A 115,343-nucleotide genomic window follows, 5' to 3' on the forward strand; every position below is an offset into this window, starting at 1 on the left:
CATACAACTGGCGACCTTCATCAATCCGGCGGGTTTGCAGAGCGTGGGCGAGAATCTTTATCTGGAAACCGCTGCATCAGGTGCGCCGCAGGCAGGCACGCCAGGACAGACTGGCCTGGGTGTGCTCAACCAGCAGTATGTGGAAACCTCCAACGTCAACATCACCGAAGAGCTGATCAATATGATCCAGGCGCAGCGGGCCTTTGAGATCAATTCACGCTCTATCCAGACTTCGGACCAGATGCTGCAGAAGCTGACACAGCTGTAAGCCACGTACGTGAACCAATGGCATAAGCAAAATACTGACAGGAGCCTGGCCATGATACGTAACACCTTCAGCCTGATAGCCGTGTTGTTGCTGAGCGCCTGCGCCAGCAGCATCCCACCGACCATCGTTACCCAGCCGACCAGTGTGCGGCCCATGGCGCAGCCGCAAGTGGCAGCGGGGCGGGGCAGCATCTACCAGGCAGCAACGGCCCGCTCCCTGTTTGAGGACAGGCTGGCGCGGCACATGGGCGACAACCTGACGGTGCTGATTGAAGAGCAGATCAACGCCAGCAGCAATTCTGCCAATAAGGCTGAGCGCACCAGTGAAAACAGTACCGAGGTGGACGTCAACGCCAGCTCGAATTTCTTCCGCGGCATATTGGGCGGACTGGCGCTCGATACACAGTCAACCAACAAGCATGATGGCAAGGGTACAGCCAGTTCCAGTAACAGCTTCCGTGGCCAGATCACCGCGCAGGTGGTGGATGTGCTGGCCAATGGCAACCTGGTGATAGCCGGCGAGAAGCAAGTCAATATCCGTGGCGAAATCAGTTATTTGCGGGTATCGGGCATCGTCAACCCGGCCGATGTGAAAGCAGGCAATGTGGTATCCTCAAACAAGATTGCCGAGGCCCGCATAGAAGAAATGGGCAGCGGTACGATTGCATCCGCCGACCGCGCCGGCTGGCTGCAGCGATTCTTCTTCAGCTTCCTGCCATTCTGACCCGATGCTTCTAAACCGTACCGCAGTCCGCCTGATAGCCTGTCTACTCCTGGCCCTTGGCTGCAGTACGGTTTACGCCCAGAAAATCAAGGAGCTGGCCAGCATAGGCGGTGTCCGGCCCAACCAGTTGATAGGTTACGGCATCGTGGTGGGCCTTGATGGTAGCGGCGACCAGACCACACAGACGCCGTTTACCGTGCAGAGCGTCATCAATATGCTCACGCAACTGGGGGTGCAATTGCCCCCTGGCACCAGTCTCCAGCTCAAGAATGTGGCGGCAGTGACCGTGACCGGTACCTTGCCGCCTTATTCACGTTCAGGCCAGGCCATTGATGTCACCGTGTCCTCGATAGGCAATGCTAAGAGCTTGCGCGGCGGTATGTTGCTGATGAGCCCGCTCAAGGGGGCGGATGGCCAGGTTTACGCCATAGCCCAAGGCAATGTGATCGTGGCGGGTGCGGGTGCATCGGCCGGGGGCTCCAGCACGCAGGTCAATCAGCTGGCCGTAGGACGCATACCCAATGGTGCCACGGTGGAGCGCGAAGTGCCTGGCGGCGTGGGCGAGGGCGACTACATTACCCTGGCGCTGCACGATGCGGATTTCAGCACCGCCAGCAAGGTGGCGCAGGTCATCAATACCGGCATGGGGGCGTCTACCGCTCGCGCGCTGGATGCCCGCACCATACAGGTTCGTGCACCACAAGACCCCGATGCACGCGTCAGCTTCATGGCCAAGCTGGAGAACCTGAATGTGATCCCGGCAGATGCGGTGGCACGGGTAATCATCAATGCCCGTACCGGGTCGGTGGTCATGAACAAGGCGGTCACGCTGGAGCCGTGCGCGATATCGCACGGTAACCTGACGGTGACCATCTCGGCCAAGAATGAAGTCAGCCAACCCAAGCCGCTATCGGGCGGCGAGACCCAGCCGGTGCAGAATGCCGATGTGGAAGTGAAGGCGGAAAAAGGCGGCGTGACGGCCGTGCCGCGTAGTGCTTCGCTCAACGAGGTGGTGCGCGCACTTAACCAGATAGGCGCCACACCGCAGGACTTGCTGGCCATACTGCAGGCCATGAAATCGGCTGGTGCGCTGAAGGCGGATCTGGAAGTGATCTGACGCCCAAACCGTGCGGCAGAGGGGGCGCCTTGGCGCCCTTTTTTTCGTTTGCTGCCGATGGCAGTTCTTGCCGCCCGCCTGGTCTGATGGTCGGTGCTGCCCATGATTTTCAATGCAAGTTATTGAATTGTATTGGTAATATTGTCAGGCATTATCCTTGCTTTGCTTGGTTCGAGCCTACTCGAAACCGACAAGCGCCATGCAACTCACTGCCAACCCCACTGATGCCAGCCTCAACGCCAAGCTCGCGATAGATGCGCAGGCTGTAGGTGATTTGCGTGCCCGGCTGGCCAAGGACCCCAAAGGGGCAGCACGCGAGGTGGCAGGTCAGTTCGAGAAGATGTTTCTCGACATGGTGATGAAATCCATGCGTGACGCCACACCCAAGTTCGACGAGCTGGAAAGCAGCACGGTGGGCATGTTCCAGTCCATGTATGACCAGCAGTTATCGCAGAACATGACCAGCGGTGCCGGTCGTGGCCTGGGGCTGGCGGATTTGATCGCCGCCCAGATAGAGCGGATGAACAACCCCGACAGCCTGCAGGTCATGCAGCGCAGCCCTGCGCGAGGTAGTTGGGGTGGCAATACGGCGGCTAGCGTGGCGGCAAAGCTTGCCGCTCCGGTTGCGGCTGTTGCTGGTGATGCGGGTGAGTTCATTGGCGATATCGGCCAGTCTGCCCTTGCTGCTGCGCAATCGTTGGGTTTGTCGCCCCATTTGATGCTGGCACATGCCGCTCTGGAAAGCGGCTGGGGCAAGAAGCCCATAGTCGATGCCCAGGGCAACAACAGCCACAACCTGTTCGGCATCAAGGCTGGCCGGGGTTGGGAAGGCAAGACCACCGACATTACCACCACCGAATTCGTAGATGGCGTAGCGCAGAAGCGGGTGGAACGGTTCCGCGTCTACAACAGCTATGCCGAGGCTTTTGCCGACTATGCCCGCCTGCTGTCCTCGCGCTATGGCGATGCGGTACAGGCCGGTGCGGACGCCAAGGTTTTTGGCAAGGAACTGCAAGCAGGTGGCTATGCCACCGATCCGGCTTATGCCGACAAGCTGGCCCGTGTGGCTGAGCACCCGGCGCTGAAGGCCTATAAGGCTGCCTGAGCAATAACGATAGACGTGCCGACATATGGGCGGCAGAGGTAGGAAATCATGGGTAACGGTATCTACGGCATTGCAGTATCGGGTCTGAAGGCGGCGCAAATTGGGCTGACCACCACCAGCCACAATATCGCCAATGCCAGCACACCTGGCTACAACCGGCAGGTGATAGGCCAGAGCGCGGTAGAGCCCACGCCTACCGGTGGTGGCTTCCTGGGCCGCGGCGCCCAGGTTGATACCATTACGCGTATCTACAACGAGTTTGTTGGCCGTCAGGTGCAGACGGCACAGGCGCAGGCCGGTTACCTGACCAACCTGAAGTCCCACCTGGCCGATCTGGACAACCTGCTGGCCGACCCTTCGGCTGGTTTTTCGCCCTCGCTGCAGGACTTCTTCACCGGTGTGCAGACGGTTGCCAACAACCCGCAGGATGTGACCGCACGGCAATCGCTGTTGGGCTTGGCCGAATCCATGATCACCAAGCTGCAGACGGTGGATTCGCGCATGCAGACGCTGCGCAGCGACGTGAATACCGAGATCCAGGCCACGGTAGGCAATATCAACTCCATCACCGGCCAGATTGCCCATCTGAACGACCAGATCATTCTGTCCACCACGGTGGGCAACAACCTGCCCAATGACTTGTTGGACAAGCGCGACCATCTGGTCACCCAGCTCAATCAGTACGTCAAATCCACGGTCATCAAGCAGACCGATGGCAGCTACAATATTTTTATCGGCAATGGCCAGAACCTGGTGGTGGGCAATCGCTCGTTCACCCTGGGCGCCGTGCAGGCGGTGGATGATCCATCCCGCCTGGATGTGGCCTACCAGCAGTTTGGCGTGACCGCTGTCATTCCTTCTGAAATGATTACCGGCGGCTCCCTGGGCGGCGTGCTGGAATTCCGCAAGGAAGTGCTGGATGTCTCGCAGAACTCCCTGGGCCGTGTGGCGCTTGCGCTGGCGCAGACCTTCAACGAGCAGCACCGCAAGGGGCAGGACCTGAATGGCCAGTATGGCGGCAATTTCTTCCAGTTCCCCACCGAACGCATCAGTGCCCAGCCGCGCGTAGGCGGCAACCAGGTGAGCCTGACGGCCGAGCTGACATCGGTACGTCCCTTCGTGGAGAGCGATTACAACATCGCGCTGGACAATACTGGAACCAACTACACCATTACCCGGCTAACCGATGGGCAAACCGCCACCATCAGCCTGGCATCGGGCGAGCTGACCAGTGCCACCGGCTTTAATGCTTTTGGTGTCCGCTTCAAGCTGGCGATCAACCCCAATGTGAACCCGCCTACCGGCCCTGATCTGCTGGCTGGCGAGAATATAGGTATCAGCTTCAGGCCCGCCGCCTCCGAGGTGATCGCCAATGCTAGGAACCAAGGCAATGCCGACCTACAGGTTTCGATATCCGACATCAGCAAGCTGACCACCAGCGATTACGAGTTCATCTTCGACGGCCCCGATTACCGGGTGGTACGCAGGGAAGACGGCGCCCAGTTCAATATCAATGCGTCGGCCTGGGCCAACCCGCCCATCGAGATTGATGGCCTGTCCTTCCGCATCAACGCTGGCAATATGGTGGCGGGGGACCGCTTTACGGTGCTTCCTACCCGCGGCTTTGCCGATGAAATGACCGTGATGATCAAGGATACGGCCAAGGTGGCGGCCGCAGCCCCCATCCGTACCTCGTCTGATACCTTCAGCATCGCCTCGTCGGCCAATGCCGCCAATACCGGTGGCGCGCTGATCAGCAGCGTATCGGCTTCTGTGGCGGCACAGGGTGGCGTGGCGGCCAAGAAGATAGAGATACTGTTTACGGCTGCGGGCACCTTTGATATCCGCGATGCCAACACGGGCACTGTGCTGGCAGCCAACCAGGCTTACACCTCCGGTAGCAACATCAGCTACAACGGCTGGACCGTGCAGATTACCGACGGTGGTGGCCCACCGGCTGCCGGTGACCGCTTCGTGATAGACCCGCGCAAGAACACCGGCACGGCCAATATTTCGGCTGGCGTGGTCACCACCATGCCTATCAACACCGATATGAAGACACCGGTAGCGATACGGTTTGAAACCGCGACCCGCTTCAATCTGGTGAACCCCAGTACTGGCGAGGTGATCGACCCGGCCACCGGCAACCGCTTTCAGCCCACGACCGGCAATATTGTCGATCGCAGCGGCAATATCGTGTCGGGCGGCAACAGCCTGGACCCGGCCACCGGCAATGTGGTGGATGGCGGCATGACTGTGCAGTTCAGCTCACAGGCCTATACCTCGAACGGCAATATCTCCTACAACGGCTGGACTGTGCAGATTACCGGCGTGCCTGCAGCCAGGGATACCTTTCTGGTTGAACCCAACACCGGCGGCAAGGCCGATTCCCGCAATATGCTGGCGCTGGGCAAGCTGCAGACCACCAATATTCTTAGCGGCGGCACGGCCAGCTACCAGGGCGCATACAGCAAGCTGGTGGCCGATGTGGGCGTGCGCGCCAACCAAGTCAATATCAACGAGGCGGCCCAATCCCAGTTGCTGGTGCAGTCGCAAACCAAGCTGGCGGAAGCGTCCGGGGTCAACCTCGATGAGGAGGCATCAAATCTGCTTATCTACCAGCAGGCCTATCTGGCATCGAGCCGGGTAATCCAGATTGCCCAGAAGGCATTCGAGGAAGTCCTGAACATAGGCCGTTAAGCAGCGATTGATCTGCAGGAGTAAATAGCATGCGTGTCGCCACCAGTTCCATCTACAACCTGGGCGTGTTCAATATGAACAATCGCCAGGTTGATCTGTTCAAGCTGCAGAATCAGCTATCGACTGGCCGCAAGATATTGACGCCTTCGGATGACCCGGTGTCCTCGGCCCGTTCGCTGGATCTGACCCAGGCGACACGGCAGAACGAGCAGTACGTCACCAATGTGAAGTACGCTAATGACACCATGGCGCTGACCGAGGCCAATCTGCAACACGCCATCGGGGTCATACAGGATATCCAGCAACTGGCAGTGCAGTCGGGTGCCACCACGCTGACCAATGCCGAGAAGCGTATGGTGGAGGCCGATATCCGCGGCAAGTACCAGGAGCTGCTGGGGCTGGCGAATACGACGGATGGCAATGGACTGTACCTGTTTGCCGGCTTCAAGGGCGATACCAAGCCATTCAACGAGCAGGGCTACGGCAATGTGCGCTATGACGGCGACCAGGGCCAGCGCGCCGTGCAGGTGTCGCCATCGCGGCAGATACCCGTGTCGGATTCCGGATCGGATATCTTCGTCAAGATCAAGAATGGCAACGGCACCTTTACGACTGCGCAGACCCAGCCTGAACTGCCGCGTACGGTCAGGGTGGGCGATGGCGGTTCCATCCAGTTCTCGCGCGATCCGGCCGGGGGCTTTGTGGCATCGGACTACCGGGTGGATTGGGACAGCGTCAGTGGCAACTACACCATCACTCGGGCGGACGGCGCCACCACGGTGGCCTCGCACGCTGCGCTGGTGGGCGGTGTATCCGCCCTGGGCATGGTGATTACTGCGCAAGGCAACCAGCCTACCGCCGTGAACGGTACGGCAACCTTTGATGCCAAGCTGCAGGCCAACGGCGGCACTGGGGTTGTCAGCCCCGGGGTGGTGGCCGACCCGGTAAAGTGGGCCAATCCGCTCAACAACCAGAACTACCGAGTGCAGTTCCACTCGGTGCCGGACCCGAATAATCCGGCCAAGATGCTGACCAGCTACGACATTATCGACAACGATACGGCCTCGGCTAATTACAACACCTCCTTGATTGATGGCTGGAATTACACCACCAGTACCGCCAGTGCAGCCAATCCGACGGCAACCCGCACCGACAGTGCAGGCAACCCCAATAGTTTTCCGCGCAAGTACACGGCCGGTGCAGACATCATTTTTTCTCAGCAGACCGGTGAAACCGGTGCGCTGTACCCCGGCTGGGATTTTGGCGGCAAGATATCGATGGATGGCGTACCCAAGGATGGTGACAGTTTCAGCCTGGAAGCCAGCCGCGACTATGACCTGTTCAGCACCATAGGCGATTTCTCGGCTGCGCTGGAGCGCTACGAGGAGACCAATCTGGGCGGTGCCACCTTCCAGAACAAGCTCAATACGACCTTGTCCAATCTGGATAATGCCCTGACCCGTATCCTGACCATACAGGCCGGCATAGGCTCGCGGCAAAAAGAGGGCGAGTCGGTGCAGAGCACCAACGAAGACCTCAATGTGCAGTACAAGACCACCATCTCCAAGCTGACCGACCTGGATTACGCCCAGGCCATCAGTGACTTTACCCAGACTCAGACCTATCTGGATGCAGCACGTAAATCGTTCTCATCGATACAGAACCTGTCGCTGTTCCAGTACATCAGCTAGCTGATTGCCAAGACAGGAAAAAGCCGCAGCACAGTGCTGCGGCTTTTTTACATCCTACTGCCGTGGTACCGTGGCCTAGAACTGTACTTTCACGGATTCATCTCCCAGCCAGCCACGCAGTTCAGCCAGTAGCTCGTCCCGCAGCGTGACCCGCCATTCCTCGCCCAACTGCAAGGCACAGGCTGCGGCATTGTTGCGGTAGTCGATACGGATAGGGCAGTCGCCGCCGGCAAATGGCTCCACCAGTTTGCGCAGGCGCGTCGGGTCGGCATTGCCATTGACGCCCAGCCTCAAGGCTTGGGCAAAACGGCTACGTGCTTCGGCCAGGTCGAGTATGCGTTCGGCAATGATACGGACACCGCTGCCGCCACCGTAGCTGTCTTCGCTGACCTTGGCTTCGATCACCAGCAGGCTGTCCACGCTGAGCTTGTGGCGGGCGTCATCGAACACCTCGGAATAAACCATGACATCGCGCTTCATGGTGGCATCGTCCAGCGTGATAAAGGCCATCTTGCCGCGTTGGCCTATCTTGGTACGCACCTCCAGCACGACGCCGGTAATCCACTGCGGGCTTTTGCTGGGCACCAGCCTTGCCAGCTCGTTCTTGGCAAAGGGGCGGACGAACTTGGCCTGGGCCGTAAACGGATGCCCGGAGAGATAGAAGCCGATGGCAGTCTTCTCTTCGGTCAGCTTGACCGTCTCGTCCCAGCGTGGCACCTCCACCAGTTGCATCAGGTGTTCCGGCTCGGGCTCGAAGGCATCGAACAGGCCGCCTTGATTGGCGTTGGCCGCTGCCTGCTCGGCGGCTTCCAATGCCAGGCCCACGGTTGCCAGCAGGCTGGCGCGGTGATCGCTGAGGCTGTCGAACGCACCGCCCCGTATCAGGGATTCAATGACACGGCGATTGACGATGCGTTTGTCGGTACGGTGGCAGAAATCGAACAGATCCTTGAACGGGCCGTTCTTTTCTCGCTCGGCCACGATGTATTCCACCGCCGCTTCGCCCGTGCCCTTGATGGCGCCCAGGGCGTACCGTATCTCGTTACGGGAGACGGGCAGGAAGCGGTAAACGCTGTGATTGACATCGGGCGGCAGGAATATCAGCTTGTTGGCCAGGCAGTCGTCATAGAAGAACTGCAGCTGATCGGTGTTGTCCAGTTCGGTGGACATGGTGGCGGCCATATAGGCTGCACAGTGGTGGGCCTTGAGCCAGGCCGTGTGATAGGCCACCAGGGCATAGGCGGCTGCGTGCGACTTGTTGAAGCCGTAACCTGCGAATTTCTCCATATAGTCGAAGATTTCGTTGGCCTTAGCCTCGTCTATGCCGTTCTTGCCAGCACCTTCGACGAACATGGCGCGCTGCGCCACCATCTCCTCAATCTTCTTCTTACCCATGGCACGGCGCAGCAGGTCGGCGCCGCCTAGTGAGTAGCCGCCGCAAACCTGGGCTGCCTGCATCACCTGCTCCTGGTACACCATGATGCCGTAGGTGGGGGCCAGTACCGGTTCAAGCAGGGGGTGCAGGTATTCGAAGCGTTCACCGTGCATCCGGCGGGTAAAGTCCGGAATCAGGTCCATCGGGCCTGGGCGGTACAGGGCGACGAAGGCAATAATTTCTTCAAACTGCTTGGGCCGGGCATCCACCAGCATTTTTTTCATGCCGCTGGATTCAAACTGGAACACGGCCGTGGTATTGCCGCTGGCAAAGATCTTGTAGGCGGGCGCGTCATCCAGTGGCAGCTTGGCGACGTCTATGTCCTCGCCGGTCAACTGCTTGATATAGCGTTGCGCCAGCTCGATGATGGTCAGGTTGCGCAGACCCAGAAAGTCGAACTTCACCAGGCCGACCTGTTCCACATCGTCCTTGTCGTATTGCGACACGGGCGAGGCATCTTCGCCGCTGGCTATATAGAGCGGGCAGAAGTCGGTCAGCTTGCCTGGGGCAATCAGCACACCACCGGCGTGCATACCGATACCGCGTGTCAGGTCTTCCAGCTTTTCGGCCAGTTCCAGCAGCTCGCCTGCGTCTTCGGCATCGATCAATTCCTTGATCTGTGGTTCCATCTCCATGGCCTTGGAGAGCGAGACAGGCTTGTTGGCCTCCAGCGGAATAAGCTTGGACAGGCGGTCACACAGGCCGAAGGGAAGATCCAGTACCCGGCCGACGTCGCGTACCACGGCCTTGGATGACATGGTGCCGAAGGTGGCAATCTGGCTGACGGCCTCCACCCCGTACTTGCGGCGGGTGTACTCGATCACGCGCCAGCGGTTTTCCTGGCAGAAGTCCACATCGAAGTCGGGCATGGATACCCGCTCCGGATTCAGGAAACGTTCGAACAGCAGGGCGTACTTGAGCGGGTCGAGATCGGTGATGTTGAGTACATAGGCCACCAGCGAGCCTGCACCCGAACCCCGGCCTGGTCCCACGGGGCAGCCATTCTGCTTACCCCAGTTGATAAAGTCGGCCACGATCAGGAAGTAGCCAGGGAAGCCCATCTTGATGATGGTGTCGCACTCGAACTTGAGGCGGGCATCGTACTCCGGGCGTCGGGCAAGGCGCTCCGCCTCGTCGGGATACAGGTGCAACAGCCGCGCCTCCAGCCCCTGCTTGGCCTCATGCACCAGGAAGTCATCCAGCGTCATGCCCTCGGGCACCGGGAACAGCGGCAGGTAGTTCTTGCCCAGCACCACGGTAAGGTTACAGCGGCGGCCTATTTCTACCGTGTTGACCAGGGCTTCCGGCACATCGGCAAACAGGGCGGCCATTTCGTCCGGGGTCTTGAAGTACTGCTCTTCGGTATAGAGCTTGGGCCGGCGCTTGTCGGCCAGGACGTAGCCTTCGGCAATACAGGTACGGGCCTCGTGCGCCTTGAAGTCGTCCTTGTCCAGAAACTGTATGGGATGGGTGGCCACCACCGGCAGATCCAGCTCGCTGGCCAGCAGCAGGGCGCCTTGCACGGCGGTTTCCCACTTGGGGTCGCCTGTGCGCTGCAGTTCCAGGTAGTAGCTATCGGGGAAATGCCTGGCCCACCACGCCACCAATGCCTTGGCGCTATCGAGGTTGCCATTCAGCAGCGCCTGGCCGACATCACCGAGGTGAGCGCCTGACAATGCGATCAACTGGCTATTGTCGCCATGCTCCAGCCAGGCGCGCTTGAGTTCGGCGCGGCCACGGTACTGGTTGTGGCGATAGGCCTCGGTAATGAGCTCGCACAGGCGGCCGTAGCCATCACGGTTCTTGGCGATCAGCAGGGCGCGGAAGGGCTTGTCGCGATCTTCCTCGTTCTCGATGAATACATCCACGCCGGCTATGGGCTTGAGGCCACTGCCACGGGTTGTCTTGTAGTGCTTGATCATGCCGAACAGGTTCATCAGATCGCTGATGCCCAGGGCTGGCATATTGTGTTGCTTGGCCCGCTTTACCGCGTCATCGATACGGACAATGCCATCGGTGACGGAATACTCGGAATGCAGGCGGAGATGAATAAATGCAGGAGACGTCATCCCCCGATTTTACCTGCCGGGGGGAGGTCAGTGACGGCCCGGCTTGGAAAAAATAGCGGTTGACGCCAGTGGCATCAGGCCGTGGGTAGGCGTAGAAAGCGGGTTTCGTGTGTGGGGGAGGTGTCGGTCACCTCTACCTTGCTGACCTGGGCATGGGGTGGGCCCTGATGTGCCCAGTCTACCAAGGCCTGCACGGCATCAGCCGGGCCTTGCGCATGGGCTTCCACCGTACCGTCCAGGCGGTTGCGCACCCAGCCTGCCAAGCCCAGCAACTGGGCCTGGTCTTCCATGGCATAGCGATAGCCCACGCCTTGTACCCGGCCATGTATGCGCACCAGCCGGGCAATCATGCACCTTGCTCGCTACGGGTATAGCGCGCCTGCAGCAGCGCGTGGGCATCGGTCAGGGAGCTGACGATGCGGTGTCCCAGCGCGATGACCTCCAGGCTGGGGGGCTTGAGATCGGGTACCTGTATGGGAGTCATGCCAGCCGCGAGGGCGGCACGCACGCCGGGTTCGGAGTCTTCCAGCACCAGGCAATGCGGCGGTGCAACGCCCAAGAGGCTGGCGGCCTTGAGGTAGATATCGGGGGCGGGTTTGGGGTGTTCAATATCGCTACCGGTGACGACGACCGGGAAAAACCGGATCAAGCCGCTGCGGTGCAGCTTCTGGTCGGCCCGCTCACGCCGGGTGGAGGTGGCCACGGCGCGAGGGACACCCAGGTCGGTCAGCCATTGCAGTAATTCGACGATGCCGGGCTTGAGCGGCAGACCTTGCTCCACCTTGTCGTGGTAGAGGCGATCGGTAGTCTCGCCGAGGGTGCGGATGTCGAGATCGGGCCGGCGTTCGCGTAAAAGGGCTATGCAGAGTTTTTCATGCAGGCCCACCATGGCATGCAGCAGATCATCCTCCAGCGTAACACCGTGGATATCGGCCGCTTCCAGCCAGCAAGCCATGACCGCCTTTTCGCTGTCTATCATCAGGCCGTCCATATCGAACAGCACGGCGGCTGGGGTGAAGTCCAGTTTCATCATGGTTGCGATGCCTGTCTGACAGCCGGCCAGTCTTGGGCCAGCAGGGAGTAGCTGTCAAGATCGTGAAACTTGCCGCCCCAATAGCCTTGCTGTCTATGCCGGCCTTCATACTGAAAGCCCAGCTTCTGCACCAGCCTGACCGAGGCATGGTTGTCTGGGTGGATCTCGGCCTGGATGCGATTGAGTGCCATCTGGTCCACGCCGTAGTCGAGCAAGGTTTGCAGCGCTTCCTGCATATAGCCATGACCCCAATGGGGGCGGCCCAGTTCATAGCCCAGCACACAATTACGCCAACCACGGTTCCAGCGGAATAGCCCGGCCGTACCCATCAACACGCCGCTTTGACGGTGGACTATGCCCCAGCGGGTGCCGGGATTGGGCTGAGTGCGCCAGTTGGCAAACATCTCGATCAGCTGCAGCGCCTGCTGGCGATCCTGCATGGGGTCGGCGCCAAACCAGCGCATGACCTCGGGGTCGCTCTGGATGGCGAAGATGGCATCGGCGTCGCGGACAGTGATTTCCCGCAACAACAGGCGTGTGCTGCCAAGAAGAGGGAATTGCATAGGCTTGCCCGCCCGACAGGCCGGCTCCATGGTGTTGCGGTTGATGCCTCAGGGGCAGCCTGCCAACGCCTTTATGGGCGTTGGCAGGCTGCCGTTTGGCTGTGTTAGCTGACACGCATGCCCGGCTGCGCACCACTATCCGGGCTCAGCAGGTAAATGCCGGGGTTTTCGCCGCTGGCAGCCAGTACCATGCCTTCAGACAGGCCAAACTTCATCTTGCGCGGTGCCAGATTGGCCACCATCACCGTCAGGCGGCCCACCAGGTCTTCTGGCTTATAGGCCGACTTGATACCGGAAAACACATTGCGGGTGTGGTCGCCCAGATCCAGGGTCAGCTGCAATAGCTTCTCGGCACCTTCAACATGCTTGCAGTCGATAATCTTGGCAATGCGCAGATCTATCTTGCCGAAATCGTCGATGTTGATGGTGGGGGCAATGGGCTCAATGGCGGATTTGGCGGGTGCAGCCGCTTCGGTGGCAGGAGCCAGGCTTTGCTTGTTCGCCTCGACCAAGGCCTCGACCTGCTTGGGATCGATGCGGGTCATCAGGTGGCTGTAAGGCTTGATCTCGTGGCCCAGCAACAGGGTCTGGGCATCGTGCCACTGCAAGGGGGCTACATTGAGGAAGGCCTCGACGTCAGCCGCCAGCTTGGGCAGGACGGGCTTGAGGTAGATGGTCAGCAGGCGGAACAGGTTGATTAGCAGCGAACAGGCAGCATGCAGCTCGGCATCCTTGCCATCTTGCTTGGCCAGTTCCCACGGCTTGACCTGATCGACGTACTGGTTGACCTCGTCGGTCAGCGCCATGATTTCTCGCAGCACGCGGCTGTATTCGCGTGCCTCCAGCCCTTCGGCCAAATCGGTGGCGGCAGCCTGCAGGCGGCTAACCAGCGGGCTGTCTGGCAGGCTGGCGGCCAGCTTGCCGTCAAAGCGCTTGCTGACAAAACCGGCAGCACGGCTGGCGATATTGATGTATTTGCCGACCAGGTCGCTGTTGACGCGGGCAACGAAGTCGCTCAGCGAAAGATCGGCGTCTTCGATGCCACTGCCCAGCTTGGCGGCGTAGTAGTAGCGCAGCCATTCGGGGTTGAGGCCGACATCCAGATAGCTCTTGGCGGTAATGAAGGTGCCGCGCGACTTGGACATCTTTTGCCCGTCCACCGTCAGGAAGCCGTTGACATTGATGGCGGTCGGCGTGCGATGACCGGAGTATTCGAGGATGGCGGGCCAGAACAGGGCGTGGAAGTAGAGAATGTCCTTGCCGATGAAGTGGTACAGCTCGGCACCCGAATCCTTACCCCAGTAGGCGCCAAAATCTTCGCCTATGCGATCGAACAGGTGCTTGGTGGCGGCCATGTAGCCGATAGGCGCATCCAGCCAGACATAGAAGTACTTTCCTGGTGCATCGGGAATCTCGAAGCCGAAGTAGGGCGCGTCACGGCTGATGTCCCAGTCCTGCAGGCCAGCCTCGAACCATTCGCCCATCTTGTTGGCGGCTTCCTTCTGCAAGCGGCCTGGCTGGCGGGTCCAGTCAGCCAGGAAATCCCGGCAATCGGACAGCTTGAAGAAATAATGCTCGGACTCCCGCAGCTCTGGTGTGGCGCCGGAGACGGCCGAGTAGGGGTTCTTCAGCTCGGTCGGGGCATAGGTGGCACCGCAGACCTCGCAGTTGTCGCCGTACTGGTCGCGTGCGCTGCACTTGGGACACTCGCCCTTGACGAAGCGGTCCGGCAGGAACATCTGTTTTTGCGGGTCGTACAGCTGGCTGATGGTCTTGACCGCGATCTTGCCGTCGGTCTTGAGCCGGCGATAGATGCTGCCAGCCAGTTCCTTGTTCTCCGGCGAATTGGTGGTGTAGAACTCGTCGAAGCCGATATGAAAACCGGCAAAGTCGGCCACGTGCTCGTCATACATCTTGGCGATGAAGTCTTCGGGCGTCATGCCCTGCTTCTCCGCATTGATCATGATGGGCGTGCCGTGGGTGTCGTCGCCGCAGACGTAATGCACTGTATTGCCTCGCATCTTCTGGAACCGCACCCAGATATCGGCCTGGATGTAGCCGACCAGGTGGCCGAGGTGGATGGCGCCATTGGCGTAGGGCAAAGCATTGGTGACGAGTATCTTGCGGGCGGACACGATTCAATCCTGTCTATCAAAACGTACACGGAAGCTGGCGATTATAGCTGAACGGCTTAAAATACCCGGCCTGCTACATCACATAAAAGCGTTAAACCTGCTCCATGAATGTTCAAACCGTTGATTATTGTGCCCATGATGCCCCGGGCCGCTTTGTACAATCCCTGCGCGAAACCGGTTTTGCCGTGCTGGTGCGCCATCCGCTACCGCCTTGGTTGATCAACGGCATCTATCGCGACTGGCTGCAATTCTTCGAATCGGGCGAGAAAGAACCGTGGCGCTTCAGCCGTGACACCCAGGACGGCTGGTTCCCGCCCGATGTCTCTGAAACGGCCAAGGGCCGCAGCCAGCGCGACCTGAAGGAGTTCTACCACGTCTACACCTGGGGCCGCATACCGCCCGAGCTGCGCACCGATGCCTTGTCCTACCACGGCACCGCCAACGCCCTGGCCGCCGAGCTGCTGGGTTGGATAGAGGCAGCCTTGCCGACCGAGGTGTCCGGCAAGCTCAGCGAACCCTTGTCGACCATGATAGATCGCAGCCCCAATACCCTGCTGCGGGTGCTGCGCTATCCGCCGCTCAGCGGTGACGAGCCGGCGGGTGCATTGCGCGCCGCTGAGCATGAAGACATCAACCTGATCACCTTGCTGCCTTCGGCCACTGGCCCGGGCCTGGAAGTGCGCGACCGCCAGGGCAACTGGCATGCCGTGCCGTATGAGACGGGCGCGTTGGTAGTGAACGTGGGCGATATGCTGCAAGAAGCGACCCAAGGCTGGCTGCCTTCCACGCCCCACCGGGTGGTGAACCCGACGGGCGCGGATGCGGCCGAATCGCGTATTTCGCTGCCCTTGTTCCTGCACCCGCGCGACGAAGTGGTCTTGTCTGAGCGCCATACCGCCCGCACCTATCTGGATGAGCGGCTGCGTGAGCTGGGTATCAAGCGCGCGTAAGGACTTGCGGGATACGCATCGTGAAGTTTGAGGGGACTCGGGCGTGGATGCCCGAGCCCGATATTTGAATGGAAGAAGGCAAGCAATGACGACCGAAACCGACCTGCTCGACAAGCTGAGAACTTGTGTCGATAGCGACACGGGCCGCGACTATGTCGCCATGAAGGCGGTGCGCGATCTGCGTCTGGAGGGCGGCCAGGTGAGCCTGACCATCGCCTTGCCCTATCCGGCACGCAGCCGGCATGCCGAGATCGCGGCTCAGGTGGAAGCGGCGCTCAAGGCGGTGCCGGGTGTGCTCGATGTCGCCGTCAAGGTCGAAGCCAGGATAGAGGCCCACACGGTGCAACGCGGCCTGACGCCGCTGCCGGGTGTCAAGAACGTGATCGCCGTGGCCAGTGGCAAGGGCGGGGTGGGTAAGTCCACTACGGCCGTGAACCTGGCCTTGGCCTTGGCGGCAGAAGGCGCCCGTGTAGGCTTGTTGGATGCCGATATCTATGGCCCCTCGCAACCCCTGATGCTGGGCCTGCAAGGCCAAAAGCCGGAGTCACCGGACGGCAAGTCCATCCTGCCCATGCAGGCTCATGGCATACAGGCCATGTCCATCGGTTTTCTGATTGATGCCGAGCAGCCCATGGTCTGGCGCGGCCCCATGGTTACCCAGGCCTTGATGCAGTTGCTCAACGATACCCGTTGGGACAATCTCGACTACCTGCTGATCGACCTGCCACCGGGAACCGGCGACATACAGCTGACCCTGTCGCAGAAAGTACCGGTTACCGGCGCCGTTATCGTGACCACGCCGCAGGACATTGCCTTGCTGGATGCCCGCAAGGGGCTGAAGATGTTCGAAAAGGTGGGCGTGCCGGTGACAGGCGTGGTTGAGAACATGGCCATGCATATCTGTTCCAACTGTGGCCATGTGGAGGCGATATTCGGCGAGGGCGGCGGTGGCCGCATGGCCGTCGAATATGGTGTGGAGTTGCTGGGCCAACTGCCGCTGGAGCTGTCGATACGCCTGGCAACCGACCAGGGCAAGCCCAGCGTGGCGGCGGAGCCGGACGGCAAGGTGGCGGCGCTGTACAAGGCGATCGCCCGTAAGGTGGCGGTCAAGGTGGGTGAGAAGGCCAAGGATTTCTCCGCCAAGCTACCGAAGATCGTCATCCAGAATACATGATGGACCTGAGCCAATCACTGGTGGACGCCACGGCGATGATTTTCCATCGCTTTGAGGGCGTCGTGCGGGACAGGGGCGACTACCTGTGCATCACCACGCCTGGCAACCCCACCTTTTACTGGGGTAACTATCTGTTGTTTGCCCAGGCGCCAGAGCAGGGTGTGCTGGCGGATTGGGAAGCACTTTTTATTGCTGATATAGCAGCAGAGCAGCCACAATCCCGGCATCGCTGTTTTGCCTGGCTGGGCGGGCCGGGAGAGCAGGCGCAGTTCCTGCAGGCGGGCTACAAGGTTTATGCCTCGCAAGCACTGGCTTGCAGCCAGCCAAGCAAGGCGCCAGGCATGAACCCGCAAGTGCTGGTGCGCCCTTTGGTGAGTGAGGCTGACTGGCAGGCCGCTATCGCGGTGCAGGTGGCCAGCCGTGATGAAAGCCAGGAGCAACAGGCTTACGAGGCATTCAAGACCGCCCAGTTCGCTACCTATCGCAGCATGGTGGAGGCGGGCTTGGGGCAACGCTATGGGGCTTTCGCTGGCGACACCCTGGTGGCTGAGCTGGGGATATTCATGGGTGAGGGTGGTCTGGCACGCTACCAGAATGTCTGCACCCACCCGGACTGGCGCCGCCAGGGCATGGCAAAGCGCCTGGTTTACGAGGCGGGGCAGCAGGCCATAGCTGAATTTGGTGCGACTAAGCTGGTGATCGTGGCCGATGAAGAAGGCCCCATCCAGCTCTACCGCAGTGTGGGTTTTGCGCCGGTTGGGGTAGCCTATGGCGTGGATAAGGCGCCGCCTGCGGCGCAGGACAAGGGAAACTAGAGTATGAGCATCAAATCCGACCGCTGGATACGCAAGATGGCCGAACAGCACGGCATGATAGAGCCGTTCGAGCCGGGTCAGGTGCGCTATGTGAACGATCAGAAGATCGTTTCCTATGGCACCTCCAGCTATGGCTACGACATCCGTTGCGCCGACGAATTCAAGCTGTTCACCAACCTGAACAGCACGGTGGTGGACCCCAAGAACTTCGATGAGAACAGCTTTGTCGATGTTTCTGGCAAGGGTTATTGCATTATTCCACCCAACAGCTTTGCGCTGGCGCGCACGGTGGAGTATTTCCGCATTCCCCGCAATGTGCTGACCATCTGCCTGGGCAAGTCGACCTATGCCCGTTGCGGCATTATCGTCAATGTCACGCCTTTCGAGCCTGAGTGGGAGGGGTATGTGACGCTGGAGTTCTCCAACACCACGCCCTTGCCGGCCAAGATCTATGCCGATGAAGGCTGTGCGCAGGTGTTGTTCCTGGAGGCTGATCCCGACGATATATGCGAAACATCGTATAAGGACAGGGGCGGCAAGTACCAAGGCCAGGTTGGCGTGACACTGCCGAAGACCTGACGTGGCGGGGTGTTTGGGTGTAAGCTTTTTATCCCACACCTTGTAAATTTTGATAGTTAAATGCTATCGAAACATTCCGCTTTTTAAATTGGACGCTGTAGGGCTTAGCGCCTACAGTGCTACGTCTTTCTGCAACCCATTTCCGGAGAACCTCCATGGCCGTCCTCGTTAACAAGCAAGCCCCCGATTTCACCGCCGCTGCCGTCCTGGGCAATGGCGAAATCGTTGAGAACTATAGCTTCAGCGCCGCCACCAAGGGCAAGTACGCCGTTGTGTTCTTCTACCCGCTGGACTTCACTTTTGTCTGCCCGTCGGAACTGATCGCCTTCGATCACCGCCTGGAAGAATTCAAGAAGCGCAATGTGGAAGTGATCGGCGTGTCCATCGACAGCCAATTCAGCCACAGCGCCTGGCGCAACACCCCGGTGGACAAGGGTGGTATCGGCCCGGTTGGCTACACCCTGGTGGCCGACATCAAGCACGATATCGTCAAGGCCTATGATGTCGAGCACGCTGATGGCGTGGCGCTGCGCGGCTCCTTCCTGATCGACAAGAGCGGCGTGGTACAGCACCAAGTGGTCAACAACCTGCCGCTGGGCCGCGATATCGACGAAATGCTGCGTGTGATTGATGCCCTGCAGTTCACCGAAGAGCACGGCGAAGTTTGCCCGGCTGGCTGGAACAAGGGCAAGGCCGGCATGAAGGCTGATGCCGCTGGCGTGGCCAAGTACCTGGCTGAGAACGCTGGTCAGCTGTAAGACATGGCTTGAGCTTGGGCTGGCCGGTGCCAGCATCGCAAGTGCAGCAGATAACCCCGCCTCGGCGGGGTTTTTCTTTGCCCCTTGCCGCTTTGCCCTCCTACAGTAAAGGTAGGGCTTCGATCTGGACTACGAAAATGGGCGGGCAGCAAAGATGAGAAGCATGGCAATGGCAACCTTCACCTTGTGCAGTCTCGTTCTGGCGGCACAGGAGCTACCACGGGGTGCGGCTCTGCAATCCCTGGGCATGAGCATCAGCTCGCTGGAAAACCCCTTTTTCGTGGCACTGGTCAAGGGCGCCGAGCAGCAGGCGCGGCGCTACAACCCCACCGTCAAGGTGACGACACTGGCCAACGAGTATTCACTGGACAAGCAGATCGCCCACCTGGAGCGTTTTACAGCAGAACGAGTGGACTTGATCCTGTTGAACGCCGCCGATGCCGTCAAGGTGGAGCCCGCCGTGCAGGCAGCCAGGGCTGCCGGCATTGTGGTGGTTGCAGTGGATGTGGCGGCCAACGGGGTTCATGCCACGGTGATGACCGACAACCTGCAGGCGGGGGAGCAGGCTTGTCAGTATCTGGCCCAGGCCTTGTCGGGGCAGGGCAAGGTCATCATTCAGAGTGGCCCGCAGGTGTCTTCGGTGACTGACAGGGTTGCGGGTTGCCATATGGCCTTGAAGCATTTTCCTGGCATTACGGTTCTGACCGACAAAGGAGACGGCAAGGGATCGCGTTGGGGCGGGCAGCAGCTGATGCAGCAGCATCTCAAGCAGTATCCGAGGATAGATGGCGTGTTTACCATCAACGACCGTCAGGCTATCGGCACGGACCTGGCGGCTCGCAAGGCGGGCTTGAAGCGACTGGTGATCACTTCGGTGGATGGCGCACCCGATATCGAGCAAGCCTTGCAGCAACCGTCCTTTATCGTGGCGTCTGCCAGCCAGAGCCCCCGGCTTATGGCCGAGCGGGCGGTGAGCGTCGGTTTTGAGCTGATGCAGGGCAAGCGCCCGGCCAAGTCGCTGATATTGATGGAGCCTACCCTGGTAACGCGTGAAAACCTGGCACGTTACAAGGGTTGGAACGACGCCGGGAAGTGAGCACCGGCGCCTGGTTGGATAGCGTGGCCGGGCGGCCTATTCGAGATTGCGGTTGACGATATCGGCCAATGTGGTGAGCTTGCCATGGAAGAAGTGGCCCGTGCCTGGCACCACCACCACGGGCAGGCCTTGTGGCCTGGCCCAGTCGAATACGGCTGCCAGCGGGGCAACATCATCCTCTTCACCGTGTACCACCAAGGTGTCTGCAGGCACGGTGGGGAAGTTCCATTTGGCTGTAGCAGGGCCGACCAGCACCAGGCGGGCTATCGGGCCATCCCCCAGCCGTTCGCGCAGTTGGCTTTGCACAAAGGTGCCGAAAGAAAAACCGGCCAGAATGACAGGGAGGCCAGGATAAGCCGCCTGGGCATGCGCCAGCACGGCAGCCATGTCATCGACCTCGGCCGAGCCGAAATCATGCTCCCCCTCGCTCTGTCCCACGCCGCGCAGATTGGGGCAGAAGGCGACATAGCCCTTGCGTGAGAATACCTTGGCCAGGGTCTGTACGACCTTGTTGGTGTTGGTGCCGCCTTGGGTGGGATTGGGGTGGGCGACCAAGGCAATGCCGCGTGGGCCGTCGTCCCATGCGCTATCGAGCAGCAGGGTTTCCAGCCGGCCCACCGGGCCGGCCACGGTGATGGGCTGGAACTGGGGTGATTTCATAAGCGGGGTCAGATCTTGAGCCGGGCCACTTCGCGTCCGTTGAGCAGATGCTCCTGGATGATTTCCTCGACGTCTTCCTTGTCGACATACTGGTACCAGACATTGTCGGGGTAGACCACCATGACAGGCCCCAAGGCGCAGCGATCCAGGCAGCCGGCCTTGTTGGTGCGGACCTTGCCTTCGCCTGCCAGGCCCAGCTCCTTGACCCGGTTCTTGGCATAGGCATGCATCTCGCTCGCGCCAAAATCAGCGCAGCAGCTTTCGCCATTGGGGCGCTGGTTGGTACAAAAAAATACGTGGTGCTTGAAGTAGCTCATGATGGCTCGGTTCAATGGCGGGTGGCGGTGGATGGCAGCTCGGTTGGCAGGGGGAAATAAGGCAGATCGTCCTTCACCTGTGGCAGCAGGTCGGGCAGCACGCGGACGTCGTCATGGTGGCACTCGCGCAGCAGGTCCACCATCATGTGTTGCAGGCCATCGACCCGATCGTGCTGGCCCAGCGGCCAGATAAAGCCGGCCCATTCTTCGCCATTCTTCTCGGCACCCAGTGTCACCCGCAATTCATTGCCCTCATGGCAGGAGAATACCGCCACAGGGGTTTCACCAGCCTCGCGCAATTTGCGCAGGGTATTGCTGGCAAATACCTGGAAGCGTATTTCCTGCTGGGCAACACGGCCGTCATTCAATGCAGGCAGCCAGGCTTGTGGGCTGCGCGGCAGGGGGAACAGCGTCATGGCATCGTGCTTGAGCTGCTCGCCCAGCAGCTTGGTCAGGGCCATGGCCCAGGTGCCGGGAGGAGCATTGAGCTGTACCACAGGGTCGGCATCGGCGGGTTGCATGGCTACCCCCACCAGATAGCGCAGGTAGACGCCATCGCCATCCACGGTGATAGGGCTTTCGCTGAAATCGTGCGGCAAGCCGCCGGAAGCGTACTGCAGGGCATCACGCCAGCGGGCCAGCGAGCTGGAGGGTATGGCTTGCAATTGCTCGCGATCAAGCAAGCGACCCGATATTTGCACATCGCTGCCGGCCTTGAAGATGCCCTGTTCGGTCAACAGGGCCTGTACGGCACCCACATCGGGCAGGCGACCGGCAATCACATGCTTGCCACGTACACCCGCGACCAGCACCAAGGGCAAGGCAAAGATCACGGCATGCATGGCACTGCCAGGGGCTGGGTTCTCGACGGCCACACGCAGGCGTTCGCTCAGTATGCGCAGCACAGCTGGGCTGGGCGGTGTGGCGAGTGCTGCCTGGATGACCGCGTCGTCATTGGCTGCCAGCAGCCGTGCCAGTTCGGCATCCAGTGCGGCCTCTGCTGCGACCAGCCTGCCCAGGTCGCGTTCGTCCAGCAGTACTTGGGCCAGGGTGTGTAGCGGGCTGGTGGCAATGCCGGTGTATTGGCGCGGATCAGGCAGTAGGGGCAGGGCTTGCATGGGGAGTCGGTCGTGGGGCTAAAAGCAGGATTATACCCCGGCTATCGACAGCCCAAGCAGGCGCAGATGGGGTGGGCGCAACCCGCGCTGATTGGCCTGTATCACCGTGTAGCAGTGGGGAAATAACGTGGCTGGCCAGCTCACAGAGCTTAGTGATGGAGAAATTAGACAGTTGTACAACTAAAAATTGACACGGATGTACCAATATAAGAAAATCAACATATCGAATGGGTGCGCAAGTGCTCGCTCGATGTTTCTCCTCTATTCTCCTTTGTATTTTTCATGGCCCAACCGCAACGTTGGGCTATTTTTTTGACTGCTATAACGGGGTTGGAGCAAATACTTTAGTTGCCGCTAATGCAAGCGCTTGCTTGTGTAAAATGACCCTACGCCATACCAAAGACTAGTCAGCGCCAGGAGATACCACCGATGTCCATCAGCCAGACCTTCAGCAGTGTTCTTGACTGGTTCATTCCTGAGTCTATCCGGCAAAGCCCGCTGGATTTGAGCCGTGCCCGCAACATTGTTGGCGCAACTTTGCTCGCCGCTGTCTTTGTCCCTATCTTCGCCCTCAACTACTTCAAGCTGGGGCATGGCGCCATGGGCTGGGGCATCGTGACAGCGGGTTTCCTGATGTTGACAGCAGGCTTCCTGCTCAAGCTCACCGGCTTGCTGCCACTGGTGCGGGAGTATGCGATTGCCGTGTTCTTCGGCATGGTGGTCTGGATGTGTTACGTCAACGGCGGGATAGAGTCCTCGTCATCCCCTTGGTTCCTGCTGGTGCCGGTGGCGTCGATGTTCATCGGCGGCAAGAAAAGTGCGACGTTCTGGAGTGTGGGGGCGCTGATCGCCATTGTGCTGTTCTTTGTGGCACACAAAAATGGTTGGGCCTTGCCCAAGAGCCCCCTGGGTGCCGAACTGCACCCTCAGCTGCAAACCCGTTCGCTGGTCGGCCTGACCATCGTGATCTACGCCCTGGCCATGGTGTTCGAGTTCGGCAAGGTAAAGAGCTTCGAGAAAACCGAGCAGGCCAGGCAGGAGGCAGAACGGGGCAATGCTGCCATGCAGCAGCTGCTTGCGCAGGTAACCGGCGCCATCGGCACGGCTTCGGGCCAGACCGCGCAGATCAGTGAGCGTACGGCTTCGATCAGCCAGACCATGCGCCACCAGGCTGGCGAGGCCGCCGAGATGGCCCGTATCGTGGATGAGATAGCGGCACTGACCGTACAGAGCGCCGAACAGTCTGGCCAGGCTGCGCGGGAGGCACACGAGGCGGGACGGCTGGCTGGCGAGGGTGGGCGGGCCATGAATCTCACGCTCAGCAACCTGGATAAGGCATCTGAAGTAGTTACCCACTCGGCCGCACGCATTGAGGAGCTGGGCCGGCGCAGTGACGAAATAGGTGGCATTGTGCAGGTGATACGGGAAATCGCCGATCAGACCAATCTGCTGGCGCTGAACGCTGCTATCGAGGCTGCCCGTGCCGGCGAGCAGGGTAGGGGCTTTGCGGTGGTGGCGGATGAAGTCCGCAAGCTGGCGGAGCGGACCAGTACGGCAACCCGTGAAATCGAAGAAAAGATAGGCGCCATCCTGGCCGGAACCAACCAGGCCATGCAAGCCATGCGCGAAGGCACCCAGCGCATGGGCGAGATCAACCTGAGCGCCGCCGAGGCAGGGAGTCGACTGGACGAGATCATTTCCGGCGCGGGCCGTGTTGCCAGCCTGATCGGTGAGGTAGCGAAAAACGAGGAACGCCAGTCGGGCCAGTTTCAAACCATCGCCACCGATATTGCGGAGCTACGGGCGGACATGCAGACCGCCAGCAAGTCGGCTGAGGCCATCGACCAGGCCGTGGGCAAGCTGGATACCACGGTGCGGGGCCTGGACGAGTTTATCAGGGGGTAGTAGGCAGGCACCTGGATTGCAGGCTGACCTGCCATGCAAGTCGCCTGCTTGTGGGCGAGCCAAGGCCTTGGCTGCCCACATTGGCAGCTGACGGCGCTACTGCCTGAAAGAGATCTTGCGTAGCCGTAGCGCCACCCCCGACTGGTCTCCCCATATGGGCAGCAGATCAAAAGGCGCGCTGAGCTGGTCCAGCCTGAAGCAGGGGGAGGGGTTGGCCAGCACCTCCGTCATAGGCAGCGAGAAGTGCGTCCATACGCCTGCCTGGGGCCGGCCTATTCGGTAGTCATTGCTGTGGCAACCTTGGCCTGTACTTTCCAGCTTGATAGCCAGTCCCTGCGTATTGCTACCCCAGCTCTCTACCAACAGCTCGAACTCCAGCTTGCCACGGCCAAATGCCTGCAGGTTCAAAGGGCCGCCGGTGACATAGAACAAGCCATTGCCAGGGGTGGGATTGGCCCAGCGTAGTGCCAGCTCGCCGTTGCCTTCTGCGGCCATGGCGACTACGCCAGCCTGGCTGGACCACAAGCTGGGTTGAAGTCCAGCAGCAAACTGCCCTCCCTCCAATACCGTGTAATAAGGCCCAGGCTTGGCTGCGCCCGCTTGCAACTGGTCACAGCGTACCGCGTCGGCATCTGCGCCGGCACCTGCTTGCCAGCGCACATGGGCAAAGGCTGCGCTGAATGGCTGATCGGTATAGACCAGGAAGGGTGCGTTGATACGGCTGAAATCACTGCCGTCGGCGGCAAAGCAAACCAGGGGCAGCTTGAGGGTCTGGCGTGTGCCCAGCGGCAGGCGCTCGAACAGCGCCGTTGCGTCGACTTCGCCCCGGCAAGGATAACCACAGTCGATGGCCAGCTTGACCGCTCCTCGGGGCAACTGCAGGGTTTGCACATCGAACAGCAGCGCACCTTGTTGATCCAGGTAGCTGCGCAGATCCTGTGGCTGGCTGCTTGCAGCATAGAATTGGCCTGCAGCGCGCCAGGTCAGCAGCTTGGCATCCTGTTGCGCGTTCAGCTGGGTGGTGCTGAGTAGCAGCGAGGGCTTGCTGGTGGGCAGGGCAAGGCTGGCATTGAGGTCGTTCCCTACCGGCACACCAGCCCAGGCGTTGGCCGCTGTGCTGATCTGCAAGGCGAACGGTGCTTGGTCGGTCTGGCGGAAAACCAGCAGCTCAGGTGGGGTATTGCCATTGCAGGGCTGGTTGCTGCCGCGCTCATCCAGTGTCCCCAGGTTACCGGGCTGCGATACGCTTAAGCCGTAGCCGTAGGCAAACAGCGGCGGCGTCCCGCCATCGCCACGGTTGACCGTGGTCTGGCAGGCGGTGGCAGGCCAGGAGAATGACAGCCGGCCACTGAAATCGTAAGCCACGCTACCATCTGACCGACGGAACAAGAGGTCGGCCACGCCCGCGCCTTCCGTACCCGGCAGCCAACCAGCAATAAAGACACTGGAGCGGTTCAGCAGATCGTTGACATGAGCGGGCCGCCCGCTGAGCAGAACGGTCACGACCGGCACGCCGCGCCCGCTGACCGCATTGAGTACGGCCAGGTCTTCCGGGTAGCGCCGGCTATGGTTCAGATTGCCGGCCAGACCGATGTCGCCGCTGCCTTCGGCATAGGGTGTTTCGCCGATGACTGCGATGACCGCATCCACATCGGCCAGGCTCACGCCTGAGGCGGTTTCGCTATAGCGCACCTGTGCCTCGCCCAGTGTCTGCTTGATACCGGCCAGTACCGTATCGCCTATGGGGAAATCGGCATTGCTGTTGCCGGTGCCCTGCCAGCTGAGTGACCAGCCGCCAGTCTGGTTCTGCAGGCTGTTGGCGCTCTTGCCTACCACCAGCACCCGGCTGTTGCGCGCCAGGGGCAGCAACTGCTGCTGGTTTTTCAGCAAAACCAGGGATTTGCGTACCGCCTCGCGCCCCAGGGCCCTCGCTTGCAGGGCAGCCTGGCTGCCGGCCTCCGGGCGTTGCGATGGGCGTTTGCCGTCAAACAGCCCTGCACGCAGCTTTACCCGGAGTATCCGCCTGACAGCATCATCTATCCGTGCCTGGCTGATCTGCCCATTTTGTACCTGTGCCATTGTGTTGCTGATGAAGGCGCGCCATTCATCGGGCACCATGATGATGTCGATACCTGCATTGATGGCTTGCGGACAACTGGCATTGCTGCAGCCTGGTATCTGGCCTATGCCGTTCCAGTCCGATACCAGCAGGCCATCAAACCCCATGCGGGTCTTGAGCACACCATTGAGCATGGCATGGCTGCCATGCAGCTTGCCTACCGGCTCGCCGACCGGTTCGCCGTTGAGGGGCTTGTCCCAGCTGTTGAAGCTGACCATGACGGTCTGTACCCCTGCGGCCAGGGCGCTGTAATAGCCTTGCCCATGCAGATTGATCAGCTCTGCTTCGCTGGCACGGTTTACGCCCTGATCGATACCGGCTTCGGTGCCGCCGTCTCCGATGAAATGCTTGGCGGTGGCCAGTACATTGGCCTCACCCAGATTGCCTTGCAGCCCCAGTACATAGCTACGGCCATAGGCGGCCACGATTTCCGGGTCTTCCGAGAAGCCTTCGTAGGTCCGGCCCCAGCGATCATCGCGCACCACCGCCAGTGTCGGTGCGAAGGCCCAGTGTATGCCAGTCGCCCTGACCGCGCGGGCGGTGGCCGTGCCGATGCGTTGAACCAGATCAGCGTCATTGGCTGCACCCAGGCCGATATTGTGGGGAAACAGGGTGGCACCGTAGACATTGTTGTGGCCATGTACGGCGTCCGTCCCCCACAGCAAGGGTATGGGCACGGCCATATCGGTACTCATGGCGGCGTCGTGGTAAGCGTCGGCCAGGGCCAGCCAGTCGCTGGCCTGGGCATGCTTGTTGTTGCCTGGCCAGGAGCCGCCCCCATTCAAGACCGAGCCTATGTAATGACGCCGTACCTCTTCGGGGCTGATGCTCTTGATCTCGGGCTGTGTCATCTGGCCTATTTTCTGCGCCAGGTTCATGCCGGCCATGATCTGGCTGATACGTGCTTCCATGGCCGGGTTGATGGGAATGGCGCTCTGGATGGCCGGCCAGTCGGCATAGGTGGTTAGGGCGCTGCTGGTAGCGGTCGTATAGGTGGGCTGGGCGGATTTATGGCCGATAGGCGGTTTGCTGCTGGCTTGTTCGGTGGGGGTCTCGTCCGTGCAAGCGCCCAATAGCAGGCAAAGCGCGGCCGAGGCTGCCGTGGTGGCGACCTTGAATGTGGGCATCTGTCTATTCTCCATAGGTGGATAGTTTCAACGTGGAGGGCATTACTTACGCAATACTTTCCTGTTTCTGTCTCGAAACTTACGTTGAGTCTGCAGTATCGGTATCTCAGCTGGCAGAAAGCAAGCTAGGCTTGGAGTGCGTTGCATAAACCCCCTGGCCTTGCGCTACCGTGATTGCGCACGCTGCGCCGGGCGGAAAGGGGCGGCGAAGTCCATTCCCGACTTAAAAGCTGGAAGTCTGATCCAGCGCAAACCATAGTGCAGGGCGAGGCTGGCATGCTCTAAGCAGGCAACTGGGAGCGAGATACGGTGCGAAAACACGGCTGGTGGCTTGCGATACTGCTGGTAACTATCGTGGCGGGAATAGGGTGGTACTGGCGACCCATGCAGGTTTTGGTCAGCAAGCCGGCGCAGGGCACGGCGGTGGAGGCCATCTATGCCAGCGGCCAGGTGGAGCCTGGTGTGCAAGTACCGATCACTCCCCGCAGTGCGGGGCAGGTGACGGCAGTACTGGTACAGGAAGGCGAGGCAGTGAGGCGTGGGCAGGTCCTCATCCAGTTGCAGGATGATGATCTGGCTAGTGGCGTTGCAGAGCTTGCTGCCAGGGCGGAGCTGGCACGGCAGCAATCACAGCGAGCGGAGGTGCTGTGGCGGCAAGGCTTTGTGGCTGCAGCCGAGCGTGATGCTGCCGCCAGCGCCAGTAAAGCTGCCCAGGCCGCCTTGCTGCGTAGCCAAGCACAGCGGCGGTTCCTACAACTGGTGGCGCCGGCTGATGGCGAGATACTCCAACGCGATGTGGAAGTCGGGCAGGTTGTCTCGCCCGGCCAGGCCTTGCTCTATCTGGCCTGCTGCGCGCCCATGCGGGTGGTTGCCGAGGTGGATGAAGAGGATATTGGCCGGGTGCAGCAAGGCCAATTGGTTGTGCTGGGGGCGGACGCGCTGCCGGGCAAGACTTTCGATGGGGTTGTCAGCAGTATCACGCCCAAGGGTGACCCTTTGACACGCAGCTATCGGGTGCGTATTGCCATCGATCAGCCCGAGCGCTTCAGGGTAGGCATGACGGTCGATGCCAATGTGATACTTGCCCGCCGTGAGCGGGCGCTGCTGCTGCCGCGTAGCGCCGTGCGCGAAGGCCTGGTGTGGCGGGTGCAGGAGGGGCGGCTGTCCCAAGTAAGGGTGACGACCGGCGCCAGCATGGGGGACCAGATCGAGATACGTAGTGGCATAGGGCCGGATGACTGGATAGTCAGTGTGGCCGATGACCAGTTAAGGGATGGCCAGGCGGTAAGGACTCGCCAGGCCGAAATCGGGCCGGCCAGAACGGGCTTGGCGCCATGATCGCGCTCAATATTGCCTGGACTCACTTGACCAGCCGGAAGCGGCAGACGGCGGTATCACTGGTGGGGGTGGTGCTGGGCGTGGCTTTCTTCCTGGCGGTATTGGCTTTGATGCGTGGGTCGGAGAAGGACTTCATTGCCCGCCTGATCGATAACAGCCCACATATCACGGTTTCAGACGAATTCAGGACGGCTCGTTTGCAGCCTGCGCGCGTGCGCTGGCCTGATGATCTGGTGGAGATAGTCGGATTGCGGCCCAAGAATGAAACGCGGGGCATACGTGGTTGGCGCTACAGGCTGGGGCAGATAGAGTCGCTACCTGGGTTGAGAGCGGCGCCGGTGCTGGTGGGGTCGGCCGTGTTGCTGTTTGCAGGACAGGAGCAGGGCATCAGTCTGTCCGGCATCGTGCCGGCCCGCATGCGTGGGGTATCGACCATAGAAGAAAAACTGGTCGAGGGCTCGCTGGACGACCTGGAGGCGAACCCCGGTGGCATCATCATCGGTGCCGGACTGGCCGAGAAATTCAGTCTGCGCCGGGGTAGCACCGTCAATCTGGTGGCTGGCGGTGGGAGCAACCGCAGTCTGACGGTAGTGGCGATTTTCCGCACCGGCAATGCCGGTTACGACGAGAGCCAGACCTATGTACTGCTTAAACGTGCGCAGTTGCTGCTGGGACGGCCAGACAGAGTCAATCGCTTCATCATCAAGCTGGCGGACGCCAGCCAGGCGCTGCTTGTGGCCAGCCGTATAGAGGCCATGGGGACCTACAAGGCAGTCAGTTGGGCAGAGGCATCGGAGGATATCCTCAATGTGCTGTTTGTCCGTAATGTCATCATGTACAGCGTGGTGTCGGCCATCCTGCTGGTGGCTTCCTTCGGCATCTACAACACACTCTCCACCATTGTGATGGAGAAAACCCGCGATATCGCCATCCTGAAGTCGGTTGGCTTTCAGGCCAGGGATATACGCCACATCTTTGTGCTGGAGGGCTTGATTGTGGGCACGCTGGGCAGCGTGCTGGGGCTCTTGGTGGGGGCGGGCTTGATGCAACTGATGGCCAGTGTGCAGATACGTCCGCCAGGGGGAACGGCCATGGTCAATCTGCCGGTCTGGTGGGGCGGGGAGCAATTCCTGATGGCCGCAGGGTTTGCGCTGCTTTCATGTCTGCTGGCAGCCTGGTTGCCTGCCCGTAAAGCCGGCAGGCTGCATCCGGTGGATATCCTGCGGGGGGCGACATGAGTGTGGTCCTACGCGCTCTGGGGCTGCACAAGATACTGGCAGGTGATGTTCCCACCACCTTGATCAAGGGCGTCGATCTGGAGATATCGGCAGGAGAGTTTGTCTGCATCATGGGCCCCTCAGGCTCGGGTAAATCGTCCCTGCTTTATCTGCTTGGCCTGCTGGATGTGCCCACCCATGGCACCATCGAGCTCGATGGCGTCAATACCCAGGGTTTTAACGATGCGCAACTGACCCAGCTAAGGCTGGAGAAGTTGGGATTCGTGTTCCAGTTTCACTTCCTGCTGTCGGAATTCAGCGTGTTGGACAATGTCTGCCTACCCATGCGGCGGTTGGGCCGGTGGCCGGAGGCACAGTGCCGAGAGCGGGCCATGTCATTGCTGACACGGCTGGGTGTGGCGGCACAGGCGTCAAAGCTGCCCAGCCAGCTATCGGGTGGGCAGCGCCAGCGCGTGGCGGTGGCGCGGGCCTTGGCGAACGATCCGCTGTTACTGCTGGCGGATGAGCCCACTGGCAACCTCGATACGGTGGCGAGCGCGAATGTGCGGCAAATACTGCATGATCTGACGCGCGAACTGGGTAAGTCGGTGATTGCGGTTACGCATGACCCCAAATTTGCCGCTGCTGCTGACCGCCGCATCAATGTAGTGGATGGCCAGATAGACCCGGATTGGCAACCACTGTAGCAGTATCAAGGCCTGCTGCTTGTCGTTGCTGCATCGCTACAGGGCCTTGGCGATGCACTAGGTCTGTAGCAAGACGCTTGGATGCCGCTGGCGCAGGGCACCTGGCGCAGGCCACATGACGGGCCTGGTGCCAGGAGACATCCGTGCTAGTTAGCGCAAGTCGGCGGGGTCGCCCACGCCGAGTACCGCATCCCTCTCATCTGGTGTAAGCAGGGCATCCAGCCCTAATTTCAGTAGTTCACCGGCCTTGGCAACAATATGGGCCCAGCTGCAGCGATTGGCATACAGCATGCCAGCGGTATCCAGAGTGCCGCCTTGATTCAAGAAGCCCAAACCCACAGTATGGGCAGGCCCGGTATCGATACGCCGCATGGCACCCAGCAGGGGGCCGGGGCGGGTGTGTCCCGCAATAATGCGAAATGAGCTGTGATGGGGGAAGATGCTTGCCAGTTCGGCATCTGCCAGCAATCCGGCATCAGCTGCGAGCCCTGAGTGGCTCCCCAGCCTGGCTGGTTCGTAGACATACACCACAGCATGCGGGATATCGTGTTCGTCCAGGCGGCGTGAGGCGCGCAGTGTCTCGGTCAACTGATAGCTGCCTACCGCCACCAGTATCAGCTTTTCGTCCACCTCACCCTTGCCGACGAGCCTGAGCAGCCCCTGCTCAGTCAACTGGCGTGCCGACTCTGGTGGCAGGCGGACGGGTACGGCGCGCTTGGGCGCGACCACACACCAGAGCTGACCCCGGCTGCGATAGCAGGCATCCAGCGTGGCGACCGCGCTGTTCCAGTCGGGCGGGAACACCAGCCGGGCATGCGGGCTGGCTTCGGCCAACCAAGCTTCCGCCAGGGTTGTGTCCTGGTGTGAGAGTTCGTTCTTGCCATTCTCCCAGGCGTGGGAAGACAGCAGCAGTGGGACAGAGAGCCAACCGGGCGGGCGGCCAGCCTCGGACTGATTGCGGGCGAAATTGGCTTCCTGCCGCAGTGCGCCCAGCATTTTCACGGCAAAGGCCTCGTAGCTGACCGCCAGATTGAGCCCGCCCTTGTTGGCCAGGGCAGCGCTGATGACCGCTTCTTCATTGAGCGCGGTGATCACACCGCCGGTCAGCGATTCCGGATTGCCTGGCTCGGGGTGGGTGACGCGGTGTTTGAACCGCTCCAGCGTGTTGCCCATGCCATTGCTACGTAGTTCGTCCGGGTTGGCTACCCTTACCCTGAGTTGCGGATTGGCCTCGGCGATGGCGCAGAAGGTGGCATCAAACGCCGCCATGGGCGAGACCAGCGGCGATGCCATATCGTCCCGCCAGGGAAGGCTGGGGGCATGGTAGTCCGGGCGTCGCTGCGCCATGGCGTGATCGCGCTCGGCGGGCCTGCCTTGCACCGCATGGTTGCGGAACCGTTGGCGGGCATCCTGCCAGGCCGAGGGGTGGACCCAGAGCTGGGCTGCAGCATGGTTGAAACGCTGGCGGCAGCTTGCATCGAAGCTGGGGTTACCGCCCAGCGGCAGATTGTGGGCCAGGTTGGTGCCAGCACCGGGGAAGCCAAAGCCCTTGGGGGCATGGGCGATGGCGTAGGGCATACGTACAGGGTACTCGGCACGACCCTGTGCAATCTCGGCCGCCTGAGCTGCCAGGCTGGATTCCATATGCAGTATGGCCCAGGCAAAGGCTGCCGGGTCGGTGCCATCGATTTCCATGGGCTCGAAGCCGTTCAGGCGCAAGTGCTCGATAAACCAGGCCACGCCGCCATCCTGCTCCAGTCCACTGCGCTGCTCGATGCGGCGTCCATTCAATATCATCACGGGGAGGGCCGCGCCGCAATCTTCTGCCCGCCACCAGCGGGGTATCCAGTCGCTGCCGCGTTGCTCTTCAAAGGCGCCATCGCTGAGGAAGCTGACCAGCGTCTCCCCCGGTAGCGGCATGTGCACATACTGAAGTTCGGCAAAACCAAGGTAGCCCCCTTCAATCACGCCCCCCGCCGTATGGGCGTTGACGTGGCTACCCAGTGGTGCCCGAGGTCGTCCGCTGGCATGGAGGGCATAGCTGTAGAAATCCTGGCAGAGCTGGCTGAGCCCCGCATCATCACAGGGGTAGCGTTCGGCCTGCTCCGGATATTGGTTACCCAGCAGTGTGTTGACAGCTTCGATGGCGGCGACGCAATGGCCTTGCCCCATCAGCCAGCTACGCGTCTGTCCGGTCAGGGCGTTGGCCAACAGATAGCCGACATAGGCAGGCACCATATTGAGCGCACCGCCGGTATGCCCCTCAGGTGTCGACTTGAAGTCCGTTGCCGCCAGGGGCGTGCCATCCAGCTTCACCTGCTTGCAGTAGGTCATGTGGGCGACCAGCCACATGGCTTGGCTACAAAGCCTGTCAGCGGCGTGCAGCAGGGACGCCACCTGACTGCTGTCGCCCCCATGCCAAGGTATGGCGGCTGCCTGCAACAGCTGTGCCCAGCGCGCCTGGGTATGCTGGTCGTGCTGGATGACACCATACCCCTGCGCCCAGGCATGCAGCTGAGGTGGGGGTTGAACGTCTGCCGGGGTGGGCTTGGGTTGGTAGGCAATAGCCGTGCCGGCCTGTAACTTGCGGTAGGGGAAGCCTCTGTGGCCGTCCTGCATGGGCAGTCCGGCATCTTGGGCAGGTGTATGGAGCAATTGATCAAGGTGGTTCAAGGCTTCCTCCTGTGGGTCTAGCGCCTGTTATGAACTTCAATCTTTGAAAACAGAAATCAGTTCCTGCAACCCGCTCAAGCTGATGGGAGCCGGCTGGTTCAGGCATACCCGGTACTTGTGGTGAGTAGCACCTTACCCCCTGCAGCAAGGTTGGACGTTGATGCGGATCAAGCTCGCGTTGGCGGCAAAGGCTTACTGCACTTTAGCGCCTGTTCACGGTCAATCCACCTCGTCGTGACGGTGTGGAAAGATCCAATACAAGCTTTTTGCCACGTAGTTACCCCATCAAATGAAAACAGGGGAGGCTATGCCTCCCCTGTGATGCCTTGCTGTGCGGCAAACCGCTTACTTGGCCGGCTTCAGGTAACGCTCAAAGAACTTCAGTGTATGGCCTATGCTGGCCACCTGGTTTTCGCGCTTCTGCGCGCCGTGGCCTTCGTCGGCAAACAGGATCAGATCCGAGGGAACGCCTTTCTTCTGGGCGGCCTCATACATCTGCACTGCTTCGCCTACCGGCACACGGGGGTCGCTGGCTCCCTGGATGATGAGCAATGGGTCTTTCAGCTTGTCGATATGGGTGATGGGCGAGAGCTTGATCAAGGCCTCGCGGTCTGCGACCGGATCACCATACTCGGCTACGCGCAGGGCGCGGCGATAGGGGGCGGTGTTTTCCAGGAAGGTCAGCAGGTTGGAGATGCCGACGGTGGAGACGCCCGCATCATAGCTGCCAGAAAACATGGTCATGGCGGCCATGCTGGAGTAGCCACCATAGCTGCCACCCATCACGCCTATCTTGGGTGCAATGCCGTTCTTGCTCCAGGCCTTCTTCATATGAATGGCGGCATCTTCGATATCGGTCACCACCTTGAGGCGCTTGGCACCATTGTCCATGTTCAGCCAGGTCTTGCCATAGCCGTCAGAGCCGCGGACATTGGGTTCGACATAGATGAAACCGGCATCGACGAACAGTTGGGCATAAGGCGAGAAACCTGCGTCTGACTGTGCTTCCGGCCCGCCATGGAAGTGCACGACAACAGGGCAGGGCGCGGGGTTGCATTGGGCCGGGCGGCGTACAAACATGGGGATCTGGGCGCCATCACGCGTCGGATAGGTTTCCAGTGTAGCGACCGCGAACTTGCTGGTGTCGGTCTCTGGTGATGACGGCAGCACCCACTGGGTCAGCTTGCCGTTGTTCCAGTCCAACACATAGCTGGTGCGGGGGGCCGTGGCCGTTTCCACGCTGACAATGATCTTGCTGCCATCGCGCGTGCCGCCGCTGACGGTGACGTGATCAGCACCTTGGAACTCGGGCAGCTTGATCGGCTTGAGGGTCTTCGCATCCAGCGCGAAGGTCTTGGTGTACCCACCCTCGTTGACGGAGTAGAACAGGCGGCTCTTGGGATTGTCCAGGCCAAAGCCGGCCACATCCCACTTCAATTCCGGGCTGATGGCCTCGAACTTGCCGGCTACCCATTTGTACAGGCGGCGGAACTCGCCGAACTTGTTGGTTTGCACCAGCAGTTCACCATCACGCGCACCGTAGCGTACATCGTATTCTTCCTTCTCAGCCTGGCCGATGATGGGCTTGAGCTTGCCATCCCTGGGGTTCCACTCCCATACCTCGGTCGCTACATTGCTGAGCGCCTTGCCTGCCAGCAATGTGCCATCGGGTTTGTGATCGATGATGCTCCAGTAGCCCTTTTCGCCGAACAGGCGTTCCTTCTTCTTGCTCTGCAGATCGTAGCGATAGACGGTATAGCTGTCGCGGCTCTCGTCGTTGCTGCGGAAATAGATGTAGCGACCATCATCGCTGATGAATTCAAAGAAGGTTTGCACACCAGGAATGTGCTGGATGAGCTGCAGTTCGCCGCCACGCGCGGGTTGCAGATAAAGCCCCGGATTCTCCTCGCCCTTGCGGTCGCGGCTCAGGACCAGCCATTTGCCATCGGGGGTGATGTCGGCAATGCTGGTGGCATCCTCGCCGCCGGTCATCTGCACCGGGAAGGCTTGCGGACCATCTATCCGCCAGACCTGGGCGACACCGGTGACCCGCCAGCCGAAGTACAGCGACTTGGCATCGGGTGACAGCAGGCCTGCGCCGGGTGCACGCAGATCCAGCACGCCCTGCACTTTGCGGCTCAGGTCTGAATCCAGTGGTTTGGCGCGGAATTTCTCTAGCGTATCGGCGCTGACGCTATCTGCACCCAGACCCTTGTAGGTGGTGGTCTCAGCTGCCTGGGCGGCAAAGCCGGCTGCAATCAGCGCGGCGAGCAATGCATGTTTCATGTGTGAGTTACCTATCGGCTTGAAGTTATACATGGGTGCCAAGCACCCGCTTGCGCAGCTTGGCGGTGTCGCGCCATTAATCCATCTTCCAGTCGGCGATCTTCAGTCGATCGATACCCTTGAACTCGCCAAACAGGATGATCAGCAGGTCGACCATGGCCCAGATGCACAAGCCACCCAAGGTAAGTAGCTGTATCACGGCGGAAATGGTCTTGCCTGCATAGAAGCGGTGGGCGCCTACCCAGCCAAGCAGCAGGCATAGGATCAGCGCCGGGGGCCAGTTCTTATCGCCTGTCAATTTCCCCCAAGGTAATGCGTTGCAGCGCGGCGGTATGCTTCCGCCTGTCTTCTGCACATGCTGGCATGGCCGACCATAACTGAACACGCAGAGGCATTGCGTGGCAGGCGAGGGTCGGCCATGTATTACTTGCCGGGCCGGCAATAACGGTTATTCGTAACGCAAGGCCTCGATAGGATCAAGGTTAGCGGCCTTGGAGGCAGGCATGATACCGAACACCACGCCTACCACGGCACAGAAGGCTGCGGCCCCCAGGCTGGCCCACAGCGGCACGGATGCCGGTGGGAAGTTAGGTATCAATGCTGCTACGCCATGCCCCAGACCATAGCCGATGGCGATACCTATCAGGCCGCCGATCAGACTGAGCAAACCGGCTTCGATCAGGAACTGCACCAGGATATCGCGTCGGGTGGCGCCCAAGGCTTTCAGGATCCCGATCTCGCGCGTCCGCTCCGTCACCGATACCAGCATTACCGTCATGATGCCTATGCCGCCCACCAAGAGGGAGATACCGACGATGCCGCCCAGCACCAGAGTGCCCATGCTGGTAATCTTCTCGAAGGTCTTGGCGATCTGATCCGGTGACTGGATCTCGAAGTCATCCTCCTCATCAAACTTCAGGTTGTGGTTGATGCGCAGGGCGCGGGTTACCCTGGCCTTGACCGCTTCAACCTCATCCAGTTGCGAGGTGGTGAAGTTAATCTCGAAATCCACCTTGGCCTTGTTGCCGGTCAATGCCCTGGCCGTCTCGAAAGGAATCAGGGCGTAGTTGTCCTGGTTGAAACCAAAGACCTCGCCACGGGATTCCATGACGCCTACCACCTTGAACCATTCACGACCCAGCTGTATGTAACTGCCGACCGGATTGTCGGGCAGCTTGAGATCCTCCCGCACCTTGTCGCCAATGACGACTACCCGGCGACGGGTGTCATTGTCAGCTGGTACCAGAAAGCGACCCAGGCGGGTAAAGCGCCGTTCTATCATCTGGTATTCGGCGGTAATGCCCAATACGAATGGCGTGGCCGTCTCGGCCCTATGACTGGCGGTACCCAGTGGTGCTGCCATGACGGGAGCCACGTGCCCTACGCCTTCCACCCGGTAGCGCAACAGATCCAGGTCGGAATCCTTCAAGTAGCGATAGTCACCGCTCAGCCGGTTTTCCCGGGTATTGAGGGCTTCCACCTTGAGCGAGCCGCCACCCAGGTCTGCAAACTGGGCGGAGATCGACTGGGCAAAGCCTTGCATCAGGGCCACTACGGCGACCACAGCAGCGGTACCGATCAGGATACCCAGGGTGGTGAGAAAGCTGCGCAAGCGATTGGCCAGGATATTGGCCATGGCGGCACGCAGTGATTCAATCATGACGATAATCATGCGGCCACCTCGCTGGCAGTGGTGTGGGCGACACTGTCAAATACGATACGCCCGTCATTGACGCGTACAGTGCGCTGACAATGGGCGGCAATATCCGGTTCGTGCGTGACCAGCACCACGGTCTGGCCATCCTGGTGGAGGGCATCGAACAGGGCCATGATTTCCTCGCTGGTACGGGAGTCCAGGTTGCCGGTCGGCTCGTCGGCCAGCAGGAGGGAAGGATTACCTACCAGTGCCCGGGCCACGGCCACGCGCTGGCGCTGCCCCCCTGACAGCTGGTTGGGCCGGTGTTGCAGCTTGTCGCCCAGGCCAACCCGGCGCAATGACTCTGCCGCCTGCCGCTCGCGCTCCTTGAGTGGTATGCCCCTATACACCAGCGGCTGTGCGACATTGCCCAGCACTGTCATGCGCGGCAGCAGATGAAAGCTCTGGAACACAAAGCCGATTTCCTGGTTGCGTATGGCGGCCAGTTCATCATCGCGCAGGGTGCCGATATCGCGATTGTTCAGCGTGTAGCGCCCAGTGGTAGGGGTATCCAGGCAGCCCAGCAGATTCATCAGGGTGGATTTGCCTGAACCGGACGGACCGACCAGTGCCACGTATTCGTTACGCTGTATCTGCAGGTCCACACCGCGCAGGGCCTCAAACTCGGTGTCGCCCATACGGTAGCGCTTGACGATGCCCGACAGCTCTATCAAGGCCCGACTCATTCGGCTTCATCCTTGTTCTTGCTCTTCTTGTCGGCCTTCTTCTCATTGGCCTTGAGCGGGTCGCCATTCTTCAGCTCATTCAGGGTCTTGCCTGGACCTGTCACTACGCTGTCACCCGGCTTCAAGCCCTTGGTGATTTCCTGCCAGCGGTCGTCGGACGTACCCAGCTCGATTTCCACCCGCTTGGCCTTGCCGTCCTGCGCCAGTACGAGGAAGCGCTGGGTGGTCTTGGCATTTTCCTTCTCTTCAGTGATGACCGCCTCGACCGGCACAGCCAGGCGCTTGCTGCCATCACTCAAGAATATCTCGGCCCGCGCGCTCATGCCCGAGCGCAGCTTGAGGCTGGTATCCGGCTTCAGGCTGACGGTGACCTTGTAGGCTCGGCTTTGGCCTTCGGTGGTGCTGGCCAATGCGACTTTCTCTACCAGGCCCTTCAAGGCGGTCTCGGGATACGCTGCCGGGTAGATATCGACGGCCTGGCCAACATTGACCTTGGCGATATCGCCCTCATCCACCTTGATTTCTGCCTGGATGGCCGAGGTATCGGCAATGGTTAGCAGTTGGGCGCCGGCCTGGCTGGAAATGGAAGGAATGGCGGTCTCGCCGACCTTGATGGGCAGACTGACAACGCGGCCTGCCATCGGGGCACGGATTTCAGTCTTACCCAGCTGCTCACGCGCCTCCTTCAGCACGGCATCGGCGCGGCGCAAGGCCTCCTTGCTGGATTTCAGCTCCACTTCGGCCAGCTGCAACTGGTTCTTGTCCTGGTCGAATTTGGAATGGTCAACCATGCGGGCTTCAAACAGCTTGCGGGTACGCTCGAACTGGATGCGGCGCAGCTCCAGTGCGGTGCGCTGCTGTTCTATGCTCAAGCTGCTCTGTCGCAGCCCGGCTTCTTCGCGCTCGATGGCGTTGCGGTAACTTTCCGGGTCCAGCCGCAGCAGCAGTTGTCCAGCCTTCACATCGTCGCCTTCTGCTACCAGGATTTCCTGCACGCGCGCCGTGACTTCAGAGCGCAGGTCAACCTCGGTGCGATAGGTCAGGCTGCCTGAGGCCAGGATGGTGGGCTTGATCTCCTGCTGTGCCGCAATCGCGATGTCCACCGGCTTGCCATCACCGCCGGATTTGGATTTGACCACCAGGGGAACCGCAATGATGCCGACGACGGCAATCAGGCCCAGCCACTTTTTCTTGAAAGGAAGCTTCATCGATGTCTCGGTAATAAATGCGGACAAGTTGTAAACAGAAGCAGTGCAGGCTATCGCCTGCACCGCAGTTTGGGGGCTTACATCACGGCGACGACCACAGCCCAGATGCCATAGATGACCACAGAGGGCAGGGCGGCGACGATGATGGCGGATGTCCAGCTGCTACCTGTCCAACTGCGCAGGCCGATGGCGGCGAGGCCCATGGACCAGATGCTCAGCAAGTCCACGCTGGTAGCCAGCGCATACCAGCGGCTACTGCTGGGCAAGTCCAGCAACAAGGGCGACAGGTGGGTCAGATTCAGCGATTGCAGCGTGGTTTCGGGCGACATGCCGAAAATCCCAACCAGGGCAACCAGGCCAGATAGCAGTTGCGGCATGGATGACCAGAGCGAGAATGACAGCCAGGCGAGAAAGCGCTCGTCCTTGCAGCCCAGTACCTTACCGGCCAGCATGTAGTAGACCGCCATGATCAGGTAGACCACCGGTATGCCCAAGGCAGCGCCAATCAGGCCGCTGATCATCATGATGTTGCCGCTCATGTGCTCTTTGGCGGCCGCTATATCAGCCGGCTTCATGTCCTCATTGGCCGAAAGGGTTTGCATGATCATCCAGTCGGTGTCCACCCGGCTGAAGTAGAAGAAGATGACCAGGCAACTGACCAGGATGAACAGGCCCATGGGCAGGAGGACATCAGGTTTTTCCTTGAGTCGCTCGAACAGCTTGCCGGGTTCAGTAAAAACGTTGATCAGTTGCATGATGTCCTCTATTGCCTTTGTTATGGGGTGATCCAGGCCGCGTTATCTGGCAGTGCCGTCTGCAGCATCAGGAACGGGCTGGATGTTAGCGATAGACGGCTATGCCGTGAGATTGAATGCGATGGAATGGCGGAAAATGTACTCGAATGACGACAGACCGGGATTGAATGCGCCCTCCGTGTGGGAGGGCGCATACGCTTCGATCAGCGGCCGCTGCCTGGTTGCTCGGCTACCTGCAGCTCAACCGGGCCATGCTTGCCATCGGCAGGCTTGACGAAGAAGCCCTTCAACCAGCTGACCATGTCATCGAGATAGGTGTAGAACACCGGCACCACGATCAGGGTCAGCAGGGTGGAGGTAATCACCCCACCAATGATGGCGTGTGCCATCGGTGCGCGTGATTCTGACCCTTCGCCCAAGGCCAGGGCCAGCGGCAGCATGCCGCCTATCATGGCAAAGGTGGTCATCAGGATGGGGCGCAGGCGTACCCGACCCGACTCGACCACCGCGTCGAAGCGCGATTTGCCTTCCTCACGCAATCGATTGACGAAATCCAGCAGCAGAATGGCGTTCTTGGTCACCAGCCCCATCAACATGATGATGCCGATGATGGAGAACAGGTTGAGGGTAGAGCCCCAGACCTTCAGTGCCAGGAATACCCCCAGCAGACTCAGTGGCATGGACATCATGATGGCCAGAGGCTGCAGGAAGCTGCCGAACTGCGAGGCCAGCACCAGGTAGATGAACACGGCGCCGATCAGCATGGCAATGCCAGCGTAGCCCGCCGATTCCAGCATGAACTCGTTGTCACCTTCCTGTACCTGACGGTAGCCCGGTGGCATCTGTATGCTCTCCAGCACCTTCTTCACCTCGCCCTGCACCGAGCCCACCGGCACACCTTCGACTTCTGCGCTGATGGTGACGTTGCGGTACTGATCACGCCGTTCGATCAAGGTCGACGTACCGCTATCCTTGACCGAGGCTACCTGCCCCAGGGGTATCATGATGGGTTGGCCGGTACGGGCATCCACATCATGGCTGGAGATGGGTAGCTCAGCCAGATCCTCGGCGATGCGGCGATTGGACTTGGGCAGCTTCAGTATCACATCGTAGTTTTCACCGTCTGGCGACTTCCAGGTGGTGATTTCATCGCCGGCAATCAGTGGACGCAAGGCTTGCCCGATCTGGCCTACCGACAGCCCGACCTGGGCCGCCATCTCGCGGTTGACTTCAATATCGATGGCCGGTTTGGCGGCCCGCAGCGAAGTCTGTACTTCGGTCAGATGCGGTATGCGTTTGAGGCGCTCAGCAATGGTTTCGGCAATGCGCTTGAGCTCATTGAGATCCTTGCCTTGCACCTGTATCTGTACCGGTGCGCCGCCGCCGCCACCGCTAGGCCCACGCACGCTGCGTACTTCGATACCCGCGATACGCTCGATACGGGCACGGATGCGCTTGACCATTTCTTCCTGGCTCGCTTCACGCTCTTTCTTGCTGACCAGTTTGATATTGGATCGGATGATGTGCTTGTTGTTGCTGCCTATGGTGGTGTAGATCTCCTCGATTTCCTTGAACTCGGCCAGCGCGGCCTCTACCTGCATGGCCTTGCTGGTGCTGTAGTCCAGGGCAGTACCGATGGGGGTACGGAAATCAATGTAGACACGGCTTTGGTCGGACTTGGGCAGGAATTCGCCGCCCACCCAGCCCATGACAGGGAACATCAGGGCCACGATCACCGACGACAGGCCGATCAGCGACACCACGAAGCGGTGCGACCAGGTCGGCTTGCCCCGGAAGCCGGACATCAGCCAGGCGCGTGCACGCGGGCGGGTGATCAGTGCCAGCAGGGTGATGGGGAAGGCTGCTACCGAAAGCAACAGCACCAGCCAGCGGGGCAGGGCAAAGCGGTGGTCGCCCAAGGCCCAGCGTATGACACGGCTGTAGAGTGCTGACACCTTGTCCATCCAGCCCTCGAAGCCATCCAGTATGCGGCCGAAGAAGCCCTTGTGGCGCATGCCATGGGCGTGCGGATCGTGCCATACAGAACTCAGCATGGGGTCGAGGGTAAACGACACCAGCATGGAGATCAGCACCGAGGCGCAGACGGCTATGCCGAACTGGTAGAAGAACTTGCCTATGATGCCGCCCATGAAACCCACAGGCAGGAATACCGCCACGATGGTCAGTGTGGTGGCCAGTACGGCCAAGCCGATTTCCTGGGTGCCTTCCATCGATGCCTGGTAGTGCCCTTTGCCCATTTCTATATGCCGCACGATGTTCTCGCGCACCACAATGGCGTCGTCCACCAACAAGCCTATGCACAGCGACAGGGCCATCAACGTCATTACGTTGAGCGAGAAACCAAAGGCCTGCAGAAAGAAGAAAGTACCGATCAGGGCTACAGGCAAGGTCAGGCCGGTAATCACGGTCGAGCGCCAGGAGCCAAGGAACAGCCAGACGATCAGGATGGTGAGCAGTGCACCCTCGAACAGGGTGGCCTTCACGTCAGCCAGGGAGGTACGTATACCCTTGGACGAGTCGTTGATCACCATCAGGCTCAAGCCTTCTGCCGCCAGCTCCTCGTTCAGCTTCTTGGTCATGGCCTTGACACCATCGGTGACCTCGATGGTATTGGCGCCATCCACCTTGCGGATGTCGATCGACAGGGCACGCTTGCCGTTCACCAGCGACAGCGAGGTCTCTTCCTCGGCGCCGTCGATTACGGTTGCCACATCACCGAGCACGATGACTTGGCCATCACGACGGCTCAGGACTACGTTGCGGAAATCCTCCGCATTCTTGATGCGGCCCTTGAGTTGAACCACCCGCTCGGTTTTGTCGAACTCGATGTTACCGACCGGTACTTCCTGGTTCTCGCTACGCAGTGCACTGATGACCTGATCGGCTCCCACACCCAGCGCCCGCATCTTCTGCGGGTCCAGCTCCACCCTTACCTGTCGGGCGACGCCGCCGACGATCTCGGCTGAGCCCACACCCTTGAGCGTCTGGAATTGCCGGCGGACATACTGATCGGCCTTGACCGTCATTTCCCGCATGGTCAGCTTATCGCTGGTCAAGGCTATCGAGATGGCGGCTTCGTCATCACTACGCTCCTGAATGACCTGCGGTTCGGTGATCTCCTCGCGAAATTCGACCTTGGCCTCGTCGACCTTCTCACGTACGTCACGCAAGGCTTTTTCGGTGTCTATGCTGAGCTCAAACTCGGCGACCACCACCGACTGGCTGTTATAGGACGATGACGAAACATGCTTGATGCCCGACAGGGTCGCGATCTTCTCCTCGATGGGCCGAGAGATTTCGTTTTCGACGATTTCAGGCGATGCACCGGGGTAGCTGGTCACCACCACCACAAAGGGAAACTTCACGTCGGGCATTTCTTCGACGGGTAGTTTCCAGTAGGCGGCAAGGCCGAGCACCACCAGCGCCACCATCATCATGGTGGCGAATACCGGGTTCTGGAGGCTGATACGGGTGAACCACATGAGTGGGGTTCCTTCCTTGATCTGGGATTAAGTGCAGGCTGGCTAGCTTTGCTTGCTGCTGGTAACCGGCTTGGCGGCCGGTTTATCGGCCTCACCGGGCAACTTGACCTGCTGGCCGGGCTTGATGTTCTCCAGTTTGGCAATGATGACCTGCTGCCCTGCCTTGGTGCCGCTGGCAATCGCTACTGTCTTGCTGAGCTGGTTGATCAAACCCAGTTGCACCTTGCGTTCGACTACCTTGCCACCTTCGATCGTGTAGACGAAGGGCTGCTTGCTTTCCAGGCCGCGGATGGCGGACAGGGGCAGCATGTCGGTATCGCTTGCGGTGGCAACGGCCACTTCACCCTGGGCAAACATGCCGCCCTTGAGGATGCCGTCCGTATTCTTCAGCCGCACATACACCGATACCATGCGGGTGCCGCTATCGGCCACAGGGGCAATACGCTCGACCCGGCCCTTGAACTGCTGGGTGGTGAAGCCCTCTATATGCAGAACGACATCCTGCGCGGGCTTGATCTGGGGTAGGGCTGCCATGGCCACCTTGGCCTCGAACTCCAGTTCGGCCAGATCGACTAGGCTGAACAGTTTCTGGCTAACGCCCACACGGGCGCCAGGTTCTATCGACCGCTCGGCTATCACACCGGAGAACGGTGCACGCACGGTGGCGTCGCCCAATGCTTTACGGGCGATGGCGACCTGGGCTTCCTCTGCCTTGACCTGGGCCAGTGCTACCGCGTACTGGTTCTCTGCGGCATCGTGGCTATTGGGAGAGATGAAGTTCTGCTTGAGCAGATCGGCACTGCGGGCGCGATTCTTCTCTGCCAGTTTCAGTTCAGCGCGTGTGCGATCCAGGTTGGCCGAGCGGGCGAGCAACTGGTCATTCAGTTCGCGGGTATCGAGCTTGGCCAGCATTTGGCCTGCCTTGACGGTTTCGCCGGGGCGCACCATGACCTCGGCTACGACAGCCTCGACATCAGACGACAAGACCGTTTGACGCACGGCGCTCAGGCTGCCCGACAAAGGCACCGGCTGCTTCAACTCGCCGTGCGCCACAATAGCCAGGTCAGACGAGGACAGTTCGAATACCTTGGGGGCTTCGGACTTCTTCTGGTTGTCGGGCGCAGCACGGCCCGTCTGGGTGGCAACGATGCCACCAAGCGTCAGCGCAGCGACGACGCCGATGACCAGGGTGCGGCGATTAAAGCGGGGGCGGAGAGCTTGCATGGCTTTACTCCTTCTCAATAGCAGGGGATGACGTGAATTCGGGAGCGGGAGCGAGGCCGTGCCAGAGCATGTCCACCATGCGCGGCATCAGGCTGTCGAGTTGTATACGCTCGGGGTTGACCAACCAGGCCATGATCAGGCCGTCCATCAGGGCACTCCAGAAGATGGCCAGCAACTCGGGATCGGCCGGCGGCTGCTGCCCGCGCAACTGATGCTGATGGGCAATGAGCCCGGCCGACATGCGCCAGGAATCCTGATAGGCGGTGGCCAGGCGGTTACGTACATCAGGGTCGCGCGCCTGACCCATGAACTCCAGGAACAGGCGGGGCCAGTCCGGATCTTGCTTGACTCGGTCTACTACACCACCCAGTAGTTCCTTGAGGCCATCCTTGGGGTCGGTATGGGCGGCATCACGTGCCAGGGCGGCTGGTAGGTGCTCGTCGTATTCCTGCTGGAAACGGCTGTCGAGCAGGGCAAAGAACAGATCGCTCTTGCTCTTGAAATGCCAGTAGACGGCACCCTTGGTCAGGCCTGCATCGGCTGCCACTTCATCCAGCGATGCGCCAAGATAGCTCTTGTTGGCAAATACGCGGGCGGCAGCATCCAGGATGCGATCACGGGTATCCACCAGTTCTGGCCCGCCACCGTCCAGCAAGGCAGTGAACTCTTCACGTGGGCCCAGCAATCGCTTGACGGTCTGCCAGGGGAGGCCGGCTTCGGCTGCGATCTCGCCATAGTTCACATCCGGTGCAGGGCGGGTCTGGCTCAACTGGCGCAAGGCCGCAATGGCGCGTTGGCGCGCCTCGTGTATGTCCAGCTCGACAGCGGCGGGGGTGACAGATCGGTTCAAGGCCGGTACTCCAATAAGCATACTGACCGGTATTTTATGGTTTGATGTCCCGAAATGTAAAGCACCGCTTGGCAGCGCAGGCCGAAATGCTGGTCGCTACGCGCTTGCGTGCCAGCTACATACTGCAGGCGATAAGGCTGAGAGAAACCCTGTGCATCGCCACCTATACTGCAATGTACAAGAATCGAATATATAAACAGTCTATTTGCCCGGATTGGACGGATGCTTTCTGATACCACGCTCTCAGCACGCAGGCTGTGGATGCGATTGTTTCTTCGCACATTCGTGCCCTTGTTGCTATTGGCGCTGCTGGCGACGCTTTGGCTTTGGCGCACAGAACGCGAGCAAGCGCTGGAGGATCTTGCGCGCCAGGCAGATGTGCACCTGGCGGCTACCCAGCGCGATCTGTATGGGACAGTGACGGCGGCGGCGGTTGATTTGATGCTGCTGGCCAATGACCCGGAGCTCGCCCTAAGGGTTGACCGTCCACCCCAGGAATGGGGTTCACATGCGGAGCACTTTCTCAGCTATCTCAGCTACAAGCCGGTTTATGACCAGATACGGCTGATCGACCTGCAGGGGCGCGAGCGATTGCGGGTCAACCTGAATCGCGGTTCTCCGATGGTCATGCCGGAAGAAACCCTGCAGGATAAATCCAATCGCGATTATTTCAGGGATAGCGTTGGGCTGGCACGGGGGCGCATCTACCTCTCGGGCCTGGATCTCAATATCGAGCATGGGCAGATAGAGCGACCCTTCAAGCCCACACTGCGTCTCGCCACCCCGTTCTACGATGGCAGCGGCGTCAAGCGCGGTGTTCTGGTGGTCAATCTGCTGGCCAACCAGTTTCTGGACAAACTGGGCGAGGGTGGCGGCGGGCACATGGCCTTGCTTGATGCCTCGGGGCAATGGCTGCGTGGCGGGCAAGAACGTGACAACTTCGGTGCCATTACCGGTGAAGGCAGGTTGCTGAGCCAGTTACGCCCGGGTCTATGGACGGCCATCAGCAGCGGTACGGCTGGTTACTACCGCGATGAGCAAGGTCTTTGGAGTTTTCGCCGCTTGACGCCGAACGACCCTGGTAGCCAGGCAGACCTGCTGCGCCTACGTCTGCCCTTTGCAACGGGCTCTGGTCCACAGCACTGGTGGTTGCTCAATCACTATGATGATGCGGCGTTGGTGCAGGCACAAGACGGTGCCATGCGGTTGAGCCTGTTGTTTGGCGGCGGCGCGCTGGCCCTGGCGCTGATTGCCGGGGTGCTGCTGGCCAGTAGCGCCTTGAAGGGCGAGGCACGACAGGCGCGCGAGCAGGTATTCCTGGCTTTGCTGGAACAGGCGCCACTAGGCGTCGTGGTGCTGGATCAGGCGGGTGAGGGTTATTTCTTCAACCATAACTGGGTACGCCTCACCGGCATGAATCCAGCATTGGCCAAGGGGCAGGGCTGGTGGAGTTTGCTGGAGCAGGCAGACCAGGTGCGCCTGCAAGCGGTAATGGCGAAGTTTCTCGAGGACGGGGAGGCGCCCAATTTGGAGATGCAGCTGCGCCTGGGCGATGGCAGTCGTCGCTGGGTTGCCTGCATGGTATCGCAGGGCCCGGGGCCGATGCTGCGAGCCATGGCCTGCATTCTGAGTTTTGCCGATATCCAGGCCAGCAAGGATCATGAGGCGCAACTGGCCAATGCCTTGCAACTGGTCCAAGGGGTGGTGACTGGTAGCGGCGACCCTATCCTGGCACTGGATCGCAGCTTGCGTGTGACGCTGACCAACCCCGCGCTGGGGCAGGCCTTTGGTGCCATGTACCGGGACGTACCGGCCCTGGGTACACAGCTATACGACTGGATGGCACGCTCCCCTGCAGACCAGACCAACCTGATGAACCAGTTTGCCCATGCCCTGCAAGGCAGGCAAACGCAGGTACGCCTGACCTTGGGGCCATCGCGCCGGGTGTTTGACGCCTCGTTTGCGCCACTGCGTGACGACGAGGGCAACCTCGATGGCGCTATACTGTTTGCCCGCGATGTGACCGATATGGCCCGCATACAGGCGCGGGTTGCGCGTAGTGAGGAACTGTTTCGCGCGGTGTTCAGTGGCAGCCTTGATGCGGTTTTCGTGCTTGAGGCAGTCAAGGACGAAACGGGCCGTATCGTTGATTTTCTCTATGTTGAGGCCAACCAGATTGGCCTGAGCGCTGTTGGCATGCAACGCGAAGCGTTTATTGGCAAGTTACAGTCGCAAATCAATCCGGAAGCCCGCGAGCTTGGCTATTTCGATCGCTACGTCAGGGCCATGGAATCGGGCGAGCCCTTTGTCGAAGAGGACTACTTGCAGCATGCCGGCCTTAAGCCAGGCTGGTATGAGAACCGGGTGGTGCCCATGGGATGGGGCATTACCCTGACCAGCCGCAATATTACGGCCCGTAAGCAGGCGGCATTGGACTTGGCCAGTAGTGAGGCCTTGCAGCGCAATATCCTGGATTCGGCGCCCTATATGATTGCGGCGACCGATGCCAGCGGCAAGATCAGCCTGCTCAATCGTGCAGGCGAGCAGATGCTGGGTTACGCAGCTGACGAACTGATAGGACGCGCCACGCCCATGCTGTTCCATGAGCCGGCCAATATGAGCCGGATGGCTGCCCAGCTAAGCCAGGAGCTGGGGCGCGCCATACAGCCGGATGCCAGCCTGTTCGAGGCCGTCTCGCTACTCTCTGCCGATGGCGTCAGCACGCGGGAGTGGACCTATGTCGCCAAGGATGGCCGGCATATACCGGTACTGTTGACGCTAACCGTCAGGCGTGATGCTGAGGGCAGGGCGCTGGGCACCATGGGTATCGCCTACGACATCAGCGAGCAGAAGCGGTTGGAAGAAGAGCGGGACAGGCTGCATGCCGTGGTCGAAGTATTGCCTGACATGGTGGGCATGAGTGATCTGGATGGGCAGTTGATCTATTTGAACCAGGCCGGGCGGCGTATGCGGGGTATAGCACCGGAGGCTGCGCTGGACGGCATTACCATCCGTTTGGGCTGGGCTGAATGGGCCTACCAACTGATCAGCCGCGTGGCCTTGCCGCAGGCGCTGGCGGGCAGGCCATGGAGTGGCGATACCCAGATGATCCTGCCCGATGGCCGCACATTGGAAACGCGACAACTGATAGTGGCGCCCCGCATGGGCGGAAGAGAGCCGAACTTCACCGCGACCATCGTGCACGATCTGACTGAGATGCGTGCCATGGAAGCCAAGATGATAGAGGACGAAGCCACCCTCAATTCAGTTCTGGAGAGCGTGCAGGACGCAATCGTGGTGCTGGACGACAATGCGGTCGTCCAGGCACTCAACCCTGCGGTCAGCTCGGTGTTCGGCTATAGGCTGCACAAGGTCATGGGGCGAGAAATATTCATGCTGTTGCCGCAGGTGCTGGCAGAGCAGTATCGCAACAGCTTCCGCCAGTATATCGAGACAGGTACCCATAGCGGCAAGGTGATAGGGCAGCGGGTCGAGGTGGATGGCCAGCGTGCCGATGGCAGCTCCTTCCCACTGGAGTTGACTATCAGCGAGGTGAAGCTGGGTGACAAGCGGCTGTTTACCTGTGTGATGCGCGACATTTCGCAGCGCAAGGCATTTGAAGAGAAATTGCTGGAAAACATCGACGAGCTGCAGGCCACCCAGGACGCGCTCAATGCGGCCAATGAGCAATTGATGGACGCCAATATGGAACTGGGCCGTATGGCCCAGCAGGATGGGCTGACCGGGGTGGGGAATCGGCGGGCATTTGATCAGCGCCTCCGTGCTGAATGGGGACGCGCAGCCCGCAGCGGCAAGGCCTTGGCCCTGCTCATGATAGACGTGGATCATTTCAAGAAATACAACGATGGCTATGGTCACCAACTGGGTGACGAATGTCTGCGCAAGGTGGCCGAGATACTGCGCGGTGCGGTCACCCGCGCCAGCGACTTCACTGCCCGTTACGGCGGCGAGGAGTTCGCCATCCTGTTGCCCGATACCGACGAAGCCGGTGCCATGGAGGTGGCGATACATATCCGGCTCAGGCTGGCTGAGGCTGCTATTCCCCATGCCTTTTCGCTGACCAGTCCGCATGTGACCGTCAGCATAGGCTTGGCCTCGGTCGTACCCTTGCTGGGGGTTGCGCCGGACCATCTGGTGGCCGGAGCAGACCGTGCACTCTACCGTGCGAAGGATGCAGGGCGGAACAGGGCGGTGGGGGTGTCTTCTCCGGCATGAGTTGGCCGGCACAAAGCTTTGGCACCGTATTGTCATCTGGCTGAGATAAACCAGGCCTAGTCTGGTGTGTGTCTATCTTGCTGAAACCAGAGGCTTGGCATGCGCGTCTTGATGGTGTCCGATGTGTATTTTCCTCGGGTCAACGGGGTCTCCACCTCGATACAGACCTTTCGTGAAGCATTGGCCGCGCTGGATGTGCAGGTAGATCTGATCGCGCCGGCCTACCCCAATGAACTGGACGAGCCGGGGGTATGGCGGGTGCCATCACATTATCTGGCGTTTGATCCGGAAGACAGGATGATGCGGCGGGGCTTGATACGGCGCCTGCTGCCTCAGTTGCAGGCAGCGCAATACGATCTGGTCCATATCCAGACGCCCTTCATTGCCCATTACGCCGGTATGGCGCTGGCACGCCAGCTTGGCGTGCCGGTAGTGGCGACTTACCACACCTTTTTTGAAGAATACCTGCACCACTACGCCCGCTTGCTGCCTGCCGGGTTGACACGCGCCTTGGCCAGGCGGTTTTCGCGCAGCCAGTGCAATGCCCTGGCTGGTGTGATTGCCCCCTCCAGTGCCATGCACGACGGCTTGCGGCGCTATGGTGTGACGGTGCCGATAGCCGTGATACCTACTGGCATACCCTTGCGCCAGTTTGCCGAGGGGGATGGCGCAGGCTTCCGGCAGCAACATGGCATCGCACCTGACCGTGAGCTGGCCTTGTTTGTCGGCAGGGTGGCGCACGAGAAGAATATCGACCTGCTGCTGGAGGTGGCAGCCATTGCCCGGTTACAGCGCCCGCGATTGCTGCTGCTGATCGCCGGGGAAGGGCCGGCACTAGCCCACCTGCAGGCTCGCGCTACCCAACTGGGGCTGGGGGAGCATGTACGTTTTCTGGGCTATCTGGACCGGGCCAAAGCATTGCCAGACTGCTATCGGGCGGCCGATGTGTTTGTCTTTGGTTCGACCACAGAAACCCAAGGCCTGGTACTGCTAGAGGCCATGGCCATGGGCGTGCCGGTACTCGGCATCCCGGCGATGGGGGCGAGGGATATCCTGGGGCCGGGCATAGGGTGTGTCTGTGCCAGCGACAATGCCGATGACTTTGCCGGCAAGCTGGTGGCACTGTTGCAAGATCCGCAGGAACGACAGCAAATGGGCATGGCCGCACGTGACTATGCGCAAGGCTGGAGCGCCCCAGCGACGGCAGAGAGGTTGCTGGCGTTCTATCGACAGACCGTGTTGCCACAAGCGAATGCGCTGCCCGACGGGGCGGTGCAACCGCAAACGGCCACAGGTCGCTAATGACGCAGATCGATAATCAGCGCGTGTGATGCACTCAAGCAAATGAAAAGCGCTGCTTGACCTCTCTCCGTGGATAGCGCCAGGGTTTCCCCTGGCGCCAGTGCAGTCCGATCCCGCCTATCGCCTTACCGCACGGCGTCTCGCAGATGTAATCCCCATCCGATTTGCCCTTTCGCGTTGTGGCGATGTTTACCGGGCCATCAGTTCACGCAGCACAAAGGGCAAGATGCCACCATGCTTGTAGTAATCCACCTCTATCGGGGTATCGATGCGGCATAGGACGCTGACTTCAAAGCGGCTGCCGTCATGGCGGGTGACGCGCAGGCTCAAGTCCTGCTGTGGTTTGAGGGCTTCGTTCACACCCACAATATCAAAGGTTTCGTCGCCCCTGATATTGAGCGATTCAGCGCTATCACTGCCTTTGAATTGTAGCGGCAGTACGCCCATCCCTACCAGGTTGGAGCGATGGATGCGCTCGAAGCTACGCGCAACCACCGCCTTGATGCCCAGGAGTTGCGTGCCTTTGGCGGCCCAGTCCCGGCTTGAGCCGGTACCATATTCTTCGCCTGCAAAGACCACGGTAGGGGTGCCGCGGCGTATGTACTCCATCGCCGCATCAAACACGGTAGCCTGCACACCATCCAGCAGGGTATAACCGCCCTCTACCCGGCTGCCATCATCCTTTGGCGGCAGCATCAGGTTCTTTACCCGCACATTGGCAAAGGTGCCTCTTATCATGATGTCGTGGTTGCCGCGCCGGCTGCCGTAGCTGTTGAAGTCGGGCTTTTGCACGCCGTGCTCCAGCAGGTAACGGCCTGCTGGTGTGGTCTCCTTGAACGAACCCGCAGGAGAGATGTGGTCGGTGGTGACCGAATCGCCAAGCAGCAGCAAGGCGCGTGCCGCAACGATATTGCCTATCTGTCCCGGGCTCATGCTGAATTCGTCGAAGAACGGTGGGCGGGCGATATAGGTGGAGTCCGGCCAGGTATAGACTTGCCCTGTCGGTGCCGGAATCGCATTCCACAGGTCATGATCGCGGGTGAAATCGCCATAGAGCCGGCGGAAGGTTTCCGGGTTCATGGCATGGTGCATGAGCGCCGCGATTTCATCACTGCCAGGCCAGATATCCCGAAGGAATACGGGCTGGCCATCCTGGGACAGACCCAGGGCTTCCGTCTCCATATCAATATTGACGCGGCCAGCCAGTGCAAAGGCCACCACCAAAGGGGGGCTGGCCAGGAAGTTGGCCTTGATATTAGGGTGTATGCGTGCCTCGAAATTGCGGTTGCCCGATAGTACGGCGGCGGCGATCAGATCGTGGTCGAGGATGGCTTCGTTGAACTCGGCAGCCAGATCGCCCGCATTGCCTATGCAAGTCGTACAGCCATAGGCGGCCACATTGAAACCCAGTTGGTCCAGATAGGGCTGCAGGCCGGTTTCGTTCAGGTATTCAGTCACCACGCGCGAGCCTGGCCCGAAACTGGTCTTGACCCTGGGGTGGACCTTGAGGCCTTTCTCTACCGCTTTTTTGGCCAGCAGGCCGGCGGCCAGCAGTACGCCAGGATTGGACGTATTGGTGCAACTGGTGATGGCTGCGATCAGGACGTCACCATGCCCCAGGTCTATGCCGTCCTTTTTGCTCGCTACCCGGCCGGCCAGGCTGGCGGCGGGTTTGTTGAAGCCACTGTCGGCCAGGGGCTTGCTGAACAGGTCGTTGAAGGTGGTCGCCATGTCAGGTAAGGCAATGCGATCCTGCGGGCGTTTGGGGCCAGCCAAGCTGGGGACGATGGTGCCGAGATCCAGTGATAGCGTCTTGCTGTACTGGATATCGCCAGCACGTGGCATGCCGAACAGCCCTTGTGCCCTGAAGTAAGCCTCAAATGTCTCAACCTCTGCATCGCTACGACCTGTGCCTTTGAGGTAGGCCACGGTTTTTTCATCCACGGGGAAGAAACCCATGGTGGCGCCATACTCGGGCGCCATATTGCCTATGGTGGCCCTATCCACCACGCTGAGCGTGGCGGCGCCCTCACCAAAGAATTCCACGAATTTGCCGACGACCTTCTCGCGTCGCAGTACCTCGGTTACCGTCAGTACCAGGTCGGTCGCGGTAATGCCGTCACGCAACTGGCTTTTGAGTTCTACGCCCACCACATCGGGCGTAAGAAAGTACACCGGCTGCCCCAGCATGCCGGCCTCGGCTTCTATTCCCCCCACGCCCCAGCCAACCACACCTACGCCGTTGATCATGGTGGTATGGCTATCGGTACCCACAAGCGTGTCTGGGAAGGCTATGCCGTCGCGTATCTGCACACCGCGGAACAGGTATTCCAGGTTGACCTGGTGAACGATACCGATGCCTGGCGGCACCACCTTGAACGTGTCAAACGCCTGCATGCCCCATTTCATGAACTGGTAGCGCTCGCTATTGCGCTGAAACTCAAGCTCCATGTTCAGGCGCAGGGCATCGGCGGAGCCGTAGTGATCTATCATCACGGAGTGATCAACCACCAAGTCTACCGGCACCAACGGCTCTATGGTCTTGGGGTTCTTGCCCAACTTGGCTGCGACATTGCGCATGGCGGCCAGATCGGCCAGTAGCGGGACGCCAGTAAAGTCCTGTAGCACAACGCGCGCCACCACAAAAGGAATCTCATCCACCCTGGGTGTCGACGCTCCCCAGTTGGCTAGCTGCCGAACATGTTCCTCGGCCACTTTCTTGCCATCGCAGTTACGCAGTACCGATTCGAGCACTAGCCTGATGGATACCGGTAGTCGGCTGATCGGCCCCACACCTGCAGCCTCCAGTGCAGGCAGACTGTAATACTGCAGCTGGGTGCCTGAGGAGAGTGTCAATGACTTGAGGGTATTATGCAGATTGTGGGGCATGGTGCTTCCTCCGAACGGAATGCGGGTGTTTCGATTAGGACTGGGCGGCAGTCTGGTGGTTCGTGAATCTCCTTATCTTCGACCATGCCCGGCAGGATGCAAGCCATTGCGATGTGGGTGTGAGCTATAGAGGCGGCTATATCAGTCCAAGTTCGCTGCGCGTCCCTCCAGCCATTGGCAGAAAGCCGTGATGGCGGGGTCGTTCATCATGGCGCGCGGGGCGATCCAGCAATAACCCCGCACCGGTACGATAGGGCCACGCAAGGGGGCAATCAGGGTGCCGGCCTCGATTTCAGCCTGCATCATAGGTAAAGGGCCCAGGGTGACGCCCAGGCCATCCATGGCGGCTTGCAGGGCCAGGTAGAAGTGGTCGAACTGCTGGCTGGCTGCCGGTTTCAGATCAGGGACGCCGGCTAGCGTCAGCCAACGCTGCCAGGCTGTGGGACGGGTATCGGCATGCAGCAGCGTGTGGTGCATCAGGTCTGCGGGTCCGCGTATCGGGTGGCGCTCCAGCAAAGCAGGGCTGCACAGGGGGATTTCCCATTCATCCAGAAAGGGCTTGCTGATGTAGCCGGGCCAATCGCCTGGCCCGCGCCGTATGGCAAGGTCAAACGGCACATCCAGACGGCTGATGTCGCGGTCGCTGGTCATCAAGCGTAGCTCTACGTCAGGATACTGGCGCTGGAAGTCGGTCAGTTGCGGCAGCAGCCAATGCATGGCCATGGTGGGGGTGGAATTGATCACCAGCCGCCGCTGCCGATTGGGCTGCATCAGCTGCGCCGTGGCATTGGCGATGATATCGAGCCCGTCCTGCACCTGCACCAGATAGCGCCAGCCGACTTCAGACAGCTTGACGCGGCCGCCCACGCGTTCAAACAGCTTCACACCCAGCCATTCCTCCAGTTGCTTTATCTGTTTGCTCACAGCGCCATGGGTAACAAACAGTTCGTTGGCAGCGGCCGAAAAGCTTTCCAGTCTGGCTGCAGACTCAAAGGAGCGGAGGGCGTTGAGTGGGGGGAGATTGGGCTTCATGCTGTGATTTTAGCTCACAGCGTGTGTAGCAAATACTCGTTTGTGCCTTGTGCCGGTTGGGCGTAATCTTCGCCCATTCGCAAAACCGCCTCGCCGACATGGGAATGATCCCGGCAGCCAGGTGGTATAAGCCGGATTTGTGGCTGCAAGCAGCCGCGCCGCTTCCCAAAAATCGCAACCGCAAGCAAAGGTTCCCCATCATGCTAGAAGCCTACCGCCAGCACGTCGCCGAACGCGCCTCCCTGGGCATTCCGCCGCTCCCGCTCACCGCCCAACAGGTGGCCGACCTGGTCGAGCTGCTGAAGAACCCGCCGGCCGGCGAGGAAACCACCCTGGTAGACCTGATCACCCACCGCGTTCCACCTGGTGTGGATGACGCGGCCAAGGTCAAGGCCTCCTTCCTGGCTGCCGTGGCTGAAGGCAGCGTGAAGTCGCCGCTGGTTGACCGCGCGCTGGCCACCAAGCTGCTGGGTACCATGCTGGGCGGCTATAACGTGAAGCCCATGGTCGATCTGCTGGCTGATGCCGAAGTGGGTGGTATTGCGGCGGATGGCCTGAAGAAGACCCTGCTGGTGTTTGACTACTTCCATGATGTGAAGGCACTGGCCGATAGCGGCAATGCCAACGCCAAGGCTGTGCTGCAGAGCTGGGCTGATGCCGAGTGGTTCAAGAGCCGCCCGGAAGTGGCCGAAAAGATCACCGTGACGGTGTTCAAGGTGACGGGTGAGACCAATACCGACGATCTGTCGCCCGCCCCGGATGCCTGGTCGCGCCCGGATATTCCGCTGCACTACCTGGCCATGCTCAAGAACGCCCGTCCCGGCATCACCCCGGAAGAAGACGGCAAGCGCGGCCCCATGCAGTTTATTGAAGACCTGAAGAAAAAAGGCCATCTGGTTGCCTATGTGGGCGATGTGGTGGGTACCGGCTCCAGCCGTAAGTCCGCCACCAACTCGGTGGTCTGGGCGACTGGCCAGGACATTCCCTTTGTGCCGAACAAGCGCTTTGGTGGCGTGACCCTGGGCGGCAAGATCGCCCCCATCTTCTTCAATACCCAGGAAGACTCCGGCTCCCTGCCTATTGAAGTAGATGTATCCACCTTGGAAATGGGCGATGTAATCGACATCTACCCCTACGCTGGCAAGATTGAGAAGAACGGCGCCACCGTGGCCGAGTTCAAGCTCAAGAGCGATGTGATCCTGGATGAAGTGCGTGCCGGTGGCCGTATCAACCTGATCATCGGTCGCGGCCTGACCGCCAAGGCACGTGAAGCGCTGGGCCTGCCGGTCAGTACCGAGTTCCGCCTGCCCAAAGCGCCGGTGGACAGTGGCAAGGGTTATTCGCTGGCCCAGAAGATGGTGGGTCGCGCTTGTGGTTTGCCGGAAGGCCAGGGCGTGCGTCCAGGTACTTACTGCGAGCCCAAGATGACCACGGTGGGTTCGCAGGACACCACCGGCCCGATGACCCGCGACGAGCTGAAAGACCTGGCTTGCCTGGGCTTCAGCGCCGATATGGTGATGCAGTCGTTCTGCCACACCGCGGCTTACCCCAAGCCCGTGGATGTAAAGATGCACAAGGAGCTGCCAGCCTTTATCAGCACCCGTGGTGGCGTTGCCCTGCGCCCCGGTGATGGCGTGATCCACTCCTGGCTGAACCGTCTGCTGCTGCCTGATACCGTAGGTACCGGTGGCGACTCGCACACCCGCTTCCCCATCGGCATCTCCTTCCCTGCAGGTTCCGGCCTGGTCGCCTTTGCGGCGGCTACTGGCGTGATGCCGCTGGACATGCCCGAGTCGGTGCTGGTGCGTTTCAAGGGCAAGATGCAGCCCGGCGTCACCCTGCGCGATCTGGTCAATGCCATTCCGCTGTATGCCATCAAGGCTGGTCTGCTGACGGTAGCCAAGGCGGGCAAGAAGAACGTGTTCTCCGGCCGTATCCTGGAAATCGAAGGTTTGCCTGATCTGAAGGTCGAGCAAGCATTCGAATTATCCGACGCCTCGGCAGAGCGCTCTGCCGCTGGCTGTACCGTGCATCTGGACAAGGCGCCGATCATTGAATACATGACGTCGAACATCACGCTCATGAAGAATATGATCGCGAATGGCTATGCCGATGCCCGTACCCTGGAGCGTCGCATCAAGGCCATGGAGGCCTGGATTGCCAAGCCTGAGCTGCTCAAGGCCGATGCCGATGCCGAATACGCTGCCGTGATCGAAATCGATCTAGCCGATATTCACGAACCTATCGTGGCCTGCCCGAACGACCCGGATGATGTGAAGACGCTGACCGAGGTAGCTGGCGCTACTATTGACGAAGTTTTCATCGGTTCGTGCATGACCAATATCGGCCACTTCCGCGCTGCCTCCAAGCTGCTGGAAGGCAAGCGCGATATCCCCGTCAAGCTGTGGGTGGCTCCCCCCACCAAGATGGATGCCGAGGAGCTGACCAAGGAAGGCCACTACGGCACCTTCGGCACTGCCGGCGCGCGCATGGAAATGCCAGGCTGCTCCTTGTGCATGGGTAACCAGGCTCAGGTGAAGGAAGGCGCTACCGTGATGTCTACTTCCACCCGTAACTTCCCCAACCGTCTGGGCAAGAACTCCAATGTCTACCTGGGTTCGGCCGAGCTGGCTGCCATCTGCTCCAAGCTGGGTCGTATTCCGACCAAGGATGAGTACATGGCCGATATGGGCGTACTGAGTGCCAAGTCCGGTGAAATCTACAAGTACATGAATTTCAACGAGATCAAGGATTATCAGGACGTGGCCGACACGGTTGCAGTCAAGTAATCACTGCGAGCGCTATAAACAAACAGCCCATCGGAAACGATGGGCTGTTTGTTTTCGTGGGCTAGGCAAGATGGGGTGAAGCCGCTAATGATTGATCAACTCCACCCCCTTGCTACTGAGGATGGGCTTGCGCCTATCCTCCTTGCCTACTTACTTTCCTGATGCCTGCTTGATTGTCAGCGTGTAGCTGGCATCACGGTAGCCATCGACCATCAGGTAGACGTCGCCACTGTAGCCGGCTGGGCTGCTGCAGCTTTCCTCGCTGTCACCACGGTAAGGGCGGCAGTCCCATTCCATCTTGGTCGGGGCGCTACCAGCACGCAGGTAGATATCCGCATCACCCTGGCCGGTGAGCTGGGCGGTCAGCCTGGCACCTGCGGTAAGGCGATAAGGGCCGTAGGCCAGGTTTTGGCCTTGCTTCAGCGAGCCGGTCTGGGTCTCGGTCTGGCCGCCGCCGTTGCCGGGGCCGCTGGCATCGCTACCAAGCTCTACAGCGTAGGCGGTGGCGAGTTGGGCGAACTTGAGCGCGTGTTGTGCCTGGTTGCCCATATTCTCGAAAGTGTCTTCGGCGGTATGGATGCGCTTGTTCATGCCGCTGAAGCTGGCCTCAAATGGCATCGATGCGGGATAGCCTTGTGCTGTCCAGGAGGCGTGATCCGAGCAGCCATAGCCACATTTGTCCTGGCCTACCTTCAAGTTGGGCAGGTAGGTCTTGATCAGGTCGGCCAGGAAGGTGTTTTGCGCTGCGTCGGTGTAGTCGGTGTAGAGGTAGATGTCGCTATCCGAGCCCTTGTAGTTGGTCATGTCCAGCTGCATGACACCTACCACATTGGTGTTCTGGGATTTGAAGCGCTGGGCGATATCCTTGGAGCCGCGCAGGCCGCCTTCTTCGGCGGCATAGCCGATGAACTTGATGGTGCGGTCGGGTTTGTAGCCCTGGGCGATCAGCACGCGCAGGGCTTCGGTCATGCTGGCGATGCCCGATGCATCATCATCAGCGCCGGGGGCGCGGGTGTCCTCGCCCATGGTGCCCTTGTGGATCGAATCGAGGTGGCCGCCGATGACGATGACTTCTGCCGGCTTGGTCTGGCCCTTGATGGTGATCATGACAGACTTCTGCGGGTAGTCCGCATGGGTGATCTGCTCGGCGACGATGTCGTTACGGCCTTTTGCCAGGCCCTGCCAGTGCTTGAGCAGCCAGTCGGATGCCGCGACGCCATGACGGCTCTTGAAGTGGCGGTTGGTGAAGGCCGACAGGGTGACAATGGTGCTGGCGATATGGCTTTCCTGCAGCATGGGCAGCAGGGGCTGGACCTGGGCTTGATTGTCGATGGCATAGCTGGGACGGGTGATGGCGGCAGCTTGTACCGGCTGCAAGGCGCGCAGTGCGTCGGCGTAGCTATTGTGGGCGATGAAACCGCCGCAGCGGTGCAGCTCCTCATGCACGGCTTCGGACAGCGAGTGCAGGCTGGATTCTTCAACTTCGACAACGTGTACCTGCTCGGCAAACAGGCCTTGATCGCCACGGCCGGCAGAGATGGTGCGTGATTGCTTGGCGATGCTTTGCGGGGCCACGCGTTGCAACTGGGCGTAGGCGTCGTCGCCTACGGTGATCCAGATCTTCTTGGCGGGGGCGGCTTGGGCTGTGTTGAGAAAGGCTAAGGTCAGCAGGGATGCGAGCAAGGTGTGACGCACGAGGTTCTCCATCTGTATTTTGGGTCCACTGTCGGGGCGCAAAGGGGTTTGCGTGGGCGAGGAGACTATCATGACAAATGAATAACCGCACTTAAGCCAGCCTTAGTGCTTGGTTAAGCAAGGCCGGTGTGTGGTGGGTGGGACACGGTTTCCGGCCTTGAGTAGTGCGTTTGCATGGCAATTATTGCTGATTGAATGATTATGTCATATTGCCTTGTGGCGTGCGGCCCATAATGCTGACAGGACGATAAGGGCGCCGCCTAGCCTGGCGATGGGGCTGAGTGTCTCGCCCAGCCAGAAGACGGCGAACAGGGCGCCGAAGACGGGCTCGCTGCCAGTGAGGAGGCTTACCCGTGTGGGGGAGCTGTGGCGCAAGGCCCAGTTCTGGGCGAAAAAGGCAAAGATGGTGCAGCCCAGCACCAGGTAAGCCGTTGCCAGCCAGAAGCCAGAATCCACAGGCATGGCCGGTAGGCCTTGTGGGCTCAGCCAAGCCAGGAGCAGGCTGCCACAGCCTATGATGCCCGCCTGCACTGCGGTCAGTGCCAGCGGGGCGACCTGGCGGCCCTGGGTGAGCTTGCTGGTGAGGCAGACCGTGATGGCGCGCAGCAAGGCTGCGCCCAGCATCAATAGATCGCCCAGGCCGAAGCGAGCCTCCAGGCCTCCGCCCAGCAGCAGGGCGCCCAGCAGGGAGACACCGGCGAAGACAAAGGCCGGTGTCGCTGGCCGGCGGTGCAGCAACCACCACTCCACGAAGGGTGTCATGACGATGCACAGGCTGATCAGGAAGGCGGCATTGGCGGCCTGGGTCATGGCGACGCCGAAGGTCTCGCAGATAAAGATACCCAGCATCAGGCCGCCCAGTGGCAAGCCAGCCAGCAGCGCATCGCGCCGTGCTGGTGCGCTGATGTTCAGCAGCGTGGGAGCCAGCAGGGCAAAGGTCAGCAGGAAGCGTATGGCCAGGAAGCCCAATACGGGATAGTAGTTGAGGGCGCCTTTGGCTATGCCATAGCTGGTACCCCAGACCATGGCGACCAGAAGCAGAAGGAGATCGGACAGACGCAGCAATCCGGCGGGGTGGGGAAGGGTAAGTGAGGACATGGCGTCAGCCTGGAGTGAGCGATGCCGGATTATCAATTTACCCGTGTGAGATGATAATCTGCCGCATTGGAACAGGATTTGTGCGCAATGAGAACAAATGAGGAGTTTGAAAGCCTGCCTGAGATGGCGGTGTTCGCCAGGGTGGTGGAAGCAGGTAGTTTTTCGGCTGCGGCCAGACAGCTGGGGCTGACGCCCTCGGCGGTCAGCCGTTTGATAGCCAGGCTGGAAGCGCGCCTGCAACTACGGCTACTGGAACGGACCACCCGGCAGCTGCGTCTGACCGAGGCGGGCGAGGCAGCCTTGGCCTGTAGCCAGGACATGCTGGCTGCGGCTGATGGGGTTTTGGCTTTGAAGGATGCCTACGCTGCAGCCCCCAGGGGATTGATACGGATCAGTGTGCCCAAGGCGGTGGGGCGGCAGGTGGTGCATCCGTTGATGGCCGAATTCCTGCGCCGCTATCCGGAGGTTGATGTGCAGCTGGTGGTGACGGATCGGACCGTGGATCTGTTTGCCGAATCAGTAGAACTTGCCATACGCATGACGGATAACCCGCCACCCGGGCTGGCCGGCAGGCCATTGATGACGATCAGCCATATGCTGTGCGCCAGCCCCGACTACCTGGTGGCGCATGGTACGCCTGCGCACCCCAGGGAGCTGGCTGAGCATAGTTGCTTGTACCTGGGGGAGGATGAGCGCGACCGGCACTGGCGATTCCGGCAGGGTAGCGAGCTGTGTACTGTGGCGGTGCGTGGCCGCTATGTGGCCAATCACAGTGAGATGCGGCTGGAAGGGGCATTGGCGGGTTTGGGTATTGCCAGCCTGCCCGCATTTGCGGCCACCGCCGCCCTGGCACAAGGCCGGCTGCAGGTGGTTCTGCCAGACTGGGAGCACCTGACGGCGTATGCCGGGACGGCCTGGGTGCTGTACCCGTCCAACCGCTTTGTACCACCCAAGCTAAGGGTGATGATTGATTTTCTGGTGGCGCAATTGGGCGGTGATCTGCAAAGGCAGCAGGTAAAAAAACACCCCGCTTGAGCGAGGTGTTTTCGGCAGCGTCGGCTTGCGCCGATGAAGCGGGGTAGGGCTTAGAACAGATGGATGATGCCAGTGGTCCAGGCGCTGTTGTTGCGCTTGGTGCCGACGGCGCCACCTTGGCCAGCCGAGGTTTCCAGCAGCGAGACGTTGTTCTTCTCGTTGGTGGCGCGGCTGAATTCGGTGTAAACGATGGTGCGCTTGGACACGGCGTAGTCCACGCCCAGGGCCAGGTAGTTGCCGCCGGAGTTATCTACACCGTCCAGATCGCCCACGTGGGTGTAGCCGATACGGGCGGTAGCATTGCCGAAAGGCTGGCTGACCACACCGATGATGGTGTCACGGTCGGTATCGACTGGGCCCAGGCTGAAGTTGGACTGACGATAGGCCAGCTTGAAGTTGGTACCAGCTGGCAGGGTGTAGCCTGCGCCCAGCAGGTAGTTCTTGATGCGGGCGCCGTCCATGACAGGCTTGGTGCCATCTGCAACGATAGGAGCCAGATCGCGCTGCGACTCAAAGGCGCCGATCAGTTGCAGCGAGCCCACGTTGTACTCCAGCGAGCCGATCAGGGCCGAGGGGGTCACGTTGTTGGTCTTGCCTTCCATGTCGCCGTACTGCAGCTTACCAACGAAGCCACCCAGGTTGGGGGTTTCGTAGGCGATGTTGTTGCTGGAGCGGTAGTAGACGCCATCGATCAACAGGCTGTTGATCATGGTGGAGTTACCGTTGAAGCCGTCGAAGTTCTCTTGGGCCAGGTCGAAGTAGGTCTTGCCGCGACCCAGCTTGACGGTACCGAAGTCGCCCTTCAGGCCAAGCCAGCCTTCGCGGTTGGCGAAGCCGCTTGCGCTGGCGTCGTCAAGGCGAACCTTGCTTTCGATCTTGAAGAAAGCGCTCAGGCCGTTGCCCAGGTCTTCTTCGCCCTTGAAGCCGATGCGCGAACCGGTGTCTTCGATGATGGTCTTGGTGACGTCGTCGTTGTTGACGATGCTGACGCCGGCTTGGGCGATACCGTAAACGGTAACGTTGGCGTTGTCGGCGTGAACCAGTACGGGAGCAGCAAACAGACCAGCAACCAGTGCAGCGATGCGAGCGTATTTCATGCGGGATTTCCTTTTCTTCTAAGTTAGGCCAAGGGCGAATAGCACACCCGTGGCAGGCGAACGCATTGTGATGAGAGTGGCGGATAAATGCATTAGGGAAAACGGTTAGGGAACTATTTCACCTTACAGCCTAAACACACTGGTCGGTATGTCTACTTTCTTAATTTAAACAATGCGTTGCGACTGTATTTATATCTGGATTTGGCGCGTTTAATAAAAAGGCCGGTAATAATATTACCGGCCTTTGTAGCGTCCGCGCTACAGCTACATTAGATAGTTGACAGCGTATACAGGGGGTGAATATCAGTAATTCACTATTTATTGGGCATTCAATCCCTTGGGTAAAGAGAATACAATGCCTTCAATCGTGCCTTCCATTTCCTCTACCGATTGAGCGCCGAATTCCTGAATACGGGCAATGACTTCCTTGACCAGTATTTCCGGTGCTGACGCGCCAGCGGAGACGCCGACGCGGGCCTTGCCGGTAAACCAGGCTGCCTGCAATTCGCTGGCATTGTCGACCAGATAGGCATCAAGGCCGGCGTTGGCCGCCACTTCGCGCAGGCGGTTGGAGTTGGAGCTATTGGTGGAACCGACCACCACCACTACATCGGCCTGGCTGGAGAGCTTCTTGACGGCATCCTGGCGATTTTGGGTGGCGTAGCAGATATCGTCCTTCTTGGGGCCGACGATGGCAGGGAAGCGTTGCTTGAGTGCATCCACCACCACGGCGGCGTCATCCACGCTCAGGGTGGTCTGGGTGACGTAGGCCAGCCGGCTTTCGTCCTGCACGGCCAGCCTGCCCACATCGGCAGCGTCTTCGACCAGGTACATGCCGCCTTGGGACTGCCCCATGGTGCCCTCGACCTCGGGGTGGCCCTTGTGGCCGATCATGATGATCTCGAAGCCTGTCTCTCGCAGCTTCTTGACCTCCATATGTACCTTGGTCACCAGTGGGCAGGTGGCATCAAACACCTTGAGGCCACGTGATTCTGCTTCGCGGCGTACTGCCTGGGATACCCCGTGGGCAGAGAAGATCAGGGTGGCGCCAGCAGGCACGTCGTCCAGCTCTTCGATGAAGATGGCGCCTTTCTGCTTGAGGTCTTCCACCACGAACTTGTTGTGCACCACTTCATGGCGGACGTAGATGGGGGCGCCGAACTGATCCAGCGCGCGCTCGACGATGGCGATGGCGCGGTCTACGCCAGCGCAGAAGCCACGTGGGTTGGCGAGTACGATTTGCATGATGGTCATGGCAATTCCTGTTTGATCAGGTGGTCTGGTCGGCCGGCTTCTTGAAACTGTCCAACACCATCAATACGGCGCCGACGCAGATGGCGGAGTCGGCGATATTGAAGGCGGGCCAGTGGCTGGTGCCCCAGTAGACATCGAGGAAATCGATGACGTGGCCGTAGAGCAGGCGGTCTATCAGATTGCCTACGGCGCCACCGAGAATGAGCGACAGCGCCAGGGCAAAGCGGGTTTCGCCATGGTGCTTGCGCAGCATGGCAACAATGGCAACCGAGACGACCAGCGCCAGCAAGGTGAAGAAATGCCGCTGCCAGCCCCCGGCGGTGGCCAGGAAGCTGAAGGCGGCGCCCTTGTTGTAGGTCAGGACCAGGTTGAAGCCGTTGAAGATGGGCAGGACATCACCGAACTCGAAGGCCGACTCAATGGCCAGCTTGGTGGCCTGGTCTACCACCATGATGATGAAAGCCAGCAGCAGCCAGCGCGCCATGCCTTGCTTAAGCATGCTTGCGTACCTCGCCCGAGCCAAACAGGTTGCTGATGCAGCGGCCGCAGAGGCTACCGTGCTCGGTGTGGCTGCCTACGTCGCTGCGATAGTGCCAGCAGCGCTCGCATTTTGCGGCCGTAGCGGGCGACACGCTGATACGGGTTTCGTCGCCGCTGACCAAGCTGAGGCTGGAGACGATGAGGATGAATTTCAGATCGTCGCCCAGTGCAGCCAGTAAGGGGTAGAGCTGGGCATCGGCGGTGATGGTCAGCTCGGCCTGCAGGCTGGAGCCGATATTGCCGGCTTCGCGCAGGACTTCCATCTCCTTCTTGGCCTGTGCCACTACGCTGCGCACGGCGGACCAATCGCGTGCCAGTGCTGCCGCATCGGCAGGTTGGGGCAGCGTGTACCAGGTGTGCAGCAGGGTGTTGTCGTCGCTATTGCCTTCCAGTGTGCTCCACACCTCGTCAGCCGTGAAGCTGAGTACCGGTGCCAGCAGCAGGGCAAGGCTGCGGGTGATGTGGTACAGGGCGGTCTGGGCAGAGCGGCGGGCAGGGCTGTTGGCGGCCGTGGTGTAGAGGCGATCCTTCAGGATGTCGAGGTAGAAGCCGCCCAGGTCGTCTGCACAATAGTGGTGGACGGACTGCATGGCCGTGTGGAAGCTGTAGCGGCCATAGTCGGCGGTGACGGCATCCTGGAACTGCTGTGCCATGACCAGTGCATAGCGATCCAGCGTCAGCATCTGGTCTACGGCGATGGCGTCGGTTGCGGCATTGAAGTCGCTGAGGTTGGCCAGCAGAAAGCGCAGGGTGTTGCGGGCGCGGCGGTAGCTGTCGGCCACGCGCTTGAGGATCTCGTCCGAGATGCTCATCTCGCCCGAATAGTCGGTACTGGCCGCCCACAGGCGCAGCATGTCGGCGCCATACTGGTCGATGACCTTTTGCGGCGCAACCACATTGCCCTTGGACTTGGACATCTTCTCGCCCTTGCCGTCCACCGTAAAGCCATGGGTCAGCAACTGCTTGTACGGGGCGCGGCCCTCGGTGGCGCAACCGGTCAGCAGGGACGACTGGAACCAGCCACGATGCTGGTCCGAGCCTTCCAGGTAGAGATCTGCCGGCCAGGCCAGTTCGGGCCGTTGGCGCAGCACGGCGAAGTGGGTGGAGCCGGAGTCGAACCACACGTCCAGGGTGTCGTTCAGCTTGTCGTAGTCCTTGGCCTCGTCGCCCAGCAGCTCAGCCGGGTCGAGCGCGAACCAGGCGTTGATGCCGCCGGTTTCCACGCGCTTGGCAACGGCTTCCAGCAACTCCAGCGAACGGGGGTGCAGATCACCGGTCACCTTGTGGGCAAAGAAGGTCATCGGTGTGCCCCAGTTGCGCTGGCGCGAGACGCACCAGTCCGGGCGGTTGTTGATCATGGACTCCAGCCGTGGGCGGCCCCAATCGGGGAAGAACTCGGTGTCATCGACCGCCTTCTGTGCCACGGCACGCAGCGCCTGGCCGGCGTGGCCGGGTTTTTCCATGCTGATGAACCACTGGGCGGTGGCACGGAAGATGATGGGGGTCTTGTGGCGCCAGCAGTGCGGGTAGCTGTGATTGAGGCGCACATTGGCCAGCAGCAATTCGCTGGCGGCCAGGTTGTCGATGATCAGCGGGTTGCCTTCCCACACTGACTTGCCTTCGAACAGGGCGACACCGGGTTTGAAGCGGCCGTCGTTACCCACCGGGTTCTCGTCGCTCAGGCCGTAATGCTGACCGACCAGCCAGTCGTCCAGGCCATGCGCGGGCGCGGTATGCACCAAGCCGGTACCGGCGTCAGTGGTGACGTGGTTGCCCAGGATGATGAAGGATTCACGCTCATAGAAAGGGTGTTGCAGCTTCAGGTGTTCCAACTTGCTGCCATGGGCCTGCGCCACCACCTCGACCGATTCAAAACCGTATCGCTTGATGGCGCTTTCGGCCAGTTCGCGTACCAGGATCAACAGGCCCTTGGGGGTTTCGACCAGGTCGTAGGTCAGTTCGGGGTGCACGCAAACTGCCCGGTTCGCCGGCAGCGTCCAGGGGGTTGTGGTCCAGATCACGGCATAGGCAGGCACGCCGGCAATGCGATCAGCAGGCAAGCCAAAGGCGGCAGCCAGGGCGGCGGTATCCTTTACCGGGAAGGCAACATCAATGGCGGGGCTGTTCTTGTCCTCGTACTCCACCTCGGCCTCGGCCAGCGAGGAGCCGCAATCGACGCACCAGTGCACCGGCTTCTGGCCCTTGACCAGATAGCCCTGGCGATGCACCTCGCCCAGGGTGCGGATGATGTTGGCCTCGGTCTCGAAGGCCATGGTCTTGTAGGGGTGCGCCCAGTCGCCAATCACCCCGAGGCGGACAAAGTCCTTCTTCTGGCGCTCGATCTGGATCTCGGCGTATTCGCGGCACAGGGTGCGGACGAAATCGACCGGCAGGTGGGTGGCTTTTTCGTCCAGGCCGTTTTCCTTGCGGAAGGCCACGATCTTGGCGTGGATGGCCGGTGCGGCTTCGATGGCCTTCTTGTCACCCTTTACCAGCTTTTCGATCTGATGCTCGATAGGCAGGCCATGGCAATCCCAGCCCGGTACATAGGGCGCATCAAAACCCGACAGGGTCTTGGTCTTGACGATGATGTCCTTCAGCACCTTGTTGACGGCATGACCGATGTGGATATCGCCGTTGGCATAGGGGGGGCCATCGTGCAGGATGAACTTGGGTCGGCCCTGGGCGGCTGCGCGGATACGCTGGTACAGCTTCTGGTCTTGCCAGCGCTGCAGAAAGCCGGGCTCGCGGCGTGCCAGATCGCCCCGCATGGGGAAGGGGGTATCCAGCAGGTTGACTGGGTATTTGCTTTGTTCGGACATGGTGGTAACTCGATGAATTCAGTCTCTTGGCCGGCGCTTTGCGCCGATCAGCGTGATTCGTGCCGCCCCCGCCCGCTCACGGACGGGGGAGGCTAATTCGTTCGCGGTAGAAGGCGCGGGCGTTCTCCACATCCAGCTTGATCTGGGCGATCAGGGGTTCCAGGCCATCGTACTTGGCTTCGTCACGCAACTTATGCAAAAAATCCACCTGCAGATGGCGGCCGTACAGGTCGCCGCTGAAATCGGGCAGGTAGACTTCCAGCGCGATCCGGCCGCTATCGTCCACCGTCGGGCGCTTGCCCAGGCTGGCCGCGCCCAGCAGGGGCCGGTCGGCCGCGCCGTGGACTTCGGTGACAAAGATGCCGGTGAGGGGCGGGCGGTTATGCTTGACCTGGATATTGGCCGTGGGAAAGCCTATCTGCCGCCCCAGCTTGGCGCCATGCACCACCCGGCCGCTGATGCGGTAGGGGCGACCCAGCAACTGCTCGGCCAGCGCCAGGTCGCCGCTGCCTAGGGCCTCGCGCACGGCGGTGCTGGAGGCGCGGCGGCCGTCCACGGCTATCTCGGGCATGGCTTCGGCCAGGTAGCCAAATTGTTGGCCATAGGTGGCCAGCAGGCGGTTGTCGCCGGCACGGCCTTTGCCAAAACGGAAATCATCGCCCACCAGCACGTAACGTGCTCCGATCTGCCTAGCCACGATCTCGCCCGCGAAGGCCTCGGCGGAAAGCGAGGCAAAGCCCCGGTTGAAGTGGGCCAGATAGACTCTGGCGATGCCGGCATCGCGCAGCAACTCTAGCTTTTCTCGCAGGCTGGATAGGCGGGCTGGGGCCGCATCGGGGGTAAACAGCTCGCGCGGGTGCGGCTCGAAGGTGAGCACGGCCGGCGGCAGGTTGGCACGGCGTGCTTCGGCCACCAGGCGATCAAGCATGGCACGATGGCCGCGATGCAAGCCATCGAAGTTGCCTATGGTCAGGGCACAAGGCCCGGCCTGATGAAAAGGGACGCCGCGAAATACCTGCATGGAGTAGAGAGAATGCACTCGCCGTGGGAAGAACCGGCAATTCTACTTGTGGGGGGGCTGGGGGTCTAGGCGCGAATGGCGCAATGCAACAAGAATCAGTACTTTATCTCGACCGTGCCGCCTGCGCGGGCGATACCCTGCACCACGGCACCGCTGATCATCTTGACGCTGACCTGCTGGCCTTCGTTGGCATTGCCCATGGCGCGGCCCTCGCTGGCCACCTCGAAGCCGTTGCCGACGGCCACTACCTTGACGAATTCATTCACCTTGACGGCAAAGGGCGCGCGCAACTGATCGCTACGCAAAGGGGCGCCAGCAGGTGTGCCCCCGACCAGATGGCGGCCGACGGCTTGCACATGGTCGACCACCACGGTGGGGGGGAGTTGGGATAGATCGCCGGTGCGGCGCTCGATATCGGTTTCGGTAATCTCGTGGCCCGAGGGTAGGGCTCGTGCAGCAACCCAATAGTCAGCCTGTATGGCGATGGCGGCCGGTAGGTTGACTGTCCACTTGGCGCCCTTGCTGCAGCGTATCCGCAAGCTGGTGTTGCCCATCAGCCGGTTGCCCTGTGCCAACTCCACGTCTATCTTCTGGCAGGGCGCTAGCGTCAGCCGATTATCCAGCCTGCCCAACTGAAAGCTAGCCCGATCGCCGTGGCTGGCGAGCTGGGTGGTGAGGTAACGATTAGCCGCCTCGTACAGACTCTCCAGGCCCTGCCGGGCATCGGCAGCAGCAAGGGAACAACTCAGCAGTATCAGGATAAGGCAGCGGTACATCGCGGAGCAGCTATGACGGTGGGTTTTCAAGTGTGGAACCGCTGAGGCTGAAACGCAAGGTCGGCGTGGGTTTGCCTGGGTTTGGGCTGGGACTTCGCGGCAATCTGGTCGTGCCTGTCTGCCAGTCAATTTTCTACTTTCTTCTTTTTTTGATAAGCACTTGGCAACATCGCAAGTACAGCGATGCCTGCTATGACTATACCGCACACACAACCATGATATTGTCCCGATGCTGCGAGAGTCAGAGCGTACCAGCGTCGACCTCGCCAAAGCCCACCGTGACAGCGAGCAGTTGGGCCACATCTGGCAGCAATACACCTGGGGCTGCGGGGTGCAGAAGCTGGCGACACCGGAGGGCAGTGGCACGCCTAGCAGTACAGGCAACCTGGCGGACCGTAAGGGCGACGCCACCACGATTGAACTGAACCCGGCCACGGGTGTGTGCAAGCTGGTCAAGCCGGGCACTGCTGTAGTGGCCACACGGAGTCAACGGCCATGCGGGTGCTGGCGCCAATGTGCCGGAAGGCAGTCGCACGGGTAGATTGCCCGTGGTGGTGTCGAACGATGATGTGCTGGCGTTTTAGGTGGGGGGTATACAGGAAGTCGTGTTAAGAATTGTTCCAATTAAACCGAGTTGAAGATGACTCAATTCGATGAACACGCCGAAATGCAAGTTTCCGGTATTGAGCTCCAGTACGTTGAATATTGTGCTGTGTCGAAATTTTTCACGTTCAGCCAGTCTTGTTTTGAAACTGGGCTTTCGGAAAGCGTCCTCCTCGGGCTGGCCAATTGGGCGAGCTGAGGTACGATGTGGTGTTTTTAACCGCAGGTGGCGCATGGGGTATGGTGGATAGGATTGCAAGCTGGCGTCATGCTTGGATGGCTGTGGGGGTGGCGGAGCCTGATGCGGCTTTGTTGGCAGCATTGCTGGCGCGGTACGCGGAGGCTCAGCGCGCCTACCATACCTTGCAGCACCTGGATGAGTGCCTGGCGCTGTTTGAAGCTGTTTCTGCCTGTGCTGAGCGGCCGGGGGAGGTGGCGTTGGCTTTGTGGTTTCACGATGCCATCTATGATGTGCAAAGCCGCGATAATGAGGCGCGTAGCGCGGCTTGGGCGCGGGAGGCTTTGCTGGCGGCCGGCGTGGATGGGGCGGCGGTGGCGCGGGTGGTGCAGTTGATCATGGCGACCCGGCATGATGTGTTGCCCCTGACGGTGGATGCCAAGCTGCTGGTGGATATCGACCTGGCGATCCTGGGGGCAGAGGCATCGCGCTTTGCGCAGTACGAGCAGCAGATCAGGCTGGAGTATGCCTGGGTGGCGCCAGCTGTTTTTGCGGCCAAGCGTGCTGCTGTGCTTGCGGGTTTTCTGGCGCGGCCGCGTATCTATGCGACCGATGCTTTGTTTACGCGGCTGGAATCGCCGGCGCGGGCCAACCTGCAGGCTGCCATTTTACAGCTGGGTGCTTGACCTTGCAGTTGCTTCAAGATTTATGCTGTGTCCGTTCTGACTAGGGTTGGGTCTGCGGGGTCGGACGGTGCTGATATGCAGCGCCAGGGCTGCCGTGCCTTACCCGGTCTCCAGTATCTGCCAATGAATGGGTTCATGGCGGGCTGTTGGCCTTTCGTAGTAGCGTGGGATATCTGCGGTGCGTTGCGCCAACAGGGCCGGCGCCGACTGGGCTGGTTCGCCGATTTTCATGGTGTGTTCAGACAAGTATTGTTTTACTGGCGTCACGGTAGCGCTTTGCCGTTATCTGTGCGGTGTAGGGCATCCGGGCAATGAAGGGGTATTCAATGAGCAAGCAGGAAATGAACGACAAGCAACGAGACCAGGCTGCCATGGTGCGCCGTAATCTACGTACGGCCTTGATACTGGTGTTGCTGATAGGCGGATCGATGGCGGCCTTTCTGAATAACTTCGGTGTTTTTGGCTGACAGTTGCGGCCTACCCGCTGAGCCTGGCATTTGAAGCATCTGACGGGGCTGTTAACCTAAGGAAATGCTGGTGGTGCCGGGGCTGAGCCCTTGCTGATAGGGAACCGCCGTGGCTGGCATGTGTCTAGCGATGCTGGTTAGTGGCAGGTGCCAAGGGGTCCACGTGCTGGGCGTCGGGGTCACAGCAGACTTCAGACTTAGCCCCCGCCCTCGTTGCTGCGACGGAAATCCACGTCGCACGGTGCGTGGAGGGCGTTGCGCTGATGTTCTTTTTTGAATGAGCTTCAGATTTCCAACAGTTACAATGGCGGCCGCTGAATGGCCGCCTGATCTATCCAAACAATGAGAAAGCACTCTGTATGAACAGCAAGCGTCTTTTTGCCCGTGCCTTGTTGGCATTGGGCCTGTCGGTAATCGGTGCCTCGGCCCTGGCCGCTGGCGACCATGCTGGCCCGGTAACCAAGTTGCCGGCGGCTCAGCCGGTGGCTACCCCTGGCAAGATCGAGGTAATCGAGTTTTTCTGGTTTGGCTGCCCGCATTGCAGTGCGCTGGAGCCTGCGGTGGCGGCCTGGGAGAAGAGTCTGCCCCCTGATGTGGTTCTGCGCCGCGAGCATGTGATGTGGGATGGCCGCTCGGACATGGAAGGCCATACCAAGCTGTTTGTGACACTGCGTACCATGGGCCTGCTGGCTCAGCACCAGCGTGCTGTGTTTGATGCCATCCATGGTGGCCGGGTAGAACTGCGCGACGAGAAGACCCTGTTTGAGTGGGTGGCCAAGCGCGGTATCAACCGCGCCCAGTTTGAGGCGGCTTACAAGTCGTTTGGTATCGGTAGCCAGATTGGCCGTGCCAAGCAGATGACCCGTGACTATCGCGTCAATGGGGTACCGACCTTTATCGTTAACGGCAAGTATTCGACTTCAGTCAGCCAGGCCGGCGGCGAGCAGCAGCTGTTTGCCATTTTGAACAAGCTGATTGCGCAGGAGCGCGCCGGCAAGAAGTAAGAGCCTGCCTGGGCACGGTCGGCGCCATGCTGGCCGTGCCTGTGTCAACGACCCGTGCGAGGCTTGAGGTTGCGGCGTCCCCTATATTCCATTCTGCTGGATGCAAATGCCTGAATGTGTAGAGGGAGGTTCTAATACTTTGCTAAAATCGCGGTCTGCCAATTAACAGCTGTTCTCATCTCATGTCCACCATCGCTACCGAACGCGTCCTGAGCGTCCATCACTGGAACGACACCCTGTTCAGCTTCACCACGACCCGTGACCCTGGGCTGCGGTTTGAGAATGGACATTTTGTGATGATAGGCCTGCAGGTGAATGAGCGCCCCCTGATGCGGGCGTACTCGATTGCCAGCGCTAACTACGAAGAGCACCTTGAGTTCTTTAGCATCAAGGTGCCCAATGGCCCGCTGACCTCGCGCCTGCAGCACTTGAAGGTGGGTGATGAGCTGTTGGTGAGCCGCAAGCCTACGGGCACCTTGGTGATACATGACCTCAAGCCTGGCAAGAATCTGTTCCTGTTCGGCACGGGTACTGGCTTGGCGCCTTTCATGTCCATCATCAAGGATCCGGAGACTTATGAGCATTTCGAGAAGGTCATCCTGTTCCATGGCGTGCGCTTTGTGAATGAGCTGGCTTACGCCGACTACATCCAGAATGAGTTGCCCAAGAATGAGTTCTTTGGCGATGTGATCCAGCAGAAGTTGATCTACTACCCCAGCGTGACCCGCGAGGAGTTCCGCAACCAGGGCCGGTTGACCGATCTGATCGAGAACGGCAAGTTGTGCGAGGACTTGGGCCTGCCGCCACTGAACCCGGAAACTGACCGTGCCATGATGTGCGGCAGCCCGAGCATGCTGAAGGATACGGCGGCCTTGCTGGATGCCCGTGGCTTCCATGTTTCGCCACGTATTGGTGTGCCTGGCGACTATGTGATTGAGCGTGCCTTTGTCGAGAAGTAATTGGGCTGCTTGCCGTTGAGCGCTCGGCCTGCCAGTGGGGTGGGCCGTGGCGCGCTGATGGCTGTCTGTTTGCTGATGTGCTATGTCCCTAATCTGTAAGCAAGTTTTCTGACAGAAATGACTTGCCTGCGAGGGGGGATTGGGCGAGAATTCGGCCCTTGTTTTATAGCGTTGCGGCACCTCGCCCAACGCGGGTATTAGGGCGCTGAAAAGCGTGCCTGGTGCTTGCCCCAAAGGGCCATGAGGCTAGGGAGGTTGGGCTTGCGGGCTCGTCTCCGGCTAGGCGCAATGCCTGCCGACTCGTAATCCATCAAGGCAAGACGTTCTTAGACCTTCGGGTGTTGGGGCGCGTCTATAGATGGATTGCGCCCAACTCCGACTCTTGGGGGTGTGGGATATGTCCAACCTGACTTCATCCAACCAGCTTCGCGCGGCTCAAGCGCAATTGCCTATCTCGGTCTATTTTGACCCGGATTTTTATCGGCTTGAACAGGAAACGCTGTTCTCCCAGGCGCCAAAGTATGTCGGCCATGAGCTGATGGTTCCCAATGTGGGCGACTATCAGGTACTGGAGATGTACGATCGTTCGCGCTTGCTCAAGCGCACCGAATCTGGCGTCAAGCTGCTGTCGAACATCTGCCGCCACCGTCAGGCTTTGATGGTGGATGGGCGCGGCAATAGCTCGCATATCGTCTGCCCTTTGCATCGTTGGACCTATGACAACCAGGGCACCCTGCTGGGTGCGCCGCATTTTCCCGAAAAGCCCTGCCTGAATCTGCCTGAGACCCGACTACAGTCCTGGAATGGCATGTTGTTCGAGCTGGGTACGGGCGGCAGGGATGTGGAGGCGGACCTGAAGAACCTGGGCGTGGCCAAGGATCTGGATTTCAGCAACTACATGCTGCATAGCGTGCAGGTAGATACTTACGAGGGCAACTGGAAGACCTTTATCGAGGTTTATCTGGAGGACTACCACGTGGATCCATTCCACCCTGGCCTGGGCAGGTTTGTGGAGTGCGATGACCTGAAGTGGGAGTTTGCCGACTGGTATTCGGTCCAGACCGTGGGTATCAACAATGCCTTGGCGAAGGCCGGTTCGAAATCGTATGCGGAGTGGCACAAGCAGGTGCTGGCATTCAACCGTGGCCAGATGCCCAAGCATGGCGCCATCTGGTTGACCTATTACCCCAATGTGATGGTGGAGTGGTATCCGCATACGCTGGTGATCTCGACCTTGCTGCCGGATGGCCCTCGCCGCTACAAGAACATTGTGGAGTTCTATTACCCTGAGGAAGTGGCCTTGTTCGAGCCGGAGTTCATGGCGGCGGAGCAGGCGGCCTACCAAGAGACGGCGGTAGAGGATATGGAGATTATCCGCCGCATGGAAGAGGGCAGGGAGCGGCTATACAAGGAGGGCCGGGACGAGTTCGGCCCTTATCAGAGCCCGATGGAGGATGGCATGCTGCATTTCCATGAGTTCATGCGGCGGGAGATGGCTGATCATATGCCTGCCATGCGCCTGTAAGTATTGCCGTGATGGGGTTGTGCCAAGGGCCGGTACCGATAAGGTACCGGCCCTTGTCTTGGGGCAAGCTCAGATGGTTTTGGAATAGCGTTGCAGGGGCTGGCCTTGCTGCAGGCGGCGGTCGAATATCATGGCGATATTGCGTATGAGCAGACGGCCGCGTGGCAGTACTTGCAGGCGCTGTTCATCCAGGCTGAGCAGGCCGTCATTGGCCAAGGCCGCCAGCTTTGGCTGTTCGGCGGCAAAGTAATCCTTGAAGCGAATACCCCAATGCGCCTCCAGCTGGGCGAAGTCGAGTGCGAAATCACACATCAGTTGCTGTATCAGGCTACGGCGCAGCCTGTCATCTTCGTTCAGGGCGATGCCTCTGAACAGCGGTAGTTTGCCAGCATCCAGCAGGGCGTAATACTCCTCGGTGCCGCGCACATTCTGGCTGTAGCTTGCGCCCAGCTTGCTGATGCCTGAGACCCCCAGGGCGAGTAGATCGATGTCGTCGCGGGTGGAATAGCCCTGGAAGTTGCGGTGCAGGGTGCCTGCGCGCTGGGCAATGGCCAGTTCGTCATCGGGCAGGGCAAAGTGATCCATACCAACGTAGACGTAGCCAGCGGCGGCGAGTTTGCTGATGGCGAGGCTGAGGATATCGAGCTTGGTATCGAGCGCTGGGAGGTCGGCTTCGTTGATCTGCCGCTGCGTTTTGAACAGCTGCGGCATATGCGCGTAGTTGTAGATGGAAAGGCGATCCGGCCTGGCTGCGATCACTTTGTCCAGTGTGGCGCTGAAGCCCTGTACGGTCTGCAATGGCAAGCCGTAGATCAGGTCGATGGAGATGGACTTGAAGCCATGTGCACGGGCCGCTGCGATCACTGCCAGTGTTTCGGCTTCGCTCTGGATGCGGTTGACGGCCCGCTGGACGGCGGGATCGAAGTCCTGCACGCCCAGGCTCATGCGATTGAAGCCCAGCTTCCCCAGATGTGCCACGGTGGCGGGTTGGACTTTGCGTGGGTCTATCTCTATCGAGTATTCGCCCTCATCCTTGGGGGCAAAGTCGAAATGGGCCCGAAGTTGCCCCATCAGCCGGCCGAGTTGGGCATCGGAGAGGAAGGTGGGGGTGCCGCCGCCGAAATGCAGCTGCTCCACCTTGGCGCGGCCTGCGAACAGGGGGGCTTGCAGGGCAAGCTCCTTGTCGAGGTAGTCCAGGTACACCTCGGCGTGTGCCTTGTTCTTGGTGATGATCTTATTGCAGCCGCAGTAGTAACAGATCGTATTGCAAAAGGGGATATGCACGTAGAGCGACAGCGGGCCTTGCTGGCCTGCGGGGAACTGCCTTGCCACTTCTGCGCGGTAGGCTGCTTCATCGAAACCGGCATGGAAATGATCGGCCGTGGGATAGGAGGTGTAGCGTGGGCCATTACCTGCCAGACGCTCGATCAGGCTTTTGTCGAAACACAGGCCTTGAACATCAAAATCAGCTGGGGCCGGCTTGATGGCAGTGGGGGCGGGCGCATTCATGCGGGCAACCATGTTGATATGAGGTGCGGCCAGTTTGCCTGTGGGCGAGGGGCGCTACCTTGATGCGTATCAACCGGGGGCGACTTTGATGGCTGGCGCTGCGATGGGGCTAGTGGAAATCACGACTCTCTACCGACAGGGCTCCCAGTAGCTCGGATTTGTCGGCCAGGCGCTTGGCGAGCAGATGGACGACCTCGCCTTCCCGCTGCACTACGCCATAGACGGCCAGCAGTCGGGCGCCCAGTAATTCCTTGCGCTGCCTTTCGCCCAGATCCTGCCAGACAATGACATTGGTGTTGCCGGTTTCGTCTTCCAAGGTAACAAAGGTGACGCCACTTGCCGTGCCGGGACGTTGGCGGCCAACCACGATGCCGCAGGCTCGTGCGGGCTGGCCGTGCTGGCAGGCGCGCAGCTCGGCGGCGCTGAGCAGGCGATCCCGACTCAGGCGTGGGCGTAGCAGGCTGAGTGGATGGGCCCTCAGGGTGAGGCCCTGGCTGCGGTAATCTTCCAGCACCTGCTGGCCCAGGCTGGGGAGCGGGAGGGTGATGGCCGCCTCTGCCTTGGCGGCCAAGCCTGCGAGGTCTTGCTCCAGCGGTAGGCCACCCACCTGCCAGCGGGCTTGCCGGCGATTGCCCGCCAGGGTGGCCAGCGCATCGGCATCCGCCAGAATACCCAGGCTACGCTTGTCGAGACTAGCCAGACGCTGCAACTGGGCCAGGCTGTCGTAGCCTGCTGTTGGCTGGTGGGCGGCAATGCGCTCGCCTATGCGCTGGCCTAGGCCGCTGATCAGCCGCAAGCCCAGTCGGAGCGCGTGCTGGGGGCACTGCTCGTCTTCCAGCGTGCAATCCCAGTCACTGCGCTGTACATCGACAGGGTGTACCACGATGCCATGCCGCTTTGCGTCCTGTATCAACTGCGATGCAGAGTAAAAACCCATGGGCAGACTATTGAGCAGGGCGCAGGTGAAGGCTGCTGGCTCGTGGCGCTTGAGCCAGCCCGACACATACACCAGCAGGGCGAAGCTGGCGGCATGGGATTCGGGAAAGCCATATTCGGAGAAGCCTTCTATCTGCTTGCACAGACGGTCTGCAAATTCCTGGGTATAGCCATTGGCCAGCATGCCGGCGACCAGCCGCTCTTGGTAATCCGCCAGTTCACCCGTGCGGCGCCAGGAGCCCATGGAGCGTCTAAGCTGGTCGGCCTCGCCGGGGGTGAAGTCAGCGGCATCGATGGCCAGCTGCATGACCTGCTCCTGGAAGATAGGCACACCCAAGGTTCGCTTTAGCGTCTTCTTGACGGCTTCGGATGGGTAATCGACGGGCTCCAGCCCCTGTCTCCGCCGCAAGTAGGGGTGCACCATGCCGCCCTGTATGGGGCCAGGGCGCACGATGGCGACTTCGACCACCAGGTCGTAGAAATTTTTGGGCTTGAGTCGCGGCAGCATGGACATCTGTGCCCTGGACTCGATCTGGAACAGGCCTACGGTATCGGCATGCCCTATCATCTCGTAGACCTGTGGGTCTTCCGCCGGGATATCGGCCATGCGCATCAGTGGTTGCCGGCGTATCGCCGACACCAGGGCCAGCGTACGGCGTATGGCGCTCAACATGCCCAATGCCAGCACATCGACCTTGAGCAGACCCATGGCATCCAGGTCATCCTTGTCCCACTGGATGACAGTGCGGTCGGGCATGGCGGCGTTTTCTATGGGGACCAGCCGTGCCAAGGGGCTGTGCGAGATGACAAAACCGCCCACATGTTGCGACAGATGGCGGGGGAAGCGCATCAGCACCTGCGCCAGCCGCAACAGCAGTTGGACTGGCCGGCTCTCGGGGTCGAAGCCCGCCTCCTGCAGTCGCTTGGGCAGTTCTGCGCGGCTATCCCACCAGGCCAGGGTTTTGCTGATCTGATCCAGCTGCTCTTCGTCAAACCCCAGTGCGCGCCCTACATCCCGCAGGGCGCTGCGCGGGCGGTAGGTAATCACGGTGGCGGCCAGTGCGGCACGCTCCCTGCCATAGCGCTTGTATATGTATTGGATGACTTCCTCCCGTCGATCATGCTCGAAATCCACATCGATATCGGGGGGCTCATGCCGCTCTTGCGAGAGAAAGCGTTCGAACAGCAGATTGGATCTATCCGGATCTACCTCGGTGATACCCAGGGCAAAGCAGACGGCGGAGTTGGCTGCTGAGCCACGGCCCTGGCAGAGGATCTCCTGGCTGCGGGCGTAAGCGACGATATCGTGGACGGTGAGAAAGAACGACTCATAGCGAAGCTTGATGATCAGCGCCAGCTCGTGCGCTACCTGGCGACGGACTTTTTCTGGTGCGCCCGCTGGATAGCGCTGGCGTAAGCCAATTTCGGTCAGTGTGCTCAGATGACTTGCCGGTGTTGCGCCCTCGGGTACTAGTTCGGCTGGGTATTCATAGCCCAGATCGGCCAGAAACTGGCCGCAGCGCTGTGCAATGCGCACGGTTTCTGCCAACAGTGCGTGTGGGTAGATGTGGGCGAGCGCCCGGAGGCTGCGCAGGTGGCGCTCACCATTGGGAAATAGCGACAGGCCGCACTTTGCTACCGGCCGACCCAGCCGGATTGCCGTCATGACGTCCTGCAGGGCGCGGCGGGATCGGACATGCATATGCACATCGCCACTGGCGACGCAGGGGAGACCGCATTGCCGGCCTAGCTGCAATAGTGCGGACAGGCGGCTGTCATCATCTGCCTCCTGAAATAGCTCTACCGCCAGCCAGGCGCGCTCGGGGAAATGCTGGCTAAACCACTGGCCGTCTGCGGCATCCGGCAGGGCGGGGGGCAGCCACAGAGCCAGCAGCCGCCCGGCGTGGCGCGCGACAGCGGCGCGGTCCAACTGGTATGAGCCCTTGTTGGCATTGCGTCGCCCCAGGCTGATCAGCTGAGATAAATCGCCATAGGCTTCACGATCTGGTGCCAGCAATACCAGGCGCAAGCCATCATCCAGGGTCAGTTCGCTTCCTACGATCAATTGCAGGCCGTGCTTCTGGGTGGCCAGATGGGCACGAACAATACCGGCCAGCGAGCATTCATCGGTTATGGCCAGTGCTTGATAGCCCAGCTTGGCGGCCCGCTCCACCAGCTCGTCTGCGTGCGATGCGCCGCGCTGGAAGCTGAAGCAGGAAAGGCAATGCAGCTCGGCATAGGCGGCTTGGTTGGCGGCAGGCATGGCGATTCCTTAGGCAAACAGACCGTGCAGGTACCAGCTGTCGGTGCTGCGCTGCTGGTATATCCAATAGCGGCGGCCAGATGGCCCTTGCGCTTGGTAGTAGTCGCGGGTGACGCTATTGCCATCCCACCAGCCGGACTCTATACGCTCTGCACGTGTCAGCAGCTGGAGAGGCTCGCTGTGCCAGAGATGTCCGTCACGTAGCTCCAGACTCTGGGGTTCGGGCAGCAGCCAGGCGGGGCGCTCGCCCAGGGTGAGCGGAGGGGAGACGCTACCGCAGGGTGCCCAGCACCAGGCATGTTCTGGGCGGTGATCCGCCACGCAGACGACGCTCTGCACAGCATCCTCGCCCAGCCGCGCCACCAGCCGTGCGCGCAACAGGTCGAAATCCTCCGCCTGGCTGGCATCACCAAACAGGGTCAACACCTGGCCGTCCAGGCGATGCAACTGGCTGGCCAGAATACCCATGGCCTCTACCGGTGCGGGCAAGGCCAGCCGCGCAAGGCGCTCGCGACAGATGGCCAGCATGGCATCGGCGGCGCGGGTGGGCTTGCCCAGCCCTAGCGTCACTTCGGTTTTGCTGCTGTCTTCGTGCTGCATGATCAGCTGCAGCTGTTGTACCCCCAGCCCCCTGCCCATCAGAAATGCTGCCAGCTCGGTAAACAGGCGCTTGGCGACAAAGCCCAAGGCCTCGATCTGGTCTGTTGCCCAATTGAGCGCTACGGTGCGTTCAAATCGATCAGGCGGCTCAAAAGGATCGCGCGGGTCTGGTTGCAAGCCCAGTGCTTGGTCCAGCATGTAGGGAAAGGTGTGGCCGAGGCGATGGGCAAGGCCATCGCGCGGGAGGCTGTGGAGATCGGCAAACTGGCGCATGCCTAGCGCCTGTAGTTGCCGCAGCGTGTCGTCAGGCCAGGGGAGTTCGGCGATGGGCAGGCTTGCCAGGCCGTCGGCAAGGCCCTCTGGGCTACGTATCACGGCTTGTGGGCGCAACTGGGCCAGCCAGGTGGCGGCAAGCGGTGAGGGGGCTGCCGCCATCTGTGCCGACCAGCCGTGCTCCACCAGGCCTTGTGCAATGAGCTTGCGCAATCGGCCCAGACCCTTGAAGTAGCGCAGGCAGCCTTCTATCTCCAGCAGCAGGCCGTGTGGCGGAACCAGGCAAACGGTAGGCGTGTACTGCAAGCTCCAGGCTGCAAGGCTCTCCAGTAGCGCCAGCTCCTGCTGCGGCTGACGCCGGGCAATGCGCAGGCCTGCGGCGAACGTCAGGGCGGCAGCGCGGCGCATGCCGGGCTTTACACCCAGCGCTTGCGCTGCGGCATTGCATATCAGTACCTGCTCCTGGCGGCCGCGCTGCTCTACGACAGCCCAGGGCTCAGGCTGCGTAGGCGTAAGGTTCTGGTGCAGTGCGTCTAGCGGTAGAAAAGGCAGGTGTAGTGCTAGCCACAACATGGGTAGGGCCTGTAGCAGGATGCCTGGTGGGCGTTGGTTGATGGCTGTGGGGCAGGAATACAGCCTGGGTGGCTGCGGCGCCCCGGCGCTTGAGCACCTGTACTGCTACGCCGCCAGCGACGGATTCCACGCCCAGCCGCAGACCGAATGGTGAGCTGACATTTTCGGCGCGGCCATGGCGCAAGACAAAACCACTACCACCACCTTGTTCGGCCGCTAGTTGCAGGCGGCGGCAGTTGCGATCGCTCAGGGCCAGATCGAACCAGCCTACTACCGCGCCACAGGCAGGTTCCCGCAGGGATTGCTCCATGGCCCACAAGGCATCGTGTTCGGTTTTGGGGTTTACCCAGGTCAGTCGCCGCAGATCCACACCGGCAGCCTGCCAGGCCGGGGCGTAGGGTATTTGCGGCGGGGCAATCAGCAGAATTTGCTTGCCAGCCTGACTTAAGCGGGCGAGGGCCGGTAGCAGTAGTTTGAGCTCGCCGCAGCCTGCTCTGCTGGCAATGACTTCGGTAACGGCCGCCAGTGGCCAGCCCGCGCCCGGCAGCAAGGGCGCCAAACGCTCGTGCCCGCAAGGGATGGTGGGTACGGCAATCTGGCTGTAACCATCACCCCGCCATACCCCTGGGTGCTTCAAGACATCGACTAGCGCTGCTTTCATGGCCCACTCCTCACAAGAGAACGTTCGTTCACTAAATATTAGGAGAACGAACGTTCTCCGGTCAACCATGATGTGAAATATTTTAATTAGGTGACGTGTCACTTAAATATAATCGTGACCAAGTCACCGCCTTTTTGAAAGCAGCAGACATGACAAGCGATACGCTTACACCACCCAAACGGCGCCCAGGCAGGCCCGCGCATGGTGAGCGCGCCATGACGCCGGCAGAGCGCCAGCGCGCCAGCCGCAAGGCCAGGCGTGCTTTGTTCATGCAGGAGATCAAGTCTGGCAAGGGGGTAGATGCCAAGGCGGCCAGAGAGCCTTTTGCCACGACGATAGATGGCACGCTCAAGGCTCATCTCAAACTATGTGCCTGCAGGGTGGGCCTGGATATGAATGCGTTTCTGGAGCTTTTGATACAACAGCACGCGGCTGATTTACGGGACAGCTTATCCCGGCAGCAAGATGAGACACCCAGGCGGTGAGCGCGGGCTATCTGGCCTTGCTGCCCTTGGGCTGCCATTTCTCCAGCAGGCGCTGCAAGCTGCCATCGGCCTTCATCTCCGTCAGCGCAGCATGGAGTTTGGCCACGGTCTCGGCCTTGCTGAGGCGATTGAGTGCAAGATAATAGCCGCCGCTGCTGATCAAGAGCATTTGCGGCTCCAGGTCTTCGAGTGCAATCCCGCTTTCACGGGCAAAGGCGCCAATGGAGAGCGGATTCATCGGAACCAGGTCTACCCGTCCAGCCAGAAGTTTGTAGCCGATTGCGCGGTCGTGCATTGTGATGTCGAGATTGAGCCCTTGCTCAAATCCCTGTGCCAGCAGGTATTCGGTGGCGGCGTCATTATGGGAGGTACCTACCCTGTACTGCTTGGCCAGATCCAGTGAGGTGGCCACGACGTCCTTGCGGGTGCGTAGCCGCCATAGCCAGACTTCGCGTTTGGCGATGGGTCCTATCCAATGAAACCAATCTTCACGCTCAGGTGTTCTCGCTACGGTAAACAGCAGGACATCGGGCTTTTGCCTGGCTGTTTCAAGCGCTCTTGCCCAGGGCAGGGCTTCGGTCTGCAGGCTGAAACCGCTACGTCGTGCGGCTTCATTGGCAACGTCTACCCCCAAGCCTTGTAGCTTGCCGTTGAACACGATATTGAATGGCTCATTGTTCTCTGCCGTGACCGCCCGCAACGACAGCGGTGGTTCGGTGGCGGTGGCGTAGGTGGCGGCAAGCAAGGCAGCAAGCAGTGCTGTGAGGTACACGCGTATACAAAGCATCCCTGATCCTCTGATGTCCTGTTGCCGGTTCATGGGCAGCCGTGCGTGCCAGTAAGCGGGCGGCACGGCTGCAATCAGATTAGCTTCAGGCGATCGTGGCCGCCAAGAGTCGTGGCAGCTTGCTGTTGATGGCGTCCTGCCAACCCATGATCATGTCCGCGAAAGCGGCTTTATCGAGTGCGTTCAGTATCTCAAGGCCGGCATCGCTTAATGCCGTCAGTGTATAGCGCACCATGATCTCGGTGGTCTGATCAGCGAGGGCATGGCATTGCACTTCGACTGTGCCGCTGCGTGATCCAGGGGTGACCCGGGTATAGCGTGAATAAAGGCGTTCCTGGTCAAAATCGACCAGGCACCAGAGTGTGTTCTCGGCACCACTGCCGGTGCTGAAGACCATGCCGGCCTCGGTTTGGCCATTGGTGGGGTGGTGGTACTGCGGTTGCCATCCTGCTACCCATAGGCACTCGCCCGCGGGGGTAAAGAGGCGATGGCAGGATTGGGCGGGGGCTGCAAGCGTAATGCGGTGGGTACGAACGATACGTGCGGACATAGTGAGACGCTCCATGAATTGACGTGGCAAGACATGGTCACTGCATTGGGTGGACTCACTCTCCCTTCCGATCTACCAATTGATGGCTGTCGCTCGCGGCCAGATCCAGACCGTATATTTCGCGCAACTTGCTGATCATCTCCAGTGTATCGGGCGAGAAGGCACATTTGCCCTCGAAGGCGTGCAGCACAATGCCTTCGAGCAGGTCACCTAGGGTGACTTCCTTGTACTCGGCCAGGCCTTTAAGTACTTTTACCAGACGCTTTTCTAGTCTTACACCGGTTTGGATGCGTTCGACAGCTATCGTGACGGGCTTGATGGATTCAGGCATGGTGGTCTCTCGCAATAATGAGTTACCAAGTTACCATGGTAACATAATCGCCCGATGAGTTTGCGACAGGCGGCTCATCAGTCGAACATTAATTCTTATTAATCTGCCGTTAAGCACGCTGCAACAGCACCCATGTCAAGATCGCACCAACTTAGTTATGCGCCGACGCCGCCGCCTGACCGACACAGACAAGCGTCCCCGTATATCTGGTGTGAGTTCAACGAGCCTTAGGGGGCTGGGTAACCAGTCCCCTCTCTTTTTATGGCGATCTGGCCTGTAACCATCTGCTACAAACGGCACTGCGACATCTCACTACCGTCGCACTGCGCTCGTCATGCACAATACACCTACTCAAATAAATAAAGACGCCGTGAAGGAGAGCACGCGTGCCTAACGTTGCGACGTTGCCATGGACCATGGCTGCCTTGCTCGCACTCAGTACCAATGCGGCACCGCCGACGACAGAGCCTGCAGAGACAGGTGCTGTTCTGCCTCAGCCATCCCGCCAGCAGATTCGCGTCTCCCGCCTGTTTGGCTGGCAACCGCTGGATGCCAGCAGTCTACTGTTGTGGACGGGCAAGGAAGAGGTCTGGCGCTTGTCGCTGGCCTCGGGCTGCAAGGAGTTGATGCGCGCCCGTACCATTCAGGTCACCACCGACCGTCGGCATATCAAGATAGGCAAGGACAAGGTGCAGGTGGGGGAGCAATCCTGCGCCATTCAATCGTTGACCTTGCCTGATGAAAAGCTCAAAAAGCGCTACAGCAAGGCGCGTAAGGGCTATGTGGCCAATCTGCTACCCTGGCTGGATGCGCCGGATATGGAACCCGCGGATACGCAGAACGACGGCAAGGTCTGAGCGATGCGTCTTCTGCTGGTCGAGGATCAAACCGATACTGCCGAGTTCGTCCTGAAGGCGTTGCGGGAGGCGGGCCATATTGCCGACCATGCCAAGGATGGCAGGGAAGGCTTGTTTCTGGCGACGACCGAGACCTACGATGCCATCATCCTGGATCGCATGCTGCCCAAGGTCGATGGCCTCACCATACTGCGTACCTTGCGCGCCTCCAGCATTCATACACCCGTGGTCATCCTCTCTGCCTTGGGCGAGATAGATGACAGGGTAGAGGGCTTGCGCGCGGGTAGTGATGATTATCTGGTCAAGCCTTTTTCCACGATAGAGCTGTTGGCCAGACTGGATGCGGTTACCCGCCGCAGCCCCGGGCAGTCTGAGCCCGAGGGGCATGTGCTCCGTCTGGCGGATCTTGAGCTCAACCGGCTGTCGCGCAGCGTCAAGCGTGCTGGGGTGGCGCTTGAGCTACAGCCACGTGAATACCAGTTGCTGGAGTATCTGCTACGCCATGCGGGCCAGGTGGTGACTCGTACCATGCTGCTGGAGGCCGTGTGGGACTACCACTTCGACCCAGGCACCAATGTGATCGACGTGCATATCAGCAAGTTGCGCAACAAGATTGATCCGGCTGGCCTGCCACCCCTGCTGCACACCGTGCGCGGTGCGGGTTATCGCCTGGGCGACCCGCAGGCCTAGTCGGATACAGCCTACAGCCAGCCCATGCGCCTTAGTCCTTTTTCCTGGTTCATCATCGGTCTCTCCACGCTTATGCTAGCTGGGGTGACCCTGTTTGCTGCCGTCAGCTATCGCGAAACGCGCAATGCCATGATCAGCGAGTTCCAGGCAGCCCTGCGGGAAGAGACAACCGCCCTGGAAACCATCTACCAGTTACAGGGCCACAAGGCCTTGATCGAGGTAGTGACCGCCCGTGCCAATGCCAATCTGGACGATATGGGCAATGAGGCGGTGGCGGTTTACCTGCTGACCGATGCCAAGGGCAAGAAACTGGCTGGTAATCTGGCCTATTGGCCCACTACCGAGCAGGCGGTGGATGAGAGCTCCTTGCAGTTTATTGACCCGGCAACGGGTGACACCATTGTTGCGGTGGTTTTTCTGCTGTATGCGGACCAGCGCTTGCTGGTGGGGCGCCGGGCGGTTTTTGAGCAGGTGGGCCAACATCTCTGGCGTAACTATGCCTTGCTGGTGGGGGCAGTGCTATTTGTCTCGGTAGGGGGCGTGTGGGTGTTTACCCGGGCATTGCGCCAGCGGTTGGGGTATATCAGCGCCACGGCCGAGCGCATACGCCGCGGTCACCTGGATGAGCGGATTCCACAGAGCCGTCGCCGGGATGAAATTGAAGCGCTGATAGGTCAGCTCAACCTGATGCTGGATCAGGTAGAAAAGCTGATGGAGCATGCGCGCACTACCTCCAGTGCCATTGCCCACGATTTGCGCCATCCTATCAGCCGCTTGCGCAACGAGCTGGAGGTGCTGGTGGGCGAAACGCAGGAGCCGAGTACCCGTGCCAGGGTAGAGACGCTGACTGCGGATATAGACAGCATACTGCGCATTTTTCAGGCTGTGTTGCGGTTGGGCCGGCTGGAGGCGGGGGCCTATGCCTTGCAATTGGAGGAGGCTGAGCTGACAGAGCTCGTCGTTGATGCCATTTCGCTGTATGAGCCCATTGCCGAGAACATGGGCAGGCACATCCACTTCAGTGGGATGCCGGCCACTTGGCGCATTGATCGTGATCTGGTGTTTCAGGCGGTGGCCAACCTGCTGGAAAATGCCCTGAGCTATGGTGCCGGCGATATTCTGGTGCAGGTGGAGGGCAGGGGGGTGATCATACGGGATCACGGCGAGGGTATTGCGGCTGAGGACATCGAGCGCGTACTGGAACCCTTTGTACGCTTGGATGAAAGCCGTAGCAGTGCTGGCAGCGGCCTGGGCTTGAGTCTGGTGAGGGCCATCATGGAGGCGCATGGTGGCACCTTGGCATTGGCGGATGCACATCCAGGCTTGTGTGCCACCCTGGACTTCACGCCCGTTGTGCGACCCAAGTTGGTTACTGGTGCGAGCCGGCCCAAGCCAGAGGCATGAGAGGGGGGCGCTGGTGGTGCCTGCCTTGCCATCGCTCAAAGACGCTGAGCATTACCTCAGATAGCGATCTATGGCGGCGCGGTAGCGGCCATCAGCCTTCATCTTTGCCAATATCAAATCGAACTGGTTACGTAACCCGCAGTCCCGAAAAACCACATGGTAGTTGGCACGGCCTGGAAATATCGGGTGTATCTCCACGCTCTCGCCAGTGGGTAAGCTATTGCGTAGTTGATGCCGATACCAGCCAAAGATGGTTCTATCGATCAGCAATACATCAAAGCGATTCAGCCAGAATTGCCTGACCTGGGCTGCTTGGTCTCCCAGCTCGGTGTAGCGCTCCAGGTGCGGGCCTTCTGCATTGGGGCCGTAGAGCGCTTCGAACTCACGTCCCAGGTTGCGGTGCGCCTTCTGCCAGGCGGCAACCGAGTACTTGCTTAAGTCATGCACGCGATTCAGTACGACATGGCGGTTGGACTTGCTGATGGCGACATTGACGTATTCGCTGATGGTCTGCTTGCTATAGCAACTCTTGTCCCCGGGCTCAGGCTGCACTGCTACGGCCGCCGCAAAACTGGCATCCGACAGGGCAATGTACAGGCGGGCATTGGGCAAGTGGTGGTGGTCCACCTCATAGCCGAGCTCCCGCATGGCCGCCTTCATGACATCCAGCTCAAAGCCACGCCAAGTGCCTGATTCTTCGTACACAAATGGCGGGCGGCCCAGGCCGAAAGCTATCTTGAGCGTTTTATGGTCTGCTGCCTGCGCAGGCAAACAGGTAAGGCAATACGCTAGGAGAATCATTACCTTGGGTGGGGCTGGCACGTATCCTCCAGTTATGCAGGTGCCTACGGGTAGTTTGCGTAGTGGGTACTCACGCCTTTGTTTATAGCAAAGCACTGCAGCAGCGCGCCCCACGTGTCTGGTCGGTGCGGGGTAAAACGAGACATGGCAAAACCTGCAAACCTGGGCTTAGATTAAGCGTCACTGACAAAACGCTGCATATCGGCATTGGCAAGGTGCAACAGGCCAGGGCCGGCTGTCACCGCACTGCCTAGTGCTTGGGTCAGGGGGGCTGGTGGGGTGACCGCCAACGATAGCAATCGCCAAGGAGCGTAGCACCATGCAATTTGATCCTGTAGAGGCTGCACATTTCAGTATGCTGTCGCGCAATCCGTTTCCCCATATGCTGATTGATCAGGCCTTGCTGCAGGTGGCGGGGGGGGATGTGCAGGGTTCGCAGTTTCGCAAGGATGCGCTGGCTGCGGCGGGGTGGCGCCATAGCAGCCTGGTTCCATTCGGCAAGTACCCAGACGAGGCCGCCAGCGCTTTCAATCGTTTGCGCGAAGCGCTGGCTGAGACGGAAGAGCCGGCCGCCATCCTGGCCAAGCTGAAACAGGCCTAAGTAGGTTGCGAGATGCCGAGTGGCGGCCTACGCCAGAGTCACTCGGCAATCCTGTGCTTGGCCTTCAGCTTGCTCACCATGTCTTTTTCCTTGATCAGAAACTCGTTGAACTGTTTGATGACCTCGGGGTGGGCAATGCTGGACAAGGAAAATTCACTTTTCTCCTTGGGTAGCTTGTCATCCAGTACTAGCGCACCCGGTGTCTTCAGTACTTCGCCCATGATGTAGTTGGCCGAGGTGGTGTTGAGAAACACACCATCTACGCGGCCGCTGGTGCCCATCTTGATTGCGGCATCGGCGGTATTGGCTTCGCTGACCGTAATGGCCTTGCTCTTGATCTGTGCCATATAGGGCCAGGGCGTAAAACCGCGCAAGGTGGCAATGCTTTTGAAGGTGGTCAGCGATTTGCCCTTGTTGGCCGGCAACACCAGCAAACCTTCAGTCACACTGATGGCGCCCATGCTGTAGCTGATATTGGCCCCTTTCTTGATATCAGCCTGCCACATGGCGTTGTCGGGGAACTTGAAATCCAGCGACTTCTTCACGGCGAATTCATCGAACAAGCGCGCAATGGGCATGGGTTTGTAGCTGAACTGGTGGCCGTGCTTGGTGGCAAAGGCATCAAGCAGGTCTCGGGCGTAGCCTGTGTAGTTGCCTCCCTCGCCCTTGTAGATGGGGAGGTAGTCGTTGGCCTCTACGCCTACCGTGTAATTGCCCGCCATTGCCTGTCCTAAGCCCAGGGCAAACAAGGTGGGTGCGATCAGTATTGCGGTGCTGCGCATCGTAGTCTCCTTAACAGATATGCCATGTCTTACTATAGAAGCTGACCGGTGCAGTTCCATGGCGACCGTGCGTGCGCTGGCGATGGTGCCATACTGATGGGCAGTGTCCCGATGCTCAAGCGGCATAAGCAGGCTGCAGAACAACCAATACGGAGAGGCAGCATGGATAGTAGTCAGGTCAACTTCGAGCTACTGCAGGATGTCATGACCGAATTGGGTGATCGGCTCCCGCTGCTTGAGGATGATATGCACCAGTTGGTGCGATTCCGTGAAAACCCGGATCTGGTTGCCAGTGCCTTTCGCCACGTGCATAGCATCAAGGGGGACTTTGCCTATTGCGGCGCCGAGCCGATCGCTGACTTTGTGCACCGATTGGAAAACGTCCTGCAAGCACTGCGTGAGCGACGGATATTGTGTACGCCACTGATTGCCGAGGCCGTGCTGCAGAGCCTGGACAGGGTGCGTGATATGGCGCTTACCCTGCAGCGGACCCACCATTTTGATGACACGCCATTGACTGGCCTGCTGGCCAGCATAGACGAGCTGAGCGAAGCGACCAGCCAGGGCAGGGCGGATCAGGCGGCGCGCCATGTATTGCTGGCGGCACATAATCCAGGGGAGTTGCTGCAGGCGCCCAGTCGCTGGGATGACAGTGCACCGACACCAACACCGTTGGCGGAGAACAATCCGGCCTTGTTGCTGGGCCAGCAGCTGGCGCAGGCGCTGGCATTGCGCTACCCGGCCTGGCAGCGCCGCGTGCCTACCCAGCTGGAGATTGTGCAGGCTTTAAATCGGCATTACCCCCAGCCGGTGGCCGAAGGGCCGCTGACGCTGGCGGTGTATTGGCACGACGTGGGCATGCTGGCACTGCCCAACAGTTTTTTTGCTGCCCCGCCCAAGCCCAAGGATGAGCTGTGGGATAGTTGGGTCTTGCATCCGGAATTGGCGGCTCAGTGGCTGCTGGCCGCTGACCCGGCCTGTACTGAGGCGGCCACTATCGTGCGTCAGCATCACCAATGGACGGATGGGCGGGGCTTTCCTTTGCGTAGCGGCACAGGCGGACTGCATCCTGGCGCGCAGATGCTGGCCTGTGCCGATATGTTCTACGACATGGTGGCGGGGCTGGATGGTGAGGAATATCGCCGTGGTGCATTGCGTGCGGTGTTTGACATCCATGGCGGCTTGGACACCCGCTTCGACGCATTGCTGATCAATGCCTTTCAGGCGGTGGCGCATGGTTGGACCCAGCCCGTGAGATGTTGAGATGGCGAGGGTGCGAGCTTAAGCGTCTGCTCAGTGCGGGTCTGTCTTGCTCTTGCATGGCTGCATCGCCTATACCTGCCTGTGCACGCCTGAATTTAACTGCGTAACGCTGGAGGATGGAATGCAAGCCACCAAGATACTGATCGTGGATGACGATCCGCTGCAATTGCGTCGGATGGCAGGCATACTCGGCGCCCATTACGCCATTGATACGCTGGATAGGGGCGCGGGCTTCAAGGAGGCACTGGCGCGCTATGCGCCGGATTTGGTGATCCTGGATATTGAGCTGCCTGACGTCAATGGCATTGCATTGTGCCGAGAGCTCAAGGCGCACAGCGAGACTGCGGCAACACCTGTGGTGTTCCATTCGAGCCACGATACGCTGGATGAGCGCATGGAGGCGTATGAGGCGGGCGGGGAGGACTTCCTGCTCAAGAGCATGGGTGCTGACGAACTGCTGGCCAAGGTGGGTATCATGCTCGAATGGATCAGCCGGAATCGCCTGCTGGCCAAGGAGGAGCAGGCGGCCCGTGCTGCAGCTGATGCCGTCAAGCATGATCTCAGCGAGATCGGCATTGCACTTGAAGCCCTGCGGCAGATGGGCGTGTCGGACGACATGCAGAGTCTGGCCCGGGTTGGCGTAGACGCGCTGAGCGATTGGCGTATTGATGCCAATGTGCAGGTGCGCGTTGGCAAGGACAAGTACACACTCAATCCCCGCGGCCACGCCACGCCGCTGGAGACCTCTATCATCCATAACTCCCGCCTATCGGGGCCGGTGTTTCAGTTTCGCGACCATCTGGCGCTGAACTTTGACCACGCCAGCATACTGGTGCGCAATCTGCCACAAGGGGAGGCGGTGAAGCTGCAGCGGGTACGTGACTTGTGCAGTGTTCTTGGAGAGGGGCTGGATGCTCGCGCACGGGCACTGGAGGTAGCTGCCTCCTTGCAGGAGCGCAATATGGTCTTGACCAGCTTTGCGGCGCAGGCCGAGAAAGCCATGTTGCAACTGCAAGGCGAGTGGCGTGAGCGACAGGGTGCGGTGGCGGCTGCCCTGCAAGTCCTCAAGGATGAGCTGGAACAGGATTTCTTGCGGCTGGCGCTGAGCAAGGATGAGGAAAAACGCTGCCTGGTGACCTTGGGCCGCGGCATGGCGGAAGTGACACAGGTCTCTGCCCGAGAGCTGGCCGCCGATGTGACATTGCGTACCTTGCGTGAAAAATTGGCGCACTATGGCCGGCAGCGTTGAGTCGGGTGTTGGCAATTGTGCCAACTGTGATGGCGCTGTGGGTACATTGCCCTGTTAATGCCTGTGCCGTTCTTGGCGCAGGCCATTACATCCGCTAAGCTCCGCCGCTATCGTACGCCGCATGCATGGCGCGGAGAATATAAGGCATGACCGATTTTCACTGGATTACCTTGAGCCTGGGTCTGGCACTGGTCGGCGGGGTGTGGGGCTATAACAGCTGGCAGGAATGGCGCTTCAAGAAGCGCGCTGCCGACGCATTTGCCAAAAGCCATCCCGATGTGCTGCTGGATACCCCCAAGAACATGGTGCGGCAAGGCGAGACGGGCATGCGTTTCGAGCCCTCGCTGGATGAGCCTGCTCCGGTGCTGGGTAGCGCCAACAATGCGCCTGAAACGGTGGATTTGAGCGAAAACATCGCCTTGGCGGTAGCGGTGCTGGACCCTTCGCTGGACTATATCGCTGAGGTGCATCCTGGCGAGCCGGTGGATTTTGCCGTTGTGCCGCAGATAGAGGTGGGCAAGCGGGTCAAGGTACTGGGTTTGAATGAAGGCGATGAGTGGGAGCTGATACGCCCAGGGCAGCGCTACAACGAATTGCGTGTGGGTTTGCAACTGGTTGACCGGCAAGGCCCGGTGAGCGAAGCACAGATGGTGAGGTTTTGCGAGGCCTTAAGTAGCTTTGCTGCCAGTGAAGGTGGTGTAGCAACCTTCCCGCGACGGGAAGACAAGCTGCATGTTGCCAAGGAGCTCGATGCATTCTGCGTGGAGGTGGACATGCAGATTGGCCTTAACGTGGTGTCCAGCCGCGCGCCTTTTCCGATTAATCGCGTTGCTGCCATGGCAGAGGCTGCTGGCCTCGTGCTGGAGGCGGACGGGGTATTCCATGCCCGCTCTGAGTCGGGCAAGACATTGTTCAGTCTGGCAGACCGCCATCATCGCCCAATAGATGCGCTTGATGACACGCCCTCGATCACTATCTTGCTGGATGTGCCCAGGGTGGCAGGCGGCGAGCAGGCGTTCGATCGGATTGCCGACCTGGCGCAGCAGATGGCATTGACCTTGGGGGGCGATCTGGTGGACGATGATAACCGTTCGCTCAAGCCAGCCGATCTGGCTGCCATACGCAAGCAACTGGTGGGTATTTATGCCCGCATGGATGATCGCGGTATCCCTGCAGGGGGTGTAGCTGCCCTGCGTCTGTTTGCCTGAAAAAATACATGATGACTTCTCTTGCTGAACGCGCTGCCGAACTGCGCGCGCTACTGCATCGCTATGGCCATGAGTACTATGTGCTCGATGCCCCCAGCGTACCCGATGCTGAGTACGATAGATTGTTCCGAGAGCTGGATGCGCTGGAGGCAGCCCACCCCGAGCTAAGGACTGCGGATACGCCGACCCAGCGTGTAGGCGGCAAGACGCTGCCGGAATTTGCCCAGGTGCGGCATGACGTACCCATGCTGTCCATCCGCACCGAGACCGACTCCGGCCCGGGGGGAGCAGAAAATTTTGATGCCAAGGTACGGCGTGATCTGGGCCTGGCGGCCGATGCGCCGGCCGTTGCCTATGTTGCCGAATTGAAGTTCGACGGTCTGGCCATCAGCCTGCGATACGAGGCTGGTGTCCTGGTGCGGGCAGCCACGCGTGGCGATGGCGAAACGGGAGAGGATGTCACCCAGAATATCCGCACCATAGGCCAGATACCTTTGCGCCTGGCGGGTGTGGCAGCGCCCGTGCTGGAGGTGCGTGGCGAGGTCTATATGCGGCGTGACGATTTCGACACGCTCAATGTCCGCCAGCGCGAGCGCGGTGAGAAGACCTTCGTCAATCCGCGCAATGCGGCAGCAGGCGCGGTACGCCAGCTGGATCCCCGCATCGCCGCACAGCGGCCACTCAGCTTCTTTGCCTATGGCTTGGGGCAGGTGGAAGGCTGGGCGATACCCGGCAGTCACAGCGCCATGCTGGACGCCTTGGTGGCCATGGGTATGCCGGTATGCACTGACCGCGCCATCGCAGAGGGCGCTGCAGGGTTGGTGGCTTTTCATACTGCCATTGCGGCCAAGCGAGATAGCCTGCCGTTTGATATTGATGGTGTGGTGTACAAGGTTGATGACCGTGCCTTGCAGGCGCAGTTGGGGTTTGTCAGCCGTGAACCCCGCTGGGCCGTGGCGCACAAATACCCGGCACAGGAGATGCTGACCACGGTGGAGAGCATAGACGTGCAGGTGGGCCGCACTGGCGCCATTACACCTGTGGCCCGCCTAGCGCCTGTATTTGTGGGTGGTGTCACGGTCACCAATGCCACCTTGCATAATATTGATCGTATACGCCAATTGGATATCCGTGTCGGTGACACCGTGATCGTTCGCCGGGCGGGGGATGTGATCCCTGAAGTGGTCGATGTGGTATTGGAGCGCCGCCCCGTTGTTGCCGAGGCGGTGGACCTGCTGTCACCGCCCCGCGAGGTGCCGAAGTACCAGCCCTTCGAGATGCCTGCAGCTTGCCCTGTCTGTGGCTCACATGTGGCACGGGAGGAGGGGGAGGCGGCTTACCGCTGTACGGGGGGGCTGGTCTGCTCGGCGCAGCGCAAGCAGGCGCTGCTGCATTTCGCCAGCCGACGCGCCATGGATATCGAGGGTCTGGGGGACAAGCTGGTGGAGCAGTTGGTGGACGTGGGCTTGGTCCGGACACCGGCTGATTTCTACAAATTGGGCATCGTCAAGCTGGCCGAGCTCGAACGTATGGCAGAGAAGTCGGCTGCCAACCTGCTGGCTGGCATAGACAAAAGCCGCCATACCACCCTGGCCAGATTCATCTATGCACTGGGGATACGGAATGTGGGTGAAACCACAGCCAAGGACTTGGCGCGCCACTTTGGCAAGCTGGACGCACTGCTGGATGCCGCGACACTGGACGACCAGCCTGCTGCGCTGGCTGCCCTGCAGGCAGTACCGGATGTTGGGCCGGTGGTTGCGCAGAGCATTCGTGATTTTCTGCAGGAGAGCCATAATCGTGAGGTGGTGGAGCAACTGCGCGCTGCCGGTGTGCGCTGGGACGAGTTCGAGCCTAGCGAAAACCTGGCGACAGGCCCCTTGCTTGGCAAGACCCTGGTGATTACGGGCACGCTACCCAGCTTGAGCCGCGATGAGGCCAAGGCGCTGATCGAGGCGGCTGGCGGCAAGGCTTCGGGTTCGGTCTCGAAGAAGACTGATTACCTGGTGGCTGGCGAGGAGGCTGGCTCCAAGCTAGCCAAGGCGCAGGAACTTGGTGTGCCCATACTGGACGAAGCGGGTCTGCTGGCGCTGTTGTCGCACGCAGCTACAACCGAAACATAAAGATTCAGGCGGATATCTCCGAATGCAAAAAGTTACCAAGGCGGTCTTCCCTGTTGCCGGACTGGGCACGCGTTTTTTGCCTGCCACCAAGGCCAGCCCCAAAGAAATGCTGAATGTAGTGGACAAGCCATTGATTCAGTACGCAGTGGAGGAAGCCATCGCCGCCGGCATCACCGAGATGATATTTGTGACGGGCCGTAACAAGCGCGCCATTGAGGACCATTTCGACAAGGCCTATGAGCTGGAGACCGAGCTGGAAGCCAAGCAAAAGCACGAGTTGCTGGAGATGGTTCGCAATATCATTCCGCGCAATGTCTGCTGCGCCTATGTGCGCCAGCCCGAGGCCTTGGGTCTGGGGCATGCCGTGCTCTGTGCCCGCCCGCTGGTGGGGGATGAGCCCTTTGCGGTGATCCTGGCCGATGACCTGATTGATGCCGCCAAGCCGGTGATGCAGCAGATGGTGGAGCTGTATGACGACACCCATAGCTCGGTTATTGGTGTGCAGGAGGTCGCGCGTGAAGAAACGGGCTCCTATGGCATAGTCGTGGCTGCGCCGAATGGCGGTGGCCACCTCAAGATTTCCGGTATTGTTGAGAAACCCAAGCCAGCGGAAGCGCCTTCCACCCTGGCTGTGGTGGGGCGATACATACTGAGCCCGCGTATTTTCCGGCATCTGATCAAGGCAAGCCCAGGCAAAGGCGGTGAAATACAGCTGACCGATGCCATTGCTGCCCTGCTGGAAGAGGAGCGGGTGTTGGCCCTGCCTTTTGAAGGGGTGCGCTACGATTGTGGTACCAAGCTTGGCTATCTACAGGCCACCCTGGCCTATGCTTCGCGCCATCCCGAAGTGGGCAAGGAATTCACCGCCTATCTGCATCAATTCTGCACTACGGGTGAGCCGCTATGAAATTACGTCAGCTCAAGGCTGGGGATGATCTGGCGGAAGCTACCCGCCTGTTTGATGCTTACCGGCAGTTCTATCAGCAGCCATCTGACCAAAGCGCGGCCCGTACATGGCTGACCATGCGCCTGCAAAGCGAGCAGTCTGTTGTCTATCTGGCGGAGCTGGATGGCAAGGCGGTGGGCTTCATGCAGCTCTATCCGACCTTCTGTTCGGTGGCGCTGGCGCCCATCTGGGTGTTGTATGACCTGTACACCGCAGCCGAGGCGCGCGGCCATGGTGTGGCTACCGCCATGCTGGAAGAGGCTCGCCGGCTGGGACGTGCCAGCGGTGCCGCTTATCTGCAGCTGTCTACCGCGCACGACAATACGGTAGCGCAGCGCGTGTACGAAGCGCATGGTTGGCAATATGATCAGGTGTTCCGCACCTACACCCTGGCGCTGGATTAAAGTCACAGGCTTGGCTGTTTGCATCATCGCCGCAGGTTTGGCACAGTGGGTATGCCTGAACGCCCACAAGCCGTGGTATTGCCCGCACTGCAAACCCGCTTACAATTAGGCTCGAACGAACAAGAAAGGGACGGGCGCATGCTCGCCATCATCGGCGGAACCGGTCTTACCCGGCTCAAGAATCTCAAGATCACACACCGGCAGGTTATTCGTACACCCTATGGCGAGCCTTCTGGCGCGCTGACGTTTGGCGACATCAATGAGCATCAGGTGGTGTTCATTGCCCGGCATGGTTACGGCCATACGATACCACCGCATGAAATCAACTACCGCGCCAATATCTGGGCGCTGGCTGAACAGAAGGTCAAGCGCGTGGTGTCGGTCTGCACAGTAGGTGGCATACGCGACGACCTACCGCCAGGTACGGTAGCGGTACCTGATCAGATCATTGATTACACCAGTGGCCGCAAGCACACCTATTTTGAAGGTGGCGACAAGCCGGTAACCCATGTGGACTTTACCGAGCCATACAACCCCAAGTTGCGTGCGCGCATACTCAAGGCTGCCCATGCTGCTGGGCAGAAAGTGGTTGATGGTGGTGTCTATGCCGCAACGCAAGGCCCCAGGCTGGAAACAGCCGCCGAGATCAACCGCATCTGCAACGATGGTGGGCACATGGTCGGCATGACAGGCATGCCCGAGGCCGCCCTGGCCCGCGAGGCCGGCTTGCGCTATGCCACCATCGCCGTGGTCTCCAATTGGGCTGCTGGCCGTGGCAATAGCCAGCACCATGTTGATCTGGCTGCTGCCGAAGGGGTTTTTGGCGAGGCCATTGAACATGTGCACCGCATACTGGAAGCCTTGGTGAAAGTCGATGGCGATTAGGCCGATAGTCAAGATGGGCAGCCCGCTGTTGTTGCAGACAGCGGAGCTGGTGATGCCGGAAGAATTTGGCTCGCCTGAGTTGGCTGCCCTGATACAGGACCTGCAGGACACCATGCAGGCCATGGATGGGGCAGGCATTGCTGCACCGCAGATAGGGGTTTCCAAGCAGTTGACCCTGTTTGGCGGCTTCAAGAGCCCGCGCTACCCGGATGCGGAAATCGTCCCGTTCACCATTCTCTGCAACCCTATCCTCACACCCTTGGGGGAAGAGATGGTGGATGACTGGGAGGGCTGCCTTAGCGTGCCAGGCATGCGTGGCCTGGTGCCGCGCTACCAGCATTTGCGTTATCAGGGTTTTGACGAGCATGGACAGGTGATCGACCGTACGGTGGAGGGCTTTCATGCACGCGTGGTGCAGCATGAGTGCGACCATCTGTTCGGCATGCTTTACCCCATGCGTATCAAGGACCTGCGTGACTTTGGTTTTACTGATGTGCTGATGCCAGGCTTGGCCGAGCTGGACTAGGTTTGCTGAAATAGGGCATAAAACAAGCAACCCCGCTTATGGCGGGGTTGCTTGTTTGTCCGTACTGCTGTGCCGGCTAACTAGCCTTCTCTGGCGGCGGGCAGGCGCCCAGGTACTTGCTCTCGTCCTTGAAGGATATCCAGCGGGTGCTGCCGGGAATGCGCTCGCCCACCAATACTTCTGAAACCAGGCTGTCGCCACTGACCTTGATATCGATCACCCCCGGCCCAGGTGGTTCGCCCTGGCAAAGCAACTTGGCCTGGTAGCTGTTGGTGGTGATTGCCTTGTCGATAATCTTGCAACCGTTGGTCACATCGGGTCGGCCATAGCCGGTAATGGCCAGTACGCCGTCAGGGTCGCCTGGCTTGATACAGCCGTGATAGCGGACGGTTTTGGGGGGGAAGGGCATGGCGCCCAGCTCCATGGTGCGGTCCACCTGCCAAAGCCCCGGTTTGACCTGGAGTGTTTCAGCCGCCTGGGCCGCAGTCAGCCCACCTGCCAGCAGAACCATACCGGCCATGGTATTTATCTTGAGCCTATGCATCATGACGCGAACTCCATACTGTTGTGTGGCCTTGCCATCCTGTTGATTGCACAGGCCAGACAAGGTTCCCTTATTTGACGGCTAGCGCCCAGAGATCGTAGCCCTCGCCATGACGTACCGAGACTTCGCTGAAACCGGTATTCAACAGATGTTGCCCCAACGTCTTGGCGGTGAAGGCTGTGCGATGCGCCATGAAGAGGTTGCCGGCGGCCATGGAGCTACGCAGGCCGTACATCATGTCTATTGGGCATATGGGGCCGGCGGGGGAGATATAGGCGGTGTCTTCCAGCCTGTCTGCCGCCACCAGCTGTGCCACGGCTTGTATATCGGGCAGGGTGATCAGGGCAAAGCCACCTGGTTTGAGTACGCGGCGGAATTCGGACAGGGCCACGGGTACTTCGTGCGGATAGAGGTGCTCGACATTGTGTGACGAGAATATGGCATCGAAGCCCCCATCCTCGACCGAGGACATGTCGGTCATGGTGCCGATGAGGTCCGGCTTGACGTTGGGGTCGATGTCGAAGCGGATTTCCTGCCAATCGCCGAAACGGAAGATGGGGTGGACGCGCAGCGGATGGTAGTCGCCGCAACCTACATGGAGGACTTTACGCATGGTTTATTCCTGTGTGAACGGGCTGCATGCCTAGGCAATTCAGGCGGCTGGATGAGCTGTCTGCAGGGTTTCAAGTGCCGCAAGCGCATCGGGGTGGTCTGGGTGCAGTTGCAAACTGCGCTGCAGATCACTGACAGCACTTGCTGTCTGGCCCAGCTTGGCGCGCGACACGCCACGCATGCGATAGGCATCGGCCAGCTCGGGCACCAGGGCAATGGCTTCGCTGAAAGCGGCTACTGCATCGGCGTGCCTGTCCAGATCGGCAAGTACGATGCCGAAATTCATGGTGGCGTTCAGCGTAGCCTCCATATTTGAGCCAGGTTGGCGACGTAGCTGCTCAAAGCAGGCCAGCGCCAGCTCATTGGCTTTGAAGGCCCGTGCCTGATTGGCAAGCCGGCCCAGCACTTCCGGGTCACCGTTCACCATGCTGACCAGCGTTTGCAGATGATCCAGTGCGGCGGCATGCTGGCCTGCCAAGCTGATGGCAACTATTTGTTGCACCCTGAGTGCAAGCTGGTCGGGCCAGCGTGCGACGGCGGTATCGAGGCGAGCGTGGGCGGCATGTGCTTCGCCTTGGGCCAGCAGGGCGCCGGCCAGCATGACCCACCATTCAACCGGCGCTTCATCGATGCCATCGACCATGGGCTCGAGCAAGGCGCGGACGCGGGCCTGGTCGCCTAGGCTGGCGCACACATTGGCCAGGTTGGCATTGATGGCAGGGTCGCTGGGTTCCAGTGCCAATGCCTGCTCCAGTGCCTGTCGCGCATTGTGCAGCATGCCGCTGGCGCGCAGGCCCAGGCCGAAGCTGTTCAGCGTCCGGGCGTCATTGGGTTCGCGCAGCAGGCTGACGCGCAAGAAGGCAACGGCTTCTTCATAGCGTTCCAGCATCAGTTGCACCATGCCCATCAAGGCCAGCGCCCTGGCATCCAACGGTGATTCGGCCAGCCTGGCCTGCAAGCCTGTGGCTGCCAGCCCCAGATTGCCCGCCTGCATGAGTGCAGTGGCTTCTTTCTCCCAGTTTTCGGCGCTCTCTTGCGTTGAAACCATTGTCTCTCCCTTTTTGGTTTTGACTGATTGCATCGGGCGTTGAAGCCTGCCGGCAGCCTCGACTCCTGATCGAGACCGGATGCGAGTGAGAAATTTCGGCGCAGCCTATGAAGGTATAGGTGAGAAGAAATTTTTCGCGCGCAGCGCCGTGTCGGGACGAAAGCGAGGTGTCCAGCAGTTTCCTTTACGCGGAGTGGGTGCTGCTCTGGTCGGTTCCGGCATGCTGTGCAACGTGCGCTCGCCAGATATTGCGCAAGGCTGTTTCAAAGTCCTGGGTAAATGCCTTGGCATCGCCCAGGGTGGAGCGGGCAAAGCGATCACGCATGCCCATCCTGGTGGCGGCCAGGGTGGCGGTGTCGCCTGCAAGCTGTCGTGCACGGCGGCGATAGTCGGCCGTGTCGGTTGCTATCCAGTCGGGTAGATCCAGTGCACTCAGTATGCTCGCGCCGGCACGCTCGAATGAGCTGGGGCCGGCCAGGGTCAGGACGGGCAGGCCCATCCACAATGTCAGCAAGCTGGTAACACCACCAGGATAGGGAAAGGTGTCGAGCGCGATATCTACCTGCTTGAGTAGTTCAAGGAATTCCGGCAGTGGCTTCTTGCCGAATACTGTCAGCCGTTCGCGCGGGACTTCGCGCAGGGCAAACAAACGATAGATGCGGTCGATGGCCGCAGTGTTATCGTCCGATTCGCCGCTGTAGACCAACAGCTTGGCATCGGGGAAATCGTCCAGCAGCATCTCGGACCAGGTGTCGAGCACTGTGCTGTTGGCACGGGAGAAGTGGGTAAAGGCGCCGAAAGTGAGGTGACCGTTCTGTAAGAACGGCAGTGGTGCTATGGCGCTGGCGCTGCTGGGCGGCTGGAAGCAGAAAGCACTGGGCAGGCGTAGCAGTTTCTCGCTGTGCAATTTTTCGGTCTGGCCGACAGGGTCCATCTGTGCATCGCTGATGCGCCAGTCCATGGCATCCAGCCCTGTGGTGGCAAAGAAACCCAGCCAGCTTATCTGTATCGGCGCTGGTTTCAATGCAAACACCTTGAGGCGGTTCCCCTGCGTGTGCACCGAAAGATCGAACAGAATATCAATGGCATCCTGGCGGATGCGGTCTGCCAGGACTTCGGGTATCAGGGGCACAATATTGCGCCAATGGGTGGCGTGCGCCCGCAACCTGGCGGTGACTTCGTCTTCCTGGTTGTTGGCGGCATAGCAAACAATCTCGAACTGGTCTTTGTCCAGCTCGCGCAGTACGGGCTCCAGTAGCTTGGCGACTGCATGGTCGCGGAAGTCGGCGGACACAAAGCCCAGCCTGAGCTTGCGGTTGGGGTCGGTGGCATGCGGCAGCGCTTGTTGTTTGTCCTTCAGCGGCAGGGCGAAGCGCTCGTTCCAGAGGCGTGCCTCGGCGTAGCGCGTGTCGGCGCTACAGGTGTGATCGTAATGCAGCGAGAAGATCAGATTGCTTTGCAGTTCCGGCTTGTCGGGCGCCAGTACGATGGCCTGGCGCAGGCTTTGCAGACCCAGCGCCACATCGCCGGCACGCACTTGGGCAACTGCCAGGTTGGACAGTAACGGCCATTCGCCCGGTGCCAGCATCAGGGCATGGCGGAAATGTTCGGCTGCGCCGCGGACGTCCCCCTTGGCGCTGAACACGGAGCCGAGATTGGCATAGCAGGCTGCCAGGTTGGTGCCGCGCAGGCGCATGGCCTGCTGTATGCAGTCTATGGCGCCGGCGTAGTCCCCCAGGAACTGTTTGATGGTGCCCAGATTGCCCAGCACATCACTGGCATCTGGTTCCAGTTCAAGCACGCGTTCCAGCGTGGCATGCGCCTCTTTGTGTCTGCCCATATAGCTGAGGCCCACGGCATGGGCACGCAGTATGGTGGTGTTATCGGGGTTGATGGCCAACTGATCGCTGACCAGCATTTCGGCCTCGGTATATTCGCCTAACTGATACAGGACGGAGATCAGGTTGTTGCGTGCCTGATACAGGCTGGGCATCCATACCTGGGCCTGGCGTAGATGAAATGCCGCTTTGTCCAGCTCGTTGCGGCGCATATGGAGATGGCCGAGGTTGTTGTGGGCCTCGGCATGTGTGGGGCGGAACAGCAGTGCCAGCCGCAGGCTTTCGGCAGCAGCATCGTCCTGGCCCAGCTCCGCCTGAACGACCGCCAGGTTGTAATGACCATCGGGGTTGGCAGGATTGAGTTCTATGGCCTTGCGGTAGCACTTTGCCGCCTCGCTGAACCGGCCGGCAATTTTTTCCACATTGCCGAGATTGACCAGCCCTTGAACCATCTTGGGCTCCAGCTCCACCGCGCGTTCCAGCTGCTTTCTCGCACCATCCAGATCGCCTGACTGGGCCAATATCACGCCATAGGCATTGATCAGGGGAATGAAATCGGGATTGCCCTCCAGCATGGGCTCCAGCAGGGCCAGGGCCTCTGCATGCTTGCCTTGCTCGCTGAGTTTGCTGGCACGCATGACCTTGTCGGCAGGTGCTTCCTTGCTGGCTTCTTCTTGAGTGCTCTGTGTCTGTTCGCTAGTCATGGCAGGGGAGGAAGAGATAAATGGCGCAGGGAACAAGTGCAAGAGTTGTGCCGCCAAGGCCATGGCTGACGCAAGGTAGGCGACTCATGGTAGGCATAGCTGCGGGGGCTTGTCGATACTCTTGGCAAAGAAGGGCCAGCAGTGCGGTCTGGTAGCGTGGATGGCTTTGCGGTGTGGGGCGTAGCTGAGCCCCTCGACCATTTGGCATGGCAGGGGGCGGGAATATATCCCTGAATGCGTTGGGAAATTGCGTCTCAAACTGGCGCGGATACTGCTATAGAGAAAGGGCCGGTCAGTGATGGGTTGTTGGTAATTTTCACAGTATGTAGAGCTAAAGTTCTAAAAATGCGCGTCGATAACATGTGCGGTGGTCTTGTACGTGGGGTGGCTGTGGATTCAAGGGCTTGGTTGTACTTCAGTAAATACTGATACTTGAATTTGCCTTGTGCCCGTCCTACTATCGATTCGCACCATCAACCCTTTGCGCAAAGGAGCTTCAATCATGCAACACAAGCTTATCAAGACCTCACTAGGGGTCGGCTTGCTTGCTGCGGGTCTTACCGCACAAGCTGCTGATTACCCGAGCTTTGGTCAGGGGCAGGTGTACTACAAGCCCTTGACTACTGGTGGCATCTATTTCGCATCGCTGATGCCGAATGGTGACGAAACCACCTCCAGCGTGCTTTTGCTTGAAATGCTCCAGGGCACTGGGACGGCGCCCAATACCTGGACCTATATCGTCAGCAGCTCAACGCTGGCCGCATCCTCGGGTCGTAGCATAGCCCTGACCATCGGTGCAGCAGGTGCCAACGAACCGGCAGCCAGCGCGTATTCCAAGTTCACCAATGGCCGCAATACGGCAGGTGTCTTCCTGACGACGGGTGCTACCAGCCTGCCGGTGGCTGCGCTACCGTTCTCCTATTCGTCGGTTTCCGGTTCGGGCTCGACGGCGGTGACCTGTGATGTGACGTTCAATGCGAATGTCGATATCGCTGATCAGATGACTTACGCCGTAACGGCTAATCGCCCGAAGAACTGGGCGTTTACCACCACGGGTGCTGTGGGCCTGACGGCTGCCTCCGCCAATACCGATGCGGTGGGTTTTGTTACCGCCATCGCCCGCGCAAGCGGCGCGAACTCCACCAGTGGTACGGTAACCCTGTCCTTGGTGCCTATTGCGGGCGGGATGTTCCAGCAAACGGCCACCAATGTGACCGCAACCTACCCGACTATCAGCAATACCGTTGGTACTTTGTTCTACTTCAACGGTTCGGCAGTCGGCGCAGGTTCGACCAACAACGCCACCGTACTGTCGGGTACGGCGACCGCTGCTTTTGGTACCAACGGCCTGCCGTCGGCTGTCAACGCCGCCAGCCAACTGGCCGGCTCGGTCGCCTTTGGCGCGACTTCGGCTGTGGCCTTGAACAGCTGTATCAATGTCAAGGTGGCCCGCGAGAAGTACAACGCGGGTGTGCTGGGCAGCGTTGGCGCTGGCATGCTGAAGCTGTGGTAATTCTGGGCTTCGAGGAAAACCACCGTTTCGACGGTGGTTTTTTTTCGCCTGGGCGATCTTCGCGCAGGCGCTTGTCCTTGCTATGCTCATTGGTGTCCGGTGCCGTTCCGCTGGGCGCTACGCCTTAGCCGTCCTTATTGTTGGTCCCTTTCAAACTCAATCACGTATCGGCCATATGAAAGAAGATCCGCTCTACCTTACCCCGGACCAAGCTACTGAATGGGCTTGGCAGTGCCTGCGTGAAAACAAGCTGCAAGATGCTGAAAATCTGTGTGAGAAACTCGCAAACCGATATCCCGAGCATGGCGGCAATTGGTATCTGCGTGCCTTGGTAGCACAGGCGGATGGCCGCCATGGCGATAGCCTGGATTACCTTGGTCGGGTGGCACAACAGCCTGAGCTGACGATACCTTTGATGCAGGCCAAGGGGTATGCCTATGCCGCGCTGGGGCAGTGGGCTGAATCACTGGAGCAATATGAGCTGCTGATCAGCTTGCAGCCCGATGTGGCCGATAGCTATTTTCAGGCCGGTGTGGCTTGCCGTGAGCTCGGCCGTCTGGATGAGGCCCGCAGGCATTTCCGCCGGGCTGGCATGCTGGATGAGTCGCGTGGTGATGCCCCGTTTGCGCTGGGCAGCCTGCTGTTGGCCATGGGGCAAGCAGAACCGGCCTTGGCTGCACTCAAGCTCGCAGCGGCACGCTTGCCGGAAGACGCAAGCGCCTTCCTGAATCTGGGTTTGGCCTACCAGGCCATGGAAGACGCGGTGGCCGCCGAGCGTTGCTACCGACAGTCCTTGTCGCTCAAGCCTGACTTTGCCCTGGCGCACGCCAACCTGGGCTTGTTGCTGCAAGCGCTGGATAGAGGCGCGGAGTCCAGTACCTTCATGGATGAAGCCATCAAGCTCGACCCCACGCTGGCCCAGCCTCTGGGGCGCTAGCGGCGGGCCTGCCGCGCACGGTGTTATCCCATTCAACATGCCCACACTATCCCGAGACGCGGAACGATGACACTAGCAAGTGATCAAGCAATAGAAGCCTGCCTGGAACAGGGTGAGCATGAACAGGCGCTGGCTTTGGCAGAGGCTCGCCTATTGGCGCAGCAGCAGGATGTCCCGGCAGCATTCTATGCTGGCGTCAGCCTGTTTTTGCTGGAACGTGCCGAAGAGTCGGGCAGGGTGCTGGATTGGGTGCTGGAGGCGCAGCCGGATCACTTACGGGCATTGAATGCCCGTGCGCAGGTTTGCCTGCAGCAGCATGATCTGGATAGGGCCAAGCAATTACTCGAGCGCGCCATCGCCCTGGCACCCGATGATCTGCGCACCAACTTCAATCTGGGGCAGGTATTGGTGCTCAAGGGGGACTCAGAGGATGCCGTGCCACCGCTGGAGAAAGCCTTGGCGCAAAGCCCGGATTTGATCCCAGCACATCTCTACCTGGCCGACTGTAAGTATGAGCTGCATGAGTATGAAAGCGCGCTTCAGCACTACCGGGTGGCAGGTGAGGCGACGCCTGATTCATTGGACATCAAGAACAATATTGCGGCCTGCCTGATACGGCTGGGCAATCTGGCGGAAGCCAAGAATACGCTGGACCTGATACTGGAGCAGGCGCCCAAGGACCGGGGAGTGCTCTACAACCTGGCGGCAACCTGCCAGCTGGCCGGTATGCACGGCATGGCCATTGAGTACTTTCGCAAGTTGTATGTGTATTTCCCCAATGATGTAGAGGTGGCTGTCAATTTCGGGCTGTCGTATGAGCGGCTGGGTTGGATGGATCAGGCTGCCGTTTACTACATGCGTGCGGCTCAGCTGGCACCAGACTCAGCTGACCCGCATTGCTACCTCGGCGGGGTATATGAGTTCCGCAAACAGGATGAAAAGGCGCAGCAGGAATACGAGCGTTGCCTGGAGATCAAGCCTGACCATTCTGAGGCACTGGCCCGCCTGGCCAATCTCAAGAACCGCCAGAACCTGGGTGAAGAAGCGGAGGCCCTGCTCCGCAAAGCGATTAAGGCCAAGCCGGATTGGGGCTCTCCCTACCTGCAGCTGATCAATCTACTGCAGGAGCGTCAGTGTTTCGATGAAGCGCTGGTGTTTATGGAAAAGCTGGAAAGTATTGCCGAAGGCGCACATGAAACACTGCTGACGCGTGCCAGCCTGCTGCTCAAGATGGGGCAGATTGCCAAGGCGATGGCAGTGTACCGGACGGTACTGGAGGAACAGCCGCGCCACCCCGATGCTGCGTCGGGCATGTTGTTCTGCATGAACTATGACCCCGAGCTTACGCCTGAGCGCCTGGCCGATGCTTACAAGGATTGGGACAGGTTGTTTGCCCGTCATTTGCTGCGCAAAGATGTGGTGTGGCCCAATGAAGTGCTGCCGGATCGTCGTTTGAAGGTGGGTTTCGTCTCGGGGGACCTGCGTGGTCACTCGGTAGCGTTCTTTCTTGAGCCTATCTTGCAGCAGCATGACAAGGACAAGCTCGATATCTATTGCTATTCGACCCATGCCTATACCGATACGGTTACGCTGCGGCTGATGAAGTACTCGGACCATTGGCGCTTTATCCATGATCTGTCGGATGAGGCGGTGCTGGAGCTGCTGCGACTCGATGAGATCGATATTCTGATCGACCTCTCCAACCATACCGCACATCACCGGCTGTATCTGTTCGCGCGAAAGGCGGCGCCGATACAGATGACCTGGATAGGTATGCCGACAACCACCGGTATAGCAGCGATCGACTATCGGATTACCGATGCGCGCATGGACCCGGTAGGCATGACGGAGTCGCTGCATGCCGAGAAGTTACTGCGCTTGCCCAGTTCCGGCTGGTGTTACCGGCCTGCGGATGAGGCACAAGGCCTGGAAGTCGGCGAGCTGCCTGCTCTGCGTAACGGCCACCTCTCCTTTGCTTCGTTCAATGCCTTTGGCAAGATCAACAATGAGGTGATCACGCTGTGGGCCCGGATGTTCAAGCGCATGCCGACGGCGGTGCTGCATATGTTTACCGGCGGCAAGGACGATGAATCCAACCTCAATGACACGGTGAACGAGACTTTCGAGGCATGCGGTTTCCCCATGGCGCAGCTCAAGCTGTTTGGCCGCAAGCCGCTGGATCAGTTTTATGCCTTTCACCAGCAGATAGATATTGCCCTGGATCCATTCCCCTACAACGGCGGTACCACGACTGCGCACGATCTCTGGATGGGGGTGCCGGTTTTGACGCTGGCAGGCCGCAAACCCATACAGCGCATGGGGGTCAGCATGAATACCAGCGTGGGCCTGGAGCAGTTCATTGCCCAGACGCCGGAGGAGTATGTGGATATCGCTGTGGCCTTTGACAACCCAGCCGGTTATCAGCGCTTGGCCGGGATACGGGGGGCATTGCGGCAGAACATGCAGGATTCGCCACTGATGAATGCCGAGCAGGTAACGCGTGACCTGGAAGACGGTTTGCGGACGGCTTGGTTGGCATGGTGCGAAACGCAGAAAGAGCAGGCCTCTGCGCCTGCTCTGGCTTGATTCTTGCCTGTGTGGCCTGATTGATAATCCAAGACAGAGGCCCTTGAAGGGGTTCTGTGTTTCTGATGGGCGGGGAAGATCATGTTCAATGATAAAAGCATTCTGATCACCGGCGGTACCGGCTCGTTTGGCCGCCGCTTTATCACCAACCTGCTCAAGCAATATACGCCGCGTCGCGTGGTGGTTTTTTCGAGGGACGAGCTCAAGCAGTACGAAATGCAGCAGACCTTCAATGCGCCCTGCATGCGTTATTTTCTGGGCGATGTACGCGATGGGGAGCGGCTGACGCAAGCGATGCGGGGCATAGACTTTGTCGTGCATGCCGCTGCGCTCAAGCAGGTTCCTGCGGCAGAGTACAACCCCACGGAATGCATACGCACCAATGTGAGCGGTGCCGAGAATGTGATCAAGGCGGCGCTGGAAAACGGCGTGCGGAAGGTGATTGCGCTGTCTACCGACAAAGCGGCCAGCCCCATCAATCTGTATGGCGCCACCAAGCTGCTGAGCGACAAGCTGTTTGTGGCGGCCAACAATATAGCCGGCGGTCAGGCTACCCGGTTCGCCGTGGTGCGTTATGGCAACGTGGTGGGCTCGCGTGGCTCTGTCGTGCCGTTCTTTCAGAAACTGATCGACGATGGTGCCACCGCGCTGCCGATTACCGATGCTCGCATGACACGGTTCTGGATTACCCTGGACCATGGTGTGGATTTCGTGCTGAAGAACTTTGCCCGCATGCGGGGCGGGGAGCTGTTCGTACCCAAGATTCCCTCCATACGGATTACCGACCTGGCAGAGGCAATGGCCCCGCATTTGCCCCATCAGATCGTCGGCATACGCCCAGGCGAAAAACTGCATGAGCTGATGGTGCCGCTCGATGACGCCCGCATGACCCTGGAGTTTGAGGATCATTTCGTGATTCAGCCATCCGCACGCTTTACCAATGTAGATATCGACTTTGCGGTCGATGGCCTGGGCGAACGGGGCAAGCCGGTGGATGAAGACTTCGAGTACCGCTCGGACACCAATCCGCACTTCCTCTCGGTAGCCGAAACGGCTGCGCTCAACCAGCAGCCCTGATGCCATGATTCCTTACGGTCGCCAGCAGATAGACCAGGCCGATATTGATGCCGTTGTGACCACCTTGCAGTCGGATTGGTTGACACAAGGGCCTGCCATTGCCCGGTTTGAACGTGCAATTGCCGAGCATTGCGAGGCCAGGCATGCCGTGGCTGTCTGTAATGCCACGGCGGCGCTGCATATTGCCTGCATGGCGCTGGACCTGGGGCCGGGCGAATTGCTGTGGACCACGCCCAATACCTTTGTGGCCAGCGCCAATTGCGGGCGTTATTGCGGCGCTGACGTCGATTTTGTCGATATTGATCCGCGCACCTGGAATATGTGTCCGCAGCAATTGGCCCGCAAGCTGGAGGCCGCAGCGCTGGCAGGTCGTTTGCCCAAGATTGTGGTGCCTGTTGCGTTCTCCGGGCAGAGTTGCGATATGGCACGCATACGCGAGCTGTCTCGCCAATATGGTTTTTATGTCATTGAGGATGCATCTCACGCAGTCGGGGCCAGCTATAGGGGCAGGCCGGTGGGTTGTGGCGATTACGCCGACATGACCATATTCAGCTTTCACCCGGTCAAGATCATTACGACTGGCGAGGGGGGCTTGATACTGACCAATCGCGATGACCTGGCCGAGCGCCTGGCGCGCCTGCGCAGCCACGGCATTACCCGCGACACCGCATTGATGCAGGGCGAGAGCGATGGCCCCTGGTATTACCAGCAACTGGAGCTGGGCTACAACTTTCGGATGACTGATATCCAGGCGGCTTTGGGTTATTCGCAATGGCAGCGACTGGCGGTGTTTTTGGCGCGCCGCCGTGCCTTGGCAGCCCGCTATGATGCGCTGCTTGCCGATCTGCCGCTGCAATTGCCACATCGGCAAGCAGAGGCGGAGTCGGCCTGGCACCTGTATGTGGTCAGGGTGCAGGGTGGGCTGGACCATCGCAAGGTATTTGATGCCTTGCGCGCGGCCGGTATCGGCGTGAACCTGCACTACATCCCGGTACATACCCAGCCTTATTACCAGGCGCTGGGGTTCAAGCAGGGTGATTACCCTGAAGCGGAGCAGTACTACGCCGAGGCCATCAGCCTGCCCATGTATGCCGCCTTGCAGGATGGCGAGCAGGATCAGGTTGTGGCAGCACTGCGCCAAGCCATTACAGCCTTGGCGGGATAGTAGACAAACATAGAGTAGGCAAACATAGGATAGTCGATGCACCCAAGCGAACGCTATTTGTCCCTGCTGAAGAAAAGCCTGCTGAACGATCTCTATATCGAGAATGAAGCACGGATCGTGATGCTGGCGTATCAGTTGCTGTTTTTTCCGGATCGCCCAGCGATAGGCCAGTTGATCAAGGATTTCCTGGCGATAGAGGAGACCCAGTATTTCGCTGCAGTGACCAGCAACAAGGAAACCGGCGGGGTGCTACCTGCCATGCGAATGACCGCTGCCGGCCAGGAAGAGATTACCGAGTTTCGCAATTTCTCGTTTGTCGCCCATTCGATGATAGGCCGCAAGCGCATGGACAATCTGCACCAGTGCCTGGATCGGATACGCCTGGACGGGATTGCTGGCGACCTGATAGAAACCGGCGTGTGGAAGGGTGGCGCCACCCTGTTCATGCGGGGCTTTCTGGCGGCGCATGGCATGGATGACCGCAAGGTTTGGGTGGCGGATTCCTTTGACGGCCTGCCCAAGGCCAGCCTGGCGCAGGACAAGGGGCTGGATTTCAGTAAGGGGCAGTACCCTTACTTGGCTATAGGCATCGATGCGGTGAAGGACCTGTTTGCCCGATATGAGCTGCTGGACGAGCAGGTACAGTTTCTCAAGGGGTGGTTCAAGGATACCCTACCCATTGCGCCTATCGAGAAGCTGGCCCTGCTGCGGCTGGATGGCGACCTGTATGAGTCGACCATGGACGGCCTGCAGCATCTGTATCACAAGCTTAGCCCTGGCGGCTTTGTCATCGTGGATGACTACTTGTCGTTCCCGGGCTGCAAGGAGGCGGTGGACGACTACCGGCAGGCGCATGGGATAGTTGACGAGCTAATGCCGATCGACGAGTTCTCGGCTTACTGGCGCAAGGCGGCCAGCTAGGCGGACGGTAAAGGCATTGGTGTTTTTTGGTATTCATCTACTTAGGCAGGCAGCAATGCGTACACCCAGTGAACAGGAAGCCTTCTGGCAAGGTGATTTCGGCGATGACTATGTCGAGCGCAATCACGGACCGGCGCTATTGGCCAGCAACCTGGCCTTGTTTGCCAAGGTGCTGGGGCGTACCGGCAAGGTGGAGAGCCTGATCGAGTTTGGCACCAACCGTGGCTTGAACCTGCAAGCCTTGAGGCAACTGCTGCCACACTGCCAGTTGTCGGGCGTGGAACTGAATGCCAAGGCGCATGCCGAGGTCAGCCAGCTGGGTATTGCCGATGTATGGCATGGCTCCTTGTTTGACTACCCGGTAAGCAAACAATCGGACCTTGCGCTGATCAAGGGGGTATTGATACATCTGGCGCCGGAGCTGTTGCCTATTGCCTATGGCAAGCTGTATGAAGCGAGCCGGCGCTACATCCTGCTGGTGGAGTACTACAATCCCTCGCCGGTCGAGATCAGCTACCGTGGGCATGAAGGCAAGCTGTTCAAACGGGACTTCGCTGGCGAGATGCTGGATCGCTATCCGGACCTGGCGCTGGTGGACTACGGTTTCAGCTACCGCCGCGATCCGGTTTTCCTTGGCACGGATTGCACCTGGTTTCTGCTGGAGAAACATTGACGCCCATTTGCTTTACGCAGGGGCATGGTGAATTGCCGGACAACCCAAGATAGCTGCCATGATATGACCAAGGTCGCCATTATTCCCGCCCGTGGCGGTAGCAAGCGCATACCACGCAAGAACATCAGGCTGTTTCATGGGCGTCCCATGCTGGCCTACTCCATCGCTGCCGCAAAGGCGTGCGGCTTGTTTGACCGTATTGTGGTCAGCACGGACGATGCCGAGATCATGGCGCTAGCCCTTGGCCTGGGGGCAGAGGTGCCTTTTACCCGCCCAGCTGAGTTGGCCGATGACCATACCACCACCATTGCTGTGATACAGCACGCGATTACCGCCCTGCAGGCAGCTGGCGAGCCCGTTGAAATGGCCTGCTGCATCTATGCCACGGCGCCCTTCGTGCAAGCGCAGTACCTGCGGGCCGGCCATGCCGCGCTGAGCGCCCGCACCGACAAGGCCTATGCCTTCTCGGTAACCAGTTTTCCTTTTCCGGTGCAGCGTGCCATTCGGCTGGACCAGGATGGCTGTGTCGATGCGCTTTACCCGGAGTTCCGTAACACCCGCTCGCAGGATCTGGAGGAGGCTTACCATGATGCCGGCCAGTTCTACTGGGGCAGGGCTGAGGCCTGGTTGCGGGGAGAGGTGATTTTCTCGCCTGCCTCCTTGCCAGTGATACTGCCGCGCTATCTGGTGCAGGATATCGATACAGCAGAGGATTGGCAGCGGGCGGAGTATCTCTATGGTGCCCTGTTGGCGGGCGGCGAGATACAACAGTGAATATCCTGTTCCGGACAGATGCTTCGCTGGCTATAGGTTCTGGCCATGTTATGCGCTGCCTGACATTGGCCCATGTGCTGGCTGCAGCAGGTGCGACAGTGAGCTTTGCCTGCAGGGCCTTGCCGGGCAATGCGCTCGGCCTTATCGCGGGCCAGGGTTTTGTTGCCCATGCTTTGCCGGCGGTCTATCCGGGGGAAGCGGCCGAGGTGGATATCGAGGCCGCCCTGGATTGGCAGGCTGATATCGACGCCCTGAGGGCAGTGTTACCCGCGCAGGCTCAGTTCGACTGGGTGGTGGTTGATCATTACGGCCTGGATGCGCAATGGCAGCAGGCAGCCCGGCAGTACACGCAGCGCATTGCTGTGGTGGATGATCTGGCAAATCGCAGACATGCGGCCGACCTGCTGTTGGACCAGAATCTGTCAGCACCGCATGCCGATTACACCCGCTTGCTGCCCAGCCATGCCCGGGCCTTGCTTGGCCCGCGCTATGCCTTGCTACGGCCGGCGTACCGCGGCGGGGCGATGGTGGTTGCGCCGCTGGCAAAGCGGGTCGTGGTCAGTTTTGGCGGGGTGGATGCAGGCGGCGAGACCTTCAAGGCCATGGATGCCTTGGCAGAACTGCCCGATCTGGAAGTGGATTTCGTGGCGGGTGCGGCCAACCCAGCCTGGGCGGGTTTGGTAGAAAAAGCAGAGGGCAAGCCGCACTGGCGCTTGCACCGGCATGTGGCCGACTTTGCCAGCCTGATGCGCCAGGCCGACCTATTTGTCGGTGCGGGCGGTGGCACCAGTTGGGAGCGCGCTGCCCTGGGCCTGCCAACCCTGTGCATTGCGGTTGCGCCTAACCAGGTTGCCAACGCTGAGCATATGGCGGCCGCCGGTGCGCAGCTGTATCTGGGCGAGGCCGGGCAGGTGACCGTGGCGGGTTTGCGCGAGGCCATACGGCTGCTGGCAGGCAACCATGGCTTGCGCCACAGCCTGTCGCAGCGATCGGGGCAACTGGTGGATGGCTTGGGCGCGCAGCGGGTCGCGGCGGCTTTGCTGGCGCAGGGGCTAAGGCTACGACCGGCGACGCAGGACGATGCCCGTTTGCTGCATGAAGGGCGCAACGCCGAGTCGGTGCGGCGCTGGTCTTTGCAGACTGCACCTATACCATGGGACAGGCACCTGGCCTGGCTGTCGGCCTCGCTGCTCAACCCGGATCGCCGCTTGCTGGTGGCCGAAGCCAGCGATGGACCGGTGGGGGTGCTGCGTTATGACCATACTGGGGCAGGGCGGGCCGAGGTGTCGATCTATCTGCTGGCTGGTCGCGAAGGCCTGGGCTGGGCCCGTGCCATGCTGCAGCGCGGCGATCAGGAGATCAAGCAATACTGGCCGGATCTGCAGGCAATCGACGCTATCGTAAGACCGGACAATCAGGCCTCCTTGGGCTTGTTTCGGCAGGCGGGCTATGTGCAGGCGGATTGCCATTTTGTACGGCATCTGGACACGGCCCCGGCCAGTTGCTGAGAGCCAGGCCCGATTGGCCTGCACGCAATGGGACAGGCCTGATAATCTTGTAGCAGGCATAGGGCCTGCAGGGAGCCAAATACCCATGAGCGGATTCAAGATAGGTTCACGCCAGATAGGCCTGAATGCGCCACCGTTTGTGATCGCGGAGATGAGCGGCAATCACAATCAGTCGCTGGAGCGTGCCCTGGCCATTGTGGAGGCGGCGGCGCAGGCGGGCGCCCATGCGCTCAAGCTGCAAACCTACACGCCGGACACCATGACGCTGGACCTGGACCAGGGCGAGTTCCATATTGGCGACCCCAATAGCCTGTGGGCCGGGACTTCGCTCTACAAGCTGTACCAGGAGGCTTACACCCCCTGGGAATGGCATCAGCCCATCTTTGAGCGGGCCAAGTCATTGGGCATGCTGGCGTTCTCCACCCCTTTCGATGAGACAGCGGTGGACTTTCTGGAGACGCTGGATGTGCCTGCCTACAAGGTAGCCAGTTTCGAGAACACCGACATACCGCTGATACGCAAGGTAGCTGCCACTGGCAAGCCCATGATCATCTCCACCGGCATGGCCAATGTGGCAGAGCTGGACGAGAGCGTGCGCGAGGCGAGGGCGGCGGGGTGTCGTGACCTGGTACTGCTCAAATGCACTAGCACCTATCCTGCGACACCGCAGAATACCCACCTGCGTACTATTCCTCATTTGCGCGAGCTGTTTGGCTGTGAGGTGGGGCTGTCTGATCACACCATGGGAGTAGGTGCGGCGGTGGCGGCGGTGGCCTTGGGGGCGGTGGTGGTGGAGAAGCATTTTACCTTGCGCCGTGCGGATGGCGGGGTGGATGCGACCTTCTCGCTGGAGCCTGCAGAACTGGCTTCGCTGGTGGTCGAAACCGAGCGTGCCTGGCAGGCCATGGGTCAAGTCCAGTATGGTGCTACCAGTGCCGAGCAGAAGTCGCTGGTGTATCGCCGCTCCTTGTATGTGGTTGCGGATATCGCTGCTGGCGAGATATTCAGCGCCGACAATGTCCGTGCCATACGCCCAGGCCTGGGCTTGCCGCCCAAACACCTGGAGGTCGTACTGGGGCGCCGTGCGGGGCGTGATTTGCCGCGCGGCACGCCTTTGAGCTGGGACTGCTTGGCATGATCCTGTCGGCTGCCGTGATAGGCTGTGGGCGTATTGGAACCGGTTTTGTCGGCCTCTCGGCCCGCGTGGGTGTGGCTAATCACGCGGCGGCTTACGCCAAGCACCCTGGCGTAAGCCTGCTTGCCGTGGCGGACCCTGTGGAAGCGGCTCGCGAGCAAGCGGCGCAGGCCTATGGTGTGCCTGCCTATGCCGACCATGTATCCATGCTGCAGCAGTGCCAGCCTGCACTGGTCAGTATCGCCAGCCCGGATGCGACCCATGCCGCAGTATTGCGTGACGTACTGCAATGCGCCAGCGTGCGTGGCGTGCTGGTGGAAAAACCCCTGGCGCTTACAGCGGACGAAGCGGCTGCGCTGCTTGCATTGGCTAGTGAGCGAGGCGTGCAGCTGGCGGTGAACTACAGCCGGCGCTATTCCCACCGCCTGCAGCATATTGCCGCACGCCTGCGCGGTGGCGAATGTGGCAGGGTTTTGTCATTGCAGGGGCATTACACCAAGGGTATTACCCACAATGGCAGCCACTGGCTGGATTGGGCACGGCTGCTGGCCGGCGAGATTGTGACGGTTCGTGCCGTGGATTGCGGTATGCCGGCCTATGAGCAGGACCCCAGCCCCTCGGTGCAGCTTGGGTTTGCCTGCGGTGCTACAGGGTGGTTGCAGGCCTTGTCGCATCACGACTATGCCAGTTTTGAGCTGGAAGTATTTACCGACCAGGCCAGGCTGCGATTTAGCGAGTCTGGCCAGGTATTCGAGTCCTGGCGTGCTGGCGAGAGCCCAGATTACCCCGGTTACCGGCAACTCTTGCCGCAAGGGCGGCAGGATGATCTGCTGAAGGATGTGCTGCTGCATGCCGTTACCGACCTGGTCGAGGCGGTACAGCAAGGCCGACCTGTACTCTGCCAAGGCGGCGACGGTTTGGCCGCCTTGCGGCTGGCGGAGGCTGCTATCGCCAGCCTGCAGCAGGGCGGTGTCGAGGTGAGGCTTGCTTGAA

General features: G+C 60.1%; 92 protein-coding genes (2 of these 92 cut by a window edge). 50 read left to right on the forward strand and 42 right to left on the reverse strand.

What is annotated here, in order from left to right:
• The 6 genes from flgG to flgL form a co-directional block, all read left to right on the forward strand.
• Positions 1 to 268 carry the 3' portion of a flagellar basal-body rod protein FlgG gene (gene flgG / locus V7714_RS05265; RefSeq protein WP_335708771.1) on the forward strand. The gene continues 515 nt to the left of window position 1, outside the view, so only the last 268 of its 783 coding nucleotides appear in the window; its start codon lies off the left edge, out of view; its stop codon occupies positions 266 to 268.
• 51 nt (positions 269 to 319) lie between these two features.
• Positions 320 to 991, forward strand: a complete 672-nt coding sequence (locus V7714_RS05270) for a flagellar basal body L-ring protein FlgH (protein ID WP_290332935.1) — start codon at positions 320 to 322, stop codon at positions 989 to 991.
• Between the two features lie 4 nt (positions 992 to 995).
• Entirely contained in the window at positions 996 to 2,108 is a 1,113-nt protein-coding gene (locus V7714_RS05275; RefSeq protein WP_290332937.1) for a flagellar basal body P-ring protein FlgI, read from the forward strand.
• A gap of 199 nt (positions 2,109 to 2,307) precedes the next feature.
• A complete protein-coding gene (gene flgJ, locus V7714_RS05280) occupies positions 2,308 to 3,213 on the forward strand; it encodes a flagellar assembly peptidoglycan hydrolase FlgJ (RefSeq protein ID WP_335708772.1) in 906 nt (301 codons plus the stop codon).
• Positions 3,214 to 3,261: 48 nt separating this feature from the next.
• Positions 3,262 to 5,913, forward strand: coding sequence for a flagellar hook-associated protein FlgK (flgK, locus tag V7714_RS05285; RefSeq protein WP_335708773.1), 2,652 nt, complete (start codon positions 3,262 to 3,264; stop codon positions 5,911 to 5,913).
• 29 nt (positions 5,914 to 5,942) lie between these two features.
• Complete coding sequence (gene flgL, locus V7714_RS05290) at positions 5,943 to 7,604, forward strand: flagellar hook-associated protein FlgL (RefSeq protein ID WP_335708774.1); 1,662 nt, start codon at positions 5,943 to 5,945, stop codon at positions 7,602 to 7,604.
• Between the two features lie 75 nt (positions 7,605 to 7,679).
• Here flgL and dnaE read toward each other — a convergent pair whose 3' ends face one another.
• From dnaE to metG, 5 genes are all read right to left on the reverse strand, one after another.
• Entirely contained in the window at positions 7,680 to 11,108 is a 3,429-nt protein-coding gene (gene dnaE, locus V7714_RS05295; RefSeq protein WP_335708775.1) for a DNA polymerase III subunit alpha, read from the reverse strand.
• A gap of 74 nt (positions 11,109 to 11,182) precedes the next feature.
• Positions 11,183 to 11,458 carry an acylphosphatase gene (locus V7714_RS05300; protein WP_335708776.1) on the reverse strand — a complete coding sequence of 92 codons (276 nt, stop codon included), beginning with the start codon at positions 11,456 to 11,458 and terminating at the stop codon, positions 11,183 to 11,185.
• Positions 11,455 to 12,141: an HAD family hydrolase gene (locus V7714_RS05305; protein ID WP_335708777.1), complete on the reverse strand. Its 687-nt coding sequence runs from the start codon at positions 12,139 to 12,141 to the stop codon at positions 11,455 to 11,457. The genes V7714_RS05300 and V7714_RS05305 overlap by 4 nt, the downstream gene beginning before the upstream one ends.
• Positions 12,138 to 12,704, reverse strand: coding sequence for a GNAT family N-acetyltransferase (locus V7714_RS05310; protein ID WP_335708778.1), 567 nt, complete (start codon positions 12,702 to 12,704; stop codon positions 12,138 to 12,140). The genes V7714_RS05305 and V7714_RS05310 overlap by 4 nt, the downstream gene beginning before the upstream one ends.
• A gap of 104 nt (positions 12,705 to 12,808) precedes the next feature.
• Complete coding sequence (gene metG, locus V7714_RS05315) at positions 12,809 to 14,842, reverse strand: methionine--tRNA ligase (protein WP_335708908.1); 2,034 nt, start codon at positions 14,840 to 14,842, stop codon at positions 12,809 to 12,811.
• Positions 14,843 to 14,943: 101 nt separating this feature from the next.
• On the opposite strand from metG, the gene V7714_RS05320 reads away from it, so the two are divergent.
• From V7714_RS05320 to V7714_RS05345, 6 genes are all read left to right on the forward strand, one after another.
• Positions 14,944 to 15,789, forward strand: coding sequence for a 2OG-Fe(II) oxygenase family protein (locus V7714_RS05320; RefSeq protein ID WP_335708779.1), 846 nt, complete (start codon positions 14,944 to 14,946; stop codon positions 15,787 to 15,789).
• Positions 15,790 to 15,874: 85 nt separating this feature from the next.
• Positions 15,875 to 16,963 carry an iron-sulfur cluster carrier protein ApbC gene (apbC, locus tag V7714_RS05325; RefSeq protein WP_335708780.1) on the forward strand — a complete coding sequence of 363 codons (1,089 nt, stop codon included), beginning with the start codon at positions 15,875 to 15,877 and terminating at the stop codon, positions 16,961 to 16,963.
• Entirely contained in the window at positions 16,960 to 17,778 is an 819-nt protein-coding gene (locus V7714_RS05330) for a GNAT family N-acetyltransferase (RefSeq protein ID WP_335708781.1), read from the forward strand. Before apbC ends, V7714_RS05330 begins: the two co-directional genes overlap by 4 nt.
• Positions 17,779 to 17,781: 3 nt before the next feature.
• A complete protein-coding gene (dcd, locus tag V7714_RS05335) occupies positions 17,782 to 18,357 on the forward strand; it encodes a dCTP deaminase (protein WP_284196192.1) in 576 nt (191 codons plus the stop codon).
• Positions 18,358 to 18,512: 155 nt separating this feature from the next.
• A complete protein-coding gene (locus V7714_RS05340) occupies positions 18,513 to 19,115 on the forward strand; it encodes a peroxiredoxin (RefSeq protein WP_284196191.1) in 603 nt (200 codons plus the stop codon).
• Positions 19,116 to 19,284: 169 nt separating this feature from the next.
• Positions 19,285 to 20,211 (forward strand): substrate-binding domain-containing protein, encoded by a 927-nt coding sequence (locus V7714_RS05345; RefSeq protein WP_335708782.1) that lies wholly within the window; start codon positions 19,285 to 19,287, stop codon positions 20,209 to 20,211.
• Positions 20,212 to 20,247: 36 nt separating this feature from the next.
• On the opposite strand, the gene V7714_RS05350 is transcribed toward V7714_RS05345, so the two are convergent.
• Genes V7714_RS05350 through V7714_RS05360 form a run of 3 tightly spaced genes read right to left on the reverse strand, consistent with a single transcriptional unit; the run spans position 20,248 to position 22,306 of the window.
• Positions 20,248 to 20,871: an alpha/beta hydrolase gene (locus tag V7714_RS05350; RefSeq protein WP_335708783.1), complete on the reverse strand. Its 624-nt coding sequence runs from the start codon at positions 20,869 to 20,871 to the stop codon at positions 20,248 to 20,250.
• Between the two features lie 8 nt (positions 20,872 to 20,879).
• Positions 20,880 to 21,188, reverse strand: coding sequence for a (2Fe-2S) ferredoxin domain-containing protein (locus V7714_RS05355; RefSeq protein ID WP_308447557.1), 309 nt, complete (start codon positions 21,186 to 21,188; stop codon positions 20,880 to 20,882).
• Positions 21,189 to 21,199: 11 nt separating this feature from the next.
• Positions 21,200 to 22,306, reverse strand: coding sequence for a hypothetical protein (locus V7714_RS05360; protein WP_335708784.1), 1,107 nt, complete (start codon positions 22,304 to 22,306; stop codon positions 21,200 to 21,202).
• A 429-nt stretch (positions 22,307 to 22,735) separates the two neighbouring features.
• On the opposite strand from V7714_RS05360, the gene V7714_RS05365 reads away from it, so the two are divergent.
• Positions 22,736 to 24,211: a methyl-accepting chemotaxis protein gene (locus V7714_RS05365; protein ID WP_335708785.1), complete on the forward strand. Its 1,476-nt coding sequence runs from the start codon at positions 22,736 to 22,738 to the stop codon at positions 24,209 to 24,211.
• Between the two features lie 96 nt (positions 24,212 to 24,307).
• On the opposite strand, the gene V7714_RS05370 is transcribed toward V7714_RS05365, so the two are convergent.
• Entirely contained in the window at positions 24,308 to 27,457 is a 3,150-nt protein-coding gene (locus tag V7714_RS05370) for a glycoside hydrolase family 3 protein (protein ID WP_335708786.1), read from the reverse strand.
• A 384-nt stretch (positions 27,458 to 27,841) separates the two neighbouring features.
• Between V7714_RS05370 and V7714_RS05375 the strand changes: the two genes are divergently transcribed.
• Genes V7714_RS05375 through V7714_RS05385 form a run of 3 tightly spaced genes read left to right on the forward strand, consistent with a single transcriptional unit; the run spans position 27,842 to position 30,719 of the window.
• Complete coding sequence (locus V7714_RS05375; protein ID WP_335708787.1) at positions 27,842 to 28,795, forward strand: efflux RND transporter periplasmic adaptor subunit; 954 nt, start codon at positions 27,842 to 27,844, stop codon at positions 28,793 to 28,795.
• Positions 28,792 to 30,033: an ABC transporter permease gene (locus tag V7714_RS05380; RefSeq protein ID WP_335708788.1), complete on the forward strand. Its 1,242-nt coding sequence runs from the start codon at positions 28,792 to 28,794 to the stop codon at positions 30,031 to 30,033. The genes V7714_RS05375 and V7714_RS05380 overlap by 4 nt, the downstream gene beginning before the upstream one ends.
• Positions 30,030 to 30,719 carry an ABC transporter ATP-binding protein gene (locus V7714_RS05385; RefSeq protein ID WP_335708789.1) on the forward strand — a complete coding sequence of 230 codons (690 nt, stop codon included), beginning with the start codon at positions 30,030 to 30,032 and terminating at the stop codon, positions 30,717 to 30,719. The genes V7714_RS05380 and V7714_RS05385 overlap by 4 nt, the downstream gene beginning before the upstream one ends.
• A gap of 150 nt (positions 30,720 to 30,869) precedes the next feature.
• Here V7714_RS05385 and V7714_RS05390 read toward each other — a convergent pair whose 3' ends face one another.
• From V7714_RS05390 to V7714_RS05435, 10 genes are all read right to left on the reverse strand, one after another.
• On the reverse strand, positions 30,870 to 33,392 hold the full coding sequence (locus V7714_RS05390) for a xylulose 5-phosphate 3-epimerase (RefSeq protein WP_335708790.1): 2,523 nt from the start codon (positions 33,390 to 33,392) through the stop codon (positions 30,870 to 30,872).
• Positions 33,393 to 33,737: 345 nt separating this feature from the next.
• Positions 33,738 to 35,678 carry a S9 family peptidase gene (locus V7714_RS05395; RefSeq protein ID WP_335708791.1) on the reverse strand — a complete coding sequence of 647 codons (1,941 nt, stop codon included), beginning with the start codon at positions 35,676 to 35,678 and terminating at the stop codon, positions 33,738 to 33,740.
• Between the two features lie 76 nt (positions 35,679 to 35,754).
• Positions 35,755 to 35,976 (reverse strand): TM2 domain-containing protein, encoded by a 222-nt coding sequence (locus tag V7714_RS05400; RefSeq protein ID WP_335708792.1) that lies wholly within the window; start codon positions 35,974 to 35,976, stop codon positions 35,755 to 35,757.
• Between the two features lie 150 nt (positions 35,977 to 36,126).
• Positions 36,127 to 37,338 (reverse strand): ABC transporter permease, encoded by a 1,212-nt coding sequence (locus tag V7714_RS05405; RefSeq protein WP_335708793.1) that lies wholly within the window; start codon positions 37,336 to 37,338, stop codon positions 36,127 to 36,129.
• Positions 37,339 to 37,346: 8 nt separating this feature from the next.
• Positions 37,347 to 38,060 carry an ABC transporter ATP-binding protein gene (locus tag V7714_RS05410; protein ID WP_335708794.1) on the reverse strand — a complete coding sequence of 238 codons (714 nt, stop codon included), beginning with the start codon at positions 38,058 to 38,060 and terminating at the stop codon, positions 37,347 to 37,349.
• Positions 38,057 to 39,268, reverse strand: coding sequence for an efflux RND transporter periplasmic adaptor subunit (locus V7714_RS05415; RefSeq protein WP_335708795.1), 1,212 nt, complete (start codon positions 39,266 to 39,268; stop codon positions 38,057 to 38,059). The genes V7714_RS05410 and V7714_RS05415 overlap by 4 nt, the downstream gene beginning before the upstream one ends.
• Positions 39,269 to 39,345: 77 nt before the next feature.
• Positions 39,346 to 40,023, reverse strand: coding sequence for a YIP1 family protein (locus V7714_RS05420; RefSeq protein ID WP_335708796.1), 678 nt, complete (start codon positions 40,021 to 40,023; stop codon positions 39,346 to 39,348).
• A gap of 203 nt (positions 40,024 to 40,226) precedes the next feature.
• Positions 40,227 to 43,526, reverse strand: coding sequence for an efflux RND transporter permease subunit (locus V7714_RS05425; protein ID WP_335708797.1), 3,300 nt, complete (start codon positions 43,524 to 43,526; stop codon positions 40,227 to 40,229).
• 42 nt (positions 43,527 to 43,568) lie between these two features.
• Complete coding sequence (locus V7714_RS05430; RefSeq protein ID WP_335708798.1) at positions 43,569 to 44,750, reverse strand: efflux RND transporter periplasmic adaptor subunit; 1,182 nt, start codon at positions 44,748 to 44,750, stop codon at positions 43,569 to 43,571.
• A gap of 4 nt (positions 44,751 to 44,754) precedes the next feature.
• Positions 44,755 to 45,600 (reverse strand): TetR/AcrR family transcriptional regulator, encoded by an 846-nt coding sequence (locus V7714_RS05435; protein ID WP_335708799.1) that lies wholly within the window; start codon positions 45,598 to 45,600, stop codon positions 44,755 to 44,757.
• 261 nt (positions 45,601 to 45,861) lie between these two features.
• Here V7714_RS05435 and V7714_RS05440 point away from each other — a divergent pair, with 261 nt between their 5' ends.
• Together V7714_RS05440 and V7714_RS05445 are read left to right on the forward strand one after the other, a co-directional pair.
• A complete protein-coding gene (locus V7714_RS05440; RefSeq protein WP_335708800.1) occupies positions 45,862 to 49,836 on the forward strand; it encodes a PAS domain S-box protein in 3,975 nt (1,324 codons plus the stop codon).
• Positions 49,837 to 49,935: 99 nt separating this feature from the next.
• Positions 49,936 to 51,138: a glycosyltransferase gene (locus tag V7714_RS05445; RefSeq protein ID WP_335708801.1), complete on the forward strand. Its 1,203-nt coding sequence runs from the start codon at positions 49,936 to 49,938 to the stop codon at positions 51,136 to 51,138.
• Positions 51,139 to 51,327: 189 nt separating this feature from the next.
• Here the strand turns inward: V7714_RS05445 and acnA are convergent, their stop codons facing one another.
• Positions 51,328 to 54,027 (reverse strand): aconitate hydratase AcnA, encoded by a 2,700-nt coding sequence (gene acnA / locus V7714_RS05450; protein ID WP_335708802.1) that lies wholly within the window; start codon positions 54,025 to 54,027, stop codon positions 51,328 to 51,330.
• 141 nt (positions 54,028 to 54,168) lie between these two features.
• The gene (locus V7714_RS05455) at positions 54,169 to 55,059 is read right to left on the reverse strand and encodes a transcriptional regulator GcvA (protein WP_335708803.1); all 891 of its coding nucleotides are present in this window, start codon (positions 55,057 to 55,059) and stop codon (positions 54,169 to 54,171) included.
• 200 nt (positions 55,060 to 55,259) lie between these two features.
• Between V7714_RS05455 and acnB the strand changes: the two genes are divergently transcribed.
• Positions 55,260 to 57,848, forward strand: coding sequence for a bifunctional aconitate hydratase 2/2-methylisocitrate dehydratase (gene acnB, locus V7714_RS05460; RefSeq protein WP_335708804.1), 2,589 nt, complete (start codon positions 55,260 to 55,262; stop codon positions 57,846 to 57,848).
• A gap of 150 nt (positions 57,849 to 57,998) precedes the next feature.
• On the opposite strand, the gene V7714_RS05465 is transcribed toward acnB, so the two are convergent.
• Both V7714_RS05465 and V7714_RS05470 read right to left on the reverse strand, forming a co-directional pair.
• A complete protein-coding gene (locus V7714_RS05465; RefSeq protein ID WP_335708805.1) occupies positions 57,999 to 59,543 on the reverse strand; it encodes a M20/M25/M40 family metallo-hydrolase in 1,545 nt (514 codons plus the stop codon).
• A gap of 204 nt (positions 59,544 to 59,747) precedes the next feature.
• On the reverse strand, positions 59,748 to 60,641 hold the full coding sequence (locus tag V7714_RS05470; protein ID WP_335708806.1) for a DMT family transporter: 894 nt from the start codon (positions 60,639 to 60,641) through the stop codon (positions 59,748 to 59,750).
• An 87-nt stretch (positions 60,642 to 60,728) separates the two neighbouring features.
• Here V7714_RS05470 and V7714_RS05475 point away from each other — a divergent pair, with 87 nt between their 5' ends.
• Complete coding sequence (locus V7714_RS05475) at positions 60,729 to 61,676, forward strand: LysR family transcriptional regulator (RefSeq protein WP_335708807.1); 948 nt, start codon at positions 60,729 to 60,731, stop codon at positions 61,674 to 61,676.
• 50 nt (positions 61,677 to 61,726) lie between these two features.
• On the opposite strand, the gene V7714_RS05480 is transcribed toward V7714_RS05475, so the two are convergent.
• The 6 genes from V7714_RS05480 to flgA all read right to left on the reverse strand — a co-directional run bounded on the left by V7714_RS05480 (position 61,727) and on the right by flgA (position 69,186).
• On the reverse strand, positions 61,727 to 62,773 hold the full coding sequence (locus tag V7714_RS05480; protein ID WP_335708808.1) for a porin: 1,047 nt from the start codon (positions 62,771 to 62,773) through the stop codon (positions 61,727 to 61,729).
• 318 nt (positions 62,774 to 63,091) lie between these two features.
• Entirely contained in the window at positions 63,092 to 64,027 is a 936-nt protein-coding gene (ispH, locus tag V7714_RS05485) for a 4-hydroxy-3-methylbut-2-enyl diphosphate reductase (RefSeq protein WP_442890543.1), read from the reverse strand.
• 16 nt (positions 64,028 to 64,043) lie between these two features.
• Positions 64,044 to 64,526: a signal peptidase II gene (gene lspA / locus V7714_RS05490; protein ID WP_284196162.1), complete on the reverse strand. Its 483-nt coding sequence runs from the start codon at positions 64,524 to 64,526 to the stop codon at positions 64,044 to 64,046.
• On the reverse strand, positions 64,519 to 67,389 hold the full coding sequence (ileS, locus tag V7714_RS05495; RefSeq protein WP_335708809.1) for an isoleucine--tRNA ligase: 2,871 nt from the start codon (positions 67,387 to 67,389) through the stop codon (positions 64,519 to 64,521). Before ileS ends, lspA begins: the two co-directional genes overlap by 8 nt.
• 76 nt (positions 67,390 to 67,465) lie before the next feature.
• Positions 67,466 to 68,410: a bifunctional riboflavin kinase/FAD synthetase gene (locus tag V7714_RS05500; protein ID WP_335708810.1), complete on the reverse strand. Its 945-nt coding sequence runs from the start codon at positions 68,408 to 68,410 to the stop codon at positions 67,466 to 67,468.
• A gap of 95 nt (positions 68,411 to 68,505) precedes the next feature.
• Positions 68,506 to 69,186, reverse strand: coding sequence for a flagellar basal body P-ring formation chaperone FlgA (gene flgA, locus V7714_RS05505; protein ID WP_335708811.1), 681 nt, complete (start codon positions 69,184 to 69,186; stop codon positions 68,506 to 68,508).
• Positions 69,187 to 70,029: 843 nt separating this feature from the next.
• Here flgA and V7714_RS05510 point away from each other — a divergent pair.
• The 5 genes from V7714_RS05510 (at position 70,030) to V7714_RS05530 (ending at position 74,608) form a co-directional block, all read left to right on the forward strand.
• Positions 70,030 to 70,653, forward strand: a complete 624-nt coding sequence (locus V7714_RS05510; protein WP_335708812.1) for an HD domain-containing protein — start codon at positions 70,030 to 70,032, stop codon at positions 70,651 to 70,653.
• Positions 70,654 to 70,979: 326 nt separating this feature from the next.
• Positions 70,980 to 71,120, forward strand: coding sequence for a hypothetical protein (locus tag V7714_RS05515; protein ID WP_335708813.1), 141 nt, complete (start codon positions 70,980 to 70,982; stop codon positions 71,118 to 71,120).
• Positions 71,121 to 71,479: 359 nt separating this feature from the next.
• Positions 71,480 to 72,124: a thiol:disulfide interchange protein DsbA/DsbL gene (locus V7714_RS05520; protein WP_335708814.1), complete on the forward strand. Its 645-nt coding sequence runs from the start codon at positions 71,480 to 71,482 to the stop codon at positions 72,122 to 72,124.
• A gap of 182 nt (positions 72,125 to 72,306) precedes the next feature.
• Positions 72,307 to 73,083 carry a ferredoxin--NADP reductase gene (locus V7714_RS05525; protein WP_284196090.1) on the forward strand — a complete coding sequence of 259 codons (777 nt, stop codon included), beginning with the start codon at positions 72,307 to 72,309 and terminating at the stop codon, positions 73,081 to 73,083.
• A gap of 397 nt (positions 73,084 to 73,480) precedes the next feature.
• Positions 73,481 to 74,608, forward strand: a complete 1,128-nt coding sequence (locus V7714_RS05530) for an aromatic ring-hydroxylating oxygenase subunit alpha (protein ID WP_335708815.1) — start codon at positions 73,481 to 73,483, stop codon at positions 74,606 to 74,608.
• 69 nt (positions 74,609 to 74,677) lie between these two features.
• On the opposite strand, the gene hemN is transcribed toward V7714_RS05530, so the two are convergent.
• The 4 genes from hemN to imuA all read right to left on the reverse strand — a co-directional run bounded on the left by hemN (position 74,678) and on the right by imuA (position 81,423).
• Entirely contained in the window at positions 74,678 to 76,117 is a 1,440-nt protein-coding gene (gene hemN, locus V7714_RS05535; RefSeq protein WP_335708816.1) for an oxygen-independent coproporphyrinogen III oxidase, read from the reverse strand.
• Between the two features lie 109 nt (positions 76,118 to 76,226).
• Complete coding sequence (locus V7714_RS05540) at positions 76,227 to 79,316, reverse strand: error-prone DNA polymerase (protein ID WP_335708817.1); 3,090 nt, start codon at positions 79,314 to 79,316, stop codon at positions 76,227 to 76,229.
• 9 nt (positions 79,317 to 79,325) lie between these two features.
• A complete protein-coding gene (locus tag V7714_RS05545; RefSeq protein ID WP_335708818.1) occupies positions 79,326 to 80,762 on the reverse strand; it encodes a Y-family DNA polymerase in 1,437 nt (478 codons plus the stop codon).
• Positions 80,686 to 81,423 (reverse strand): translesion DNA synthesis-associated protein ImuA, encoded by a 738-nt coding sequence (gene imuA, locus V7714_RS05550; protein WP_335708819.1) that lies wholly within the window; start codon positions 81,421 to 81,423, stop codon positions 80,686 to 80,688. The genes V7714_RS05545 and imuA overlap by 77 nt, the downstream gene beginning before the upstream one ends.
• A 149-nt stretch (positions 81,424 to 81,572) precedes the next feature.
• Between imuA and V7714_RS05555 the strand changes: the two genes are divergently transcribed.
• Positions 81,573 to 81,908: a hypothetical protein gene (locus tag V7714_RS05555; protein ID WP_335708820.1), complete on the forward strand. Its 336-nt coding sequence runs from the start codon at positions 81,573 to 81,575 to the stop codon at positions 81,906 to 81,908.
• A 7-nt stretch (positions 81,909 to 81,915) separates the two neighbouring features.
• Here V7714_RS05555 and V7714_RS05560 read toward each other — a convergent pair whose 3' ends face one another.
• The 3 genes from V7714_RS05560 to V7714_RS05570 form a co-directional block, all read right to left on the reverse strand.
• Positions 81,916 to 82,695 carry a substrate-binding periplasmic protein gene (locus V7714_RS05560; RefSeq protein ID WP_335708821.1) on the reverse strand — a complete coding sequence of 260 codons (780 nt, stop codon included), beginning with the start codon at positions 82,693 to 82,695 and terminating at the stop codon, positions 81,916 to 81,918.
• An 85-nt stretch (positions 82,696 to 82,780) separates the two neighbouring features.
• Positions 82,781 to 83,245 (reverse strand): SRPBCC family protein, encoded by a 465-nt coding sequence (locus tag V7714_RS05565; protein WP_335708822.1) that lies wholly within the window; start codon positions 83,243 to 83,245, stop codon positions 82,781 to 82,783.
• Between the two features lie 55 nt (positions 83,246 to 83,300).
• Entirely contained in the window at positions 83,301 to 83,576 is a 276-nt protein-coding gene (locus tag V7714_RS05570; protein WP_335708823.1) for a hypothetical protein, read from the reverse strand.
• Between the two features lie 416 nt (positions 83,577 to 83,992).
• Here V7714_RS05570 and V7714_RS05575 point away from each other — a divergent pair, with 416 nt between their 5' ends.
• The 3 genes from V7714_RS05575 to V7714_RS05585 are packed head-to-tail and all read left to right on the forward strand — an operon-like array spanning position 83,993 to position 86,527.
• Positions 83,993 to 84,433 carry a DUF6491 family protein gene (locus tag V7714_RS05575; RefSeq protein ID WP_335708824.1) on the forward strand — a complete coding sequence of 147 codons (441 nt, stop codon included), beginning with the start codon at positions 83,993 to 83,995 and terminating at the stop codon, positions 84,431 to 84,433.
• Between the two features lie 3 nt (positions 84,434 to 84,436).
• The gene (locus tag V7714_RS05580; RefSeq protein ID WP_335708825.1) at positions 84,437 to 85,123 is read left to right on the forward strand and encodes a response regulator transcription factor; all 687 of its coding nucleotides are present in this window, start codon (positions 84,437 to 84,439) and stop codon (positions 85,121 to 85,123) included.
• A gap of 24 nt (positions 85,124 to 85,147) precedes the next feature.
• Positions 85,148 to 86,527: a sensor histidine kinase gene (locus V7714_RS05585; protein WP_335708826.1), complete on the forward strand. Its 1,380-nt coding sequence runs from the start codon at positions 85,148 to 85,150 to the stop codon at positions 86,525 to 86,527.
• 51 nt (positions 86,528 to 86,578) lie between these two features.
• Here the strand turns inward: V7714_RS05585 and V7714_RS05590 are convergent, their stop codons facing one another.
• Positions 86,579 to 87,328: a substrate-binding periplasmic protein gene (locus tag V7714_RS05590; RefSeq protein ID WP_335708827.1), complete on the reverse strand. Its 750-nt coding sequence runs from the start codon at positions 87,326 to 87,328 to the stop codon at positions 86,579 to 86,581.
• 319 nt (positions 87,329 to 87,647) lie between these two features.
• Here V7714_RS05590 and V7714_RS05595 point away from each other — a divergent pair, with 319 nt between their 5' ends.
• The gene (locus V7714_RS05595; protein ID WP_335708828.1) at positions 87,648 to 87,929 is read left to right on the forward strand and encodes a hypothetical protein; all 282 of its coding nucleotides are present in this window, start codon (positions 87,648 to 87,650) and stop codon (positions 87,927 to 87,929) included.
• A gap of 38 nt (positions 87,930 to 87,967) precedes the next feature.
• Here V7714_RS05595 and V7714_RS05600 read toward each other — a convergent pair whose 3' ends face one another.
• Entirely contained in the window at positions 87,968 to 88,711 is a 744-nt protein-coding gene (locus tag V7714_RS05600) for a substrate-binding periplasmic protein (RefSeq protein WP_335708829.1), read from the reverse strand.
• Positions 88,712 to 88,873: 162 nt separating this feature from the next.
• Between V7714_RS05600 and V7714_RS05605 the strand changes: the two genes are divergently transcribed.
• The 8 genes from V7714_RS05605 (at position 88,874) to V7714_RS05640 (ending at position 97,315) form a co-directional block, all read left to right on the forward strand.
• Complete coding sequence (locus tag V7714_RS05605; protein WP_335708830.1) at positions 88,874 to 89,974, forward strand: Hpt domain-containing protein; 1,101 nt, start codon at positions 88,874 to 88,876, stop codon at positions 89,972 to 89,974.
• A gap of 121 nt (positions 89,975 to 90,095) precedes the next feature.
• Complete coding sequence (locus V7714_RS05610) at positions 90,096 to 91,223, forward strand: response regulator (protein ID WP_335708831.1); 1,128 nt, start codon at positions 90,096 to 90,098, stop codon at positions 91,221 to 91,223.
• Positions 91,224 to 91,369: 146 nt separating this feature from the next.
• Positions 91,370 to 92,431, forward strand: coding sequence for a cell division protein ZipA C-terminal FtsZ-binding domain-containing protein (locus V7714_RS05615; RefSeq protein WP_335708832.1), 1,062 nt, complete (start codon positions 91,370 to 91,372; stop codon positions 92,429 to 92,431).
• An 11-nt stretch (positions 92,432 to 92,442) separates the two neighbouring features.
• Complete coding sequence (gene ligA, locus V7714_RS05620; protein ID WP_335708910.1) at positions 92,443 to 94,554, forward strand: NAD-dependent DNA ligase LigA; 2,112 nt, start codon at positions 92,443 to 92,445, stop codon at positions 94,552 to 94,554.
• A 22-nt stretch (positions 94,555 to 94,576) separates the two neighbouring features.
• Positions 94,577 to 95,461 carry a UTP--glucose-1-phosphate uridylyltransferase GalU gene (galU, locus tag V7714_RS05625; protein ID WP_335708833.1) on the forward strand — a complete coding sequence of 295 codons (885 nt, stop codon included), beginning with the start codon at positions 94,577 to 94,579 and terminating at the stop codon, positions 95,459 to 95,461.
• On the forward strand, positions 95,458 to 95,904 hold the full coding sequence (locus V7714_RS05630; protein WP_335708834.1) for a GNAT family N-acetyltransferase: 447 nt from the start codon (positions 95,458 to 95,460) through the stop codon (positions 95,902 to 95,904). The genes galU and V7714_RS05630 overlap by 4 nt, the downstream gene beginning before the upstream one ends.
• Before the next feature lie 138 nt (positions 95,905 to 96,042).
• Positions 96,043 to 96,789, forward strand: coding sequence for an S-methyl-5'-thioinosine phosphorylase (locus V7714_RS05635; protein ID WP_335708835.1), 747 nt, complete (start codon positions 96,043 to 96,045; stop codon positions 96,787 to 96,789).
• Positions 96,779 to 97,315, forward strand: a complete 537-nt coding sequence (locus V7714_RS05640; protein WP_335708836.1) for a peptide deformylase — start codon at positions 96,779 to 96,781, stop codon at positions 97,313 to 97,315. Before V7714_RS05635 ends, V7714_RS05640 begins: the two co-directional genes overlap by 11 nt.
• A 76-nt stretch (positions 97,316 to 97,391) precedes the next feature.
• On the opposite strand, the gene V7714_RS05645 is transcribed toward V7714_RS05640, so the two are convergent.
• The 4 genes from V7714_RS05645 to V7714_RS05660 all read right to left on the reverse strand — a co-directional run bounded on the left by V7714_RS05645 (position 97,392) and on the right by V7714_RS05660 (position 102,061).
• Complete coding sequence (locus tag V7714_RS05645) at positions 97,392 to 97,835, reverse strand: DUF3617 domain-containing protein (protein WP_335708837.1); 444 nt, start codon at positions 97,833 to 97,835, stop codon at positions 97,392 to 97,394.
• A 94-nt stretch (positions 97,836 to 97,929) separates the two neighbouring features.
• On the reverse strand, positions 97,930 to 98,472 hold the full coding sequence (locus V7714_RS05650; RefSeq protein WP_335708838.1) for a class I SAM-dependent methyltransferase: 543 nt from the start codon (positions 98,470 to 98,472) through the stop codon (positions 97,930 to 97,932).
• A 39-nt stretch (positions 98,473 to 98,511) separates the two neighbouring features.
• Positions 98,512 to 99,519 (reverse strand): tetratricopeptide repeat protein, encoded by a 1,008-nt coding sequence (locus V7714_RS05655; RefSeq protein WP_335708839.1) that lies wholly within the window; start codon positions 99,517 to 99,519, stop codon positions 98,512 to 98,514.
• A gap of 184 nt (positions 99,520 to 99,703) precedes the next feature.
• A complete protein-coding gene (locus V7714_RS05660) occupies positions 99,704 to 102,061 on the reverse strand; it encodes a tetratricopeptide repeat protein (RefSeq protein ID WP_335708840.1) in 2,358 nt (785 codons plus the stop codon).
• 502 nt (positions 102,062 to 102,563) lie between these two features.
• Here V7714_RS05660 and V7714_RS05665 point away from each other — a divergent pair.
• The 12 genes from V7714_RS05665 to V7714_RS05720 all read left to right on the forward strand — a co-directional run.
• Positions 102,564 to 103,574 (forward strand): hypothetical protein, encoded by a 1,011-nt coding sequence (locus V7714_RS05665; protein ID WP_335708841.1) that lies wholly within the window; start codon positions 102,564 to 102,566, stop codon positions 103,572 to 103,574.
• A gap of 175 nt (positions 103,575 to 103,749) precedes the next feature.
• A complete protein-coding gene (locus tag V7714_RS05670) occupies positions 103,750 to 104,511 on the forward strand; it encodes a tetratricopeptide repeat protein (RefSeq protein ID WP_335708842.1) in 762 nt (253 codons plus the stop codon).
• 66 nt (positions 104,512 to 104,577) lie between these two features.
• Positions 104,578 to 107,097: a tetratricopeptide repeat protein gene (locus V7714_RS05675; protein WP_335708843.1), complete on the forward strand. Its 2,520-nt coding sequence runs from the start codon at positions 104,578 to 104,580 to the stop codon at positions 107,095 to 107,097.
• Positions 107,098 to 107,178: 81 nt separating this feature from the next.
• The gene (pseB, locus tag V7714_RS05680; RefSeq protein ID WP_335708844.1) at positions 107,179 to 108,174 is read left to right on the forward strand and encodes a UDP-N-acetylglucosamine 4,6-dehydratase (inverting); all 996 of its coding nucleotides are present in this window, start codon (positions 107,179 to 107,181) and stop codon (positions 108,172 to 108,174) included.
• Positions 108,175 to 108,178: 4 nt separating this feature from the next.
• The gene (gene pseC / locus V7714_RS05685) at positions 108,179 to 109,339 is read left to right on the forward strand and encodes a UDP-4-amino-4,6-dideoxy-N-acetyl-beta-L-altrosamine transaminase (protein WP_335708845.1); all 1,161 of its coding nucleotides are present in this window, start codon (positions 108,179 to 108,181) and stop codon (positions 109,337 to 109,339) included.
• Between the two features lie 36 nt (positions 109,340 to 109,375).
• On the forward strand, positions 109,376 to 110,260 hold the full coding sequence (locus V7714_RS05690; RefSeq protein ID WP_335708846.1) for a TylF/MycF/NovP-related O-methyltransferase: 885 nt from the start codon (positions 109,376 to 109,378) through the stop codon (positions 110,258 to 110,260).
• 55 nt (positions 110,261 to 110,315) lie between these two features.
• Complete coding sequence (locus V7714_RS05695) at positions 110,316 to 110,933, forward strand: pseudaminic acid biosynthesis-associated methylase (protein WP_335708847.1); 618 nt, start codon at positions 110,316 to 110,318, stop codon at positions 110,931 to 110,933.
• Between the two features lie 63 nt (positions 110,934 to 110,996).
• Positions 110,997 to 111,707: a pseudaminic acid cytidylyltransferase gene (gene pseF / locus V7714_RS05700; RefSeq protein WP_335708848.1), complete on the forward strand. Its 711-nt coding sequence runs from the start codon at positions 110,997 to 110,999 to the stop codon at positions 111,705 to 111,707.
• Positions 111,704 to 113,215: a UDP-2,4-diacetamido-2,4,6-trideoxy-beta-L-altropyranose hydrolase gene (gene pseG / locus V7714_RS05705; protein ID WP_335708849.1), complete on the forward strand. Its 1,512-nt coding sequence runs from the start codon at positions 111,704 to 111,706 to the stop codon at positions 113,213 to 113,215. The genes pseF and pseG overlap by 4 nt, the downstream gene beginning before the upstream one ends.
• A gap of 85 nt (positions 113,216 to 113,300) precedes the next feature.
• Complete coding sequence (gene pseI / locus V7714_RS05710) at positions 113,301 to 114,353, forward strand: pseudaminic acid synthase (RefSeq protein WP_335708850.1); 1,053 nt, start codon at positions 113,301 to 113,303, stop codon at positions 114,351 to 114,353.
• A complete protein-coding gene (locus tag V7714_RS05715) occupies positions 114,350 to 115,342 on the forward strand; it encodes a Gfo/Idh/MocA family protein (RefSeq protein ID WP_335708851.1) in 993 nt (330 codons plus the stop codon). Before pseI ends, V7714_RS05715 begins: the two co-directional genes overlap by 4 nt.
• Positions 115,335 to 115,343, forward strand: partial view of a hypothetical protein gene (locus V7714_RS05720; RefSeq protein WP_335708852.1) — the 5' portion only. The gene runs 1,059 nt beyond the window's last position; 9 of the gene's 1,068 nt are visible here — the first part of the coding sequence; it begins with the start codon at positions 115,335 to 115,337; the stop codon falls past the right edge of the window. The genes V7714_RS05715 and V7714_RS05720 overlap by 8 nt, the downstream gene beginning before the upstream one ends.

Source organism: Chitinimonas sp. JJ19 (assembly GCF_036961565.1).
Classification (GTDB): Bacteria; Pseudomonadota; Gammaproteobacteria; order Burkholderiales; family Chitinimonadaceae; genus Chitinimonas.

Coding starts and splice junctions, on each gene's coding strand:
- V7714_RS05270 (WP_290332935.1), top strand. CDS start 320: ATGATACGTAACACCTTCAGCCTGATAGCCGTGTTGTTGCTGAGCGCC.
- V7714_RS05275 (WP_290332937.1), top strand. CDS start 996: ATGCTTCTAAACCGTACCGCAGTCCGCCTGATAGCCTGTCTACTCCTG.
- flgJ (WP_335708772.1), top strand. CDS start 2,308: ATGCAACTCACTGCCAACCCCACTGATGCCAGCCTCAACGCCAAGCTC.
- flgK (WP_335708773.1), top strand. CDS start 3,262: ATGGGTAACGGTATCTACGGCATTGCAGTATCGGGTCTGAAGGCGGCG.
- flgL (WP_335708774.1), top strand. CDS start 5,943: ATGCGTGTCGCCACCAGTTCCATCTACAACCTGGGCGTGTTCAATATG.
- dnaE (WP_335708775.1), bottom strand. CDS start 11,108: ATGACGTCTCCTGCATTTATTCATCTCCGCCTGCATTCCGAGTATTCC.
- V7714_RS05300 (WP_335708776.1), bottom strand. CDS start 11,458: ATGATTGCCCGGCTGGTGCGCATACATGGCCGGGTACAAGGCGTGGGC.
- V7714_RS05305 (WP_335708777.1), bottom strand. CDS start 12,141: ATGATGAAACTGGACTTCACCCCAGCCGCCGTGCTGTTCGATATGGAC.
- V7714_RS05310 (WP_335708778.1), bottom strand. CDS start 12,704: ATGCAATTCCCTCTTCTTGGCAGCACACGCCTGTTGTTGCGGGAAATC.
- V7714_RS05320 (WP_335708779.1), top strand. CDS start 14,944: ATGAATGTTCAAACCGTTGATTATTGTGCCCATGATGCCCCGGGCCGC.
- apbC (WP_335708780.1), top strand. CDS start 15,875: ATGACGACCGAAACCGACCTGCTCGACAAGCTGAGAACTTGTGTCGAT.
- V7714_RS05330 (WP_335708781.1), top strand. CDS start 16,960: ATGATGGACCTGAGCCAATCACTGGTGGACGCCACGGCGATGATTTTC.
- dcd (WP_284196192.1), top strand. CDS start 17,782: ATGAGCATCAAATCCGACCGCTGGATACGCAAGATGGCCGAACAGCAC.
- V7714_RS05340 (WP_284196191.1), top strand. CDS start 18,513: ATGGCCGTCCTCGTTAACAAGCAAGCCCCCGATTTCACCGCCGCTGCC.
- V7714_RS05345 (WP_335708782.1), top strand. CDS start 19,285: ATGGCAACCTTCACCTTGTGCAGTCTCGTTCTGGCGGCACAGGAGCTA.
- V7714_RS05350 (WP_335708783.1), bottom strand. CDS start 20,871: ATGAAATCACCCCAGTTCCAGCCCATCACCGTGGCCGGCCCGGTGGGC.
- V7714_RS05355 (WP_308447557.1), bottom strand. CDS start 21,188: ATGAGCTACTTCAAGCACCACGTATTTTTTTGTACCAACCAGCGCCCC.
- V7714_RS05360 (WP_335708784.1), bottom strand. CDS start 22,306: ATGCAAGCCCTGCCCCTACTGCCTGATCCGCGCCAATACACCGGCATT.
- V7714_RS05365 (WP_335708785.1), top strand. CDS start 22,736: ATGTCCATCAGCCAGACCTTCAGCAGTGTTCTTGACTGGTTCATTCCT.
- V7714_RS05370 (WP_335708786.1), bottom strand. CDS start 27,457: ATGCCCACATTCAAGGTCGCCACCACGGCAGCCTCGGCCGCGCTTTGC.
- V7714_RS05375 (WP_335708787.1), top strand. CDS start 27,842: ATGCAGGTTTTGGTCAGCAAGCCGGCGCAGGGCACGGCGGTGGAGGCC.
- V7714_RS05380 (WP_335708788.1), top strand. CDS start 28,792: ATGATCGCGCTCAATATTGCCTGGACTCACTTGACCAGCCGGAAGCGG.
- V7714_RS05385 (WP_335708789.1), top strand. CDS start 30,030: ATGAGTGTGGTCCTACGCGCTCTGGGGCTGCACAAGATACTGGCAGGT.
- V7714_RS05395 (WP_335708791.1), bottom strand. CDS start 35,678: ATGAAACATGCATTGCTCGCCGCGCTGATTGCAGCCGGCTTTGCCGCC.
- V7714_RS05405 (WP_335708793.1), bottom strand. CDS start 37,338: ATGATTGAATCACTGCGTGCCGCCATGGCCAATATCCTGGCCAATCGC.
- V7714_RS05410 (WP_335708794.1), bottom strand. CDS start 38,060: ATGAGTCGGGCCTTGATAGAGCTGTCGGGCATCGTCAAGCGCTACCGT.
- V7714_RS05415 (WP_335708795.1), bottom strand. CDS start 39,268: ATGAAGCTTCCTTTCAAGAAAAAGTGGCTGGGCCTGATTGCCGTCGTC.
- V7714_RS05420 (WP_335708796.1), bottom strand. CDS start 40,023: ATGCAACTGATCAACGTTTTTACTGAACCCGGCAAGCTGTTCGAGCGA.
- V7714_RS05425 (WP_335708797.1), bottom strand. CDS start 43,526: ATGTGGTTCACCCGTATCAGCCTCCAGAACCCGGTATTCGCCACCATG.
- V7714_RS05430 (WP_335708798.1), bottom strand. CDS start 44,750: ATGCAAGCTCTCCGCCCCCGCTTTAATCGCCGCACCCTGGTCATCGGC.
- V7714_RS05440 (WP_335708800.1), top strand. CDS start 45,862: ATGCGATTGTTTCTTCGCACATTCGTGCCCTTGTTGCTATTGGCGCTG.
- V7714_RS05445 (WP_335708801.1), top strand. CDS start 49,936: ATGCGCGTCTTGATGGTGTCCGATGTGTATTTTCCTCGGGTCAACGGG.
- acnA (WP_335708802.1), bottom strand. CDS start 54,027: ATGCCCCACAATCTGCATAATACCCTCAAGTCATTGACACTCTCCTCA.
- V7714_RS05455 (WP_335708803.1), bottom strand. CDS start 55,059: ATGAAGCCCAATCTCCCCCCACTCAACGCCCTCCGCTCCTTTGAGTCT.
- acnB (WP_335708804.1), top strand. CDS start 55,260: ATGCTAGAAGCCTACCGCCAGCACGTCGCCGAACGCGCCTCCCTGGGC.
- V7714_RS05470 (WP_335708806.1), bottom strand. CDS start 60,641: ATGTCCTCACTTACCCTTCCCCACCCCGCCGGATTGCTGCGTCTGTCC.
- V7714_RS05475 (WP_335708807.1), top strand. CDS start 60,729: ATGAGAACAAATGAGGAGTTTGAAAGCCTGCCTGAGATGGCGGTGTTC.
- V7714_RS05480 (WP_335708808.1), bottom strand. CDS start 62,773: ATGAAATACGCTCGCATCGCTGCACTGGTTGCTGGTCTGTTTGCTGCT.
- ispH (WP_442890543.1), bottom strand. CDS start 64,027: ATGACCATCATGCAAATCGTACTCGCCAACCCACGTGGCTTCTGCGCT.
- lspA (WP_284196162.1), bottom strand. CDS start 64,526: ATGCTTAAGCAAGGCATGGCGCGCTGGCTGCTGCTGGCTTTCATCATC.
- ileS (WP_335708809.1), bottom strand. CDS start 67,389: ATGTCCGAACAAAGCAAATACCCAGTCAACCTGCTGGATACCCCCTTC.
- V7714_RS05500 (WP_335708810.1), bottom strand. CDS start 68,410: ATGCAGGTATTTCGCGGCGTCCCTTTTCATCAGGCCGGGCCTTGTGCC.
- flgA (WP_335708811.1), bottom strand. CDS start 69,186: ATGTACCGCTGCCTTATCCTGATACTGCTGAGTTGTTCCCTTGCTGCT.
- V7714_RS05510 (WP_335708812.1), top strand. CDS start 70,030: ATGGTGGATAGGATTGCAAGCTGGCGTCATGCTTGGATGGCTGTGGGG.
- V7714_RS05515 (WP_335708813.1), top strand. CDS start 70,980: ATGAGCAAGCAGGAAATGAACGACAAGCAACGAGACCAGGCTGCCATG.
- V7714_RS05520 (WP_335708814.1), top strand. CDS start 71,480: ATGAACAGCAAGCGTCTTTTTGCCCGTGCCTTGTTGGCATTGGGCCTG.
- V7714_RS05525 (WP_284196090.1), top strand. CDS start 72,307: ATGTCCACCATCGCTACCGAACGCGTCCTGAGCGTCCATCACTGGAAC.
- V7714_RS05530 (WP_335708815.1), top strand. CDS start 73,481: ATGTCCAACCTGACTTCATCCAACCAGCTTCGCGCGGCTCAAGCGCAA.
- hemN (WP_335708816.1), bottom strand. CDS start 76,117: ATGAATGCGCCCGCCCCCACTGCCATCAAGCCGGCCCCAGCTGATTTT.
- V7714_RS05540 (WP_335708817.1), bottom strand. CDS start 79,316: ATGCCTGCCGCCAACCAAGCCGCCTATGCCGAGCTGCATTGCCTTTCC.
- V7714_RS05545 (WP_335708818.1), bottom strand. CDS start 80,762: ATGTTGTGGCTAGCACTACACCTGCCTTTTCTACCGCTAGACGCACTG.
- imuA (WP_335708819.1), bottom strand. CDS start 81,423: ATGAAAGCAGCGCTAGTCGATGTCTTGAAGCACCCAGGGGTATGGCGG.
- V7714_RS05555 (WP_335708820.1), top strand. CDS start 81,573: ATGACAAGCGATACGCTTACACCACCCAAACGGCGCCCAGGCAGGCCC.
- V7714_RS05560 (WP_335708821.1), bottom strand. CDS start 82,695: ATGCTTTGTATACGCGTGTACCTCACAGCACTGCTTGCTGCCTTGCTT.
- V7714_RS05565 (WP_335708822.1), bottom strand. CDS start 83,245: ATGTCCGCACGTATCGTTCGTACCCACCGCATTACGCTTGCAGCCCCC.
- V7714_RS05570 (WP_335708823.1), bottom strand. CDS start 83,576: ATGCCTGAATCCATCAAGCCCGTCACGATAGCTGTCGAACGCATCCAA.
- V7714_RS05575 (WP_335708824.1), top strand. CDS start 83,993: ATGGCTGCCTTGCTCGCACTCAGTACCAATGCGGCACCGCCGACGACA.
- V7714_RS05580 (WP_335708825.1), top strand. CDS start 84,437: ATGCGTCTTCTGCTGGTCGAGGATCAAACCGATACTGCCGAGTTCGTC.
- V7714_RS05585 (WP_335708826.1), top strand. CDS start 85,148: ATGCGCCTTAGTCCTTTTTCCTGGTTCATCATCGGTCTCTCCACGCTT.
- V7714_RS05590 (WP_335708827.1), bottom strand. CDS start 87,328: ATGATTCTCCTAGCGTATTGCCTTACCTGTTTGCCTGCGCAGGCAGCA.
- V7714_RS05595 (WP_335708828.1), top strand. CDS start 87,648: ATGCAATTTGATCCTGTAGAGGCTGCACATTTCAGTATGCTGTCGCGC.
- V7714_RS05600 (WP_335708829.1), bottom strand. CDS start 88,711: ATGCGCAGCACCGCAATACTGATCGCACCCACCTTGTTTGCCCTGGGC.
- V7714_RS05605 (WP_335708830.1), top strand. CDS start 88,874: ATGGATAGTAGTCAGGTCAACTTCGAGCTACTGCAGGATGTCATGACC.
- V7714_RS05610 (WP_335708831.1), top strand. CDS start 90,096: ATGCAAGCCACCAAGATACTGATCGTGGATGACGATCCGCTGCAATTG.
- V7714_RS05615 (WP_335708832.1), top strand. CDS start 91,370: ATGACCGATTTTCACTGGATTACCTTGAGCCTGGGTCTGGCACTGGTC.
- ligA (WP_335708910.1), top strand. CDS start 92,443: ATGACTTCTCTTGCTGAACGCGCTGCCGAACTGCGCGCGCTACTGCAT.
- galU (WP_335708833.1), top strand. CDS start 94,577: ATGCAAAAAGTTACCAAGGCGGTCTTCCCTGTTGCCGGACTGGGCACG.
- V7714_RS05630 (WP_335708834.1), top strand. CDS start 95,458: ATGAAATTACGTCAGCTCAAGGCTGGGGATGATCTGGCGGAAGCTACC.
- V7714_RS05635 (WP_335708835.1), top strand. CDS start 96,043: ATGCTCGCCATCATCGGCGGAACCGGTCTTACCCGGCTCAAGAATCTC.
- V7714_RS05640 (WP_335708836.1), top strand. CDS start 96,779: ATGGCGATTAGGCCGATAGTCAAGATGGGCAGCCCGCTGTTGTTGCAG.
- V7714_RS05645 (WP_335708837.1), bottom strand. CDS start 97,835: ATGGCCGGTATGGTTCTGCTGGCAGGTGGGCTGACTGCGGCCCAGGCG.
- V7714_RS05650 (WP_335708838.1), bottom strand. CDS start 98,472: ATGCGTAAAGTCCTCCATGTAGGTTGCGGCGACTACCATCCGCTGCGC.
- V7714_RS05655 (WP_335708839.1), bottom strand. CDS start 99,519: ATGGTTTCAACGCAAGAGAGCGCCGAAAACTGGGAGAAAGAAGCCACT.
- V7714_RS05660 (WP_335708840.1), bottom strand. CDS start 102,061: ATGACTAGCGAACAGACACAGAGCACTCAAGAAGAAGCCAGCAAGGAA.
- V7714_RS05665 (WP_335708841.1), top strand. CDS start 102,564: ATGCAACACAAGCTTATCAAGACCTCACTAGGGGTCGGCTTGCTTGCT.
- V7714_RS05670 (WP_335708842.1), top strand. CDS start 103,750: ATGAAAGAAGATCCGCTCTACCTTACCCCGGACCAAGCTACTGAATGG.
- V7714_RS05675 (WP_335708843.1), top strand. CDS start 104,578: ATGACACTAGCAAGTGATCAAGCAATAGAAGCCTGCCTGGAACAGGGT.
- pseB (WP_335708844.1), top strand. CDS start 107,179: ATGTTCAATGATAAAAGCATTCTGATCACCGGCGGTACCGGCTCGTTT.
- pseC (WP_335708845.1), top strand. CDS start 108,179: ATGATTCCTTACGGTCGCCAGCAGATAGACCAGGCCGATATTGATGCC.
- V7714_RS05690 (WP_335708846.1), top strand. CDS start 109,376: ATGCACCCAAGCGAACGCTATTTGTCCCTGCTGAAGAAAAGCCTGCTG.
- V7714_RS05695 (WP_335708847.1), top strand. CDS start 110,316: ATGCGTACACCCAGTGAACAGGAAGCCTTCTGGCAAGGTGATTTCGGC.
- pseF (WP_335708848.1), top strand. CDS start 110,997: ATGACCAAGGTCGCCATTATTCCCGCCCGTGGCGGTAGCAAGCGCATA.
- pseI (WP_335708850.1), top strand. CDS start 113,301: ATGAGCGGATTCAAGATAGGTTCACGCCAGATAGGCCTGAATGCGCCA.
- V7714_RS05715 (WP_335708851.1), top strand. CDS start 114,350: ATGATCCTGTCGGCTGCCGTGATAGGCTGTGGGCGTATTGGAACCGGT.